Origin of the sequence: Streptomyces pinistramenti, from assembly GCF_020564935.1 — a bacterium.
Classification (GTDB): domain Bacteria; phylum Actinomycetota; class Actinomycetes; order Streptomycetales; family Streptomycetaceae; genus Streptomyces; species Streptomyces pinistramenti.
In genome coordinates this window covers 1-86,340 of record NZ_JAJCXB010000028.1, presented here as the reverse complement: position 1 = coordinate 86,340, position 86,340 = coordinate 1, and the positions used below count along the sequence as shown (strand labels likewise).

66 protein-coding genes are annotated in these 86,340 nt (G+C 71.7%); 29 read left to right on the top strand and 37 right to left on the bottom strand.

The features are described 5' to 3' along the window. The 3 genes from LIU39_RS20200 to LIU39_RS20190 form a co-directional block, all read right to left on the bottom strand. Positions 1–1,578: hypothetical protein (locus LIU39_RS20200; protein ID WP_372463979.1), on the bottom strand; the 1,578-nt coding region annotated here is incomplete at its 3' end. Positions 1,579–1,661: 83 nt separating this feature from the next. Continuing rightward, positions 1,662–1,892, bottom strand: coding sequence for a DUF397 domain-containing protein (locus tag LIU39_RS20195; protein ID WP_227048186.1), 231 nt, complete (start codon positions 1,890–1,892; stop codon positions 1,662–1,664). Between the two features lie 48 nt (positions 1,893–1,940). Further along, complete coding sequence (locus tag LIU39_RS20190; protein WP_227048185.1) at positions 1,941–5,087, bottom strand: alpha-N-acetylglucosaminidase; 3,147 nt, start codon at positions 5,085–5,087, stop codon at positions 1,941–1,943. Positions 5,088–5,696: 609 nt separating this feature from the next. Here LIU39_RS20190 and LIU39_RS20185 point away from each other — a divergent pair. Both LIU39_RS20185 and LIU39_RS20180 read left to right on the top strand, forming a co-directional pair. Further along, positions 5,697–6,497 carry a GNAT family N-acetyltransferase gene (locus LIU39_RS20185; RefSeq protein WP_264483026.1) on the top strand — a complete coding sequence of 267 codons (801 nt, stop codon included), beginning with the start codon at positions 5,697–5,699 and terminating at the stop codon, positions 6,495–6,497. Next, a complete protein-coding gene (locus tag LIU39_RS20180) occupies positions 6,494–7,450 on the top strand; it encodes a lysophospholipid acyltransferase family protein (RefSeq protein WP_227048184.1) in 957 nt (318 codons plus the stop codon). Before LIU39_RS20185 ends, LIU39_RS20180 begins: the two co-directional genes overlap by 4 nt. Positions 7,451–7,499: 49 nt before the next feature. On the opposite strand, the gene LIU39_RS20175 is transcribed toward LIU39_RS20180, so the two are convergent. After that, on the bottom strand, positions 7,500–8,114 hold the full coding sequence (locus LIU39_RS20175; RefSeq protein ID WP_227048183.1) for a winged helix-turn-helix domain-containing protein: 615 nt from the start codon (positions 8,112–8,114) through the stop codon (positions 7,500–7,502). Positions 8,115–8,461: 347 nt separating this feature from the next. Between LIU39_RS20175 and LIU39_RS20170 the strand changes: the two genes are divergently transcribed. The 3 genes from LIU39_RS20170 (at position 8,462) to LIU39_RS20160 (ending at position 11,525) form a co-directional block, all read left to right on the top strand. After that, the gene (locus LIU39_RS20170; RefSeq protein WP_227048182.1) at positions 8,462–9,349 is read left to right on the top strand and encodes a Gfo/Idh/MocA family protein; all 888 of its coding nucleotides are present in this window, start codon (positions 8,462–8,464) and stop codon (positions 9,347–9,349) included. A gap of 174 nt (positions 9,350–9,523) precedes the next feature. Continuing rightward, positions 9,524–11,140, top strand: a complete 1,617-nt coding sequence (locus LIU39_RS20165; protein WP_227048181.1) for an AMP-binding protein — start codon at positions 9,524–9,526, stop codon at positions 11,138–11,140. 112 nt (positions 11,141–11,252) lie between these two features. Further along, complete coding sequence (locus LIU39_RS20160) at positions 11,253–11,525, top strand: hypothetical protein (protein ID WP_227048180.1); 273 nt, start codon at positions 11,253–11,255, stop codon at positions 11,523–11,525. A gap of 67 nt (positions 11,526–11,592) precedes the next feature. On the opposite strand, the gene LIU39_RS20155 is transcribed toward LIU39_RS20160, so the two are convergent. After that, a complete protein-coding gene (locus LIU39_RS20155) occupies positions 11,593–12,168 on the bottom strand; it encodes a PadR family transcriptional regulator (RefSeq protein WP_227048179.1) in 576 nt (191 codons plus the stop codon). 65 nt (positions 12,169–12,233) lie between these two features. Further along, a complete protein-coding gene (locus LIU39_RS20150) occupies positions 12,234–14,255 on the bottom strand; it encodes an NADPH-dependent 2,4-dienoyl-CoA reductase (protein ID WP_227048178.1) in 2,022 nt (673 codons plus the stop codon). 393 nt (positions 14,256–14,648) lie between these two features. Here LIU39_RS20150 and LIU39_RS20145 point away from each other — a divergent pair, with 393 nt between their 5' ends. Both LIU39_RS20145 and LIU39_RS20140 read left to right on the top strand, forming a co-directional pair. After that, positions 14,649–15,518, top strand: a complete 870-nt coding sequence (locus LIU39_RS20145; protein ID WP_227048177.1) for a HalD/BesD family halogenase — start codon at positions 14,649–14,651, stop codon at positions 15,516–15,518. Between the two features lie 72 nt (positions 15,519–15,590). After that, positions 15,591–17,438, top strand: a complete 1,848-nt coding sequence (locus LIU39_RS20140) for a choline/carnitine O-acyltransferase (protein ID WP_227048176.1) — start codon at positions 15,591–15,593, stop codon at positions 17,436–17,438. A gap of 49 nt (positions 17,439–17,487) precedes the next feature. On the opposite strand, the gene LIU39_RS20135 is transcribed toward LIU39_RS20140, so the two are convergent. The 3 genes from LIU39_RS20135 to LIU39_RS20125 form a co-directional block, all read right to left on the bottom strand. Continuing rightward, the gene (locus tag LIU39_RS20135) at positions 17,488–18,354 is read right to left on the bottom strand and encodes an Fpg/Nei family DNA glycosylase (protein WP_227048175.1); all 867 of its coding nucleotides are present in this window, start codon (positions 18,352–18,354) and stop codon (positions 17,488–17,490) included. A 151-nt stretch (positions 18,355–18,505) separates the two neighbouring features. Then, entirely contained in the window at positions 18,506–18,787 is a 282-nt protein-coding gene (locus LIU39_RS20130; RefSeq protein WP_227048174.1) for a helix-turn-helix domain-containing protein, read from the bottom strand. After that, positions 18,784–19,545: a hypothetical protein gene (locus LIU39_RS20125; RefSeq protein WP_227048173.1), complete on the bottom strand. Its 762-nt coding sequence runs from the start codon at positions 19,543–19,545 to the stop codon at positions 18,784–18,786. The genes LIU39_RS20130 and LIU39_RS20125 overlap by 4 nt, the downstream gene beginning before the upstream one ends. Before the next feature lie 771 nt (positions 19,546–20,316). On the opposite strand from LIU39_RS20125, the gene LIU39_RS20120 reads away from it, so the two are divergent. Further along, positions 20,317–23,034, top strand: coding sequence for a tetratricopeptide repeat protein (locus tag LIU39_RS20120; RefSeq protein WP_227048172.1), 2,718 nt, complete (start codon positions 20,317–20,319; stop codon positions 23,032–23,034). A gap of 17 nt (positions 23,035–23,051) precedes the next feature. On the opposite strand, the gene LIU39_RS20115 is transcribed toward LIU39_RS20120, so the two are convergent. Beyond that, positions 23,052–23,936, bottom strand: coding sequence for a serine/threonine protein kinase (locus tag LIU39_RS20115; RefSeq protein WP_227048171.1), 885 nt, complete (start codon positions 23,934–23,936; stop codon positions 23,052–23,054). A 63-nt stretch (positions 23,937–23,999) separates the two neighbouring features. Here LIU39_RS20115 and LIU39_RS20110 point away from each other — a divergent pair, with 63 nt between their 5' ends. Genes LIU39_RS20110 through LIU39_RS20095 form a run of 4 tightly spaced genes read left to right on the top strand, consistent with a single transcriptional unit; the run spans position 24,000 to position 33,057 of the window. Further along, positions 24,000–25,565: a PD-(D/E)XK nuclease family protein gene (locus LIU39_RS20110; protein ID WP_227048170.1), complete on the top strand. Its 1,566-nt coding sequence runs from the start codon at positions 24,000–24,002 to the stop codon at positions 25,563–25,565. Next, positions 25,562–26,677 (top strand): pPIWI_RE_Y domain-containing protein, encoded by a 1,116-nt coding sequence (locus LIU39_RS20105; protein ID WP_227048169.1) that lies wholly within the window; start codon positions 25,562–25,564, stop codon positions 26,675–26,677. The genes LIU39_RS20110 and LIU39_RS20105 overlap by 4 nt, the downstream gene beginning before the upstream one ends. Before the next feature lie 25 nt (positions 26,678–26,702). Next, positions 26,703–30,185, top strand: coding sequence for a pPIWI_RE_Z domain-containing protein (locus tag LIU39_RS20100; protein ID WP_227048168.1), 3,483 nt, complete (start codon positions 26,703–26,705; stop codon positions 30,183–30,185). A 40-nt stretch (positions 30,186–30,225) separates the two neighbouring features. Then, positions 30,226–33,057 carry a pPIWI_RE module domain-containing protein gene (locus LIU39_RS20095; RefSeq protein ID WP_227048167.1) on the top strand — a complete coding sequence of 944 codons (2,832 nt, stop codon included), beginning with the start codon at positions 30,226–30,228 and terminating at the stop codon, positions 33,055–33,057. A 530-nt stretch (positions 33,058–33,587) separates the two neighbouring features. Here LIU39_RS20095 and LIU39_RS20090 read toward each other — a convergent pair. Both LIU39_RS20090 and LIU39_RS20085 read right to left on the bottom strand, forming a co-directional pair. After that, the gene (locus tag LIU39_RS20090) at positions 33,588–34,496 is read right to left on the bottom strand and encodes a hypothetical protein (RefSeq protein ID WP_227048166.1); all 909 of its coding nucleotides are present in this window, start codon (positions 34,494–34,496) and stop codon (positions 33,588–33,590) included. Positions 34,497–34,731: 235 nt separating this feature from the next. Then, on the bottom strand, positions 34,732–36,126 hold the full coding sequence (locus tag LIU39_RS20085) for a hypothetical protein (RefSeq protein ID WP_227048165.1): 1,395 nt from the start codon (positions 36,124–36,126) through the stop codon (positions 34,732–34,734). Between the two features lie 215 nt (positions 36,127–36,341). On the opposite strand from LIU39_RS20085, the gene LIU39_RS20080 reads away from it, so the two are divergent. Next, positions 36,342–37,304, top strand: a complete 963-nt coding sequence (locus tag LIU39_RS20080; protein ID WP_227048164.1) for a hypothetical protein — start codon at positions 36,342–36,344, stop codon at positions 37,302–37,304. Between the two features lie 180 nt (positions 37,305–37,484). Here LIU39_RS20080 and glnA read toward each other — a convergent pair whose 3' ends face one another. Further along, the gene (gene glnA, locus LIU39_RS20075) at positions 37,485–38,894 is read right to left on the bottom strand and encodes a type I glutamate--ammonia ligase (RefSeq protein WP_227048163.1); all 1,410 of its coding nucleotides are present in this window, start codon (positions 38,892–38,894) and stop codon (positions 37,485–37,487) included. 250 nt (positions 38,895–39,144) lie between these two features. Between glnA and LIU39_RS20070 the strand changes: the two genes are divergently transcribed. After that, the gene (locus LIU39_RS20070) at positions 39,145–39,612 is read left to right on the top strand and encodes an RDD family protein (protein WP_227048162.1); all 468 of its coding nucleotides are present in this window, start codon (positions 39,145–39,147) and stop codon (positions 39,610–39,612) included. A gap of 180 nt (positions 39,613–39,792) precedes the next feature. On the opposite strand, the gene LIU39_RS20065 is transcribed toward LIU39_RS20070, so the two are convergent. The 4 genes from LIU39_RS20065 to lipB form a co-directional block, all read right to left on the bottom strand. Next, positions 39,793–40,503, bottom strand: coding sequence for a DUF4191 domain-containing protein (locus tag LIU39_RS20065; protein WP_227048161.1), 711 nt, complete (start codon positions 40,501–40,503; stop codon positions 39,793–39,795). A gap of 10 nt (positions 40,504–40,513) precedes the next feature. Beyond that, positions 40,514–40,729, bottom strand: a complete 216-nt coding sequence (locus tag LIU39_RS20060) for an SCO2195 family GlnR-regulated protein (protein ID WP_227048160.1) — start codon at positions 40,727–40,729, stop codon at positions 40,514–40,516. 217 nt (positions 40,730–40,946) lie between these two features. After that, positions 40,947–41,897 (bottom strand): lipoyl synthase, encoded by a 951-nt coding sequence (gene lipA / locus LIU39_RS20055; RefSeq protein WP_227048159.1) that lies wholly within the window; start codon positions 41,895–41,897, stop codon positions 40,947–40,949. A gap of 127 nt (positions 41,898–42,024) precedes the next feature. Beyond that, the gene (gene lipB, locus LIU39_RS20050; RefSeq protein WP_227048187.1) at positions 42,025–42,789 is read right to left on the bottom strand and encodes a lipoyl(octanoyl) transferase LipB; all 765 of its coding nucleotides are present in this window, start codon (positions 42,787–42,789) and stop codon (positions 42,025–42,027) included. Positions 42,790–43,229: 440 nt separating this feature from the next. On the opposite strand from lipB, the gene LIU39_RS20045 reads away from it, so the two are divergent. Continuing rightward, entirely contained in the window at positions 43,230–44,684 is a 1,455-nt protein-coding gene (locus LIU39_RS20045; RefSeq protein ID WP_227048158.1) for an NsdA family TPR-like regulatory protein, read from the top strand. Between the two features lie 46 nt (positions 44,685–44,730). On the opposite strand, the gene LIU39_RS20040 is transcribed toward LIU39_RS20045, so the two are convergent. From LIU39_RS20040 to LIU39_RS20030, 3 genes are all read right to left on the bottom strand, one after another. Beyond that, complete coding sequence (locus LIU39_RS20040; RefSeq protein WP_227048157.1) at positions 44,731–46,011, bottom strand: FAD-dependent oxidoreductase; 1,281 nt, start codon at positions 46,009–46,011, stop codon at positions 44,731–44,733. Positions 46,012–46,195: 184 nt separating this feature from the next. Further along, on the bottom strand, positions 46,196–47,080 hold the full coding sequence (locus LIU39_RS20035; RefSeq protein WP_227048156.1) for a TIGR01777 family oxidoreductase: 885 nt from the start codon (positions 47,078–47,080) through the stop codon (positions 46,196–46,198). Positions 47,081–47,127: 47 nt separating this feature from the next. Beyond that, positions 47,128–47,646 (bottom strand): DUF4240 domain-containing protein, encoded by a 519-nt coding sequence (locus tag LIU39_RS20030; RefSeq protein WP_227048155.1) that lies wholly within the window; start codon positions 47,644–47,646, stop codon positions 47,128–47,130. A 200-nt stretch (positions 47,647–47,846) separates the two neighbouring features. Between LIU39_RS20030 and LIU39_RS20025 the strand changes: the two genes are divergently transcribed. Both LIU39_RS20025 and LIU39_RS20020 read left to right on the top strand, forming a co-directional pair. After that, positions 47,847–49,745: a hypothetical protein gene (locus LIU39_RS20025; RefSeq protein WP_227048154.1), complete on the top strand. Its 1,899-nt coding sequence runs from the start codon at positions 47,847–47,849 to the stop codon at positions 49,743–49,745. A gap of 153 nt (positions 49,746–49,898) precedes the next feature. Then, positions 49,899–50,846: an SDR family oxidoreductase gene (locus LIU39_RS20020; protein WP_227048153.1), complete on the top strand. Its 948-nt coding sequence runs from the start codon at positions 49,899–49,901 to the stop codon at positions 50,844–50,846. 39 nt (positions 50,847–50,885) lie between these two features. Here LIU39_RS20020 and LIU39_RS20015 read toward each other — a convergent pair whose 3' ends face one another. From LIU39_RS20015 to LIU39_RS19985, 7 genes are all read right to left on the bottom strand, one after another. After that, complete coding sequence (locus LIU39_RS20015; RefSeq protein ID WP_227048152.1) at positions 50,886–51,926, bottom strand: helix-turn-helix transcriptional regulator; 1,041 nt, start codon at positions 51,924–51,926, stop codon at positions 50,886–50,888. 269 nt (positions 51,927–52,195) lie between these two features. Beyond that, entirely contained in the window at positions 52,196–54,859 is a 2,664-nt protein-coding gene (gene aceE, locus LIU39_RS20010; protein ID WP_227048151.1) for a pyruvate dehydrogenase (acetyl-transferring), homodimeric type, read from the bottom strand. A gap of 209 nt (positions 54,860–55,068) precedes the next feature. Then, entirely contained in the window at positions 55,069–55,692 is a 624-nt protein-coding gene (locus tag LIU39_RS20005; RefSeq protein WP_227048150.1) for a GntR family transcriptional regulator, read from the bottom strand. Between the two features lie 257 nt (positions 55,693–55,949). Continuing rightward, entirely contained in the window at positions 55,950–57,728 is a 1,779-nt protein-coding gene (gene sucB, locus LIU39_RS20000) for a 2-oxoglutarate dehydrogenase, E2 component, dihydrolipoamide succinyltransferase (RefSeq protein WP_227048149.1), read from the bottom strand. A 93-nt stretch (positions 57,729–57,821) separates the two neighbouring features. Beyond that, positions 57,822–59,210, bottom strand: a complete 1,389-nt coding sequence (gene lpdA, locus LIU39_RS19995; RefSeq protein WP_227048148.1) for a dihydrolipoyl dehydrogenase — start codon at positions 59,208–59,210, stop codon at positions 57,822–57,824. Positions 59,211–59,542: 332 nt separating this feature from the next. Next, positions 59,543–61,096 carry a leucyl aminopeptidase gene (locus tag LIU39_RS19990; protein ID WP_227048147.1) on the bottom strand — a complete coding sequence of 518 codons (1,554 nt, stop codon included), beginning with the start codon at positions 61,094–61,096 and terminating at the stop codon, positions 59,543–59,545. Between the two features lie 354 nt (positions 61,097–61,450). Beyond that, positions 61,451–62,269, bottom strand: coding sequence for an adenosylcobinamide-GDP ribazoletransferase (locus tag LIU39_RS19985; protein ID WP_227048146.1), 819 nt, complete (start codon positions 62,267–62,269; stop codon positions 61,451–61,453). Between the two features lie 76 nt (positions 62,270–62,345). On the opposite strand from LIU39_RS19985, the gene LIU39_RS19980 reads away from it, so the two are divergent. Continuing rightward, positions 62,346–63,083: a hypothetical protein gene (locus LIU39_RS19980; protein ID WP_227048145.1), complete on the top strand. Its 738-nt coding sequence runs from the start codon at positions 62,346–62,348 to the stop codon at positions 63,081–63,083. Here the strand turns inward: LIU39_RS19980 and LIU39_RS19975 are convergent. The 4 genes from LIU39_RS19975 to LIU39_RS19960 form a co-directional block, all read right to left on the bottom strand. Continuing rightward, positions 63,058–63,768, bottom strand: coding sequence for a hypothetical protein (locus LIU39_RS19975; RefSeq protein WP_227048144.1), 711 nt, complete (start codon positions 63,766–63,768; stop codon positions 63,058–63,060). The genes LIU39_RS19980 and LIU39_RS19975 overlap by 26 nt on opposite strands. A gap of 379 nt (positions 63,769–64,147) precedes the next feature. Continuing rightward, entirely contained in the window at positions 64,148–65,194 is a 1,047-nt protein-coding gene (gene cobT, locus LIU39_RS19970; protein ID WP_227048143.1) for a nicotinate-nucleotide--dimethylbenzimidazole phosphoribosyltransferase, read from the bottom strand. 104 nt (positions 65,195–65,298) lie between these two features. Next, positions 65,299–66,120, bottom strand: a complete 822-nt coding sequence (locus LIU39_RS19965; RefSeq protein WP_227048142.1) for a class I SAM-dependent methyltransferase — start codon at positions 66,118–66,120, stop codon at positions 65,299–65,301. Positions 66,121–66,182: 62 nt separating this feature from the next. Continuing rightward, on the bottom strand, positions 66,183–67,526 hold the full coding sequence (locus tag LIU39_RS19960; RefSeq protein WP_227048141.1) for a bifunctional adenosylcobinamide kinase/adenosylcobinamide-phosphate guanylyltransferase: 1,344 nt from the start codon (positions 67,524–67,526) through the stop codon (positions 66,183–66,185). Positions 67,527–67,703: 177 nt separating this feature from the next. On the opposite strand from LIU39_RS19960, the gene LIU39_RS19955 reads away from it, so the two are divergent. After that, positions 67,704–67,916 carry a hypothetical protein gene (locus LIU39_RS19955; protein WP_227048140.1) on the top strand — a complete coding sequence of 71 codons (213 nt, stop codon included), beginning with the start codon at positions 67,704–67,706 and terminating at the stop codon, positions 67,914–67,916. 81 nt (positions 67,917–67,997) lie between these two features. On the opposite strand, the gene LIU39_RS19950 is transcribed toward LIU39_RS19955, so the two are convergent. Next, positions 67,998–68,711: a class I SAM-dependent methyltransferase gene (locus tag LIU39_RS19950; protein WP_227048139.1), complete on the bottom strand. Its 714-nt coding sequence runs from the start codon at positions 68,709–68,711 to the stop codon at positions 67,998–68,000. A gap of 71 nt (positions 68,712–68,782) precedes the next feature. Next, the gene (locus LIU39_RS19945) at positions 68,783–69,379 is read right to left on the bottom strand and encodes a DUF3043 domain-containing protein (RefSeq protein ID WP_227048138.1); all 597 of its coding nucleotides are present in this window, start codon (positions 69,377–69,379) and stop codon (positions 68,783–68,785) included. A 283-nt stretch (positions 69,380–69,662) separates the two neighbouring features. On the opposite strand from LIU39_RS19945, the gene LIU39_RS19940 reads away from it, so the two are divergent. The 5 genes from LIU39_RS19940 to LIU39_RS19920 all read left to right on the top strand — a co-directional run bounded on the left by LIU39_RS19940 (position 69,663) and on the right by LIU39_RS19920 (position 76,203). Further along, complete coding sequence (locus LIU39_RS19940) at positions 69,663–70,460, top strand: PspA/IM30 family protein (RefSeq protein WP_227048137.1); 798 nt, start codon at positions 69,663–69,665, stop codon at positions 70,458–70,460. Positions 70,461–70,517: 57 nt separating this feature from the next. After that, positions 70,518–70,796, top strand: coding sequence for a PspA-associated protein PspAA (gene pspAA / locus LIU39_RS19935; RefSeq protein ID WP_227048136.1), 279 nt, complete (start codon positions 70,518–70,520; stop codon positions 70,794–70,796). Positions 70,797–70,912: 116 nt separating this feature from the next. After that, the gene (locus LIU39_RS19930; RefSeq protein WP_227048135.1) at positions 70,913–72,205 is read left to right on the top strand and encodes a sensor histidine kinase; all 1,293 of its coding nucleotides are present in this window, start codon (positions 70,913–70,915) and stop codon (positions 72,203–72,205) included. Then, positions 72,202–72,888, top strand: coding sequence for a response regulator (locus LIU39_RS19925; protein ID WP_227048134.1), 687 nt, complete (start codon positions 72,202–72,204; stop codon positions 72,886–72,888). The genes LIU39_RS19930 and LIU39_RS19925 overlap by 4 nt, the downstream gene beginning before the upstream one ends. 153 nt (positions 72,889–73,041) lie before the next feature. Beyond that, the gene (locus LIU39_RS19920; RefSeq protein WP_227048133.1) at positions 73,042–76,203 is read left to right on the top strand and encodes an efflux RND transporter permease subunit; all 3,162 of its coding nucleotides are present in this window, start codon (positions 73,042–73,044) and stop codon (positions 76,201–76,203) included. A gap of 231 nt (positions 76,204–76,434) precedes the next feature. Here the strand turns inward: LIU39_RS19920 and nadA are convergent, their stop codons facing one another. Next, positions 76,435–77,613: a quinolinate synthase NadA gene (gene nadA, locus LIU39_RS19915; RefSeq protein ID WP_227048132.1), complete on the bottom strand. Its 1,179-nt coding sequence runs from the start codon at positions 77,611–77,613 to the stop codon at positions 76,435–76,437. Positions 77,614–77,971: 358 nt separating this feature from the next. Here nadA and LIU39_RS19910 point away from each other — a divergent pair, with 358 nt between their 5' ends. Further along, positions 77,972–78,328, top strand: coding sequence for a HesB/IscA family protein (locus LIU39_RS19910; RefSeq protein WP_227048131.1), 357 nt, complete (start codon positions 77,972–77,974; stop codon positions 78,326–78,328). Between the two features lie 97 nt (positions 78,329–78,425). On the opposite strand, the gene LIU39_RS19905 is transcribed toward LIU39_RS19910, so the two are convergent. Together LIU39_RS19905 and LIU39_RS19900 are read right to left on the bottom strand one after the other, a co-directional pair. Then, on the bottom strand, positions 78,426–79,943 hold the full coding sequence (locus LIU39_RS19905; RefSeq protein ID WP_227048130.1) for a hypothetical protein: 1,518 nt from the start codon (positions 79,941–79,943) through the stop codon (positions 78,426–78,428). A 147-nt stretch (positions 79,944–80,090) separates the two neighbouring features. Next, complete coding sequence (locus LIU39_RS19900; protein WP_227048129.1) at positions 80,091–80,312, bottom strand: hypothetical protein; 222 nt, start codon at positions 80,310–80,312, stop codon at positions 80,091–80,093. A 142-nt stretch (positions 80,313–80,454) separates the two neighbouring features. Between LIU39_RS19900 and LIU39_RS19895 the strand changes: the two genes are divergently transcribed. After that, a complete protein-coding gene (locus LIU39_RS19895; RefSeq protein ID WP_227048128.1) occupies positions 80,455–81,429 on the top strand; it encodes a carbohydrate kinase family protein in 975 nt (324 codons plus the stop codon). A 29-nt stretch (positions 81,430–81,458) separates the two neighbouring features. On the opposite strand, the gene LIU39_RS19890 is transcribed toward LIU39_RS19895, so the two are convergent. Beyond that, entirely contained in the window at positions 81,459–82,865 is a 1,407-nt protein-coding gene (locus tag LIU39_RS19890) for a cysteine desulfurase/sulfurtransferase TusA family protein (RefSeq protein ID WP_227048127.1), read from the bottom strand. Positions 82,866–83,181: 316 nt separating this feature from the next. Between LIU39_RS19890 and ctaC the strand changes: the two genes are divergently transcribed. Genes ctaC through LIU39_RS19875 form a run of 3 tightly spaced genes read left to right on the top strand, consistent with a single transcriptional unit; the run spans position 83,182 to position 86,272 of the window. Beyond that, positions 83,182–84,144 carry an aa3-type cytochrome oxidase subunit II gene (ctaC, locus tag LIU39_RS19885; RefSeq protein WP_227048126.1) on the top strand — a complete coding sequence of 321 codons (963 nt, stop codon included), beginning with the start codon at positions 83,182–83,184 and terminating at the stop codon, positions 84,142–84,144. Next, positions 84,141–85,877, top strand: a complete 1,737-nt coding sequence (ctaD, locus tag LIU39_RS19880; protein WP_227048125.1) for an aa3-type cytochrome oxidase subunit I — start codon at positions 84,141–84,143, stop codon at positions 85,875–85,877. The genes ctaC and ctaD overlap by 4 nt, the downstream gene beginning before the upstream one ends. Then, positions 85,874–86,272: a cytochrome c oxidase subunit 4 gene (locus LIU39_RS19875; RefSeq protein WP_227048124.1), complete on the top strand. Its 399-nt coding sequence runs from the start codon at positions 85,874–85,876 to the stop codon at positions 86,270–86,272. The genes ctaD and LIU39_RS19875 overlap by 4 nt, the downstream gene beginning before the upstream one ends. The last annotated feature ends 68 nt before the right edge of the window (positions 86,273–86,340 follow it).

Here is an 86,340-nt window from a genome sequence, read left to right as displayed (position 1 = left end):
GAACGGCCAGGCGTTCACGCTCTGCAAACCACCCTGCCCGCGCAGCGCGGGCAGCCGGCACGCCGTACGCGCCCACGCCGTACGCCCCTGGGGACCGCTGACCTCGCCCGGCCCGCGCGGGCTGCCGTACGTCAGCCGGGCCGGGGTCAGCTCGCCGAGATCGGTCAGCAGCCGGCCGCCGATCCGCAGCGCGGGCCACCGGTCGCAGGTGGCGTCCCTGCCGGGGGCCGGCGCGGGGCCGGTCACGCCCTGCGCGCCGACGGGCAGCCACTCACCGGCGGCGCCCGGCTTCAGCAGATCCACCAGCCGCACCGACGCCGTCCAAGGGGCCGTCAGATAGCGGACGTTGTGGTCCGTGCGGCCCACCACCAGCGCGCCGGCCGATGCCCCCTGCGCGCCGTCCGCCCGCGCGAATTCCAGCGCGGCGCCCGCCCCTTCGGCCCGGCCCTCGCCGTCCGCCGCCTCGGCGTACCGCACCAGCCGCTGCCCTTCGTGGAAGAGCACCACGGCGGCGTGGTCGACCCTCCCCGCGAACAGCAGCTGCGGCGGCCCCGCCGCGGGCCCGGACGGCGTGCCCGGCGTCGCGGACACCACCACCCCGGCGCCCGGCCTGGCCCACACCGCCAGCGCCCGGCGCAGCAACTCCCGGTCGCCGGTGCGGTCGCCGCGGGCCGGCCAGGCGGCGAAGTCCTGCCGCGCCGCGGTCTTCCAGGCCGCCGCCGGCACCGCCGTCACCTGGTCGGGATCCAGCGCCGCCTGCGCCGCGGCGTTCTGCGCGTACGGCGGGGCGGCCGCGCCGTCCGGCCCCCAGCCCTCGCCCGGCAGCCCCAGCAGCGCCCCGCACACCATCACAGCGGCGCCCGCCGCCAGCAGCGCGCGGACGTGCTGCCGTCGCCGGATCAGGTCCGTCGGCCGGGCCTGCAGCGCGCACGCGTCGAACTCCGCCGACTCCAGCAGCGCACCGGCCCGGCCGCCCGCAGGGAGCGCGACCCGCTCCGCCTCCTCCAGCGCCGCGCCCGCGTCCGGCACCCCCGCAGCCTCCAGGACCGCGCGGGTTTCCTGCGCCGTCAGCCGGTCGAGACCGCGCAGCACGAACGCCGCCCGCGCCGGTCCCGAAAGCTCCGACAGGGCCTGGTCCAGGGCGAGTTCACCGGAACCTCCGGAGCGCGGGAACAGCCGCAGCCCCCACACCTGGGGCAGCAGCGGGGGCGGCGTGGGAATCCGCCACCGGGCGCGCCCGGCGGCCAGGGCGCCGCGCAGCACCCGCAGCCGGAGGAAGGCGTAGCCGGGATCGGACCCGGCGTCCGTGCCGCTGCGCTGCGCGGGCAGTCCGGGGGTGCGGCCGCGGGTGGCGGTGCGGCGGCGCGGCAGGGCGCGCTGCACGACCGCGTGGGCGACCGGCACCCGCCGGCTGCGGCTCGCGCCGGACGGCAGGACGAGATAGGCCAGCCGCACCAGCCGCGGGTAGTGCTCGATCAGGGCGGCCTCGGCCTGCTCGACGTCCATGGCATCGCCGGAGCCGTCGGCACGGTCGGGGAGGGTGCGGTCCTGACGGGGGGATGTCGCCTGCTGTTCCACGTTCGGTGAAACGAGTGAATCCGGTGCGGGTCACCCGCCGGGCGCAGCGGCCCCGGCGGGTGACGCGGCCCGCAGGAAGCGGCTCACATCTCCAGGTCGAACTCACCGTCGCGGGCGCCCAGAACGAACGCGTCCCACTCCGCCTTCGTGTACCGCAGCACCACATCGGGCTCGGTGGAATTGCGCATGGCGACCGCCCCGCGCTCCAGGAACGCGACCTCCACCGCTTCCACGGCGTCACCCGGCGCGCGCTGCCAGGTGGCGTCGGAGATGTCGAGGGCGTAGAGCCACTCCTTCTCGGCTGCGGTACTCATCGTTCCGTCCCCTCACTGGTGTTCCGTCCGCACCAGCGTACGCGGTGGTCAGGTCACCCTCCAGCGGCGGAACCCGGCCGACGCACGCGCCCCCGTACCGGAGTTGGCGGCGGACAGGTGCAGCCCGGTGTCCTGCCGTCCGGCGGCCCCGGGGACGGTGACGGTGCCGGCCTCGCGCCAGGTGGCGCCGCCGTCCGTGGAGCAGGAACCGGTGTACGTGCCCGGGGCGGAGGCGGCGCGGGCGAGGCGGAGCAGGACGGGGGCGGTGACGCCGGTGAGCTGCCGGTAGGTGTCGAGGGTGCCGTCGCCGGTGGAGTCGTAGGACAGCACCACGCCGTTGCCGGGCGTGACGGAGAGGTTGACGAAGCCGAGGCCGTCCGGGGAGCCCGGTGCTCCGGGGGCGGCCAGCCGGTTGCGGACGATCAGCCCGGCGCGGGCCCAGGGGGCGGCCGCGTCAAGGCCGGTCACCTCCACGGTGGCCGTGCCGCCCGCCGCCAGCGCGCCGGGCCGGTAAGCGGCGCCGAACTCGGCGGTGGTCTTCCACAGGTCGGCGCCGGAACCGTTGAGGGCGAATCGGTCCGCCAACTGGCCGAAAACCGCCGCACTGTTGGTCACCGTCCGCAGCTCCTCGTCGAGCGGCCCGGCCACGAACAGCGTCCCGTCCCTGCCCGTCCGCACCCGCTCCTCGCCCCGCGGCCCGTAGTCCACGGTCAGTCCGTACGGCAGCGGTTGCAGCGGACTGTCGAGCGGCGCGGCGGGCGCGGTGACGTGCCAGCGGGCCTCGCCGGTGCCGCCCGGAGGGACGGAATCCAGCGAGAGCGGGCCGTCGGCTGCGGCGTCCGGGCCGGTCAGTGCGAAGTCGACGCGTCCGGTCGGGCGCAGGCCGCTGGTGTTGTGCAGCGCGGCGGTCACCGTGGCCCGGCCGCCAGGCGGCAGCGCGGGCGGCTGTGCGGTCACCGTGACCGTGCCCTGGTAGGGAGCCGCCGCGAGCACCTCGCGGACCCGCCGCGCGGTGCGGTACGCGTCCGTGGTGGGGCGCAGCGGGTGGTCGCCGCGGTCGTGGGTCCAGGGCTCCTCGCGTGCGTACCAGTCGAAGACCCGCGGCTCCCGGTCCGCCGCCAGCGCGTCCTCCAGTTCGTCCAAATACGCCTGCCACTGCGGGAGATGGACCTCGCCGATCAGGCCGTGCCAGTCGCGGTTGGCGTAGTTCACGAGCTCGCCGCCGTCGGCGGTGGCCCGGTCCGCCCAGGTGGTGATCAGCGCGCGGGCGCTGTGCTCCAGGCGCGCCGCCTCATCGGGCCCCGACGCCATCGCGCGGGCCTCGGCCAGCCACGGCCCCAGCAGGAACCGCCGGTGCGCGCCGGTGACCTCCTCGCTCAGCCGCATCAGCCGCAGCCACAGCCGCGCCAGCGCACGGAAGTCCGGCAGGTCCCCCCGCGTATACGCCTCCTGGAGCTGCGGAATCAGCTGCCAGGAACGGTTGGCGAGGGCCTGCCGGGCGAGGTCGGTCAGGTCGTAGCGGTAGGCGTCGCTACCGCGCAGCCCGGGGCGGACGGCCAGCAGCGCGGCGAACGCGGTGTCGAGGGCGGCCGGGTCGAAGGCCGGGGTGTGGGTGGCGTAGGTGGTGCCGGAGCGGGCGGCCAGGCTCGGGCGGGCGGCGAAGACCGAGTCGTGCGGCCGGCCGTCCTTGCTGGAGATCTGGTACGCGCTGGTGCGCAGCGCGGCGAATGCGGCGCGGGCGTGGCGGTCACGGCCGCCGTAGCGGGCATCGGCGTAGTGCGCGAACCACGCGGCGCGGTCCACCGGGCGCTCGCGCCAGGCCAGTTCGGCGAACAGCGCGAAGGCCGCCGGGTCGCGCTCGGCGGCCTCCGGCAGGTACGCCGTGCCGACGAGCCTGCTGCCGGGCCGGTCGCGCCAGGCCGTGAACCTCTTCGCCCAGACGTCGGTCTTGGCGCCGATCGTGGTCCGGCCGCCGAAGTTGGGGATGCTGCCGAACGCGTACGGCACCCCGTCCCAGTCCCGTTCCCGGTCCGTGACGGTTTCGAGGTCGCCGAGCCCGTCCACGATCAGCATCCGGTCGTGCTCGACGCCGTCCAGCAGGTCACGCCGCGGGTTGTCCTGCCAGCCCAGGATCACCCAGGTCGCCCCGGGGTGCGCGGTGTGCAGCGCCTTCTGCACCGCACGGGCCGCGTCCGGCACCGGCACGTCGCCGGGGTCGCCGCCCTCGTGCAGCAGATCCATCTTGAACAGGTCCGCAGGGCCCAGCAGTTCCCGCTGGTGACGGTAGAAGGCGGCGGCGGCCTCGGCGAACACCGGCGTCCGCGGATCCAGCCAGTCCGGCCGCTTCAGCCCCGACCAGCTGCCCTGCGGGACGGTCCTGGCCCCCGGATTGCGGTCGGCGAAGCCGTCCGGGACGGTCCCGAAGAAGCCGGGCAGCACCGGGCGCATCCCCAGCTCCCGCAGCCGGTCGGTGATCCGCCGCCCCAACGTGGCCCGCTTTTCCAGGAGTTCCGGGCTGATCGGCCCGCCGTAGCCGCTCATGTTCTGCAGCAGCCACCACGGCTGATGGGTGGGCGCCGGGATCCAGGCGCGGGCCTCGGCGTCGCGGTAGCCGAAGCCGGTCAGCAGGCGGTGCTGGACGGCTTCGGAGCCCGGCGTCACCAGCACTTCGTTCACGCCGTGCAGCGCCAGGACGTCGATGATCCGCTCCCAGCGCGGCCAGTCGGCGTACGGGGCGGTGTAGCCGTCGTGGGTGTCGTTGAGCGCGAAGCGGTGCGGCAGCGACGTGGTGTGTTCCGACGGTGCGGGAGCGGGCAGCCGGCCGGGCAGCGGCGGCTGGTCGCCCGCCCAGGACAGGTGCGCCTTGCAGGTGTAACGCAGGTACCAGTTCAGGCCGGTCAGCAGCGTCGCAGGGCTGGTCCCGGCAATCTCGATCCGGCCGGCCGAGCCGCCGATACGGAAGCGCTCGGTGTCGTCATCGGCGGGCAGCGGCACCAGCCGGAACCGGCCGGCGTGGCCGGGCAGCAGCCGGCGCAGCGCCGCCCGTGCCGGTGCGGTGTCGAACGGGGTGGAACGGGCGGGGTGCCCGGTGCCGGGCGCGACCGGTGCGGGGACACCTGCCGCCCCGCCCAGCACGGCCCGGACACCGGCCGCCCCGGCGGAACCCAGCAGTACGCGTCTGGACGGATGGCTCATGTGGCCCCCACTGCTCGGCAGAAGTTCGGCAGATTGTCGGCAGAAACAACGGATCCGTGCGGAGGGCACGCTAATGGCAGGCCGACGCCGCTCCAAGTAGGCGGGACGCGGCCGGCCGGGGGCGGGGGAGCGGTACCAGGGGACCGGAACGTGGCCATCCGGCGCGTGGCAGACCAGAGTTCCGCCGACCCTCACCCGTTCGCTCCCTGGGCTTCACGCGCCCGGACAGCGGGCGCGGGGACAGTCTGCCGTGCAGGACAGCACAGGTCGTCGGACCGCATGTGCACCCCGGAATCACGCGGCCCGCAGCGTCGCCCGTCGCGTCGTCGTCATGCCGTCCCGGGGCGTTCCAGGGCCGTTCCGCGACGTCCCAGGGCCGTTCCCCGGCCGTCCCAAGACCGTTCCGCACCCCTCCCGCACCTCTCCCGAGACCGCTTCCGGGCCATGTCCCCTTCGTCCCAGGCCCGTTCCACCCTCGTTCCTTCTTCATTCCGGGGCCGTTCCTTCCCCCGTTCCCGGACCGGCCCCGCCCTGCGCCGTCCCGTCCCGCACCGTCCGGCTCTCTGCCCGTCGACCCCGCAGCCTCCCGACTCCCCATGGAGGGCTCTCATGAGCATGGCATCGACCGCTTCCGCCGCCCGGACCGCCGCCACCGCCCCGGCGGCCCCGGCCGCCGCCCCCGAACCCGACCCGGCACCCGCGTACACCACCGCCATCGCCACCACGGACGAGCAGATCCGTGCCGCGCAACGGCTGCGCCACCAGGTGTTCGGCGACGAGCTGGGCGCCACCCTGCACTCCCCGCTCGCCGGCCACGACGTCGACTCCCTCGATGCGTTGGCCGATCACCTCGTGGTCACCCACACCGCCACCGGCGAGGTCGTCGGCACCTACCGGCTGCTGCCGCCGGGCCGCAGCCCGCAGCTCTACTCCGACGGCGAGTTCGACCTGGCCGCCCTCGGCCCGCTGCGCCCCGCCCTCATCGAAGCCGGCCGCTCCTGCGTCCACCCAGCGCACCGGGACGGCGCGGTGATGCAGCAGATGTGGGCCGCACTGGCCCGCTACACCCTGCTCTCCGGCCACCGCTACCTCGCCGGCTGCGCCTCGGTCCCGCTCGCCGACGGCGGCACCGCCGCCGCCCACGCCTGGGCACTGGCCGCCACCCGCTACGCCGCGCCGCCCGGAATGCGGGTCACGCCGCACCGGCCGTGGCACCCCACATCGGCGCTCCCCGGGCGGCCCAGCCTCGCGCAGCTGCCGCCGCTGCTGCGCGGCTACCTGCGGATCGGCGCCCGGATATGCGGCGCGCCCGCCCACGACCCGGAGTTCGGCGTCGCCGACTTCTTCGTCGTCCTGGACATGGAACAGCTCGGCGACCGCTACCGGCGCTACTTCCTGGGGCAGGCGTGAGGGGCCCCTGGGACGTGGTGTCCGACTGCGCGGCACCCTGCGCGCGGCACGCCCTGCCGCGGGTGTCCGCCGCCGAAGTGGCCCGGCGCTGCGCCGCGTTCGCCCGTACGGTGCGCCGTGCGCTGGCGGACGGCGGGCGGCCGGAAGCAGCGGCCCACCGTCGGCGCGACCACGCCCGCGCCCTGCTGGCCGCCCTGGACATCCATCTGGACATCCGCCCGGCCGGCTCGGCGGATGCCCGCCAGGACGACGCGGCCGTGCCCCTGCGCGTGCCGCCCGGCAGGTCCGGCGGGCCGGGCTCGCTCATCGTCGCCAACCACATCTCCTGGCTCGACATCCCCGCGCTGCTCGCCGTCGAACCGGTGATCCTGCTCGCCAAGCGCGAGGTCGGCGGCTGGCCGGTGGTCGGCGGCCTGGCCCGCGGCGCCGGCACCCACTTCATCGACCGCGGCAACCCGCGTCAACTCCCGCACATAGTGGATGAATTGTCCGAACTGCTGGCATCGGGGCGCTCGGTCGCCGTCTTCCCGCAGGCCACCACCTGGTGCACCGCGTCCGGTGGAGCCTTCCGGAGGGCCACGTTCCAGGCGGCGGTCGACGCCGGCGCCCCCGTGCGCCCGGTGACCGTCGAGTACACCCAGCACGGCGCCGCCAGCACGGTGGCCGCGTTCTGCGGTGAGGACACCTTCGCCTCCTCGCTGCGCCGGGTGATCACCGCCCGTGGCCTGGCCGTTCGGGTCACCGTGCACCCGCCGCTGCTGCCGGGGCGCCCGGGAACCGGCGACCGCAGGGCGCTGGCGGCCCGCGCCCAGGCGCTGGTGCAGGGCACGGGACTGCCGGACCGCGGGCTGCCGGGGCCGCGGCCCGGCATCACCCGGCAGCCCGAGCACCCGGCCGTACCGGGGACGCCCGCGGCCCGGCGGCCGGATTCCCCGGCCGGGCACCGTGTGTGAGTGACGGGAGCGGACCCGCCGCACGGGCGGGCCCGCCCTCCCGGGGCCGTCAGGCGCTCGGCACGTACTTGTACCCGACGCGCCGCACCGTCACGATCGACGCCCGGTGGTCGCTGCCCAGCTTGCGTCGCAACCGGGCGATATGGACATCGACCGTACGCCCGTCGCCGACGTGCCCGTACCCCCACACCGTGGTGACCAGCTGGTCGCGGGTGTGCACGCGGTGCGGGTGGGCCACCAGGTGGGCCAGCAGCTCGAATTCGAGGTAGGTCAGGTCCAGCGGCCGGTCGTGGACCCACGCGGTCCGCTGGTCGGCGTCGATCCGGACGATCGCGTCACCGAACTGTCCGGCGGGCGGCGCGACGGTGGCCGTGCCGCCCGCGGCCGTCGTGCCCGCCGCGGGCCCGGCCGCCGACTGCTGGGCCGCGGCGGCCTGTTCGGCCGGTACGAGCACGAGGTAGCCGACCATCGGGGGCCGGCCGGGCAGCGCCGGCAGGCTGTGCTGCGGCGCAGGGAGCCAGGTCGCGCCCGAGTTCAGCAGCTCGGCCACGGGCGGGACCTCGTCGGGTGCCACGGCGCGCAATCGCTGGCGGGCCTGTGCGGGGTGGGCGGGGGGCAGGGTGGCCGTCGCGGAAGTGGCAGGCAGAGTACGGACGTTCGTCATGGGGGTCAGCTCTTTCGCGCAGTGGGGCGTCGGGGACGTCGTGCGCGCGGGCAGGGCTGCGGACGCCGGTCAGCGGCGTCGCGGAGGAGTGTGCGGGCCCGCGCTCAGTGCGCGCGGCAACACAGACGATCGAAGGCGTGCGCCTGCCGGGACGGCCAGAAGGGCTCCAGGTCGCTGCGACCTGTCGCGGTGTCTCTGAGGCTGGCCATGACGCCATTCAACCAGACGGCCGTTGATATGTCCTTCACACGGGCGCCGGTGTGAGGTGGATCGCCGCGGGGGGCGCGGTCGCCGTTCCGTCGGCGCCGTCACCCGGGCCGTGCGCCGCGGCGCGGCACACTGGTGCCATGACGACCCCGCGCATCGGACTCCTCGGCACCGGCTTCTGGGCGCAGCGCGTCCACGCCCCCGCACTCGCCGCCCATCCCGGCGTCGAACTCGCCGGTGTCTGGGGCCGCCGGCCGCAAGCGGCGGCGGAACTGGCCGAGGCGTGCGGCACCCGCCCCTGCGCCACGCCCGACGAGCTGATCGCCGGCTGCGACGCCGTCGCCATCGCCCTGCCGCCCGCCGTCCAGGCCCCGCTGGCGGTGCGCGCCGCGGCGGCCGGTTGCCATCTGCTGCTGGACAAGCCCGTCGCCCTCGCGCCGGACGACGCCCGCGCGGTGGCCGAGGCCGCGGACCTGGCCGGTGTCGCCTCCGTCGTCTTCTTCACCGCGCGCTTCGGCGTGACCGAGGCGGCGTGGATCGACAGCAGGGCGGCCGAAGGCGGCTGGTTCACCGCGCACGCCGACTGGCTCGGCTCGGTCTTCGCCGAGGACAGTGACAGCCCGTACGCGGCCTCCGCCTGGCGGCGCGAGAAGGGTGCCCTGTGGGACGTCGGGCCGCATGCGCTGTCCGTGCTGCTGCCGGTGCTCGGCGACGCGGAGAAGGTCGTCGCGGTGCGCGGCCCGGCCGACACCGTGCTGCTGACGATGCGGCACCGGGGCGGCGCGGCGAGTTCGGCGACCCTGAGCCTGACCGCCCCCGCGGCGGCGGCCGGTGTCGCCGTCACACTGCGCGGCGCCGCAGGAACCAGCGTGCTGCCGCGCCGCCAGGACGGTCCGCTGCCCGCCTACCACCGGGCCGTCGACGCGCTGCTCGCCGCTGCCCGCAGCGGCCGCCCGCACGCCTGCGACATCCACTTCGGCCGGCGGGTCACGGACCTCCTGGCACGGGCGGAGGCGGCCCTGGGATGAGGCCGCAGGCCGGGCCGCCGCACGCTTGCGGGACGGATTCATAGCTTCCAAGGCATGGGTATATGGCGGAATTGGTCGTGGATGGCATCATCCGGGCGCCTTAGCGTGCAAGGGCACCACCCGAGCCGCCGCCCGTCACGGGCGGCGCCGCGTCGCACGAAGGAGCCGCCCCGCATGAACGCCACCGCCGCCTCTCCCGGCCCCGACACCCCCTACGGGGATGTCCTCCTTGCCGCCCTCCGGCGCGATCCCTCCCGTACGGCGCTGATCGCCGCCGACGGCACGGAGGTCACCGCGGGCGCGCTGCACGCCACCGTGCACCGCATGGCGGCCGAACTCGCCGCCCGGGGCATCGGCCGCGGCAGCACCGTCTCGCTGCTGAGCGGCAACCGCCCCGAGGTGCTCGCTGCCCGTTACGCGGCCAACCACATCGGCGCCCGCGTGGTGTTCCTCTACGACGGAATGGCCCCGGACGCGCTGGCCGCCGTCGCGGACAGCGTGGACACCGAGCTGCTGATCGCCGACCCCGGCCTGCACGACACCGCCCGCGCCCTGCTCGCACGGCTGGACGGTGCCCGCCCCGCCGTCCTCACCCTCGGCCCGGTGGACGACGCGGACCCCGGCGCCCCGGAGCGGCGCGGCGATCCCGAACCGCCCCTGGGCGACGACCTCTTGGCCGCCTGCGCCGCCCGTACCGTCACCCCCGAGGTGCCCGGCGCCGCCCGCCCCGGGGACGACTGGTGCATCCGGCACACGGGGGGAACGACCGGTATTCCCAAGGGAGTCCGGATGGCGCACGCCCCGTACGCCCGGATGCTCAGCCGTCCCATGGCGGCCGCCGGAGACCCGCCCCGCCTCCTCGCCTGCACCTCGCTCGCGCACCTCGCCGGCGTCCTCGCCGACGTCACGCTCACGGCCGGCGGCACCGTCGTACTCCGGCGTGGCTTCGACCCCGGCGACGTCCTGGCCGCCGTCGCCCGCCACCGCATCACCCACCTGTGGCTGCTGCCGCCGCTCCTCCACCACCTGCTCGACCACCCCGACCTCGCCACCACCGACCTCAGCTCCCTCACCCGCCTCACCTACGGCGGCTGCCCCGCCTCGCCGTCCCGGCTCCGGCAGGCCGCCGAGGCGTTCGGCCCGGTGCTGTACGGGATGTACGGGCAGTCGGAGGCGATGGCGATCACCGAGGTGGGTCCTGCCGACCACGCCGTCACCGGGCCCGGCGGCCGGATCACCGTCGGCCGCGCGCTGCCCGGTGTGGAGATCGCCGTCCGCGACGCGGCGGGCCGCACCCTGGGGCCGGGGGAGCGCGGCGAGGTCCATGTGCGCTCGGCCGGCGTGATGAGCGGCTACTGGAAGCAGCCGGAGCGTACCGCCGAAGTGCTCGTGGGCGACGGCTGGTTGCGCACCGGGGACGTCGGCGTCCTCGACGACCAGGGGTGGCTCTTCCTCGTCGACCGGGCCAAGGACGTGATCATCGTCGTCGGCGGCCATGTGCAGCCGGGCGAGATCGAGGACCTGCTGCACTCCCACCCGGATGTCGCCCTCTGCGCCGTCTACGGGGTGCGCACCGCCGACGGGGACGAGGAGGTGTACGTCGCGGTGGTCGCCGCGCCGGGGCGCACCGTCGACCCCGAGGAGCTGCGCGAATTGGTGGTTCACCACAAAGGCGTGATGTACGCGCCGGCCGCCGTCCACGTCCGCGAATCCCTGCCCCTGACCCCCGTCGGCAAACCCGACAAGGCCCGCCTGCGGAAGGATGCCGAGGGCCCTGCCGCCTCCGCCTGAAGTGGTCGGCCACGCTCCCTCATATCCCTGCTGGCCAGGGGCTTTTGTCAGTGGTCGGCCGTAGGATGGGAACCAGTAAGTGAGGGTTCACCACAGCATCAGGAGGTCGCCGATGGCCACTGCCACTCTCATGACGAAACCCCTCCCCGCCCACCCGCTGCCCAAGCGTCCGCTGCCGGCCGGCTGGCCGCGTGAACGCTATGAATCCCACAACCGCAGGCTGAAGGCCATGCGCCTGGCCATAGCCCTGCTCGACACCGGTGTCTACCGCCCCGAGCAGGCCCGCAACCGCACGATCCGCTCGATCGCCCTGGACATCGGCGTGCACCCGCCGTCCGACACGACCTGCCGTCTGGTGCGCGCCCTGCTCTACGACAACTGCTGACGCAGCCGCCGAAGTGGCAGCGGCCGGGCCGCCCGCGGGCGGCCCGGCCGCTGCCGGCGGAAGTCCGCTAGGACGCGCCCGCCCTGTCGGCCCCGCCCGTCTCCCCGGGCTCCGGGAACGCGGCCGTCTCCGCCAGCGCTGTCTCCAGCCAGGTGATCCAGAAGGTCTCCAGGCCGATCCCGGCCTGGAGCACCAGCCGCCGCAGCCGGTCTTCCGGCGAATCGGCGGCGGCGAAATCGCGCTGCTCGATCGCGGTGTACTCGGCCAACTGCCGCTGGTGCAGCGCGAGATGGCGCCGCAACTCCTCGTCCAGCCCGTCCCGCCCCACCACCGCGGCCGCCCGCAGCCGCAGCAGCAGCGCGTCCCGGGCCGGCTTGGGGTCCTGCGGCCCTGACGCCCAGGCGGTCAGCTCGGCGCGGCCCGCGGGCAGCACCTCGAACTCCTTCTTCCGCCCGCGGGACGGCTGCGCGGCAGGCAGCGCCCGGATCAGCCCGGCCTGCTCCAGCTTCCCCAGCTCCCGGTAGATCTGCTGATGCGTCGCCGACCAGAAGTAGCCGATCGACCGGTCGAATCGGCGTGTCAGCTCCAGCCCCGACGAGGGCTTTTCCAGCAGGGCGGTGAGGATCGCGTGCGGCAGGGACATGGGGAAATCCTAGGGCGGCCCACCGGACGCGCCCCGGGCACGCACGTGAGCCCGGCGGCGTCCGCTCACAGCACCGCGGCGAGCCGGGTGCCCTGGTCGATGGCGCGCTTCGCGTCCAGCTCGGCCGCGACGTCCGCGCCGCCGATGAGACGGGCCGGGTGCCCGGCGGCGGTGAGCGCGTCGTACAGCTCGCGGCGCGGTTCCTGCCCCGCGCACAGGACGATGCTGTCCACCGCCAGGATCTGCCGCTCGCCGCCGACCGTGACGTGCAGCCCGGCGTCGTCGATGAGGTGGTAGTCGACGCCCGCGTGCAGGGTGACGCCCCGGTGGCGCAGTTCGGTGCGGTGGATCCAGCCGGTGGTCCTGCCCAGGCCCGCGCCGACCTTGCTGGTCTTGCGCTGGAGCAGGTGGACGGTGCGCGGCGGCGCCGTCCGCTGCGGCGCGGCGAGCCCGCCGCGCGCGCCGTATCCGGTGTCCACGCCCCACCTGCGGAAGAACGCCGCCGGGTCCAGGCTCGCCGCCTCGCCGTCGTCGGTGAGGAACTCCGCGACGTCGAAGCCGATGCCGCCGGCCCCGATGACGGCCACCCGCTCGCCGACCGGGGCGCCGTCGCGCAGCACGTCGAGGTAGCTCAGCACGCTGGGGTGGCCGATGCCGGGGATCTGCGGGCGGCGCGGGGTGACGCCGGTGGCCAGCACGGTCTCGTCGAAGCCGCCGCAGGTCAGCGTGGCGGCGGTGACCGCGGTGCCCAGCCGGACGTCGATGTGCCACCGGTCGAGCTGGTGACGGAAGTAGCGCAGCGTCTCGTGGAACTCCTCCTTGCCCGGCACCCGGCGGGCGACGTCGAGCTGTCCGCCGATCCGCTCCGCCGCGTCGAACAGCGTCACCTCGTGGCCGCGTTCGGCCGCCGACACCGCGCAGGCAAGACCGGCGGGCCCGGCGCCCACCACCGCGACGCGCTTGCGCAGCCGGGTCGGCGCGAGCACCAGTTCCGTCTCGTGGCAGGCCCGCGGGTTGACCAGGCACGAGGTGATCCGGCCGCTGAAGGTGTGATCGAGGCACGCCTGGTTGCAGCCGATGCAGGTATTGATGGCGTCCGCGGCGCCCTGCCGGGCCTTGGCGACGAAGTCGGGGTCGGCGAGCAGCGGCCGGGCCATCGCGACCAGATCGGCGGTGCCGTCGGCAAGCAACTGCTCGGCCACGTCTGGGGTGTTGATGCGGTTGACGGCGACCACCGGCACCGACACCGCGCCGCGCACCCGCCGCGTCACCCAGGCGTACGCGCCGCGCGGCACCGAGGCGGCGATGGTCGGGATCCGCGCTTCGTGCCAGCCGATGCCGGTGTTGATCAGCGACGCGCCGGCCGCCTCGATCCGCTGTGCCAGGGTGATCACCTCGGGCAGCGTCGAGCCGCCCGGCACCAGGTCGAGCATGGACAGCCGGTAGACGATGAGGAAGTCCGGGCCGAGGCGCTCCCGCACCCGGCGGACGATCTCGACGGGGAAGCGCATCCGCTTCTCGTACGAGCCGCCCCAGCGGTCCGTGCGCCGGTTGGTGGCGGCGGCGGTGAACTCGTTGATCAGATAGCCCTCGGACCCCATGATCTCGACGCCGTCGTACCCGGCCGACCGCGCGAGTTCTGCCGCCCGCACGAAGTCGTCGACGGTCTGCTCGACCTCCTCGTCCGTCAGGGCGTGCGGCGTGAACGGGCTGATCGGCGCCTGGAGCGCGCTCGGCGCGACCAGTCCGGCGTGGTGCGCGTACCGGCCGAAGTGCAGGATCTGCAGCGCGATCAGGCCGCCCTCGTGGTGCACGGCGTCCGTGACGACCCGGTGCCGTTCCGCCTCCGCCGCGGTCGTCAGCGCCGCGCCGCCCGGCCCCGGCCGGCCCGCGTCGTTGGGCGCGATGCCGCCGGTGACGATCAGCCCGACGCCGCCCCGTACGCGCGCCGCGTAGAACGCGGCCATCCGCGCGAACCCGTCCGGCGCCTCTTCCAGGCCGACGTGCATCGACCCCATCAGCACGCGGTTGGGCAGCGTCACGGAGCCCAGGCCGAGCGGGCTCATCAGGTGCGGGTACGGGCTCATCTCGGTCTCCTCGCGCGGCGGTGGTCAGGGCAGTTGTAGGGCACGGGAACGCGCTTGTGCAACAAGTTGCATAAAAGAGTGACCCACGCGACGCGGCCGGTCGGCGACCCTCGTGGCCACGGCATCGCGGCCGACCCGGACCCCCGGCCCCGCCGCCGTCCACCGTGTGCCGCGTCACAGCCGAGGTTCGCCGCCCGGGGGCGTCAACTCGGTTACTTCTCAGTAGAGTTGCCGAAGATCCGAGGACGACTCGGCACGGCCCGCCCGCCTGCCCGCACGCACCAAGACCCGTGAAGGCGCGTCCGGACACGTGGGGACGCGCGGAAGGGCGCGACGGACAACCGGACGCTCCCAGGCGCGTGGCACGGCGTGACAAGACGTGGAGAGGACTGCATGAGCACTCTGGAAGCCCTCACGCTCGACCGGATGGTCGACACGGACCGGTACCCCCTGGCAGACCCCCCGACCACCGAAGCGCAGGCCGTGGTCTCCCGGGCCCGGCACGACCTGCGCACCCTCGGCTGCACCGTGCTGACCGACTTCATCCGCCCCTCCCTCGCCGGCCTGCTGCGCGAGGAGTGCGCGGCCCTCGCGCCCCGGGCCCACTTCGATGTCGAGACGGTCAACGTCTACAACATCGCGGTGGACCGCGAACTGCCGCCCGGCCACCCCGGACGGCGGACCTTCCGCCGGGGCAACGCCTTCGTCGCCCGCGACCGCATCCCCACCACCACCCTCATCTCCCGCCTCTACTCCCACCCCGCCTTCCAGCGCTTCCTCGCCCACTGCTTCGGACTGCCCCGGCTGCACGAGCTGGCGGACCCGCTCTCCGGCCTCGTGCTCAACGTCGTCGAGCCGGGCATGGAACACCCCTGGCACTTCGACACCAACGAGTTCACCGTCAGCATGCTGACCCAAGAGGCCGAGGCCGGCGGCGAGTTCGAGTACTGCCCGTACATCAGGTCCGCCCGGGACGAACACTTCGACGACGTACGGGACGTCCTCGACGGCCGTGGCGACCACCTGGTCCGCCGCCTCCCGCTGCGCCCCGGCGGCCTCCAGCTGTTCACCGGCCGCTACGCCCTGCACCGCGTCAGCCCGGTACGCGGAGACCGCGCGCGGCACTCCGCGATCTTCGCCTACAGCGAGCGCCCCGGCGTCGTCGGCAGCCCGGCCCGCACCCGCCAGCTGTTCGGCCGGGTGCTCCCCGCCCACCTGGCGGCCGACGGCGGGGCCGTGCGGGGCGACCGCCTGCTGGACTGACGGCGCGCCGCGCACCGCCGTGGTACCCCATGAGGACAGGTCAGGACCCAACGCACAGAATCGAGAGCCGAATTGAAGAGCCGTCAGGACGTCGCAGCCGGTTCCACCTTCGCGCAGGAGGACAGTCTGCCGCGGGTGCCGCTGCCCACGCTGGAGGAGAGCTGCGAGCGGTTCCTCGCCTGGTGCGAGCCGCTGCTGACCGCCGACGAGCGGGCGGCGACCGAGGCCGAGGTCGCGGCCTTCCTCCGCCCCGGCGGCCCCGGCAGGACGCTCCAGGCGGCGCTGGCCGGGTACGACACCACGGACGGCGTGCACAGCTGGCTCGACACCTTCTGGCCCTACCGCTACCTGGGCCGCCGCGACCGCATCGCCCTCAACGCCAACTTCTTCTTCCTCTTCCGCGACCCCGCCCCGTCCCGGTCGCAGTCATCCCCGCCCGCGTCGGCGGCGCTGGACCGCGCGGCAGTCCTCATCGCCGGCGCCGTCGACTACAAGCGCCGGCTCGACAGGGAAACCATCCCGCCGGTGGTGCAGCGCGGCCGTCCCCAGTCGATGGAACAGAACAAGTTCCTCTTCTCCACCACCCGGATCCCCGGCACCGCACAGGACACCGTCCGCAGCCCCTACACCGCAGCGTGGCCGGGACCGTCCGACGCCCGGCACATCGTCGTCTTCCACCACGGCCACCTGTTCCGGCTGGACGTCATCGGCCCGGACGGCACTCCGCACAGCCTGGACGACCTCCGTGCGGGACTCCGCGCCGTCCAGCGGGCCGGGGCCGAACCGGCCGCCGACGGCACCTCGGTGGGCCACCTCACCACCATGGCCCGCGCCGAATGGGCCACCGCCCGCGACTCCCTCCTCGCCTGCCACCCCGGCAACGCCGCCGCCCTCGACACCGTCGAGACCGCCCTGTTCTGCGTCTGCCTGGAGGACTTCGCGCCCGCCGGCACCCAGGAGGCATGCGACGAGCTGCTGTACGGCGACCGCGGCAACCGCTGGTTCGACAAGGCCGTCTCCCTGATCGTCTTCGCCGACGGCCGCGCGGGCATCAACATCGAGCACTGCGAACTCGACGGCACCACCGTCCTCAGCTTCGTCGACGCACTGCTCGGCACCTCGCCCGACGAGCAGTCCCCACGCTCCGGCGCCCGCACCCAGGGCGCCCCCGAGCCGGAGCCCGTCACCTTCACCCTGGACGACACGCTGCGCACCCAAGTGCGCGCCGCCGCCGACGCGTTCGCCGCCTACGGCCGCGACACCGCGACCCGCACCGTCTCCTTCGACGACTTCGGAGCCGACGCGGCCAAGGCACTCGGCGTCTCCCCCGACGCCTTCGTCCAACTCGCCTACCAACTCGCCCACCAGCGGGCCAAGGGACACATCGGCGCCACCTACGAGTCGATCGCCACCCGCCAGTGGCGGCGCGGCAGGACCGAGGCGATGCGCGTGGTCACCCCCGAGATCCAGCGGTTCGTGACGGCGATGGAGGACCCGGCGGCGGACCGGGACACCCGCCGCGCCGCGTTCCGGGCCGCCGCCGAGCAGCACGTCACCCGCGCCAAGGAGTGCCAGGCGGGCCAGGCACCCGAGCAGCACCTGTGGGAACTGGAACTGATCCAGCGCCGCCGCGGCCCCGAACTCGGCCTGGCCGAACAGCCCGCCCTCTACCGCTCCCCGGGCTGGCTGACCCTGCGCGACGACTACCTCAGCACCAGCTCCGCGCCGTCCGTCCACATCCAGTACTTCGGCTTCGGCTCGACCAGCAGCCGCTGCATCGGCGTCGCCTACGTCCTGCTGCCCGACCGCTTCAACCTCTACCTGAGCACCCCGCTCGCGGTCGCCGACCCGATGCACGCCTTCGCCGACCACCTCCGCGGCGCGGTCACCGAACTCCGCACCCTGCTGAGCGCCGACTGACGCCCGCGCGGGCCGCCGCAGCCGACGGCGGTCCGCGCACCGCACCCCCTCACTTCAACAATCGCGACATCCGCCGGTCCGCGAGGATCTTCCCGCCCGTCTGGCACGTCGGGCAGTACTGCGACGACGAATCGCTGAACGACACCTCACGGACCGTGTCCCCGCACACCGGACACGCCGCACCCGTCCGCCCGTGCACCCGCATCCCGCTCCTCTTCTCCGCCTTCAGCTCCCGCAGCCCCACCCCGCGCGAGCGCGCCACCGCGTCCGTGAGCGTCGCCCCGATCGCCGCGTGCACCCGCGCCACCTCCTCGTCGGACAGCGTTCCCGCCACCTTGAACGGCGACATCCGCGCCACGTGCAGAATCTCGTCCGCGTACGCGTTCCCGATCCCGGCCAGCACCCCCTGATCGCGCAGCACCCCCTTGATCCGCCGCCGCTCGCCCCGCACCATCCCCGCGAACGCCGCCGACGTGAACCCCTCCGACAACGGATCGGGCCCCAGCCGCGCCACCCCGGGCACCTCCAGCGGATCGGCCACCACATACACCGCAAGATGCTTCTGACTGCCCGCCTCGGTCACATCGACCCCCACCCCCGCCGGCTCCACCAGCCGCACCCGCAGCGCCAACGGCCCCTTCCCCGGCCGCGGCGGAGCCTCGGGCATCCGCACGTTCCACCGCACCCACCCCGCCCTCCCCAAATGCACCACCAACGCCACCGCACCCACCCCGAACACCAAAAACTTCCCCCGCCGCTCCACTCCCTCGACCACCCGCCCCTCCAACGCCCCCACCGCCGGCTCATACGTCTTGAGCGCACTGACCGCCACCACAAACACCCGCTCCACGGTCCGCCCGCCCACCTCCTCGTCGAGGAACCGAGCAAGAGCCTCAATCTCCGGCAATTCGGGCATGGGGTCAGTGTGCCTCGATCGGATGTGTGCGGATACCCGGAGAGGCGGCGAAAGCCCGGTACCCACCCGGGATGCCGGACGGGAACACCACCGGATTCGGTACTGTGACAGGGGCCCCGCCCGGCACAGTGCCGAACGGGGCCCGTTGGCCTCAGAGAGTGCAGTGCTCCTCCCGCACACCCGCATCCGTCTCGGGATCGACCGCGTACAACGGGTGTTCCTCGATCCCGAGCGCGCGCATCAACAGGGCGGTGGGAACCCGGTACCGATACCCCGCACGCAGCACTGTGCAGGGAAAGGTGCCTGCGTCGATCATCCGGTACGCGGTGGAGACGCAGACGTCCAAGGCCCGTGCGGCGGTATGCAGGTCCACCACCACCGGAAGTGCCAGCATCTCGGCGAAGCTGAGCGGTCCGTACCTCTTGCTGCTCATCGCCGCCTGCCCCGGGGACGCAGGGACAGGGTGCCGAGGCGGGGCCTTCGCCGGATGTGCCGGGCCAGCCTGACGACCTCGCGGAATCCGGAGTCATCCGCCGACGTTCCGCTCGTCCCGCCTTCGCCGCGAGCCGCCGGGACGGTGAAGTGCAACGGAGCACTCAGCCCCGCCGGTCCGTCCGGCGGAGTGACCTCGACGTGCCACTCGGAGCAGCCGTCGGCCTCCTCATCGGCCGCATCGTCCGGGGCATCGGCTCCCGGGTGCCTGTCATCCGTCGCCATGCTTTCGATGTGTGCGGTCGGCACCAGGCCGCGTGCGGAGCGTGCGAACCGCCATGCCTGGCTACGTGCTGCCCTGAGCAGGACATCCCGATCTTCGGGAGCCACGGTTGGCAGCGTCTCCAGCAGGGCGAGAACCATCTCTGACTCGGTATCGGACCGGGCGGCGCGCAGCCGCGTACAGATCCGGTAGACACTCCCGCTCAGTCGGGGCAGCGCGAGCCAGACCAGCAGCAATCGCCAGGGCCCCTGCGGCTCGGTGTCGTGCTGTGCCGCACGGATCGCTGCCTGCCAGACCCCCGCGCCGACCGCCGGGTCCGCCTCGGCCCCGTAGAGCGCCGAGTGTGCTTCGGCGGGCGAGAGCGCTACGGGACCGTGCTCCGTGGCGACGGTCAGACGCAGATGCTCGACGGCCTGGGGATCGGCAAAGTAGCTCCTGACGACGGCGAACACTCCGCTCGGTGGGAGCAGCGTCATGAATATCCTCCTTCGGCACATATGAGTGCCGTGCAACCGGATGGATGAAGGTGCTCTGCGGGACAGCCCCGGCCGTCCTTGGCACCGGGGCGCAATGGGCATCGGCCCCGACGTCACAACAGCCCCACCCGCCTCATGCGTACGCACAAGCAGTAGGAAACGTGACGGGACGCGACGCCGGGCCGGGCAGTGGGACTGAGTGGACTCCCGCTGCCCTGCAGGGAGATGGGGGAGAGCGCGGCGGGTACCCAGCACGCTCATTGGTACGGCGGCAGTGCCGGTGCCGGCCGCCCTCCGGACGACCGGCACCGGCGAATTTCAGCTTCCGTTGCCGGCCGCCGCGCAGTGCGGCGGGTACGAGTCGGGCCGCTTGGGCGCCTCCGGCCGCTGCGGCCGACCGCCGGAGGACACGGACGCAGAGATGTGCAGCAGGGACATGTGATGCTCCTTCGAACTGTCGGCTGAAAACCGGCCGTTGAATACGGCCGGAAATGCATGAAGGGAACTGCCATATGGCTGGATCTCCCCGCCATGCCTGCCGTCGCCCGTACCCGCCGGACGCTTTCGTCCGGCGCTCTCGGTGGCGGCAGAAACATCGTGGCAGCAGTCGCCGGCAGCGCCAGGGGAAAAGTGTGTATCGAGCGTGACACCACCGTGAGGAAACCTTCCTCACGGTGGTGTCACGGAAAATCAAGAAACCCCTGATGGGCGCGTGTTCTGCTGGCATCCTGCCGGGCAGGGAGTGGCACGACATCGCGAAGGGAGAACACAGTGGATATTTCTGTGCTCGGGCCTGTGCGCGTCGTCCGGGACGACGCGTCACAGGAACAAAATGCGACCAAAGTGATGGCCTTGCTGGCCCTCCTTCTGGTCTCTCCCGGCCTGCACGCCACGCATGAGCACGTCAAGAAGTGTCTCTGGGTGAGCGGGGGACCGGAACCGGCGCGCGTCCGGAAGCTTGTCAGCCGGCTTCGTGGGTGGATCCCCGGTGTGGAAGTCCACTCGAACCTGCGAAACGCGTGTGCGATTTCCGTTCGAAGTGACCTGGTTGATTATCTGCGCTTCAAGCAGCAGGTCGAGCTGGCACGGCATCAGTCCGGACTCGATCGTCTTGAGACCTTGAGATGCGCGCTGGCCGAGTGGCAGCTCGGAGGGCCCCTCCAGGGTCTGTCCGGCCCAGGATTCGAAGAGGAGAGGTGCAGGCTTCGTGAAGAATGGCAGGGTGCGGCCCTGAGCTACCTGGACGGGCTTATCGAAGCGGGGCTTTGTGATCGAGCGATCTCCGATTCCGAGTCCCTGCTGAAGCACTCTCCCGGTAACCAAGACATCTTGGTGCGAAAACTCCGTTCACTGCCTTCCAGTTTTCCGAAGTCGCGGCTCGAAAGCGATTTCCGGAAATGGAAAAAAGAGCATGGACGCCCGGGTGTTTTGCTCGAATCCACCTTCCGGAGTTCGTTGGAGCGTCTTGGTAAGGGTGCGGGGCGGCCCATTCCGCGCCTTCTTCCTCGTGCTCCGGATGATCTCATCGGCCGCAGTCATGAAATAATGGCGATGCGAGAAATCTTGGAAGACCCGGATGGTTGCGGAGTGCTTCTGGTGCTCCACGGCACAGCAGGTGTGGGGAAGTCGAAACTCGCCCTGCTTCTCGCGAAAGAAACAGAGGAACAGTTTCCGGACGGGGCGCTCTATGCTGACCTCGATGGATTCACGAACGAGCAGCGAGTGCCGAGGTCACCCGCAGACGTTTTGGATGATTTCCTCGACGCCTTGAGAGTGAGGCCTTCCCGAGACACCTTGGAGAGCAAGGTGTATTCCTATCGTCATGAGCTCGCAAACCGATCTGTTCTCGTGGTCCTGGACAATGTCAGGAACGCCAAGCAGATGGAACCGCTCCTTCCTGGATCGGACTCGTGCGCCACGATCGTCACCAGCCGCAACGATCTCCGTGACTTCGACCTGAGGGAGACGGCGCGTCTGGTACGGATCGAGCCGCTGGCGCGCGATGACGCCAAGCTCGTCCTGCGCAAGGCACTCAAGGACACTGATTGGTACACGTATGTAGGACGCCTCGGCGAGATGGCTGACCTCTGTTGCAGATTGCCGCTCGCCCTTACCGTGCTGGCCAGACGGCTCGGTACGCGTACAGGCGCAGGAGTGAATGCCCTGTACGAAGAGTTGAGAGCGGATCACAGCAGGCTCCGTGCTTTGGGCCCGGACAATGAACAGCTGTCCATGAGACTGGCCCTCGACTGTTCCTACCGTGGTATCTCAGCTGAAGCGCGCCTTCTCCTGTGGCAGTTGGCGATTTTCCCCGCTCGGAGCATCGAATGGGAAACCTTGTTGGACATCGGACTGGCCGGCAATGAACGTGAGACGGTCGGCCGGGCGGCGGACGAGCTGGTCAGCGCAAGCCTGCTCGAAATCCAATTGGGGCGGTACATCATGCACGACCTGATCGGTTTGCACGCCCGCGAAAGGGGCAGCGCCGACCCGGAAATCGAAGAGAAGACGGTGCGTCGGGCGTTCGAGCACGTGCTGCACAACGTCTGGGCATGCGACAGGCTGCTCGATTCAGGCAGGCGACTGCCCATCGGTGACCCCGGTGACACAGTGGTCGTCGGGCAATCCGGCCACTGGAAGGCCATGGCCTGGCTCGACGAGAATTACGAGATGGTGCGGGAGACCATCCGCTGGTCGGTCGATCGGCGCGAGAATCGGTACACCTGGCTGATCTCGGCGGCCCTCGTCACCTACCAGTGGCGTCGCAACCGCTATGCGAATGCGGTCGAAAACCTCGTGATGGCGCGGGAGGCGGCAGATAGGGTTACGGAAGACCCGGGGCAATACGCCACGCTGGAAAGGCTTTTGGGTGGTTGTCACTGGAACTTGGACGAGGGACAGTCTGCACTCGCCCGTTTGAACCGTGCCCTCAGCTTCATCAAGAAGACGAACGGAGCCGATCCGCTGGGGCACGGTCGTACGCTGCGCCAACTCGCCCTCGTCGAGAAATTGACCCGCAACCATGAACAGGCTGCGGTGCATTATGAGCAAGCCCTGACAATCTTCCGCAGATTGGGCGACGCGCTCGGCACGGCCGGCGTTCTGAGCGGGCTGGGAAGCCTGAGTTACGCCAAGGGTGACTACGCGCAGGCGCTTCGGGTGTCCACGGAAGCACTCCACCTCTTCGAATCCATCCCTGATGACAACGCCTGCGCCAGTGTGTGGGGTCACCTGGGCGACATCCACCTCGCCCTGGGCAACCCCCAACAGGCCGTCTCGGCGTACAACAAGTCCATCGCGCTCTACCGCTCGATGGACTACCGCCACCGCGAGGCCGACCGGCTCAACCACCTTGCGGAGGCCCTGTCTCACCTCGGGGAGACTCAGCGGGCGAGCGACGCGCGACAGCGGGCCGGGCATCTGATGGACATCGCGCAGGTCACGGACGTCGTGCGCGCGCCGGAGCCCGGGGGCACGGAGGGACGGTAACCGCCGGACATCGGCCGCTACCGGGCTCCTCGCCCGCGCCGCCAGTACTCGGTCACATCCGGGCTCAGCGGTTTCCTCGGGCGCTTTTCCCCGACAGCCGGAAGCAGTGGCCGCAATTTCTCGAAGACTTCCTGAGCGCTTGAGGGGCGCTCCCTGGGGTCGAAGGCCACCATGCGCAGTGCCAGATCCCTGACCTCCTCCGGGATGCGTGCGGAGGCACGCTCGGAAAGTACCGCATGGTGTCTTTCCGGCCGTCCGCCGAAGCCGTCATACGGAAGTTCCATGACACACATCTCCAGCAGCATGCACCCCAGGGCGAAAATATCCGCTTGAGGCCCCAGAGAGATTCCGGGAACATACTGCTCAGGAGGGCTGTAACCGACCGAACCGCGCGGTTTTTCCACTGGAGATTGCGCATAGGCCGCGAGCCCCAGGTCGAGAAGCACCAAGCGGCCGTCCTCTTCCACCACAATATTCTGGGGTTTGATGTCGCAGTGGATGATTCCCTTCTCGTGTACGCGCACGAGAGCCTGGCAGACCTGCACGACAATCGAAGCCAAGACTTTTGTGCATCGAATGGGGCGGCGGGATGTCACCTGTAGCAGATTTTCTCCTGCAATGAAATCCATCACCATGCATCGACGCCCACGGTGTTCGAAGTACTCCAGGACGCTGGGGATGCCGGTCACGCCGGAGAGGAGGAACCCCTTTCTCCCTTGCTCTTCGATGATCTCGCCCTTGTGGAAGTAGGTGGAATCCGTCTCGAACGTTCTCGGGAATTGGAACTTCACGGCCACCTGCCGCTCGGTGCGCCTGTCCCAAGCTGCGTGAATTACCCCCTCTCCTCCTCGCCCGATGGCCTCTCTGACCTCGTATCGATCGCGCAGGACTTCATTCGACAAAGCTATCGCCCTCTCTTGCTCGGATTCTCCAGTGCACGATTCCCGTAAAGTGAAAGGTGAAACATGGAAACGTGGACTCCGCCCAGCGGGCTCCTCAGGAAGACCCGGACTATCAGTGTTTCCGTCAGCATGCTGGATTTCACAGGCCAGCGCTGTCCGGCTTCCGACTCATTGAAAGCCATGGGGCTTCGGCCGGGAACATGGCGGCGTCGTACACCGGAAGCCCTGGAGCACTTCACGTTCGGGCCGTTCATGTCCGCGCTCGACCGGTCCGAACACCCGCCGGGAGACGGCCGTGCCGCCGGACTTGATGGCCGGCGGACACACGAAGGGCTCGACCGCTGGACCGAACACGCTGTTGCCACGTACCGGCATGCCTTCCCGGCCGATCCGGCGGCGCCGATGGCGGAAGTCGAAGAGCCGTGGGTCTACCGGTACCAGCCGGACGGAAGGGACCACCGCGGCGCCGACGAGTACCGCATCACGCTCTGGGGACGCTTCCTGTCCTCTCCCGACGGAAGCGTGCGGGAACTCCGTGTTCCCGCATACCGGTTGGGCAAGCCCGTCAGCGATGTACGACGTGCCGTCACCGCCTTCGTGATGGCGGAGGGCACGCCGGGGCCGCCTCCCGAGCGGGTCCGCGTGCTCCGGTTCGCGCTGCTGGACGGGCGGACCGAGGTGCTGTTCAACGGTACCCGCGACGAAGCCGTCGCCCTGTACCGCGAGCACGGCAGCAAGGCGCTCACCGAACTGCTCGACCGTCCGGAATACCGCCCGGGTTCCGCCTGCATCGGCTGCTCGTACCTGACCACGTGCCCGGCCGTACCCAAGGCTCCCGGGCTGCTGGGGGTACGCAGCGAGCAGCCACGCCCACGCCGGAGTTGGTCGGCGACAAACGGTCGCAGCTATCGCACCTGTCCGGCCCGCGATCATCTGCGTCGCCTGCGGCTGCCCGCCGCCCGGGAGCTGGAGGCCGCACCCGATGCGGAGCGCGGTCGCGCGGTGCACGCGTACCTCGCGGCGCAGCACTCCGCGCATCCCGTCACACCGTGCACCCCACACGTACCGGCCCATTGGGTTCCCGAGAGGTACGAGCTGACGGACGAGCAGCGTCGCTTGGGGGCGACGCTGCTGCGGCGCCACGCCGCGGTCTGCCCACTGCGCCACCTCCGCGACGACGACACGCTGCTGGCCGAGCAGCGGCTCGTGCACCACGACACCGAGGCCGATGTCCTGATCATCGCCGACCCGGATCTGCTGTACCGCGATGGTGAGTCGTGGGTGTGGCGAGAGGTCAAGTCCTCCTCCCGAAACAAGCGTTGGTGGCGCGATCCGCTGCGGGCCTATCCGCAGCTGGCGCTCGGCGTGCTGCTGATCTCCCATATGGAGCTCGGCGGAGCGCGTTCCGGAGCGCGGGTCGAGCTGGAGGTGCTGCGGCCCGGGGGAGCTGATCTGGAGATCATCGATCCGTATACGCCCGCCGTACGGGAAACAGCCGACGAGGTCGTCCGGGACCACGTCCGAGATTGGCACCAGGATGACCTCTTCGCCCCGCAGCCGGGCGAGCACTGCGGCACGTGCGAGGTCAGCCGCTGGTGTGCCGCGGCGTCGGTCGGGGCCGCCGCGTGAACACGCTGGGCATCCCGGTGACACCCCCAGGCGACGAGCCGGGTCTTTCCGGCCTCTATGCCGAACTCGCAGGTGCCCTCACCGTTCTGGACGACCAGCAGTGCCTGGCTTCCTTCTCCCTGCCCTACCCGCCGGCCGTGCAGCTCCTCTACGACCGTGTGGTTCTGCGCTGCATCGAGCAGCAGCGGACACCTCCCGCCAGCCTGCCGGACCTCGTGCAGTGGAGCCGCGAGTCCCGCGCCGGCGAGGAGCCCTTCGCGGTGCCGGCCTCAACGATTTCGCCGGACGCCAGGCTCGTGCATCCGCTCGGCCGCGTACCGACCCGGGCCTGCCTGGAACTGGCTTCGGCGGACCGAGGGGGCCTGGCGGCGGGGGAGGCGCATGCCCTGTTGGGGATGGTCAAGGAGCGTTGCGTTTCGGAGAGTTCGTTCCGCAAATGCCGTGACTTCCTCATCAGCACGCCCGTCCTCAGCGGGCGGGAACCGTTGTCCAGGAAACGGCGCTGGGACGACCGCTTGTGGAGGCGGGTCGCGGATCTCTACGTTCCGGTACCGGAGTTCCTCAGGAGGTACGACGTCCTCGCACTGTGTGCGACGTGCGAGTTACCGGCACTGCTGCCCCGCGACGGCGACTTCGAGCGCATGGAGTGGTGCGAGAGCGAGACCTGTCGGACCGACCGACCGCCCCTTCTGCTGCGCGATCCCGGGGAGGTCATGCTCTTGCGCAGGTGCTTGCGCGTCTTCCTCGTGCTCCCGGGGCGGGTGGAGCGCAGCGCACGCCAAGCCCTCCATGCCGCCGGGATCCCCGTGCGGAGCAGGCCGGACCGTCCGGGCACCTACGAGCTTGTCGACTCCGACGGGACCGACCGCGTCCTGCGGTCCTACGACCGTCTGCAACCCGCCCTGCTCGCGAGGACCGTCCGCGAGGAGTGCTCCGACGCACCGGAGTGCGCGGTGGTGGTTGTGCCGCAGCAGTGCCTGGCACAGCCGGACTTCGAAGCTGCCTTCGCCGCGCCGTTCCCCGGCCCCTCACGGCCGGCGCTGGTGACGCCCAACGGACTGGCGGCGGAGATGCGGCCCCCGCCACACGAGCAGAAGGAGAACAATGCGTAGCCTCGCCAAACACGTGCATGTCCTGATGAGAGAGCTATCCGCCTACTCCACCTCCAAGCTCGAAAATGCCCAGCTCGAAGCGGTGTGCCAGGTGGAGATCGGGCTGTATCTCCAGCAACGGTTCTCCCCCGGCGCGCCGGCCGTGGAGGCGTGGACGCTGTTCAGCGGGTACCCGTTCGCAAAGGCTCGTGGGCTGTCGGCGACTGCCGGCCAGGAACAGGTGCTTCGTGTGGCGCGGTACACGATGTGGACACTGCGGCGCCGCCGTGCCTGGAAGGAAGCGCTGGAGTCATACCAGCAGCTCGACCGGCAGCTGCGGGGTTACGACGTGGTGTGCCCCGAGCTCCCCGCCGTTCGCCTTGCGCCGCCTGCGGCCCCGGACCGCTGGGACACTTATGACGAGTTGTTGAGCCAGGCGCCGCCGTTGGAGGGTGCTCCCTTCCCCTTGGCGAAACCGGGGCCGCACGGCTTCTTCCTGGGGCGTGGCACCGCCACCGTTGACCTGCCGCTGCTGCCCACGCCCTCGGCCACGGCGCACGACATGGATGAGTCCCGGCGTTCAGTGGGCCCGCTGACGTTCAGCCGTGCCGAGCTGCTGCGCACGGCGGCGGAGATGGACGCGATACACCCACAACGCTGGGTAGAGCGGATGGGCGATCCATTTCTCAGCACCAGTAAGGGCCCGGGTGCGGGGTTCGAAATGGCCAAGGAGTTCACGGTCGACGGGCTTCAACACCTGCTGGGCATCGTCGGTGCGGGGAAAAGCACACTGCGCGACGTCATCGCGGTACACCTCGCCAAGTGCCGGGTGCCGAAGCGGGTGACCGTGGTGGTCGGCGACGTCGCCGAGGTGCTCAAGCTCGTAAAGCTCTACAACCTCTACACCGATCATGCTGCGGCCCCGGTACTCGGTGCATCCGGTAAGGAGCGTCACGCGCAGCGGCTGCACCGCAGGCTCGCAGGCGGTGGTGAACACCGGCTACTGGCCCACGATGACCCGGCCTTCGCCTACCTGAGCACCTCCTGCGCCCTCAATGCCCTGCGCCCGCAGGCCACGGACGATCCTCTGACCTTTGGCGAGGCACCCTGTGCCCGGCTGCTGCCGCCGTCCACGCAGCCGCCGGGCAAGAAGAAGCGCAGGGACGCTCGGTGGCAGAAGCAGCCCGTCGGCTGCCCTCTGTGGTCGGCCTGTCCGCGCCACCACGCCGCCCGCGCGCTCGTAGACGCCGATATCTGGGTGACCACGATGCCCGCTCTCGTGGATGCCGGTCCTCCCAGAGCACAGAACGGTGAGCGGATTCGTTACCTGGAGCTGGCATGCCGCCGCAGCGATCTGATCATCGTGGATGAAGCCGATCGCGTACAGATGCAACTCGACGAGATCTTCGCGCCCGGTGTGCCGCTGGTCGGCGGGAACGACAAGCGCGCCTTCCTGGACGACGTCAACGAGCACAAGGTCCGCGAACTGGCTGTGGGCGGCCGTACTCAACTCTCCGACCGTGATGTGGAGAACTGGTCGGCCGCACTGAACACCGCGACCACGGCCACCGACCGGCTCTATGCCATGCTCGTCGGGGATCGCACACTCAGGGACTGGGTACGGACCGGCTACTTCAATGCCTGGACCCTGCAACTCCGGCTGCTGGAGGAGCGATACCCGAAGCCGAAGGAAGCCGCAGCCGGGTCGCCCGAGGCCGTCGATGTGCACAAGGCGGAGCGTGACGCACTCGTCGACATGCTGGATGCCTTCCGGGACAACCCCTTCGGCGACCGGGGTCTGCCGAACGGCATGGATCTCGTGAAGCTCACCGGTGTTCTCGGCGAACTCCTGCACACCGGCAGACCAGAACGCACCCGAGCCCGTCTGCGCGGCGTGATGGACGAACTCTTCCGCCTCACTGCGTGGAAGGAGAACGAGCGCGCCAAGTATGAGAAGGCATGCGAAGAGCGCAGACGGCGGGCCGAAAAGCGTACGCCGAAGAGACCGCCGAAACCGCTGCCGACACCTGAGGAGAAGTACGAGGCGCTGGTCAAACGCTTCGAGTTCACTCTCATGCTGTGTGCGCTGGAACCCAAGATCGCCCTGATGAACGCGATGTGGCCGAGGGTCCAGACGGCGCTCAACCTCGGATTCAACGAGATGTACCGCCGGCCTGCCGACTACGGGCCGATGGTTCCCGAGGCTCCGATGGGCAACCTCCTGGGCTTCCGGTTCCATGTGAAGGAGCCGGACGAGGACGGTGTCCGCAGCGGCGAGCTCACCTTCTTCCGGTGCAGCGGTGTGGGGCGTGAGTTGCTGCGTGAGATGCCCAACCTGCCCACTGTGGACGGCATGCCGAGCACGAACGTCCTGCTCATGTCGGGCAGTAGCTGGGCGGGCACATCCAGCCGCTACCACATCCAGGCCCCCGTGGGGGTGCTGCTCGAACCTCCGTCGAGGCAGGTCGAGTTGATCGCCGAGGAGAGCGAATTCCGCATCGAGTTTCTGCACGGCGCGGAAGGGCCGTTGCACCTTTCCGGGGCCGATCTCGATGCGCGTCCGGCGATTCTGCGTCGCATGGCGATGCAGTTGGGCGCCGGCGAGGCCCAGGGGCATCAGAGCGGTGGCCCTCTGGAGCTGGAGTTGCGCGAGCTTCCTCCGGACCGGGACCAGATTCTGCTCCTGGTGGGCAGCTACGAGGAGGCCCGGCTGGTCGCGGACACCCTCCACACACTCGAAGGCGGACGCTGGCAGGGCAAGGTCCTGAGGCTGGTGTCGGACGACGACGATCTGGCTGACGACGACAGCGGTGACGGAGACGACGGCTCCCGGGCACGGGTTCTGCGGCGCGGCGATGTCGAGTCCTTGGCGGACTGTGAGGCCGACGTGCTGGTCGCCCCGCTGAAGGCCATCGAGCGCGGGCACAACATCCTCAACCGCGAAGGACAGGCCGCCATCGGCACCGTGTACTTCCTGGCCAGGCCCCACCCCCATCCAGAAGACCTGTCCCTGGCCGTGCACGCGATCAACGACTGGCTCGTACGCGCCCTGAAAGGCGGGCAGTTCGACACCTGGGTGCGTGAGGCCGCGAGCCTGGACGACGGTGCCAGGAAGATGCGGAACACGGCACGCTCGCAGTGGTATCGCGTGCTCATGCGGAGCATGGCCTGGAGCCGGCTCGGCGACGACCGCGAGCAGGTCACCTGGGACATGCTCGTCCTCATCTGGCAGGTCATCGGCCGACTCGTGCGCGGTGGTGTACCGGCACGTGTCGTCTTCGTGGACGCCGCCTTCGCACCGAAGCAGGCGGCCGACCCACCCGAACCGGACACCCCGAAGAGCAGCCTCCTGTTCAGCATCGTCGATGTTCTGGCGCGCTATTTCGAAGGGCACCCCGATGTACCGGAGGACGAGCGGCACATCGTCAAGGCGCTCTACGGCCCCCTCTGGGAGGCACTGAACCGCTGCCTGGCCGACGCCGGCACCACAACTGAGTCCGACACGGAACCGAGCTGCGAGCCGTCCTGAGACCGGAATCTGGACGGCACCGAACCGAAAGGGAGCCCGTATGTACAAATTCCTCCGTGCCACCGCCTACGAACCCGACCCGGCACACGGCCCCTGGGTCGAACACCCCCACGTGCTGACCTTTGCCCAACCGTGGCATGCCGAACTCACAGAGTTGTACGGACGCGTCAAGCGGCGGCGCGGACAGCCGGTCGCCCTGCCGGTGGGCCGCCTCAACTCCCTCCTGAGCGCCCTCGCCCCCGGTGTCGTCGCCATTGGACGCGGAGCGAGCAAGGAGCCCGAACTGCCGTGGATCTACGCCCGTGAACCCGTGCCGGCTGACAACCTCGTCCCGCTCATGACCACCTGGGCCGCTGACCTGCTGCACGGCCTGGAGGACCAGGAGGACGAGCCGGACGGCGCGTGTTCGGCCGAGACGCGTGATGACGCCGAACGGCTCCTCGACGCAGTCTGGGAGGGAGAGCCCGAGTGGCGTGCCACCTCCCTCGATCTCACCGCCTCCCGCCTGTCGGCCGGTGGAACGGCGGAGCCGGACCACCGGCTCTACAGCCTTCTGCCGGAATGGGTGGCTGCGCGGCTGGCGCAGCGCCCGTTCCGTATCCGTGACGGCGAACTCCGGTTTCGCATCGTCAATCGCCCGAACTGCACCGAGTTGGTCTCCTGGCCGCCGTTGCCGCACATGGCCGGACGCCGCACCTGGTACTACTCGGCGCTGATCAAGATCACCGTCCACACCGTGCCCTTCGTCCCGAGCCCTCGTGTGCACGTCACCACCAGTATTCGCCGCTGGGCGACAGGCGATGAAGCTCGCCCCAAGGCCCCGACCGGTGCCACCGTCCTTCTGGATGCCCCGCTGCCCTGGCCGGACACCGGCACCGTCCGAGCGCGGCTGATCGAGAACGTCATCGGGTACGACCGCCGGAGCAAAGGCATGGCCTGGCGCCGCCGCAGCACCGTCGGACTCTTGCCCGCGCTCGACATCGTCCGCACGTATCCCGCTCCGGACACGCTGCTGGCCTCCCCCGAGGACTGGCTCACCGGTCGCAACGGCGTCGCCGCCGGAATCGTTCACAGCAACCAGATGGGTGCGCACAAGATCGGTACAGGGCTCATGCCCGAAGAGCGCAGCGAGCTGGACACCTGGGTCGAGGAGGGGCTGCGCCCCCTGCTGCGACGCGTGCCGGATCTGACGCGGGTGAAGCAGCGCATCAAACCTGTCAAGCGGCCCGAGGGCGGTCCGGAATGGGCCAGGGCTCGCCGGCGCGCTCTGCGGACCGCACTGAACGGGGCGCCACTGGACATCGAGATCCTCTGGATGACGGCCGAGACAAGGGACGCGTTGCTCGCAAGCCTGGCCGGGCTCCTCGATCTTCCGGTCGCCGAAGGCGCCTCGGCGGATGCCTGGGAGTTCCGGGGGAGCGGACTGCACGTCCGGCTCCGTACGCGTCCCTTGGGCGCTCTGGGAGCGCCGTTGAAGCCCGTGCGGGGGAAGGCCGGACGTCGCGCGGCGCTCGGTGAGGCGATCCGCTCGCGTCGCGACGACACCGCTCGGCAGCTGGACGACGTCAGGTCGGCGACGGCGGTCGCGCTGGTGGAGCTCGGCGGCAAGAGCCGCTTCGGTGCGCAGGACTCGGACCCGAAGCATGCGGTGCGGCTCGGCTGCGCCCGTGCCGGCCTGCTCAGCCAGTTCATCACTCACCCGGATGATGCCGAGACGAGTCTCGACCACCGGGCCGACTCCGCCTGGCTCGATGTCTTCCGTCAGCTCGGCGCGCTCACCTTCCCCGGGTTCGACGCCGACGCCACGATTCCCGGCAGCCTGCAGTACCTCGGACTGTGGTGGGTGCGTCACAACGGCAAAGGCCCCACGCTGTGCGCCGGCGAACGGCTGGTTGCACTGCGAGTACGCCCGGAAGACTCTGCCCATCCGGTATGCGGATGGGATGACGCGCAGGGCACGTGGGTGCCGTATTCGCAGCTCCTGCTCTCGCTCGCAGCCGAAGCCGAGCCGTGCCCGACCTCGGCGGACGAGCCGGCCCCGTCCGCGGTGACGCGCCGCTTCACTCACAGGTCCGACCGGCACGACGAGGCTGCACGACAGATCAGGACCATCCTCTACGACCTGCGTGACCGTCCCACCCTACTGTTGGCCAACTCGGGTAACTTGCGCCAGAGTTGGCCCGGAATCACCAATGGCTCCCTCGTCCAGGACATGATCAATTTTGTCGAGGGCCCCCATCAGCGGCTCGCGTCGTACGGCTCCGACCTGCGCTGCGTACTGGTGAGGGACGCCAATGGGCGCGAAGAAGTCCCGGAGTGGTACGCGCATGACGACGAGGGACGGATCGGCTTCACCGAGGGACTGCGCGGCCCTGTGGACGCGCAGGGACGGGTGTTCGTCAGCACAGCGGCAAAACCGAAGAGCGGTGGGAAGCCCCCGAAGGGGCTGCGGAAGCTCATCCTCACGGACAGCTGGCCACAGGCCCCCACGGTCACCGCACGGAACCCGGCGTATCTGGAGGTGAACGTACTGGGATGCCTGTCGGAGAAGGCCCTGGCTGATGCCGGCCGGACCGACCTGGCCCCCGACCGGCCCGCTGAGTGGGCGGCCCTCGTCCACCTCCTGCGCCACCACGACGACTACCCGCCTCTTGCCGGGCCGCTCCCGCTCCACCTTGCCAGGCTGGCCGGCGAGTACGTGCTCCCGCTCCCAGTACGCCCACTGGAGAAACCGCGGACCGGTCGGACGCCCGACGCCTGTCGCGAAGACTCGTCGCCCACGCCGTCCGGAGACGGGAAGGTGCATGACGCGACGACGGATGGCGCCCCGTGCGCGGATGATCCCGCGGGCTCCGCCGACGCGGCACCGTGACCGAAGTACCGGCTCCCCGGACCCTTTAGCCGTAACTCGGCCGGCCCCGGTCCCTCCGCCACGGAGGGACCGGGGCCAGCGGGTGTGTGTGCTCTTCAGAGGCCGAAGTACAGCCTGGAAATACTTCTGACCTGCACCAACGGCCACCCCCAGAGGTGCTCGGTACACAGTCGACGCACTTGGCGGTACAAGGCGACTGTCTCCAGCCGGACGCTCCCCCTGGATAGGGGGGCGAGGGCATCGAGCGGTTCACTCATCGGCACTCTGTGCGGATGGCTCGCCGGGTGTTTCACGCCGATAGGGCGTGCCAGAGGAACGCGCTGCTCCGGGCGCCGGTCGGACACTTCGGTCGTCATACTCCGGCGAGGGCTCCTGACAGCCGTGATCCGCCCCGTTGCGCAGCTCGTTTCGTACTTGTCGCCAAGCACGGATGATCTGTGGAAGCTTCGACAGCACCTCGCCCACCTGTGTCAGCAGGAGCGTGAGGCAGCCGAAGGCGGCAAGGATGATGAGGCTGAGGTTGTCCCAACTCACGGGGTGACCTCCGACTGCTGCTGCATGGGGACTCGCTGCCCGTTTAAGCGCAAGGTTGCGTCGTCCAACCGGACTTCGAAGTGGTCGCCGGTATCACGAGCAACGGCACCGGAGCTGCCGATCGGAGAAGCGGTCAGTGATGCGGCTACGTCGTCGACGTGGGGGAAGCCATTCCATCGGAACGTCCATTGGCGCCCGGATCCCTGTAGTTGCTTCTCGTAACGGTCTTCGCCTTCATCGCGGAGCCAGCCGGGGCGCATCGGCAGGTCGGAGAACCAATTGCCGATCGCCCATCTACCTTCAGCACCCCGTGCGGCGATACAGCACATGAGGCCCGCCAACAGCCGTTCGGTGTCTTCGCTCATGTCGGGGACTTCTTCAAGCTGTGCCCGTTCAGGCCTCGTGTGGAGCCTGTTGACGGGATAAAAGTCCCATCGGGGAAATGGGCGCAGATTCCCGTCCCAGGCTCCGGAAGAGTTTCCAGTGATGACGAGTTGAGCGCCGGTAGGAAGATGGCGTGTCACGCATGTGCGCCGCCCCCGGAACTCTTCGAGGCGGAGCCCAGGCAGGGAGCTTCCGCCGTCGCGGCTGGGCAGGAGATACGGAGCTACGTTATGCGGCACATCCGCGATGACGACGAGCCGGTTGAACCGCGGCGAGGCGATGATGTCGTACGCGACGAGGGTGTGGAGTCCCCAGGCGGCGATGCCACGATGAGGCTGCCAAGACCCCGGTCGGTTGAACAGCCCAAGGGTCATCAGCGCGCGAAGCCTGCGCTGCTCGGGCGAGCAGGTGTCCAGACCGAGGGAGCCGTCACGAGGAACGGCGTGCAGAGCAGCTGCCCTGGGTTCACCCAGGTACTGCATTCGAGCGCGGGCAATTGCTTTGTTGGTGCTTCTGGGCATGCTGGTACCTCCCGCCAACCGGGCTGGCACTTCAGGTCACGTACCTAGTGAGCCCACGAATGATTGCTGTGCGGAGCTGGGCGAACCACGCCCATGTGCAGCGTCCTCGGGTGCCGGGGCCCGTAGGAAAATGCCGCCCACCGACTCTCCGCGAGCCGGATGCTTCAAAGGAACACCCGGATGCGAGGGCTTTCCTGCCCCGGACCTGCCAGCGGAAGGGGGGCCGGGTGGCGCTCTAGCCGAGCAGGGCTTGGCGGGAAATCCAGTCGAGGGCGTCTGCCCCCAGCCGGTCGGGCGCTTCGAGCAACGCGGCTTTCACCGCCGCGAGTTCCGTCAGCGCTTCGGGCGCGCCCGACCGGTCCAGTACGGCCAGACGTTCCATTGCCGAGGCGACGGCGTCGGGCCAGCCCGGCATACCGAAGTGGGCGGGAGCCTTGAACGCGGCCGAAGCGGCTCTGTGCAACAGCCCCGCGCGCCAGCCCTGTTCGCGTATCACCTCCGCGGTGAACCAGACCCGGTCGTCGACGTGCTGGACGAACTCCGCCACGGATTCGGACACCGTTCGCAGCGCGAAGCGTGAGCCGCCGGCCCACGGAAGGTCCAGGTCCGAGGCAATGGCCACGAACGCGAGCAGTTCCTCGGGCCCGTCGTCCCGCGCGGCCACCAGCGCCGTGCGGGCCCTGCGGTACAGATCAACGCTCTGCGCGAAGATCTCCCCGTCGCTCGGCCCGCCGTCGGCCGCATGGATCACGTCCAGCGGCCCCTCGCGCCAGGCGTCGGTGACCAGACCGACCGCCGCCGCGCTGACCAGGACGTCTGCGTCATCCGTGTCGATGCCGAAGTGCGCCAGGGCAGCAGGGGCCTGCTCCTCGATGTCCGGAAGCGGCGAGTGCTTCTCCTCCCCAAAAGAGCTGAGAGACGACAAGGGTTCGGGCTCCGGCTGCTCCACGGTGATGCCGTGCTCCGCCAGATTTTCGAAGACGACGTCCGGCCCGCAGTCGATGTGTGAGGAGTCGTGGCGCCCCGAGCAGCCTTCCGGGCACTCGAACTCCTCGCACATCTCCGGCTCCTCGGGCTGCGCCTCGTTGATCAGGTGGTAGGCGAGCCGCTCTGCCGCCGCCTCCCGCGCCGTGATCATGGCCAGGTCGAGCCGGAAAGTCTCGTCCCTCAGCTCCGAGTCCTCACGATCTGCAGAGGCGGGTGGCTCCGGTGCGTCCGGAATCCAGGTGTACGCCGATTCCAGTGAGACCAGCAGCCAGGCGACGCGCAGCGCCTCGGTGTCACCGTCACGGGCCAGCCCGGCCACGGCCTCCGCGGCCTGCCGCACACTGTCGAGCTGGGCGAGGTGGCGCTCACGCACCGGCAGCCATGCCGCGGACTCCGCTCGGGACCGCTCGGCATCCTGGGTCAGCTCGGCGTCACGGGCCCGCCGTGCCCGGGTGACCAACCGGGTCAGACAGGCGCGACATCCGAACAGTCCCGACTCGGGTGTCGGGCCGAGCGGTACGGGCAACCGATCTCCGAAGGGTTTGTCGCAGAGGCAGCAGTCCAGTGCCCCCACCTGCCGGGAGGTGGGGACGGTCGGCAGCGCAGACCGGATCACGGCACGGGCATAGTCAGGGATGTGCATGAGCGGGCAACTCCTCGGAAGAAGGCGCCGGTTGGCTCACGGCGCTGGCTCCATGTTCCGGGCCGTCTTCGATTGTTTGTCACCGTTTGACGCCCCGGGACAGGAAGTTGGCGAAATCTGACATGTGGCCATGCTGCCTGCTACTTCTATGCTCTTGGCGCTATCTGACGGTCATCCGGACCCTCACCTGAGAGGCCGAAGGGATCCGCCGTTCCGTGCCCATCGACACCGCCCCTCCTCCGAACGAAGCTCACCAGGAGCTGGTTCGCGCCCTGGAAGAACTCCACCGGGCGGCGGGCCGCCCCGGCATGCGGAAGGTGAGCGCCCTGATCGACAAGGGTGACCACCCGGCGCTCGTCAGCCACGAGGGAGTCCGTACGGCCCTCAGGGGCCTGTCTATCCCGCGCTGGGAGACCGTGCAGTCGATCGTGGCGGTGCTCGCTGCCGCCTGTGTTGATCCACCCCGGGATCCGACGGCCGAGGTGGCGCGGTTCTTGCCCTTGTGGCGCGCGGTCGGGGAGAGAGAACCGCGCGGCATGAAGTCGGCCCGAGAACTGGCCCTGTCACAGGGCTGGGGCCCGGACGACGGGCAGTGGACCCCCGAGGCGGTCCTCGGCATGATGATCAACCCGTTCAACGCCATCGAGATTGACCCCTCGCTTACGGTGCCGCACGAGCCGGTCGTCTCGGAGGACGAATGGGTGCAGGTCGGTGTCCGTCTCATCGACGAACACGGTGCTGAGCTCGCCCTGCGTGCCCTCCTGCGGACCCTGAAGGGTGACTACCTCGGTGCCGAACAAGGCAGCCCCTACGGCTACCACTACCCGGACCAGGCGGCGGTCGACGCGCACACGGCCTTCCGGTATGGCTGCGACCGGATCCTCCAGCGCCTGGCGGTCGAGCCGAACCTCCTCCAGCGGTCGGTCAGCGCCATGCACGCTGACGAGACCATGGACCGTGAGGACCGCATCGAGATGCTGCGCGCCGAGTCGGACGCGTCCTTGATGCGGGAGATCATGACTGTGACCCCGGAGAGCTGGCACGAGCTCTCGGAGGAGGCCCACCATCAGATCTTCGGCTATCTCATCAAGGAGATCGGCCCGGTGGGCAGATTCGGGCTTCCGCCGGACCAGCGGTTCCGCATCACTTGGCGCGTCCCGGAGCCATTGGCAGCGTAGCTTCGCTCGCTACGGCGAAGGCTGCCGCCCCGGAGTGGGGTGGCAGCCTTCGCACGGAACCCGGGTCTCGCCGAGAAGTCGGCAAGACCCGGGAAAGCAGCTGTGAACTGGGAAACGACTGAGCATCGTTTTCCCAGTTCACAGCACATCTCGGGGGCCGATGACCAGGTCCCCCGCGCTTTACAGATCGAAGTAAAGCTCGAACTCGTGCGGGTGCGGGCGCAGCTGGATCGGGGCGATTTCGTTGGTGCGCTTGTAGTCGATCCAGGTCTCGATCAGGTCGGACGTGAAGACGCCGCCCTGCTGGAGGTACTCGTTGTCGGCTTCGAGGGCGTCCAGGACGGCCGGGAGGGAGGTCGGGACCTGGGCGACGTTGGCGTGCTCCTCGGGGGCCAGCTCGTAGAGGTCCTTGTCGATCGGCTCGGCCGGCTCGATCTTGTTCTTGACGCCGTCCAGGCCCGCCAGGAGGAGCGCGGAGAACGCCAGGTAGGGGTTCGAGGACGGGTCGGGGGCGCGGAACTCGACGCGCTTGGCCTTCGGGTTGGAGCCCGTGATCGGGATGCGCATGGCCGCCGAGCGGTTGCGCTGCGAGTAGACCATGTTGACCGGGGCCTCGAAGCCGGGGACCAGGCGGTGGTAGGAGTTCACCGTCGGGTTGGTGAAGGCCAGCAGCGACGGGGCGTGCTTGAGGATGCCGCCGATGTAGTAGCGGGCGGTGTCCGAGAGGCCCGCGTAGCCCTGCTCGTCGTAGAAGAGCGGGTTGCCGCCCTGCCACAGCGACTGGTGGACGTGCATGCCGGAGCCGTTGTCGCCGAAGATCGGCTTGGGCATGAAGGTCGCGGTCTTGCCGTTGCGCCAGGCGACGTTCTTCACGATGTACTTGAAGAGCATCAGGTCGTCGGCGGCGGCGAGCAGCGTGTTGAACTTGTAGTTGATCTCGGCCTGGCCGGCCGTGCCCACCTCGTGGTGCTGGCGCTCGACCTCAAGGCCGGCCGCCTCCAGCTCCAGGGAGATCTCGGCGCGCAGGTCGGCGAAGTGGTCGACCGGCGGGGCCGGGAAGTAGCCGCCCTTGTAACGGACCTTGTAGCCGCGGTTGTTCTCCTCCGAGCCGGTGTTCCAGGCGCCGGCCTCGGAGTCGATGTGGTAGAAGGACTGGTTCGCCGACGTCTCGAAGCGCACGGAGTCGAAGACGTAGAACTCGGCCTCGGGGCCGAAGTACGCGGTGTCGGCGATGCCGGTGGAGGCGAGGTACGCCTCGGCCTTCTTGGCGATGTTGCGCGGGTCGCGGCTGTACTGCTCGCCGGTGATCGGGTCGTGGATGAAGAAGTTGATGTTGACGGTCTTGTCGCGGCGGAAGGGGTCGACACGGGCCGTCGACAGGTCGGCGCGGAGCGACATGTCGGACTCGTGGATCGCCTGGAAGCCGCGGATCGAGGAGCCGTCGAAGGCCAGCTCCTCGGTCGGGTCGAACGCCTTCGCCGGGATCGTGAAGTGCTGCATCACACCGGGCAGGTCGCAGAACCGGACGTCGATGAACTTGACGTCCTCGTCCGCGATGTACTTCTTTACGTCGTCGGCGTTCTCGAACATCCCAACTCCTCCTAGCCCGGTCACCGGTCGGCGGACGCGGGGTTGCTGCGCGGAGCGCGACCATGTGCGGTGGCGCGCTTGCCCGACCATAGGCAGGCGTGATTTCTCAAGCATGACCCATTTGTTTCGCCGAGGTTAACCGCCGCGCTGTCCTCCGCACCTTCTGGTGTGCCCTGGTGACAGCCGTTTTCCGGCGGTCCGGGCGGCCCCGCGGGGAATCGAACGTATGCGGTCGCAGTACCGTGGACGGGTGGACAACAGGCAAGCAATCGGATCGTGGATCTCCGGGCCCCGCGCGGCCGCCGAGGACATGGGCGTCGAGTTCGGCCACCGCGGAGCGCAGCTGGGGCTGCCGGCGGAGGGCCCCGGCTCGATCGCCCGGCCCGGCCGCCGCTTCGCCGCCCTCTTCATCGACTGGGCGCTGTGCATGATCATCGCGTACGGCCTGCTCAGCGGTGGCCGGGCGCAGTCGGCGAGCAACTGGGCGCTGGTGGTCTTCGCCGTGCTGAGCGCGCTGACCGTCGGCACCATCGGCTGCACGCCGGGCAAGCGGCTGCTCGGCCTGCGGGTGCAGGCCGAGGGCGGCGGACGGCTCTCGCTGCCGCGGGTGGTGCTGCGCACCGTCCTGCTCGTCGTCGTCATCCCCGCCGTCATCTGGGACCGCGACGGGCGCGGTCTGCACGACCGGCTCGCGCGGGCGGTGCAGGTACGGATCTGACCGGTGCAGGTACGGAGCCGATCCCCGTACGGATCCGATCCGCGGGATCGGCCGGGAAACCGGTGGTCCCGGGCAGCCGGTGGTCAGTGGAAACAGCGGAGTTGGCGGAAACGAAAACGCCCCGGAGCCGTGGCTCCGGGGCGTTGTGGTCGGTCGGGGCGCGTCGGGCGGCCCGACCGGTCAGCGCATCTTGCCGCCGCCCTTGGGCATCCGCATGCCCTTGGGCATCGGGCCCTTCGGCACCGGCATGTTGCTCATCAGGTCGCCGAGCGCGCGCAGCCGGTCGTTCACGGCCGTCACCTGGGCGCCGGGCAGTACCCGCGGCAGCTTCAGGAGCGTCGTACGGACCTTCTTCAGCGGCACCTGGCCCTCGCCGTCGCCCACCACGATGTCGTGGACGGGGGCGTCGGCGACGGTGCGTGCCATCCGCTTCTTCTCCGCGGCCAGCAGACCGCGCAGCCGGTTCGGATTGCCCTCGCCGACCAGGACGATGCCGGCCTTGCCGACCGCCCGGTGGACGACATCCTGACTGCGGTTCATCGCCACCGCGGGGGTGACCGTCCAGCCGCGGCCGACGTTCTCCAGCACGGCGGCCGCCGCACCCGGCTGGCCCTCCATCTGCCCGAAGGCAGCCCGCTCGGCGCGGCGTCCGAAGACGATCGCCATCGCGAGGAAGGCCAGCACGAAGCCCAGGATGCCCGCGTACACGGGGTGGCCGATCGCGAAGCCGATGGCAAGGAGTACGCCGAATACGACGATGCCCACGCCAGCGACGACAAGACCGACCTTGGAGTCGACCCGACGGGTCATCTTGTAGGTCTGGACGATCTGCTTCAGTCGCCCGGGGTTGCCGGCGCCGGCAGCGCCGTCTGAGTTTGCCTTCCTCGCCATACAAGGAAGTTTACGTGGCCTGCGGGCGACGGGTTGCCGCGGCCTCCAGTACGTGCTGGGCTTCCTGCCGGTCGCTGGCCCGGCGGCGGTCCTCCAGGACGGATGTCCAGGCATTCCGGCGGGCGGTGCGCTGTCCGCCGCCGAGCAGCAGTGCCTCGACGGCACGGAGCGCTCCGGTGACGGAAGGGACGGTGTGGGCGGTGGCGCGGAGCGGCGCGGCCTGCATGGTGATGGATCTCCCTCGGGAGTGCGGCTGGGGTGCGGGAGCGGTAGGTCCGGACGCGGGGCGTGCCTCCATCGTCACCGAAGGGTGTTTCCAACGGGTGACCTGCCGGTCAAACACGACGAAATGTTGACGCGGCCCGCGCGCCCCCTGCCTGGGGGAGTGCGGGCCGCGTCCTCCCAGCATGTGCCAGGTTTCACACATTGGCGCGCCGAGCGGCTCAGACCGCCTGAGTGGACGCCTCGACCTCGCGCCGTTCGATCGCCTGCTGGTAGAGGCGTCCCGCACGGTAGGAGGAGCGGACCAGCGGCCCGGACATCACACCGGCGTAGCCGATCTCGTCGGCCTCCTCCTTCAGCTCCACGAACTCGGCGGGCTTCACCCAGCGCTCGATCGGGTGGTGCCGCACGGAGGGGCGCAGGTACTGGGTGATCGTGATCAGCTCGCAGCCCGCGTCGTGCAGATCCTGGAGGGCCTGGCTGATCTCCTCGCGGGTCTCGCCCATGCCCAGGATGAGGTTCGACTTGGTCACCAGGCCGGCCTCGCGGGACTTGGAGATGACCTCAAGGGAGCGCTCGTAACGGAAGCCGGGACGGATCCGCTTGAAGATCCGCGGCACGGTCTCGACGTTGTGGGCGAGCACCTCGGGGCGCGAGGAGAAGACCTCGGCGAGCTGCTCGGGCACCGCGTTGAAGTCGGGGATCAGCAGCTCGACGCCGGTGTCGGGCATCGCGGCGTGGATCTGGCGGACCGTCTCGGCGTAGAGCCAGGCGCCGCCGTCCTCCAGGTCGTCACGGGCGACGCCGGTGATCGTGGCGTACCGCAGGCCCATCGTCTCGACGGACTCGGCGACCCGGCGGGGCTCGTCGCGGTCGAGCTCCTGCGGCTTGCCGGTGTCGATCTGGCAGAAGTCGCAGCGCCTGGTGCACTGGTCGCCGCCGATGAGGAACGTCGCCTCGCGGTCCTCCCAGCACTCGAAGATGTTGGGACAGCCCGCCTCCTGGCAGACCGTGTGCAGGCCCTCGCTCTTGACCAGGCCCTGCAGATGGTTGTACTCGGGGCCCATCTTCGCCCGGGTCTTGATCCACTCGGGCTTGCGCTCGATGGGGGTCTGGCTGTTCCGGACCTCCAGGCGCAGCATCTTGCGTCCGTCGGGTGCGACAGCGGACACGTCGGCGCCCCTTTCTGCTATCGCGGCATTCGATTCAGCGGCGTACACCAGGGTACGCCCGGTAATTCGCACGTCCTTACGTGCTCGCCAACCCCGTATACGAAGCCGGCATTCCTGACGGCCGGGGTCAGACCGCGCGGGGGAGCAGCTCGGCGCCCTCCAGGACGTCCCGCAGGTGCTTCTCGACGACGGGCAGCGCCTCGGCGATGGTGACCTCGCGGCCCAGCTCACCGGAGAGCGAGGCCACCCCGGCGTCCCGGATGCCGCACGGCACGATCTTGTCGAACGAGGTGTTGTCCGGGTTCACGTTCAGCGCGAAGCCGTGCATCGTGACGCCCTTGGCGACGCGGATGCCGATCGCGGCGAGCTTGCGGTCCTCGCGGCGCTGGCCGGCGTTGGACGGCGCGTACTCGGGTCCGTTGAGCCGCGGGTCGAACAGCTCGTCCGCCACCCGCGGGTCGAAGTCCAGGTTCAGGCCGCCCAGGGCGGCGCGCTCCTCGACCGGGTCGCCGAGCACCCACACGCCGCTGCGCCCCTCGACGCGGGTGCCCTCGACGCCGAAGTCGGCGCAGACCCGGATCAGGGCGTCCTCCAGGCGGCGGACGTGCGCGACGACGTCGACCGGGCGCGGCAGCTTCTGGATGGGGTAGCCCACCAGCTGGCCGGGGCCGTGCCAGGTGATCTTCCCGCCGCGGTCCACGTCGATGACCGGGGTGCCGTCCAGGGGACGCTCGTCGTCGGACGTGCGGCGGCCCGCGGTGTATACGGGCGGGTGTTCCAGCAGCAGGCAGGTGTCGGGTATTTCGTCGGCGAACCGGGCGGCGTGCACCCGGCGCTGTTCCTGCCAGGCCGACGTGTAGTCGACGGCGTCGTCGCCGAAGCCCAGATGCACAAAGCGCAGCCCCTCGGGTGCGGGGGTCTCCCCCCGAGAGATCGCAGTCACGGCAGCTCCTCTTCGAACCTCTGTTGCAGTGCGTTGCCACATTTGATGCCACTTCGCGCCCATGCCACTGTACGGCCGCCCTCCGCGGCGGCCGCAGGCGGCCGGGGGCCGGGGCGGGCGGCGGCGGGAGCGGCCGGCCGAGGGCCCGGGGGAGTGGTGCTCCGGGGCCGGTGAGCGGGGCTTTGCCGGCCGGGGGCGCAGCCGGCGCGCGCCGCAGTGTGGAGCGCATGCGCCCTGCTCACACGATCGGATGAACACGGGACGCAAGCGGCGAGAAAGGGGCCGAAGGCCGTTACATTCACGCCGTTCCACAAGGGCGAGTGCGTGTGCCGGACAGGGTCAGCCGGGCCCGGCGGCCCGGCCCGAAAGGCAGGAGACCGGTAAAGCTGATGACGGAACGACCCCCGCACCGCACGCCCAACCGCCGGCTCGCCGCGCTCATCGCCGAGGCGGGGTTCTCCAACGCCGGACTCGCCAGACGCATCGATCAGCTCGGCATCGAACACGGCCTCGACCTGCGCTACGACAAGACCTCGGTCACCCGCTGGCTGCGCGGCCAGCAGCCGCGGGGCACCACCCCCGCGCTGATCGCCGAGGTGTTCACCCGGCGGCTCGGCCGCCGCCTCTCCACCCAGGACCTCGGCCTGGACGCCTGCGCACCCGTGTACGCCGGGCTGGAATTCGCGGCGACACCCGCTGAGGCCGTGGACATCGTCAGCGGCCTGTGGCGCAAGGATTCCGGCAGCCACGCCGAGCTGCGCAAGATCGCCTTCACCCCCGCGGGCCTGGTGGTGCCCAGCCGGGACTGGCTCATCGGCCGCGCCGACGAGCGGGTCGCCCGCGGCGAGGCCGGCGCCGACGGCCTTGGCCGGGTGCCGCTCCAGGGCCGGATCGCGGTGCCGCGCCAGCGCCGTACCGACCCTCTCGACCGGGGCCACGGCGCCAAGGTGACGGCGGGTGACATCGCCGCGCTGCGCTCGGTCGGCGACCTCTTCCGGGCCCTGGACCACGCCTACGGCGGCGGCCACGCCCGGCAGGCCCTGGTGCGCTACCTGGAGCACGAGGCGGAGCCGATGCTGCGCGGGAGCTACGGCGAGGCGGCCGGCCGCAGGCTGTTCGCCGCGGCCGCCGACCTGACCCGGCTGGCCGGCTGGACCTCGTACGACATCGCCGCGCACGGCCTGGCGCAGCGGTACTTCGTGCAGGCGCTGCGGCTGACGCAGGCGGCCGGTGACCGCGCGTACGGCTCCTACGTTCTGGTCACGATGAGCCGGCAGGCCGTCTACCTGGGGCACGGCAGGGAGGCGGTGCAGCTGGCGCGGGTGGCCCAGCAGGGGGTCGGCAGCAGCGCGCCGCCGGTGGTCCAGGCGCTGCTGCACGCGGCGGAGGCGCGCGGCCACGGCGTCCTGGCCGAGGTGCGCGCCTGCACGGCGGCGCTGGCCCGCGCGGAGCGGGCCCTGGAGAGCGCGCGGCCGGGCGACGAGACGCCGTACTGGGCCCGGTTCTTCGACGAGGCGCAGCTGGCCGACGAGCTGGCGCACTGCCACCGCGATCTCCAGCAGTACCGCGCCGCCTCCCAGCACGCCGAGCGCTCCCTCCAGCTGCGGGCGGCCGGCTTCGCCCGCAGCCGGCTGTTCTGCCGGGTGGTGCTGGCGACCGCGCGGCTGGGCCTCGGCGAACTGGACCAGGCGTGCATCCTCGGCGCCGAAGCCGCCCACCAGGCATCCGAGATGCGGTCGGTGCGGGCCCACGAATACGTCAGGGATTTCGAGCGCCGGCTGGAGCCGTACCGCGACGCCGCCGCGGTACGGGGCTACCGCGACCGGGTGGCGGCCCTGGGGTGAGGGCGCACCCCGGGGCCGCGCCGCGTGCGGGCGGCCCCGGCCGGTGTCAGGCCGCGGTGCGCAGCGTGGCAGGTTCGACGAGGGCGGGCAGGTCGAAGTCCTGGAGCAGCGCGCGGGCGGCGCGGCGGCCCGAGTGCAGGGCGCCCTGGAGCGTGCTGATGTCACGGTGGTCGCCGCACACGTAGAGCCCGGCCAGTACCCGCACCGGCCGTTCCGTATCGTGCGGCGCGGGCATCGCGGGCACGGCGTACGGGTCATGACGGGCCGTCAGCAGCTGCCACTCGTCGGTGCCGGTGCCGTGCACCCGCGCCAGCTGGGGCCTCACCGTCTTGTCCAGCACGGTCGCCGGGAGTGCGGCGGCGGCGCCCAGCACCACCGTCGTGATCAGGCTGCGGCCGGCGGGCGCACGCGACGGATCGACGGCGCCGGCCGCGTAACTCCAGGCGACGGGGCCCTCCGTGGTCAGGATCAGCGGCGTCTCGCGCGGGGCCGCGGGGCGCGGGGCGTGGCCCGCGGACGCGGTGTGGTGCAGCACGGCCGCCGGGTGGAACGGCGGCAGCCGCAGCCCCGGCAGCAGCCCGGCCGCCTCCCGCGCCCCGGTCGCCACCAGCACCGCACGGCAGGGGACCGGGCCGTGCTCCGCCGTGGTGACCGTGGTGGTGGAGACGGAAGTGACGCGGACGGACGTGCGGACCGTGCCGGGCGGCAGGCCCGCGGCGAGCGCGTCGGGGAGGGCGGCTGCGCCGCCGGCCGGCAGGCACAGCCGCCCCTCGGCGAACGCCCGCAGTGCCGGCAGCGCGCCGCGGCTGGAGCCGCTCAGCCGCGGGTCGCCGAGCAACGCGCCCAACAGCGGACGCAGGAACGGGTCGTGGGCGCGCGGCGGGAAGACCGGGCGGCTCGCCAGGGCGTCGGCCACCGGCCGGTCCGGCACCGTGCGGTCGACGTGCCGGTCCGGGGCGCGGTCCTGGTGACGGTCGGCGCGTGACAGGGCGCGCGCTGCCGCGAGTGCGCCCCTTGTGCTTCGGAGGGCGCTGACGCGCTGCGTCCGCCGGCCGTTGTGCAGGCCGAGCCACGGAGCGAACCGGCAGAGCGCCAGGCCCTCCAGACCGGGTGTCCTGAGCAGTCCCGGTGTCGCGATCAGCGGTCGGCCGCCGTGGTCGAGCCGGAATCCGTCGAGGTCGTCGGTTGCGGACCTGCCGCCGATCCGCGAAGCGGCCTCCAGCACGGTGACGGAGAGCCCGGCGGCGGTCAGATGGCGGGCGGCGGCCAGTCCGGAAGGACCGGCCCCCACGATGACGACGTCCACGGTCGATGCGGTGCGCAGCACGTGCCCTCCCGGGGTCGGCCCCGTCGCCGGCGGCACCCTGGTGATGCCCCGTGCCGGCGCGGGGGATGCCGAATGATGTGTGCGTGCACGGTAGGGACGGCAGGGCCGGGCGGACAGGGGTCGTGCGGGGGCGCGTCGGTGCGGCCCGCGCACCGTCCGGCCACCGGCCCCGGCCGACGGGCCGTCACGCGGCCCTGACGGCCGCCTCGATCCCCGGGTCGGTGAAGCGGAAGCCGCTCTCCAGGAGGCGTCGCGGGATCACCCGCTGGCTCCCCAGGACGTCCCCGGCGAATTCGCCGAGCGCGAGACGCAGCGCGGGCGCGGGCACGGGGAACGGCGTCGGACGGTGCAGCACCCGCCCCATCACGGCCGTGACCTCGCGGTTGGTGACCGGCTCGGGCGCGGTGAGATTGACCGGACCGGTCAGCGTCTCGGTGTCGATGAGGTGGCGCAGCGCGGCGATGTGGTCCCGGAGGGAGATGAAGCTCCAGAACTGGCTGCCGTCCCCGAGCCGGCCGCCGAGCCCCAGCCTGAACAGCGGGAACAGCCGCCCCCAGGCGCCGCCCGACCGGGCCACGACCAGGCCGGTACGGGCGAAGACGGTCCTGATGCCGGCGTCACCTGCCGCGGCCGCCGCGTCCTCCCAGTCGACGCAGACCGACGGCAGGAAGCCCTCGCCGGGCGGCGCCGACTCATCGGTGCGCCGGTCGCCGGTGCCGCCGTAGTAGCCGATCGCGCTGCCGCACACGAAGACCCGCGGCGGGACGTCCAGGGCGGCGACGGCCGCGGCGACGGCGGCGGTGCCCAGCACCCGGCTGTCCCGGATCTCGCGCTTGTAGGCGGCGGTCCAGCGGTGGTCGCCCACCCCCGCGCCCGCCAGATGCACCACCGCGTCGCAGCCCGCGAGACCCGCCGTGTCCACCTCCTGGCGCCGGGGATTCCAGTGCACCTCGTCCCCGGCCGCGGGCGGGCGCCGCACCAGGCGGACGACGTCGTGCCCGTCCGTGCGCAGCGACCGTACGAGGGCTGTGCCGATGAGACCGGTCGAGCCGGTGATCGCGATCCGCATGGGGCCATACTGCCCGCAGCGCGGCCGGGAGGCGCGGCGGCGGGGCGCTACGGGCGGAAGCGTTCCCACAGCTGCGGGAAGCGCTCCGCCAGTGCCGCGTCGTCGTCGAAGTCGAGGTAGTCGCCCAGGGGTTCGCGCGGCGCCGGGGGCAGGCCGAGGTCCGGCAGCTCGGCGCCGGTCAGCTGCTCGTACGCCTCGTCGGCGGCGTAGCCCAGCTCTTCCGCGTCGCCGTCGGCCTCCTCGTCGAACTCGCCCACCAGAGAGGCGAGCTGGTCCGGATCGTGCAGCGCGCCCTCGAACACCTCCCGGCCCTGGCCGATCAGCCAGCAGCGGAAGTAGTCGAAGGCGTCGTCGCTCGCCCCGTCCAGCATCACCGAGGCGGCGGCCCAGAGGTCCCACGTGTAGGCGCGGTTGTAGCGGGCCTCGAAGTGGCGGGCGAAGTCCACGACGGCGTCCGGGTCGAGCCCCAGCAGCCGTTCGGTCAGCTCGTCCGCCTGTTCCTCGGGATCGCCCTCGGCGGCCTCGCGGGAGGTATCGATCAGCTCCCAGAACTTCGTCTCGTCCATCACCGCTCCATGATCGGTGCTGGCGGCCCGTCATGCACGCGGAACGCCCCGGATGCGGCCTTCTCGTGCCCAGAAGTGATCACTTGCGGGTGTGACCGGTGCAAGAATCACTCGTTGGAAGGCTGGCATCATCGGCACCTCCTCATACCCCCCGTCGGTAGATCCCCCCACCCCCTGAAGGACGCTTCCAGGCCATGCCCATGGATGAACGAACCCGGGCCGATGTCGAGCGGGCCGAGGCGGCCATCGTCGAGCACTATCCGCGGCTGGTGCGCCTGGCGTACCTCGTGCTGCCGCCGTCGATGGGCCGCCACCGCCGGGTGCTGACCGCGCACGGGTTGGTCCAGCGGGCCCTGCCCACGGGACGGCGCAGGCAGAAGCGTGTGCTGCCCGGCCAGCGCGTGCCGCAGGCCGAAGGGGGCTACCCGCTGGTGCGGCTGCGCGTCCTGCAACTGGCGCTCGCTCAGGAACGCCCGCCGCGCCGCTGGTCCGCGGTGCCGTTCGTCCGGGGGCTGCGGCTCTTCCCCCGGGCCGGCGGCGCCGATGAACTCGCCCTGGACCAGGCGCTGTCCGCGCTGTCCGCCCCCGAGCGGGCCGCCGTCGGGCTGTGGCATCTGGAAGACCTGGACGAGGACGACGTCGTCGCGCTGCTGGACGCCGCGGGCGCCGATGACCCGGGCGCCGCCCAGCGGGCCGCGGTGGCGCTGGACCGCGAGTCGGGCCCGGAGACCGCGACGCTGCTGGACTCCGGCGAGTTCGACCCCTGCACGGTGCAGACCCGGCCCACCGACCTGCTGCGCCGCAGGCAGCTGACGCGGGCGGCGGTGGCCGCCGCCGTGGTGCTCGCGGTGGGCGGGGCGGTGCTCGGGGCGGTCGGCGGCGGTCCGGACGGCCGGCCGCGGGGCCGGGGCACGACGGTGGCGGAGCAGGCGCTGGACCCGGACCGGCTGCTGCGGACGCCCAACGACGCGTGGGCCGACACCTCACGGGTGGACTTCACCGCCTGGTCACCGCGCGGCAGCGAGACCGACGACCGGGAACTGCTGGGGCGGGCGCTGCGGGTCTGGGCCGACCCGGGCCACGACGTGCACATCACCGCGTCGGCCGGCACCTCGACCCGGCCGCCGGACCAGCCGCCGCGGCTGCTGTACGCGGGACTGATCGACGACGTCATGGTGGCCGTCTTCCACGACGGCGAGCGCCTGGTGCGCTACGCCGAGCCCCGGAACGCCCCGGCCTCGCTGGAGTTCGCGCGGGTCGACAACGCCGATCTGACGACCGGCGGCGCGCTGGTCATCGGGCGCGGCGAGGGCTGGATGCGCTTCCTGATCGCCCCGTGGGTCTCGGACGCCACCACCCGGGACCTGCTGACGCCGAAATCCCCGGTGAAGCCGCTGCACGTGGCACCGGACGGGGTCACCGACCGGGTGCCGACGCCGCCGACGGGTGCCTCCTGTGGGCAGTGGCCGGTGGCGCAATTCCGCTCATCGGAACGGGTAGTTGAGCACCACAGCTTCCTCATGACCGACCTCGGCGATCTCGCGCCCGTGCACCTCACCTATCTGCCGCCGCCCGCCGCGGGCCCCCCGGCGGAAGGTCCCGCCGAGGCGACCGGCGCCCCTGCGCTGCTGAACTGGGCGCATTCCGCCTGCTCGCTGCGGGAGTTGCGGGGCGCCGGTGTGCGGTCGGTCGACAACTGGGCGTATGCGCAGCAGTCCCTGCCGGAGCACGGCGGCCGCGCCACCTGGGTGTGCAGCCGCGCCGACACCTGGCAGGGCCCCGGCCGCGTCACCGTGCAGTTCCAGCCACCCGCTGCTCGGCCCGCCGATCCCGCGCAGATCGTCGGCAGGGCCCGTGACACCGCCGCCTGCAGCCGGTACGGCCGGCAGGTCGTCGGCGACACCCGCTGGCGGGCGGCGTCGGGGAAGTGGTACCTGCTGGCCGCCGGCAGCCACGGCGTCCGCGGCCTCGACGTCACCGGCGCCGTACGCCACGGCACGGCCGGCGCCACCCTCGCCGTACGGGCCCCGCAGGACGCGCCCGCGCAGGTGGCGGGCCGGCTGCCGGACGGCGGGAGGCTGCACGCCCTCCGGTCGTGACGGCGGCGCGGGCGGCGGTCGGTACCGGGCCAGGGGCCTGCGCCGGACGTCGCCGCGGAGGAATCCGTCGCCGAATCCCGACAGGACGTGTCGGGATGAGCTGTCACCTTCGCCGTGTACCTCTCATGCACCGACGGCGAAGGAGTGGCAGCGATGACGACAGCGGCCGATGCGAAGGAACGGGCCGGTCGGGGCGGCCTGGCAGGACGGGTGGCGCTGGTGGCCGGCGCCACCCGGGGAGCGGGCCGGGCGATGGCCGTCGAACTGGGCCGGGCGGGCGCGCTGGTCTATGTGACGGGGCGGACCACGCGACAGCAGGTCAGCGAGGTGGGCCGCCCCACCGAGACCATCGAGGAGACCGCGGAGCGGGTGACGGCCGCGGGTGGTACCGGCATCGCCGTACCCACCGACCACCTGGAGCCGGAGCAGGTCCGGGCGCTGCTCGCCCGCATCGAACGGGAGCAGGGCCGGCTGGACATCCAGATCAACAGCGTCTGGGGCGGCGACCACCTCCTCCGGTTCGACACCGCCCTGTGGGACCTCGACCTGGCCGGCGGCCTGCGGATGCTCCGCCTCGGCATCGACACCCACCTCATCACCAGTCACTACGCGCTGCCGCTGCTGAACCGGACCCCCGGCGGGCTGCTCGTCGAAGTCACGGACGGCACCGCGTCCTTCAACCGCACCTACCGCGGCAACCTCCCCTTCGACCTCACCAAGAACGCCCCGCACCGCATCGCGTTCGGCCTGGCCACCGAGCTGAAGCCGTACGACACCACCGTCGTCTCGCTCACTCCGGGATTCCTGCGTTCCGAGGAGATGCTGGACCACTTCGGCGTCACCGAGGCGAACTGGCGCGACGCGGTGGCCCAGGAGCCGCACTTCGCCATCGCCGAATCACCGGCCCTGATCGGACGCGGCGTCGCCGCACTGGCCGCCGACCCCGCCAAGGAACGCTTCACCGGCCAGTCGCTGTCCAGCGGGCAGCTGGCGAAGGTCTACGACCTCACCGACACGGACGGCTCCCGGCCGGACGCCTTCGGCTACTTCGAGGACGTGGTCACCGGCGGCAAGGACGGCACGGCGGACGACTACCGCTGACCCGGCCCGCCCGGGACCGCGCCCTACGGTCCGGAGGCGTCACCGCGGCACGGCCGCGCCCGGTGACGCCTCCGTGGCGTACAGCGCCGCCGTGCGCCGGGCCGCCGCGGCGAACCGCTCGCGCAGCTCCGCAGGGGCCAGCACCTCGGCCTCCGGGCCCAGCGCCAGCAGCTGCGCGTAGGCGACCTCGGCGTCCTCGACCGCCAGGGTGACGGTCCACAGGCCCTGCCCGTCCGGCTCCCCGGCCGCGGCGACCGCCTCCCGGGCGGCGGCGGGCTCGGTGACGTACGGGAGTTGGCGTATGCCGCGCCCTGACAGGCGGAGCACCACCTCCGACCGCAGGATCGCGCGCTTGAACTGCTCGGCCCGCTCCTCCCAGAAAGCGGGCAGGTCGAAGGCGGGGTCACGGGTGAAGCGGGCGCCGTCCGCCGCCACGGCCGTGAAGCGGTCTACGCGGTAGACGCGGAAGGACGCCGGGGCGGCGCCCCGGCCTGCGGGTTCTTCGCCGGGCGGCGGCAGGGCGCGGGCCGCCAGATACCAGACGCCGGCCTTCAGCACGAGGCCGTACGGCTCCAGCTCCCGCTCGACCTCCTTGTCCTTGCGGAGGTAGCGCGCGGTCAGCCTGCGATCGTGCCACACCGCATCGGCGATCAGGGGCAGCCGGGCGGGCGTCTGCGGCTCCTGGTACCAGCCGGGGGCGTCGAGGTGGAAGCGCTGCGCGGCGCCCGCCGCGGCCTCGCGCGGCTCGGGCAGCAGGGCGGCGGAGACCTTCAGCCGGGCGGCGGACGCGGCGTCCGCCAGGCCCATCTCGCGCAGCGCGGACGGGACTCCGGACAGGAAGAGCGCGCCCGCCTCGCTGCGGCCCAGGCCCGTCAGCCGGGTGCGGTAGCCGCCGATCAGGCGGTAGCCACCGGTGCGGCCGCGGTCGGCGTAGACGGGCACCCCGGCCTCGGAGAGGGCCAGCACATCCCGCGCGACCGTGCGCTCGGACACCTCCAACTCCCGCGCCAGCTCGCCGGCCGTCATCGACACCCGCGACTGGAGCAGCAACACCATCTTGATCAGCCGGGCAGCACGCATGTCCTCATCATGCCGGGCACCACTGACAACGGCCCGGCGGCAGCCAACGCCGGGCCGGGTCCGGGCAGTTGAACGGCCCTGGCCGGCCGCCACCTCGAAGGCGGCGGCCGGCCAGGGCCGGTGGGGTTCCCGTGCGAAGATCCCGGGCGCGGTGGTGATCTCCGCACGGGAGCCGGGTGAGCGGCCCGGCACGGCCCCGTGGGGCGCGCGCCGCGGACACGCTCGGATCGGGCGGGCGGCTCCCGGTGTCGGCCGGGGCCGCCCACAACTCACAGGCCGTAGCGCTCCCTGGCCTCCTTGACGGTCTCCGGCTTGACCTCACCGCGCCGTGCGAGCGCGGCCAGCGCCTGGACGACCACCGACTGCGGGTCGACACCGAAGTGCCGGCGGGCCGCGTCACGGGTGTCGGACAGGCCGAAACCGTCGGTCCCGATGGAGACCCAGTCCTGCTCGACCCACGGCGCGATCTGGTCCGGGACCGCCCGCATCCAGTCGCTGACCGCCACGACGGGGCCGGGGGCACCGGCCAGCGCGCGGGTCACGTACGGCACCCGCTCTTCGCCGTCCAGCCGGGCCGCGTCGCAGGCCAGAGCGTCGCGGCGGAGCTCCGTCCAGGACGGCGCCGACCAGACGTCGGCGGCGACGCCCCAGTCGGCGGCCAGCAGCTGCTGCGCCTCCAGGGCCCAGTGGATCGCGGTACCGGACGCCAGCAGCTGCAGCTTCGGGCTGTCGGCGTCCGCGTCCGCGGCCTCCTGGTAGCGGTAGAGGCCGCGCAGGATGCTCTCCTCGTCCACCCCCGCAGGCATGGCCGGCTGCACCTTGGTCTCGTTGTAGACCGTCAGGTAGTAGAAGACGTCCTCGGAGTTCTCGCCGTACATCCGGCGCAGACCCTCCTTGACGATCACCGATACCTCGTACGCGAACGCCGGGTCGTAGGAGACCGCCGCCGGGTTCGTCGAGGCGATCAGGTGCGAGTGGCCGTCCGCGTGCTGGAGGCCCTCGCCGGTCATCGTCGTACGGCCCGCGGTGGCGCCGATGACGAAGCCGCGGCCCAACTGGTCGGCGAGCGCCCAGAATTGGTCGGCGGTGCGCTGCCAGCCGAACATCGAGTAGAAGATGTAGAACGGGATCATCGGCTCGCCGTGCGTCGCGTACGACGTCGCGGCGGCGGTGAAGTCGGCGAGCGAACCGGCCTCGGTGATCCCCTCGTTGAGGATCTGGCCGTCCTTGGCCTCCTTGTACCAGAGGAGCTGGTCGCGGTCGACCGGGTCGTACGTCGCGCCCTTGGGCGAGTACAGCCCCGCCGTCGGGAAGAGCGACTCCATGCCGAAGGTGCGGGCCTCGTCGGGCACGATCGGCACCCAGCGCCTGCCGGTCTCCTTGTCCCGCATCAGGTCCTTGACCAGCCGGACGAACGCCATGGTGGTGGCGATCTCCTGGCTGCCCGAGCCCTTCTTCAGCGCGTCGAAGGTCTTGTCGGCGGGCATCGGCAGCGGCTCGGCCGTCACCTTGCGGGCCGGCGCGGGACCGTCCAGGGCCGCCCGGCGCTCGCGCAGGTAGACCATCTCGGGGGAGTCGTCGGCGGGACGCCAGTACGGGACGAGGTCGCCTTCCAGGGCGCTGTCCGGAATCGGCAGCTCCAGGAGGTCGCGCATGGTGCGGAACTCCTGCCCGGTCAGCTTCTTCATCTGGTGGTTGGCGTTACGCGACTCGAAGCCGGCGCCGAGGGTGTAGCCCTTGACGGTCTGCGCCAGGATGACGGTCGGCGCGCCCTTGTGCTCGACGGCGGCGCGGTAGGCGGCGTACACCTTGCGCGGCTCGTGGCCGGCCCGCGAGGTCTGGAACAGCTCCAGCAGCTTCGCGTCGGAGAGCGTGTCACCCAGCGCGCGCAGCGAGGGCTCGGCGCCGAAGAAGTGCTCGCGGAGGTAGGCGGCGTCGCGGGTCGCGTAGGTCTGGAACTGCGCGTCGGGCGTCTCCCGCAGCCGGCGCAGCAGCGCGCCGTCCGTGTCGCGCGCGAAGACCTCGTCCCACGCCTGGCCCCACAGGGCCTTGACGACGTTCCAGCCCGCGGCGCGGAACTGGGCCTCCAGCTCCTGCACGATCTTGTAGTTCGGGCGGACCGGGCCGTCCAGGCGCTGGAGGTTGCAGTTGATGACGAAGGTGAGGTTGTCCAGGCCCTCGCGGCCTGCCAGCGCCAGTGCGGCGGTCGACTCGGGCTCGTCCATCTCGCCGTCACCCAGGAACGCCCACACGTGGGAGTTGGCGGTGTCCTTGATGCCGCGGTGGTCCAGGTAGCGGTTGAAGCGCGCCTGGTAGATGGCGGAGAGCGGGCCCAGGCCCATGGAGACGGTGGGGAACTCCCACAGCCAGGGAAGGCGGCGCGGGTGCGGGTACGAGGGCAGGCCCTCGCCGCCGGCCTCCTGGCGGAAGTGGTCCAGCTGCTCCTCGGTCAGGCGGCCTTCGAGGAAGGCGCGGGCGTAGATGCCGGGGGAGGCGTGGCCCTGGATGTAGAGCTGGTCGCCGCTGCCGTCGCCCTCCTTGCCGCGGAAGAAGTGCTGGAAGCCGGTCTCGTAGAGCCAGGCCGCCGACGCGAAGGTGGCGATGTGGCCGCCGAGACCGAGCTTGGAGCCGCGGGTGACCATGGCGGCGGCGTTCCAGCGGTTCCAGGCGGTGATCCTGGCCTCCATCGCCTCGTCGCCCGGGAACGCGGGCTCGGCGGAGGTCGGGATGGTGTTGGTGTAGTCGGTCTCCAGCGGCGCGAGGTCCGGAGCCGCGGTGTGCTCCAGGGCCCTTCGCATCAGGTACGCGGCACGCTGCGGGCCCGCTGCCTGGGTGACGGCGTCGAGCGACTCACGCCATTCGGCCGTCTCCTCCGGATCGCGGTCCGGGATCTGGTCGAGCTGGCTGTACGGCAGGCGCACGGGATCGGGCATGGGTGGCCCCTTTCCGGACAGAGAGGGAATGCGGGTTCGGCAGGCATTCGGCAGGCAGGGGTGTCGCGCCCCGCGGGCGACGATACGCCTCTGATCGATGATCGATCAACGCACTCCGGAGGTATCGCCCGAAGTCGGCACAGAGTGCCTGCGCGGCGGGCACCGCGTGCCACTGCGAAGGCGTGCCGGAGCCCCCGTGGGACTCCCGCTCAGACCCGCGGAGCGCAGCTCAGTACGTGGGTCTTGAGCAGGGCGCCGATCTTCGGATCGCGGCGCCGGAACGCGTCCACGATCTCCTGGTGGTCCTGCGCGTGCGACCGCGGCTCGGGGCTGAACCAGCGGATCGACAGCGTCGTCCACACCTCGATCCCCAGCGACTCCCAGGTGTGCAGCAGCACGGCGTTCCCGGCCGCCTGCACGATCTCCCGGTGGAAGGCCACCGTGTGCCGGACCTGCTCCTCCCCGTCGACCGCCAGGTCCGCCGCCCGCAGGGCCGCCACCTCGCGCTCCAGTGCCGTGGTGTCCGCCGCCAGCCGCCCGGCCGCCAGCTCCGCCGCCACCTGTTCGAGACCGGCCCGCACCGGGTAGCTCTCCTTCAGGTCGGCGGCGGTCAGATTCCGCACCCGTACGCCCTTGTTGGGCGCCGATTCGATCAGCTGGAGCGACTCCAGCTCGCGCAGCGCCTCGCGGACGGGCGTCTGGCTGACCTCCAGCTCCACCGCGATCCGCCGCTCCACGATCCGTTCGCCGGGCTGCCACCGGCCGCTGACGATCCCCTCAAGGATGTGCTCGCGGATCTGCTCGCGCAGCGAATGGACGACGGGCGGGGTCATGACGTGCTCCTCGCGGGTGGGGTGGTGACGGAGACGATACGGGGCGTGGCCACCGCCCGGCCCGGTCCGCGGACCCGATTCACACGTGGTTCTGCTCACTGCCGGTGCACCTGGCGGCCCGGACTGCCGCCCGTTTCCCGGCATTTGTCCCACAACGCTCACCCGCGATGCCGCCCCGTGCCGCCCTCCCACGCGAGCGGCCCCGCCCGGACGAATCCGGGCGGGGCCCCACGTGCAGTGCGCGGTCGGCGCGTAGCTCAGAGACCGATCTCGGTCTCGAACTCGGCGGCTTCCAGGATCTGCTTGACCGTGGTCAGGTAGCGGGCGGCGTCCGCGCCGTCCACCAGACGGTGGTCGTAGGAGAGCGCCAGGTAGGTCATGTCCCGGACGGCGATGGTCTCGCCGAGATCGGGGTGGTTGATGACCACGGGGCGCTTGACGGTGGCACCGATGCCCAGGATGCCGACCTGGTTCGGCGGCACGATGACCGTGTCGAACAGGGCACCGCGCGAACCGGTGTTGGAGATGGTGAAGGTCGCGCCGGCCAGGTCGTCCGGAGTGATCTTGTTGGAGCGGACCTTGCCCGCCAGATCCGCGGTCTTCTTGGCGATACCGGCGATGTTGAGGTCGCCCGCGTCCTTGATGACCGGAGTCATCAGGCCCTTCTCCGCGTCCACCGCGATACCGATGTTCTCGGTGTCGAAGTAGGTGATCGTGCCCTCGTCCTCGTTGATCCGGGCGTTGACGACCGGGTGGGCCTTCAGCGCCTGGACGGCGGCCTTGACGAAGAACGGCATCGGCGAGAGCTTGACGCCCTCGCGCTGCGCGAAGGCGTCCTTGGCCTTGTTGCGCATCCGCATGATCGCGGTGATGTCGACCTCGACGACCGAGGTGAGCTGCGCCTGGCTGTGCAGGGCCTTCATCATGTTGTCGCCGATGACCTTGCGCATCCGCGGCATCTTGACGGTCTGGCCACGCAGCGGGGAGACCTCCAGCGCGGGGGCCTTCGACGCGGCGGGGGCCTGCGCGGCGGCCGGAGCCGGGGCGGCAGCGGCCTTGGCGGCGGCCGCGGCCTCGATGACGTCCTGCTTGCGGACGCGGCCACCGACGCCGGTGCCCTTGACCGTGGCGAGGTTGACGCCGTTCTCCGCGGCGAGCTTGCGCACCAGCGGGGTGACGTACGCGCCGTCGCCCTCACCCGCGGCCGGAGCCGGGGTGACGGGGGCCGGGGCGACCGGGGCAGCGGGAGCCGGCGCGGGGGCCGGAGCCGGTGCCGGGGCGGCCGGAGCAGCCGGGGCGGGCGCCGGAGCGGCCGGAGCCGGAGCCGGAGTGGGCTCGGGCTGGGCGGCCGGTGCCGGGGCGGCCGGAGCGGCGGCGGGGGCCGCGGCCTGGTCCGCCGAACCGATGACGGCGAGCTTGGCGCCGACCTCGGCGGTCTCGTCCTCGCCGACCACGATCTCCAGCAGGGTGCCGGAGACCGGCGCCGGGATCTCGGTGTCGACCTTGTCGGTGGAGACCTCAAGGAGGGGCTCGTCGGCCGAGACCTCCTCGCCGACCTCCTTCAGCCAGCGGGTGACGGTGCCCTCGGTGACGCTCTCGCCGAGCGCGGGGAGCAGAACATCAGTGCCGGAGGCTCCGGTGGAGCCGGTGCTTGCACCGGGGGTGCCCTGGGCACCACCGGCGGGGGCGGCTGCCGGGGCCGGTGCCTCGGCTGCCGGGGCGGCCGCGGGCTCGGGCTGCGGCGCGGCGGCGGGGGCCTCGGCGGCGGCCGGGGCCGGTGCCTCGGCCGGCGCACCGGTGCCGTCGTCGATGAGGGCCAGCTCGGCGCCGACCTCCACGGTCTCGTCCTCGGCCACCTTGATGGAGGAGAGGATGCCGGCGGCCGGCGCGGGGATCTCGGTGTCGACCTTGTCGGTCGACACCTCGAGCAGCGGCTCGTCGGCCTCGACGCGTTCACCCTCGGCCTTGAGCCAGCGGGTGACGGTGCCCTCGGTGACGCTCTCGCCGAGCGCCGGAAGGGTTACGGAAACCGCCATGGTTTCTGTTGCTCCTAACGGATGGGGTTTCCCCTGCTCGAACGGTGTCGAGACGGCGGGGAAGTGCGGATGTGGTCGCGCCCGGGACTGGGGTCAGTCGTGGGAGTGGAGGGGCTTGCCGGCCAGGGCCAGGTGAGCCTCTCCGAGAGCCTCGTTCTGCGTCGGGTGGGCGTGCACGAGCTGCGCCACCTCGGCCGGCAGGGCCTCCCAGTTGTAGACCAGCTGGGCCTCACCGACCTGCTCGCCCATACGGTCACCGACCATGTGGACGCCGACCACGGCACCGTCCTTGACCTGGACGAGCTTGATCTCGCCCGAGGTCTTGAGGATCTTGCTCTTGCCGTTGCCCGCGAGGTTGTACTTCAGAGCGACGACCTTGTCGGCGCCGTACAGCTCCTTGGCCTTCGCCTCGGAGATGCCCACCGAGGCGACCTCGGGGTGGCAGTACGTCACGCGCGGCACGCCGTCGTAGTCGATCGGCACGGTCTTCTGACCGGCCAGCCGCTCCGCCACCAGCATGCCCTCGGCGAAGCCGACGTGCGCGAGCTGGAGGGTGGGAACGAGGTCACCGACGGCCGAGATGGTCGGCACGTTGGTCTGCATGTACTCGTCGACCAGGACGTAGCCGCGGTCCATCGCGACGCCCTGCTCCTCGTAGCCCAGGCCCGCGGAGACCGGCCCGCGGCCGATCGCGACCAGCAGCACCTCGGCCTCGAAGGTCTTGCCGTCGGCGAGGGTCACCTTGACGCCGTCGGCGGTGTACTCGGCCTTGTCGAAGAAGGTGCCGAGGTTGAACTTGATGCCGCGCTTGCGGAAGGCCCGCTCCAGCAGCTTGGAGCTGTTCTCGTCCTCGACCGGGACGAGGTGCTTGAGGCCCTCGACGATGGTCACGTCGGTGCCGAAGGACTTCCACGCCGAGGCGAACTCGACGCCGATGACGCCGCCGCCCAGGACGATCGCGGACTTCGGCACGCGGTCCAGCGTCAGCGCGTGGTCCGAGGAGATGATGCGGTTGCCGTCGATCTCCAGGCCCGGCAGCGACTTCGGCACGGAGCCGGTCGCCAGCAGGACGTGTCGGCCCTGCACGCGCCGGCCGTTGACGTCGACGGAAGTCGGGGAGGAGAGCTTGCCCTCGCCCTCGATGTAGGTCACCTTGCGCGAGGCGATCAGACCCTGGAGGCCCTTGTACAGGCCCGAGATGACCTCGTCCTTGTACTTGTGGACCGCCGCGATGTCGATGCCCTCGAAGGTGGCCTTGACACCGAACTGCTCGCTCTCGCGCGCCTGGTCGGCGATCTCGCCGGCGTGCAGCAGCGCCTTCGTGGGGATGCAGCCGTTGTGCAGGCAGGTACCGCCGACCTTGCCCTTCTCGATCAGGGCGACGTCCAGGCCCAGCTGCGCCCCGCGCAGGGCAGCGGCGTAACCGCCGCTACCGCCTCCGAGGATCACTAGGTCGAAAACGGTGCTGGCGTCGTTCGCCACGTCACGTCCTCCATGCATGGGTACGCCGGAGCCGGTCTCCGATGACCGGGCGGCGGCTGTGGTTCGGCCGCTTTTAACTTCGGCCCTGGGTAAGGGGGGCCCTGTCCTGCCGAGAACCCATCTTCGCACTTGTTCCACGAAGCTGGGACGGCGGGCCGGGCCAGGGGGCGGCGGACGGGCCGCCTTCCGGGGTTACTCGTGCGTAACGGCATGCGGATTTCGTTGAGGGCGAACGCGGCCCGTCCGCGTCCACCGGAGGCACACCGAAGGCCCCGGGCGGTGCGCCCGGGGCCGTACGGACAAAACAGGCGAGCGGGGTGAGCGGGTGCCCGTCAGCCGAGGTCGCCCGACGCGGTGCGCTCGGCCAGCCGCACCAGGGTGCGCACGCTGGAGCCGGTGCCGCCCTTGTGGGTGTAGCCGAACGGGGCGCCCTCGTGGAAGGCCGGGCCCGCGATGTCCAGGTGGGCCCAGCTGATGCCCTCGCCGACGAACTCCTTCAGGAAGAGTCCGGCGACCAGGCCGCCGCCCATCCGCTCGCCCATGTTGGCGATGTCGGCGACCGGGGAGTCCATGCCCTTGCGCAGCTCGGCGGGCATCGGCATCGGCCAGGACTGCTCGCCGACCTCTTCCGCGATCTCGTGGAGCGTGGTACGGAACGCCTCGTCGTTGGCCATGATGCCGAAGGTCCGGTTGCCCAGCGCCAGCACCATCGCGCCGGTCAGCGTCGCGACGTCCACGATCGCGTCCGGCGACTCCTCCGACGCGCGGGTCAGCGCGTCGGCCAGCACCAGCCGGCCCTCGGCGTCGGTGTTGAGCACCTCGACCGTCTTGCCGCTGTACATGGTCAGCACGTCACCGGGGCGGACGGCGTTGCCCGACGGCATGTTCTCGGCGAGCGCCAGCCAGCCGGTGACGTTCACCTCCAGGCCCAGCCGGGCGGCGGCGGTGACGGTCGCGAAGACCGCGGCGGCGCCGCTCATGTCGCACTTCATGGTCTCGTTGTGACCGGCCGGCTTGAGCGAGATGCCGCCCGAGTCGTAGGTGATGCCCTTGCCGACCAGCGCGAGGGTCTTGGCCGCCTTGGGGTGCGTGTAGGCGAGGCGCACCAGGCGCGGCGGGGCGTCCGCGCCCTGGCCGACGCCCAGCAGGCCGCCGTAGCCGCCCTTCTTGAGCGCCTTCTCGTCCAGCACCTCGACCTTGAGGCCGAACTCCTTGGCCGCGGCCTGCGCCTCGGCGGCGAAGGACTTCGGGTTCAGGTCGTTGGGCGGCATGTTGATCAGGTCACGGGCGCGGTTGATCTCCGCGGCCAGCGCCTGGGCGCGCTCGGCGGCGGCCTTGAACTCCTTGTCGCGCGGCTTGCCGCCGGTGAGCGTGATCTCCGCGAGCGGCGCCGACGCACTGTCGCCGCCCTTGGCGCTCTTCGCGCCCTTCTTCGTGCCCTGCGCGCCGTTGCTGCGGTACGCGGTGAAGGCGTACGCGCCGAGCAGCGCGCCCTCGGCGACCGCGGCGGCCGCCTCGGCGTCCTCCAGGGGCAGCGCGAAGGCGGCCTTCTTGGTGCCGGCCAGCGCACGGGCGGCGCTGCCCGCGGCGCGGCGCAGCGTCTCGTTGTCGTAGGCGTCGCCCTTGGCGGGTGCCGTGCCGAGGCCGACCGCCACCACGACCGGAGCCTTGAGGTCACCGGCTGCGGGCAGTTTGGTCACCTCGCCCTCGGCACCCGTTGCGCCGAGGGTCTCCAGGACGGCGGCGAGCTTGCCGCCGAACGCCTCGTCCACGGCTTCGGCGCCGGGGGCCGGCACGACGCTTTTGGCGCCCTTGGCCACGCCCACGACGACAGCATCCGCGCGCGCCGTTGCGGCGGAAGAAGTACTGAGGGTCAGTGCAGTCACGGTGATGAAAGTCCTGTTCCGTCCGGGAATCCGTTCGCGCTCGGGGCGCTGCTGCGGCCGAGCCTACGCTCGGCGGGCCCGCAAGGCGCCGGGTGCGGCCGGGCGCGCGGGGTGCGCCGAGGGGGTCCGGGCCGTGCCTGTGGGGGTCAAGAGGGCTTCCGGAGCGGGGGAGTTGAGGCGATCGGTGCGGATTTGCTCCGGGTGCGGGAAGGGGGCGGTTCGCCGGGCATCCGCCCGGAATGAGACCCGTGCCACAGGGCGCGCCCGGGTGAGGCGGCGTCACGATGCCTTCCGTGGCGGCCCGGTCGGCCCGCCGTGCCCCGAGGTGCCGGGAGCGGACCCGTCCGGCCCGCTTCAGCCCAGCGCCAGGACGACCAGTGCCGTCAGCCCCGCGGTCTCCGCGAGCGCGCCGAACACGTCGCCCGTCACCCCGCCGAACCGCCGCCGGCAGTGCCGCAGCAGCAGCTCCGACGCGGCCAGCGCGAGCAGCGCCGCCACCCCGGCGTGCACCGCCCCGTACGGCCCGGACAGCGCGCCGGCCGCCGCGCAGGCGACGACCACCAGCGCCGCGCACAGCAGCCCGGCGCGCACCGGTACGGTCCCGGCCACCGCGGCGCCCAGCCCCTCGGGGCGGGCGGCCGGCACCCCCCGCCGGGACGCCAGGGTCAGCGCGCAGCGGGCGCAGACGCCGGCGGCGACGGCGGCCACCGCGCCCGGTACCCAGCCCGTCGCGTACAGCCCGGCCAGCGCGGCCACTTGGGCCAGCAGTGTGAACAGCAGCGTGAGGACGCCGAACGGGCCGATGTCGGACTGCTTCATGATGCGCAGCGCCTCCGCGGCCGGCTTCGCGCTGCCCAGCCCGTCGGCGGTGTCGGCGAGGCCGTCCAGGTGCAGTCCGCGGGTGAGCGCCGCGGGCGCCGCCGCGCTGCCGACCGCCGCCAGCAGCGGCCCGCCGCCCAGCGCGAGCAGCGCCCCGCCGAGCGCGGCCGAGAGCAGTCCGGCCACCAGTCCTGCGAGCGGCGCGCAGAGCATCCCGCCGCGCGCGGTTGCCCGGTCCCAGCGGCGCACCCGCACCGGCAGCACGGTCAGCGTCCCGAAGGCGAAGCGCAGCGCGTCACCGGGCCCCGGTGCGGCGGGGGGTGCGGCGTCGGCGGGGTCGGGCGCGTCGGTCATCGCGGCAGGCTATCCCGGCGTCCCCGGCGGTAAATTGCCGGAACGCGGCAATCGCGACATATGGGGAGCATGTGGCATGGGTCACTGGTGGTTCCGCAACATCGTCGAACCCGGGAAGCTGCCCCTGCTGCTGGCCCTCGCCGCGTTCGTGCTGACCTTCGCCGTCACCCGCGTCATCACCCGTCTCATCCGCGCGGGGAAGGGCCCGTTCCGCAACGTCACCCGGGGCGGCGTGCACGTCCACCACGTCGTCCCCGGCGTCTGCCTGATGGTCGTCGGCGGCTTCTCCGCCATCGCCGGCGGCCGGCACGGCATCGGCTCCGGGGTCGCCGCCGTGCTGTTCGGCGCCGGCGCGGGGCTGGTCCTGGACGAGTTCGCGCTGATCCTGCACTTCGACGACGTCTACTGGACCGAGGAGGGCACCAAGAGCGTCGAGATCGTGATCATCACCGCCGCGCTGGTCGCCCTGATCCTCGGCGGCTTCCTGCCGTTCGGCGTCAACGAGGTGGGGCCCGACGAGGCCCGCGACCGGCTGAACGTCGCCCGCACCGTCGGCCTCAACTTCCTCTTCGTCCTCATCGCTCTTGCCAAGGGGAAGGTCCGGATGGCCGTCATCGGCGTCGTCGTGCCGTTCGTCGCCCTCGTCGGCGCCGTCCGTCTCGCCCGTCCCGACTCGCCCTGGGCCAGGCGCTGTTACCGCCGCCGCCCCCGGGCACGGGCCCGCGCCACGGTCCGCGCGCAGCGCCACGACCGCCGCTGGTCGGGCCTGCGCCGCAAGGCCGAGCACCTCATCGGGGGTGCTCCGAGCCGTTGACGTACGGGGCCCGCCCCGCCGCCGTGCGCCGTCGGTGGACCAGCTCCCACCCCGCGCACACCAGCAGCATCGCCGCCACCGCCGCGATGTGCTCCTTGCCCGCCAGGTTGTTCTTGATGAACACCACCTCGACGACCATCGCCGCCACCACCAGCGCACACGTCACCCGCGCCCGGTAGCGCCAGCACACGAACACCGCGAGGCCCACCACCGCCGCCGAAGGACCCGTGTCGACCACCAGTGCGTCCCCGGGCGGCAGCCCGAGCGGATGGCCGGGGCCGAGGGCGATGCCGAGCCGCGCGTACAGCGTCCCGGCGAGCGTCGCCGTGTACGCCAGCGCCAGCGTCCAGCGACGCCCCAGCGCGATCTCGGCGACGCCGAACACCACCAGCACCTGCGCCAGCGCGCCCCACACCGGCAGGTCGAGCGCCGGCACGAACAGCGACAGCGGAGTGCGCAACAGGGCCGCCCACAACGGCGCTTCGGCATACACCGCACCCAGATCCTGCACCGGCTGATAGCCCCACGGCTGGTTCTGCACGAACTGGAGGACCAGCGTCAGCGTCACCGAGGCGAGCGTCAGCGGGACCGCCCGCAGCTTCCGCGCCGCCAGCGCCGCCCGCACGCACCGCAGCAGCGGTCCCCACTCGGCACGTACGGCGCGACGCAGGGCCGGCTCGCTCATCGGGTGCTCTCCAGGTGCTCACGGCCGCACCGCTCCGGCAGGCCGCGCCGCCCGGGAAGGCCGTCGCCACGTAGCACGTCGGTGCGCTGACCACCGAGCATGAACCGGAGGCCCCGGGACGGCCGGTATTTCGCCGGGGCGCGGAAGAGCGAATCGATGGGGCACCACCGGGAAACGGAACGAAACGGCGTGCGCACCGGGTGCGCCACCGGGCCCGCGGGCCGCGCACCGCGTACGGAGACGCCGCCGCGCACCGCGCCGTTCGCCCGCCGCCGCGTGATCTCCGCCTCGCCGGGGCCGCAGGCCCGTCCGCCGTCCCCCGTACCCGTCCGGCGCAAGCCGACCGCCCCCTCCGTGTCGTGATCAGGAGGGGCGCAGCTCAGTCGCGCACCGGCAGTTCCGCAGCCAGGTCCGCCGCCGCCCGCACCAGCGGCAGCGCCAGCAGGGCGCCGGTCCCCTCGCCCGCTGTGACGCCGTGATCGAGCAGCGGGTTGAGCGCGATCCGGTCCAGCGCCTTGGCCTGGGCGGGCTCCCCGCTCGTCTGCCCGGCCAGCCACCAGTCCGGCGCACGGAACGCCACCCGCTGCGCCACCAGGGCACACGCGGCCGAGACCACCCCGTCCAGGATCACCGGCGTACGGCGCACCGCGCTCTGCAGCAGGAAGCCGGTGATCGCGGTCAGGTCGGCGCCGCCGACGGCTGCCAGCAGTGTCAGCGGGTCGCCGAGCACCGGCCGGGCCCGGCGCAGCGCGTCCCGGATCGCCGCGCACTTGCGCATCCAGGCCAGGTCGTCGAGACCGGCCCCGCCGCGCCCGGTGACCACCGAGGCGTCCGTGCCGCACAGCGCGGCGATCAGGGTGCTCGCCGTGGTGGTGCCGCCGACGCTCAGATCGCCCAGCACCACCATGTCCGTACCGGCGTCCGCCTCCTCGTCGGCGACGGCCATCCCGGCCCGGAACGCGGCCTCGGCCTCCTCGGCCGTCAGCGCGTCCTCGATGTCGATCCGGCCCGAGCCGCGGCGCACCCGGTGCCGTGTGACGCCCCCGGGCAGCTCGTCGGCTTCGCAGTCCACCGCCATGTCGATCACCCGCACCTGGACCCCGGCGCCACGGGCCAGCACGGCGGTCGCGCTCGCGCCGTCCAGCGTGGCCCGCACCAGGTCTTCGGTGCCGCCCGCGAGCCGGCTGGAGACCCCGAGACCGGCCACGCCGTGGTCGCCCGCGAACAGCAGCACCCGCGGTTGTGCGACGGGCCGCACCGGCACCTGCTGCTGGGCGGCGGCCAGCCAGGCGCCCAGTTCGTCGAGGCGGCCGAGCGCCCCGGGCGGCAGGGCCAGGCGCGCCCGCCGCTCCTCGGCGTCGCGGCGCGCGCCGCCGTCGGGGCGCTCGATCAGGTGGGCGAAGTCATCGAGGTTCAGGGCGCTCATTGGGCGCAGATTACCGGCAACCGCCCCGCGGCGAGCCGGCCGGCAAGGATGCGGCCGCACCGGACCGGATCACGGCCGCATACGCGCCGCCCGGCCGACCGGCCCTACGCCCTGCCGAACCGCACCTCGCACACCACGGGCGTCCACGAGCGCAGCACCGGGAACCGCTGCCCGTACGCCCCGGCCGCGCCCGGCAGCGCGCCCCGGCCGCCCGGCAGCGGCAGTTCGCGCACCGCGGTGATCGCCGGGTGCACCGAAGCGACGGCCGCCAACTGGCCGCGGTCCAGGCCCCAGCGCACCGGCGCGGGCCAGCGGCCGCCGGACAGCGAGGTGCAGCGGCGGCTGAGGGCGGCCGCCCGGTGCGGCAGCGCGTCGAAGACCAGCGCGCCGCCCGGCAGCCGCTCCGCGCACGCCGCCAGCAGCTCCCGCACCTCCTGCGGTGCCAGCCGCACCGGCAGCCCGGGAGCGGTCACGATCACCCCGCGCTCCGGTGCCCGCACCGCGTCGAGCCAGCCGTTGCCGCGCTCCGGACGCACGACGGTGCGCCGCCGCGCGCCGTCGGGCAGCAGCATCCGGCGCACCGCGGCGGTCCGCGGGGGCAGCACCGAGAGCCAGTGCAGCCGCCCGTTGTCCAGCCGCCAGTAGCCGGTGCCGAGCCCTTCGCCGAGCGCCACCACGGTCGCTTCCGGATGCCGCGCCACGTAGGCGCGTACGGCCGCGTCGAAACAGCGGGCGCGCGGGCCCGACCGCCGGACACCCGGCGGGTCGACGGCCTCGGCGCGACCGGCCCGGCCGGGCGGCTCTTCGGGGTTCTCGGGCCACCGGGACGCGTCCGGGCGGGCCCGCAGCGCGGTGCGGGACGGGGCACCGGGCGCGGCGGCGCACCCGTCGGGCGAAGCGGTCCCGGTCAGCTCGGATTCGGTCACGGCTCAAGAGCACCCGCAGCCGGGCCCCCGGGCAAGCGGACACGGGCCCCGGCGGCCCGCCGTCATCCGCGCAGCGCAAGCGGCTGGCCCGCGACGACCAGCAGCAGCTGCTCGCACTCGGCGCCGAACGCCGCGTTGAGCCGCCCCAGTTCGTCCCGGAACCGGCGCCCCGCCGCGGTCGCGGGCACCACACCCGAACCCACTTCGTTGCTGACCGCCACCACCGGCCTGTGGGTCGCCCGGACCGCCGCCACCAGCGCGTCCGTGCGCTCCCGCAGTGCCCGCCTGCCGGTCGCCTCCCACGTCGCGTCGTCCCAGGCCCCCACCTCGTCCATGACATGCGTCAGCCACAGCGCCAGGCAGTCGATGAGCAGCGGCGAGGAGTCGAAGACCCGGTCCGCCCCGTCGTCGCCGCCGGACCCGGCGGGCCGCCCGGTGCCCGGTTCCTGGACGGGGCCGTGGACGGGGTCGCCGGACGCGTCGCGCGGGCCGCCGTCGGAGAGCAGCGGCACCAGGTCGCAGGTCTCCGCGGTCCGCCAGCTTCCGGGGCGCCGCTCGCGGTGCAGCGCCACCCGCTCCGCCCATTCCGCGTCCCCGTCACGGGTGCCGCCGGTCGCCACGTACAGCACGTCGGGGAAGGCCGCCAGGCGCCGCTCGGCCTCCGCCGACTTGCCGCTGCGCGCCCCGCCGAGCACCAGGGTGCGGCGCGGCAGATCGGGTACCGCGTGGTACTCGCCGACCACCAGCGTCCCGCCGTCCGGCACCGCCCGCGCGCCCGCGGCCGCCAGCCTGCGGTGCAGCTCGGGGCCCGGCGGCACGTCGTGGTCGAGATGGACCGCGACCACGTCCGTCGCCGCGTCCACCGCCCCGCTCGCCCGCAGCCTGGCCAGCGCGTCGGGACGCCCCAGCACGTCCAGGAGCACCAGGTCGTACGGCCCGGTGCCGCCCATCGCCTCGTAACCGCCGCCCGGCGCCGTGCCGTTGCCGATACCCGCGGGTGCCGCGCCCGGCGGCAGGTACAGCAGCCGCTCGCCGCCCCCGCCGCCGATCTCGTACCCGGTGCCGGGGACGTCCACAGCGATGGCCCGCACCCGGTGGCCGTCCAGCAGCGCCAGCTCCCGCCCGTCGGCGACCCGGCCCGGCTGCGGCAGCCCGGCCGGCACCTCAAGGGCCGGACCGTCGTGCGGGTGCGAGAGCAGCACCTGCCGGACGCCGGTGAGCGACTGGCCCGCGCGGGCGGCGGCGAAGGCCGGGCCCGGGGTCAGGTCGATGAGCAGCGCGCCGTCGATGAGCAGCGCCGTCGCCGCCCGCGCCGCGTCGCCCATGGCGGTGGCGCAGGCGGCGCACGGGCAGCCGGGGCGCGGCAGCCCCCGGGGGGCTCCGGTGCCGAGCAGAGTCAGTTCCACCCGCCGATTTTCCCCCGGGCAGGACCCGGCAGCGCGCCGGGGGACCTCTCGACACGGCCGTTAGGCTGCTGATCAGCACCATCAGCACCATCAGCAGGACAGCACTGCACGGCGGGGCGCGCAGCGAGCGGCCCGCCGTGGCTCAGGCACGCACTCGGTGGGATCCAGGAGGCGGACATGGCGTGGACGTGGCGGTTCGAGAAGGCGGACGGTTCGGAGGCGGCGCCCGCGGTGCAGCCGGAGGAATTCACGACGCAGGGGGACGCCGAATCCTGGGTCGGCGAGGAATGGAAGGCGCTGCTCGACGGCGGCGTCGACCAGGTCAGGCTCTTCGAGGACGGCACGGAGATCTACCCGGGCCCCATGAGCCTGCACGCCGACGAGGGCTGAGCCCCCGGCGCGTCAGGTCCGCAGAAACGACGGTGCCCGCAGGCTGGAAGGTCTGCGGGCACTCGTGCGATCGGGGGAGCGTCAGCCGCCCCGGACCCCGCACAGGTGCAGCTGCCCGGCGACCGCGCGGTACGGATCGGTGCGCCCGGCACGGTCCTCGGCGGCCAGCAGCAGCTCCCGCCTGCGGGCGGCGTCAGGACCGCCCTGGGCCGGAATCCGGTCCCCGTCCGCCGCGCCGCTGAAGACCCGCACGCCGTACCAGCCCTGGAGCGGCGCCCCGATCCCGGCGAGCGTCGTGGTCAGCGCGTCCAGCCGGCCGGCCCGCGCGGGGGAGTCGAGGGCCGCGAGCGCGGCGTTCCAGTCGCCCGCGAGGCCGGGGCGCATCGCGGCCGCGTCGGCGTTCCGCACGACCAGGGACAGCAGCCCGCCGGGGGCCAGCACCCGGGCCAGTCCCGCCAGCAGCGCGTCCGGGTCCTTGGCGTCGCTCAGCACGCCGTGGCAGAGCACGACGTCGAACGAGCCGGGCAGGAAGTGCACACCGGTATCCCGGCCGTCGGCCTCGACCAGCCGCACCCGCTCGCGGATGCCGTCCGGCTCACCGGCCAGCACCGCACGGACCCGCGCCAGCGCCGCCGGGTCGGACTCCAGGCCCGTGACGTGATGACCCGCGCGGGCCAGCCGCAGCGCCTGGACGCCGTCGCCGGCACCGGCGTCCAGCACCCGCAGCCGCTGCCCCACGGGGAAGCGCGCGGCGATCTGCTCCTCGACCTGCCGCGCGACCAGCTCCTGACCCACGCTCCCCGGCACACCCGCGGGCGCGCCCGGCCGTCCTTCGACCTGCTCCGCAGGCCCGGCCTCGGTCGCGGTCAGGGCCGCTCTCCGCGCTTGACCTGCGGCTTGGGCAGCCGCAGCCGGCGCATCTGGAGGGTGCGCATCACCGCGTACGCCTTGACGCCCTTGAGGTTCTCCTGCGGGAAGCGCTCCTGGAGCCGCTTGCCCAGCCGGATCCAGATGGCGATCGAGTCCAGCACGATCAGCACGATGATCACGAGCCAGAGCAGCAGCGCGATGTTCTGGATCTGCGGCACCCGCACCATGGTGAGCACCAGGATGATCACGGCCATCGGCAGGAAGAACTCGGCGACGCACCAGCGCGAGTCGACGAAGTCACGGGCGAACCTGCGCACCGGACCCTTGTCGCGGACGGGCAGATAGCGCTCGTCCCCACTGGCCATGGCCTCGCGCTGCTTGGCCATGTCGGCACGGCGGGCCTCTCGCTGGGCCTTCGACGCCTCCTTGCGGTTGGTCGGCGTATGCGCACGCGAGCGGCGCTGCGACTGGGCGTCGCTGCGCTTCGGCGTCGGGCGGCCTTTGGGGGCCTGCGGATCGCGGGGCTGCTGGGGCTGGTCCGCGGTCACCTTGGCGGTCGCGGCCTGCTCATCCTTCGAACGGCTTCGGAACACAACACCCAAGGGTACGGGGTCGGCGGGCACAGCCGACGGTCCGAGGGGCACGATCCGGCAACGGAGTCCGCCCCGTACGGGTGCCGTACCGGGACAGAGCGGACCGGATGACGCTCCTGGGGGCACGTTCTACTCCCTGCGCCGGAGAACCGATCGTCCTGGAGGAGGAGCGCATCCGGGTCCGAACAGTGCGGTAATGGAACCAGGGCCCGTAGTGTGGGGTCTGTAGGTGTGCTGGAGCCAAGCCCGATGTAACTCGGTCAGAAGGGGGCGCGCGAGGCCCATGAGCGGTGTCATGAAGCGGATGGGGATGATCTTCCGCGCGAAGGCCAACAAGGCCCTGGACCGGGCCGAGGATCCGCGCGAGACCCTCGATTACTCGTACCAGAAGCAGCTGGAGCTGCTTCAGAAGGTACGCCGGGGCGTCGCCGACGTGGCGACCTCCCGCAAGCGCCTGGAGCTGCAGCTCAACCAGCTCCAGGGCCAGTCCTCCAAGCTGGAGGACCAGGGGCGCAAGGCCCTCGCGCTCGGCCGGGAGGACCTCGCCCGCGAGGCGCTGTCCCGCCGCAGTGCGCTGCAGCAGCAGGTCACGGACCTGGAGTCGCAGCACCAGACCCTGCAGGGCGAGGAGGAGAAGCTCACCCTCGCCGCGCAGCGGCTGCAGGCCAAGGTCGACGCCTTCCGCACGAAGAAGGAGACCATCAAGGCCACGTACACCGCGGCCCAGGCGCAGACCCGGATCGGCGAGGCGTTCTCCGGCATCTCCGAGGAGATGGGCGACGTCGGCATGGCCATCGAGCGGGCCGAGGACAAGACCGCGCAGATGCAGGCGCGGGCCGGCGCGATCGACGAACTGCTGGCATCGGGCGCCCTGGACGACCCGACCGGCATGGCCAAGGACGACATCACCGCCGAGCTGGACCGGCTCTCCGGTGGCACCGACGTCGAGCTGGAACTCCAGCGGATGAAGGCCGAACTGGCCGGCGGCCCGTCCGCGGGCCAGCAGGCCATCGAGGGCGGCCAGGGCGGCCAGGGGCAGCCCGCGCCGAAGCAGGACCAGCCGCGTTTCGACAAGCAGTGACCCGCACCGGCGGTTAGCCTCACAAAAAATCGCCGGACCGGACCGAGGGAGACCGTCGTGATCGTACGGATCATGGGGGAGGGGCAGGTGAAGCTGGACGATGCCCACTTCACCGAGCTGAACAAGCTGGACGACGCGCTGCTCGACGAGATGGAGAGCGGCGACGAGGACGGCTTCCGCGCCACCCTGGCCGCACTGCTCGACGCGGTGCGCCGGCTGGGCACGCCGCTGCCCGACGACTCCCTGGAGCCGTCCGAGCTGATCCTGCCGGCTCCCGAGGCCACGCTCGACGAGGTCCGGGAGATGCTCAGCGACGACGGCCTCATCCCCGGCTGAACGGCCGGGCCGGTGACCGCACCGCGGCAGGCCGGCCCGGAACCCGCCGCCACTCCAGCGCACGGCGGACGGCGCCCCGGCTCCCTCACGGAGCCGGGGCGCTACCGTTTGCTCTCGTGACCTCACTCGACCCCGGCCAGGACGCGCGGCGCGGCGGCCGCCTGCGCTGGCACCGGACGCATCCGCTGGCGTTCGACGCCGTCGTGGCCGGGTGCGTCTTCGCGGCGATCCTGGTCGGCGCGGTGGCCGAGCTGCACCGCCCGAACGGCCCGCGCTTCGACCGCGAGCTGTCCCCCACCACCCTCGTGCTCGCCGCACTCGCCTGCATCCCCCTGGTCGCCCGCCGCCGGTTCCCCCGTACGGTGCTCGCCGCGGCCGGAGTGCTGACCATCGCCCAGCTGGTCGGCCAGACGTCCGCACCGCGCGCGCCGGTCGTCGCGGCCGCCGTCGTCGCGCTGTTCACCCTCGCCGCGCACACCGACCGCCCCACCACCTGGCGGCTCGGCGCCCTGACCGTCGTCGTGCTGACCGCGGCCGCGATGCTCTGCGGGCCGCGCCCCTGGTACGCCCAGGAAAACCTCGCGATCTTCGCCTGGACGGGCATGGCGGCCGCCGCGGGCGACGCGGTGCGCAGCCGCCGCGCCTACATCGACGCCATCCGCGAGCGTGCCGAACGCGCCGAGCGGACCCGCGAGGAGGAGGCCGGGCGCCGGGTCGCCGAGGAGCGGATGCGGATCGCCCGCGAACTGCACGATGTCGTCGCGCACCACATCGCGCTGGTCAACGTCCAGGCCGGGGTCGCGTCCCACGTCATGGACAGCCGCCCCGATCAGGCCAAGCAGGCGCTGGCGCACGTCCGTGAGGCGTCCAGGTCGGCGCTCGACGAACTGCGCGCCACCGTCGGCCTGTTGCGCCAGTCCGACGACCCCACGGCCCCGACCGAACCCGCGCCGGGGCTCGGCGTCCTGGACCAGCTCATCGACGGCTTCACCCGCGCCGGACTCCCCGTCGACCTGGAGGCGCCGCAGACCCCCCAGGGGCTGCCCGCTTCGGTCGACCTCACCGCCTACCGCGTCGTCCAGGAGGCGCTGACCAACGTCCACAAGCACGCGGGTGCCGGCGCGCGGGCGACCGTCCGCATCGTCCGCACCGAGGCCACGCTGACGGTGACCGTGCTCGACGACGGCGCCGGGCGCCCCGCCGTGCCCCACCGCCGTTCCGGGCCCGGCGCCCGGGAAGCGGGCGCCGCCCGGCAGGAGAGCGGCGGCGGCCACGGCCTGATCGGGATGCGCGAGCGGGTCCACGCGCTGCGCGGCACGGTCGTGACGGAGCCGCGGGCCGCCGGAGGTTTCCAGGTGCGGGTGACGCTTCCCCTGCACACCGCCCGTACGGGAGAGTCGACGACATGACGATCAAGGTGCTGCTCGCCGACGACCAGACGCTGCTGCGCAGCGCGTTCAAGGTTCTCGTCGACTCCGAGCCGGACATGGAGGTGGTCGGCGAGGCGTCCGACGGCGCCCAGGCGTACGAGTTGGCCCGCACGGCCGCGCCCGACGTGGTCCTGATGGACATCCGGATGCCAGGCGTCGACGGTTTCGCCGCCACCCGCATGATCAGCGAGGATCCGCAGCTGACCGGCGTACGGGTGGTGATCCTGACGACGTTCGAGGTGGACGACTACGTCGTGCAGTCGCTGCGGGCGGGCGCCAGCGGCTTCCTCGGCAAGGGCGCCGAGCCCGACGAACTGATCGGCGCGATCCGGATCGCGGCGGCCGGCGAGGCGCTGCTGTCCCCGGTGGCGACCAAGGGTCTGATCGCCAAGTTCCTTGCGCAGGGCGAGGGTTCGAGCGCGAGCGGCCCGGGGGGTGCGGGCGCCGAGCGGCTGGCGAGCCTGACCGGCCGGGAGCGGGAGGTCCTGGTGCTGGTCGCGGGCGGCCTGTCCAACGACGGGATCGCCGAGCAGCTGGCGGTCAGCCCGCTGACGGTGAAGACCCATGTGAACCGTGCGATGGCCAAGCTCGGCGCCCGCGACCGGGCCCAGTTGGTGGTCATTGCGTACGAAACCGGGCTCGTACGCCCACGGGTGCAGTGAGGGCGCGGACCCCGTACTCCGAACGCTGTACGAGCCGGTGAGCGGAAACCGACCTGCGAGCGAGGAAAACCGGCCAGGCCATGGCCGAAGGTAGAGGTGGGCATCCCGGTGCCCTCCCGCCGACCTTTTCAGAACAGAAGAGAGACCCCACCCATGGCCTGGCTGTCCCGTCTCAGCCTCGTACAACGGGGCCTGATAGCCCTGATGGCGGTCGTCGCGCTCGCCTTCGGCGCCATCGCGATCCCGCAGCTCAAGCAGCAGCTCCTGCCCTCCATCGATCTCCCCATGGTGTCCGTGATGGCGCCGTACCAGGGAGCCTCGCCCGACGTCGTCGAGAAGCAGGTGATCGAGCCGCTGGAGGACGGTATCCAGGCGGTCGACGGCATCAAGGGCGTCACCTCGACGGCGAGCGAGGGCTCGGGCGTCGTGATGGCGCAGTTCGACTACGGCAACGACTCCAAGACGCTGGTCGCCGACGTCCAGCAGGCCGTCAACCGGGCCCGCGCCAAGCTGCCCAAGGACGTCGACCCGCAGGTCGTGGCCGGTTCGACGGACGACCTTCCCACCGTCGTCCTCGCCGTGTCCTCCGCCGACCAGGACCAGCAGACGCTCGCCGACAAGCTGAACCGCAGCGTCGTGCCGGACCTGAAGAACATCGACGGCGTCGGGCAGGTGAGCGTCAGCGGCGTCCAGGACCGCATCGTCGCCGTCACCCCCGACGACAAGAAGCTCGCCGCGGCCGGACTGTCCGCGTCCGCGCTCGGGCAGGCGCTGGAGGCCGGCGGCACGTCGGTGCCGGCCGGCTCGTTCGCCGAGGACGGCCGGAACAAGACGGTCCAGGTCGGCGCGGGCTTCACGTCCGTCCAGCAGATCAAGGACCTGAACATCGCCCCGGCGCCCGCGGCCGGCGGCGCGGGCGCGGGCCACGCCGTCCGGCTCGGCGACGTGGCCACCGTCAAGCAGGAGTCGGCCACCCCGACCTCGCTGACCCGCACCAACGGCGAGCGCAGCCTGTCCGTTTCCGTGACGATGGACCAGGACGGCAGCGCCGTCGCCATCTCCGACGCGGTCAAGGACAAGCTCCCGAAGATCCGCCAGGACCTCGGCAAGGCACAGGTCACGATCGTCTCGGATCAGGGCCCCGCCGTCTCCAAGTCGATCGAGTCGCTGACCACCGAGGGTCTGCTCGGCCTGATCATGGCCGTCGTCGTCATCCTGCTCTTCCTGCTCAGCCTGCGCTCGACGCTGGTGACCGCGGTCTCCATCCCGCTCTCGGTCGTCATCACGCTGATCGTGCTGTGGACCGGCGACCTCTCCCTCAACATGCTCACCCTCGGCGCGCTGACCATCGCGATCGGCCGCGTCGTGGACGACTCCATCGTCGTCCTGGAGAACATCAAACGGCACCTGGGCTACGGCGAGGAGCGCCGCGAGGCCATCCTCAGCGCGGTCCGCGAGGTATCCGGCGCGATCACCTCGTCCACCCTCACCACCGTCGCGGTCTTCCTCCCGATCGGCGTGGTCGGCGGCATGGTGGGCGCCCTGTTCGGCTCCTTCTCGCTGACCGTCGCGGTCGCCCTGCTGTCCTCGCTGCTGGTCTCCCTGACGGTCGTGCCGGTCCTGTCGTACTGGTTCCTGCGCGCCCCGAAGATCCCCGAGGGCAGCGACCCGGAGGAACTGCGCCGCAAGGCCGAGGAGAAGGAGGCGCGCAGCCCGCTGCAGCGCCTGTACGTGCCGGTGCTGCGCTTCGCGACCCGCCGCCGGGTCACCAGCGTGGTCATCGCCGTCGTCATCCTGCTCGGCACCTTCGGCATGGGCCCGCTGCTGAAGACCAACTTCCTCGACCAGGGCAGCCAGGACACCCTCAGCATCAAGCAGGAGCTGAAGCCGGGCACCAGCCTGGACGCGGCCGACGCGCAGGCCAAGAAGGTCGAGAAGCTGCTGGCCGGCACGGACGCGGTCGAGGACTACCAGGTCACCGTCGGCTCGTCCGGCATGATGGCGGCGTTCGGCGGCGGCAGCGGCAGCAACCAGGCGTCGTACCAGGTGAAGCTGGCGGACGACGCGGACTCCGACCAGGTCACCGGCGAACTGCGCAAGGGCCTGGACAAGCTCGGCAAGGGCATCGGCGAGACCACCGTCACCGCGGGCGGCGGCTTCGGCAGCCAGAACCTGAGCGTGATCGTCAAGGCCGGTGACGCGGACGTACTCAAGGAGGCGGCCGACAAGGTCAAGGCCGCGGTGGCGGGCATCGACGACGTCACCGACGTCCAGAGCGACCTCTCGCAGAGCGTGCCCAGGATCTCCGTCACCGCCAACGCCAAGGCGGCGGCGGCCGGTTACACCCAGGCCACGCTCGGCGCCGCCGTCGCCCAGGCCGTGCAGGGCACCACCAGCGGCAAGGCGGTCCTGGACGACACCGAGCGCGACGTCGTCATCAAGGCGGCCCACCCGGCCACCACCCTCGCCGAGTTGAAGGCGCTGGACATCCCGACGCCGGGCGGCCCGGTCGGGCTCGGCGACATCGCCACCGTCAAGACGGTCCCCGGACCGGTCCAGATGACCCGGATCGACGGCGCCCGCGCGGCGACCGTCACCGCCAAGCCGGTCGGCGACAACACCGGAGCGGTCACCGCCGACCTCCAGAAGAAGATCGGCGACCTGAAGCTGCCGCAGGGCGCGACCGCGGAGATCGGCGGCCTCTCGCAGGACCAGTCCAAGGCGTTCTCCTCGCTGGGCCTGGCCATGCTGGCCGCCATCGCCATCGTCTTCATGCTGCTGGTGGCCACCTTCAGGTCGCTCGTCCAGCCGCTGATCCTGCTCGTCTCGATCCCCTTCGCGGCGACCGGAGCGATCGGCCTGCTGGTGGCCACCGGCACCCCGCTGGGTGTCCCGGCGATGATCGGCATGCTGATGCTGATCGGCATCGTCGTCACCAACGCCATCGTGCTGATCGACCTGATCAACCAGTACCGGGCGCAGGGGTACGGCGTCGTCGAAGCGGTCATCGAGGGCGGCAGGCACCGGCTCCGCCCGATCCTGATGACGGCGCTCGCCACGATCATGGCGCTGCTGCCGATGGCCCTGTCCATCACCGGCGACGGAGGCTTCATCTCCCAGCCGCTCGCCGTGGTCGTGATCGGTGGCCTGATCACCTCCACCCTGCTCACCCTCCTCCTCGTCCCGACGCTCTACGCGGTCATCGAGCTGCGCAAGGAACGCCGGGCGGAGAAGAAGGCGGTCAAGCGCACCGGGAAGACCGGCACGCCGGCCGTCGAGGAGGACGGCCGCACCCGGGAGCCCGCGGGCGTCTGACCCGCACCGCCGGAAGGAACCAGCCGGAAACGATGCCCCCGCGAGCCGTGACTCGCGGGGGCATCGGGCGTTCGCAGCCGTTCGGCGCACCGCGGAGTCCGGCCCGCCATGAGGGGGTCGGGAGCGCACACGGTGGCTACGGCTGCGCGCATTCCGGCGCTCGTCCGGCCTGCGTGCACGAACGGGCCGCCGCCTCCCGGGAGTTCGGGGACGCGGCGGCCCGTCGGGTGGCTACGGCAGCGCCAGCATCCGCTCAAGCGCCAGCTTCGCGAAGTGCTCGGTCTCCTTGTCGACCTCGATGCGGTTGACGACCTTGCCGTCCGCCAGCGACTCCAGGGTCCACACCAGGTGCGGGAGGTCGATGCGGTTCATCGTCGAGCAGAAGCAGACCGTCTTGTCGAGGAAGACGATCTCCTTGTCCTGATCGGCGAAACGGTTCGCCAGGCGACGGACGAGGTTCAGCTCGGTGCCGATGGCCCACTTCGAACCGGCGGGTGCGGCCTCCAGCGCCTGGATGATGTGCTCGGTCGACCCGACGCGGTCGGCCGCCGCCACGACCTCGTGCCTGCACTCGGGGTGGACGAGGACGTTGACCCCGGGAATGCGGGCCCGCACGTCCTCCACCGACTCCAGCGAGAACCGGCCGTGCACCGAGCAGTGGCCGCGCCACAGGATCATCCGGGCGTCCCGCAGCTGCTCGGCGGTGAGCCCGCCGTTCGGCTTGTGCGGGTTGTAGACGACGCAGTCCTCCAGGGACATCCCGAGGTCACGGACGGCGGTGTTGCGGCCGAGGTGCTGGTCGGGCAGGAACAGCACCTTGTCGCCCTGCTCGAAGGCCCAGTCCAGGGCCCGCTTCGCGTTGGACGAGGTGCAGATCGTGCCGCCGTGCCTGCCGGTGAACGCCTTGATGTCGGCCGACGAGTTCATGTACGAGACGGGCACGACCTGCCCGGCGATCCCGGCCTCGGTCAGCACGTCCCAGCACTCGGCGACCTGCTCGGCGCTCGCCATGTCGGCCATCGAGCAGCCGGCGGCCAGGTCGGGCAGGATCACCTGCTGGCCGTTGCCGGTGAGGATGTCGGCGGACTCGGCCATGAAGTGCACGCCGCAGAAGACGATGTACTCGGCGTCCGGCCGGGCGGCGGCGTCCCGCGCGAGCTTGAAGGAGTCGCCGGTCACATCGGCGAACTCGATGACCTCGTCGCGCTGGTAGTGGTGCCCGAGGATGAAGACCTTGTCCCCGAGCTTCGCCTTGGCAGCTCGGGCACGCTCGACGAGGCCGGGGTCGGACGGGGCCGGCAGGTCGCCGGGGCACTCCACGCCGCGCTCGCTCTTCGGGTCGGCCTCGCGGCCGAGGAACAGCAGGGCCAGCGGGGTCGGCTGGACGTCCAGGGGCTGGGCGGTGGTCACGTCACGCACCCTCTCTTTTCTTCGGTGAGCGCGGCGACGCGGCCGCACCAGTGGAGCCGGTGCTTGCACCGGGAACCTTTTCGTCTAATTGACGCTATCTATCATAGCCGCTTCACGTCATGTTGACGATGGGCATCGCGTCGGTGTGACGCATCCGTACCGGGCCGATTTCCGGACGCCGACGGGCCCCCGTGCGCAGGTGTGCGAGCATGAAGAGGCAATGTCATGAGAGCCCTGCCGGCCGCGTCCGGGAGGTCCCTCGACACCACGCGCCCAGCCGGAATTAATCCGGGACGTCTTCGGTTGCAGCTGGTTGCATCCGTTGACAAGCGGTCCGTACAACCCGGGAGAGATGTAGATGAGCGTTCAGGACGAGAAGGCCGCCGTCAGTGACGGCATCATCCTGTCCGACGCGGCCGCGTCGAAGGTGAAGGGCCTGCTGGAGCAGGAGGGCCGGGACGACCTCGCGCTGCGCGTGGCCGTTCAGCCCGGCGGCTGCTCCGGCCTGCGATACCAGCTCTTCTTCGACGAGCGCTCGCTCGACGGCGATGTCGTCAAGGACTTCGACGGCGTCAAGGTCGTCACCGACCGGATGAGCGCCCCCTACCTCGGCGGCGCCTCGATCGACTTCGTCGACACCATCGAGAAGCAGGGCTTCACGATCGACAACCCCAACGCCAGCGGCTCCTGCGCCTGCGGCGACTCCTTCAGCTGAGGCTGCCGGGAGCAGACGGCAGAACGGCGAAGGCGGCGCCCCTCGGAGTGAGGGAGCGCCGCCTTCGTCATGCCGCGGCCCCGCAGGCCGCCGCCGGCTACTGCTTGGGCACGGACGTGCCGGTCGACACGTCGATCACCTTGCGGCCGTCCAGCGGCTTCTCCAGCGTCACCGTCTTCGTGAACTCCTTGGCGATCTTGACGCAGACCTGGCCTGGCTTCTTGTCCTCGCCGGTCACCTTGGTCTTCACCGTCGTCGCGGACTCCTCGGCGGACACCGAGTAATCGCTGCACACCCCGCCCCAGAAGTGCAGCGTCAGCTTCCGGCCGCCGTCCGAGACGCCGTACGCCTCCAGCGCCATCGCGCCGGGCTTCCCGGCGGGCCGGTGCGGCTGCCCGGGGGTCTTCGACGGGCCGCCGTCCCGCTTGGCGAGGTAGCGCGGCTGCACCGCGGGGTGCGTGACCGTCGTCGTCGCGTCGGGGCCCTGGCTCCCGCCCGGCTGCTCCACGGTGAACAGCCACGACGGCACCAGCGCCTGCCCGCCGTCCACGTACTGCACGGCGAGCCCGAAGACCGCGCCGGACACTTCGGACGGCTTCTGCGCCTTCGTCGGCGCCGGCTCGCACGGCGCGATCCCGTCGCCGGCAGTGCCCTTCTCCGTCTGCGGCGTCACGCAGCCGCCTGGCCTGCTGCGCCCGTCACGGGAGTTGAGCCGCTCCAGCGTCTTGTCCGCGCTCAGCACCGGATACTCCGCACCCTTGACCGGATGCGCCAACTGCCCGCTGCCGCCGACCACTTGACCGTCCGAACCGACCTGCAGATCGCTCTGCCACCCATACGTCGGCAGCTTGCCGAGCACCGGGTTCGCGGTCACCATCCGCACCGCGCCGGACAGTCCGTGCGCATCGAGCGCGGCGTTCTCCTGGCCCAGCGCCTTCAGCACCGGCCGCGCCGCCTGCTTCGCCTTCTCCTGCGACACCGCGCCCTTGCCGCTGCCGTCGTCCTCCGTCGTCGCGTCCGGGCCGCCCCGGTACGACGGGCAGCCGGGCCGGCTCGACGGCGAGTTCGAGCCGCTGTCCTGGCCGGACTTCCCGTCGGGGGACGCGGGCAGCGCACAGTTCGTGCCGCCCGGGGTGCCGTACTGCGAGTACGTCCACGACCCCGCGCCGCTCTTGTTCACCTGGAGGACCGGGCTGCGCGCGTCCCGGGTCAGCCCGCCGACCTTCCAGGCGGTGCCTTCCGAACGGACCTTTCCGGCCACATCCAGGGCCTTCGCCAGCCGCTTCACCGCGTCCTGCCCGATCTGCCCCTTCGGACGGTAGACCGGCGCCGCGTCCGGCCCGTCGGGCAACGGGTGCACGGCGCGGTAGTTCGCGCCCTGCGGGTTGGGCTCACCTGCGGCGATCCCGCCGCCGGTGTAGCCGTCGAGGGCGAGCGGCGGGGGCTCGCCCGGGGCCCCGGCACCCGTACCGGAACCGTCGCCGGAAGCGGACGAGGCCCAGTACGCCCCGCCGCCGGCCAGCAGCACCGCGGCCGCCATCGAGGCGACCACCAACGGGGTGCGCCGCCTGCGCTCCTTGGGGTGTGCCGGATCGGGGGTGTCCTCGGTGTTCACCGCATCGCTCCTTCGGCTCCGCTGGACATCTGACGTGCCATCCTCCGTGAAGGGGGCACCGATGGGACGGGCCGGGGGTGCGGGCGGTTCCCTGCGGGTGCCGCCCGGCGGCCGCACCCCTGCCGGCGGGCGGCCGCCGGAGCCGGATCAGTCGCCGTACTCGGACATGCCGTCGACCAGCGCGGCGGAGGCGGCGGACACCTCGATCCCGCGCAGATCCGACGCGCGGCCCGCGGCCGGCGGGGTACGGTGCACGGCCTTCCAGTGCGGCGCCATCCGCGCGCAGTCGCCGCGCAGCTGGTCCAGCGACTCGGGGTCGGCGGCGGACGGGCGCGACGGGGATGTGACGGCTTTCACAGTCTTGGTCATGGGGGAACGGTACGCATCACGCGGCCTGCGAAGAAAGCCCTACTATTGGGTAGTTTCGGCAGGTGGGAGCGGGACACGTCGACCGGGTAGCGTTGCTTCACGTCCGTCACGTCCATCCCGCATCCGCAGGAGCAGACCCGTCGTGCGTATCGCAGTCACCGGCTCCATCGCCACCGACCACCTGATGACCTTCCCCGGCCGCTTCGCCGACCAGCTGGTCGCCGATCAGCTGCACACGGTTTCCCTCTCCTTCCTGGTCGACCAGCTCGACGTCCGCCGCGGCGGCGTCGCCGCCAACATCTGCTTCGGCATGGGCCAGCTCGGCACCGCGCCGATCCTGGTCGGCGCCGCGGGCAACGACTTCGACGAGTACCGCGCCTGGCTCGACCGGCACGGCGTCGACACCCGCTCGGTCCGCATCTCCGAGGTCCTGCACACCGCCCGCTTCGTGTGCACCACCGACGCCGACCACAACCAGATCGGCTCGTTCTACACCGGCGCGATGAGCGAGGCCCGGCAGATCGAGCTGCAGACCGTGGCCGAGCGGGTCGGCGGCCTCGACCTCGTCGTCATCGGCGCGGACGACCCCGAGGCGATGATCCGGCACACCGAGGAGTGCCGCAGCCGCGGCATCCCCTTCGGCGCCGACTTCTCCCAGCAGATCGCGCGCATGGACGGCCCCGCCATCCGCACCCTCATGGAGGGCGCCGCCTACCTCTTCTCGAACGAGTACGAGAAGGGCCTGATCGAGTCCAAGACCGGCTGGAGCGACGAGGAGATCCTCGCCAAGGTCGGCACCCGCGTCACCACCCTCGGCGCCAGCGGCGTCCGCATCGAGCGGGTCGGCGAGCCCGTCATCGAGGTCGGCACGCCCGAGGAGCACGCCAAGGCCGACCCGACCGGCGTCGGCGACGCCTTCCGCGCCGGCTTCCTGTCCGGCCTCGCCTGGGGCGTCGGCCCCGAGCGCGCCGCGCAGGTCGGCTGCATGCTGGCGACCCTGGTCATCGAGACCGTCGGCACCCAGGAGTACGAGCTGCACCGCAGCAACTTCATGGACCGCTTCACCAAGGCGTACGGCCACGAAGCCGCGGGCGAGATCCAGGCCCACCTGGCCTGACGGGCCCCGCCCCGCAGGGGAGCGCGAGGTCAGACGCGGCGCCGCACCACGAACGCGGCGCCGCGTTCCGCTTCCCGCTCGCCCACGAACTCCTGCTCGCGCATCGCGCACCACGCCGGGATGTCAAGGCGCGCCGCCTCGTCGTCGGACAGCACGGTGACCGTCGCGCCCACCGGCACCTCGCCGATCACCTTCGCCAGCTCGATGACCGGCAGCGGACAGCGCTTCCCCAGCGCATCGACGGTCCGCCCGGCCGCCTCGCCCGCCCCGGCCGCCGCCTCCGTCCGCGCGGCCCCCGCACCCGCCGGCACCCCCAGCCGCTCGCGCACCGCCCGCACCGCCCGTGGCAGCACCTCCAGGAACCGGTCCACGTCCGCCTCCCGCGTGCCGCGGGGCAGCGAGACGCGCACATTGCCCTCCGACAGCACCCCCATCGCCCGCAGCACATGGCTCGGCGTCAGCGTGCTGGATGTGCAGGACGACCCGGACGACACCGAGAAGCCCGCGCGGTCCAGCTCGTGCAGCAGGGCCTCACCGTCGGCATAGAGGCAGGAGAACGTGACGAGGTGCGGCAGCCGGCGGGCCGGATCGCCGACCACTTCGGTGTCCGGGACCAGCTCGGGCACCCGGCCGCGGATCCGGTCCACCAGGCCACGCAGCCGCGCCGCCTCACCGGCTTCCCCGGTGGCCCGCAACGCCCGCAGGGAGGCCGCCGCGGCGACCTGCGCGGGCAGATTCCCGAAGCCCGGCGCGCGGCCCGACTCCCGCTCGTCCAGGGGGCCCTGTGGCGAGAAACGGGTGCCCTTGCGGACCGCCAGCAGGCCGACCCCGGGCGGGCCGCCCCACTTGTGGGCGCTCGCCGTCAGCACCGACCACGCGCCGGGCACCGGGCCCCAGGGCAGCGACTGCGCCGCGTCCACCAGAAGCGGCACCCCGGACTCCCGGCACAGCTCCGCCACTTCTCCGACCGGCTGCTCCGTACCCACCTCGTGGTTGGCCGACTGGAGGCAGACCAGCGCGGCGTCCTGGCCCAGCGCGGCGGCGACGTCCGCGGCCGCCACCCGCCCGGTACGGTCCACGGCGATCTCGGAGCGGCCGCCGCCGGCCGCCTCGTGAGCCTCGGCCGCGTGCAGCACCGACGAGTGCTCGACGGCGGAGTGCAGCAGCCGGCGGCCGGCCCGCCGCCGGCCCGCCAGCACGCCGGAGATGCCCGAATGCACCGCTTGCGTCCCCGAAGGGGTGAAAACCAGCTCGTCGGGCCGGCAGCCCACGGCCTCCGCCGCGGCCTCCCGCGCGGCGTCCAGGAGCAGCCGCGCCCGGCGCCCCTCGCGGTAGAGCCGGACGGGGTCGGCCCAGCCCTCGTCCAGCGAAGCGAGCAGCGCCTCACGGGCGACGGGGTGCAGCGGGGCGGCGGACGCGGCATCGAAGTAGGGCACGTACGAGACGGTAGAGGACGGGCCGGGGCGCCGCGCCGGGCTCCGGAACCCCGGGCATCCGTGGGTGTCGGGCGCGGCGTCAGATGCCTGGTGTGAGCGGGCATTCGGCGGCTGGGTAGGCCCGTCGAAGGGCCTGCGACCACCCCTTCGACGAGTGACGCGCCGCGAGGGGCACCCTCCCCGCGCGGCCCCAAATAGCGTCCAGTAGGGTTTGGTCCGCATAAACATCCAAACCCCTGCCCGTGCCAGGGCCGGCGACCGACCAGCGAGACGGCCGCAGCCGGTCTCGCGGGCGAGACTCTCGGGAAGGCGCTACGTGAGTCCCAACGGCTCCGACCGCTCGTCGCGGCGCCCGATGCGGCGGAAGCTGCCGCAGGTGCTTGCTGCGGGCCTGGTCCTGGCGACCGCAACTGGTTGCACATCAAAGGACTTCCCCCGCCTCGGCATGCCAACGCCCGTCACGGACGAGGCACCGCGGATCCTCTCTCTTTGGCAGGGCTCCTGGGCCGCCGCCCTCGCAACGGGCGTGCTGGTGTGGGGCCTCATCATTTGGAGCGTGATCTTCCACCGCCGCAGCAGGACCAAGGTGGAGGTCCCCGCACAGACCCGGTACAACATGCCGATCGAGGCGTTGTACACGATCGTTCCGTTCATCATCATCGCGGTGCTGTTCTACTTCACCGCACGTGATGAGAGCGCAATCCTCAAGACTTCCAAGAAGCCGGACCACGTCGTCAACGTCGTGGGCTTCCAGTGGAGCTGGGCGTTCAACTACATGGAGAACGTGGACGGCGACAAGTCGACCACGAACATGAACTCCAAGGACGTCTCCGGAATCCCGGACAAGTGGAAGAAGAGCGTCCCGGCCGGTGCCGAAGGCGTCTACGACACCGGCACTCCGGGTGAGCGGAACCCGCAGACCGGCAACCCGGGCCCGACCCTCTGGCTGCCCAAGGGCGAGACGGTCCAGTTCATCCTGACCTCGCGTGACGTCATCCACTCCTTCTGGGTGGTGCCGTTCCTGATGAAGCAGGACGTTATTCCGGGCCACACCAATGTCTTCGAGGTGACTCCGAACAAGGAGGGCACCTTCATGGGCAAGTGCGCCGAACTCTGCGGCGTCGACCACTCCCGGATGCTCTTCAACGTCAAGGTCGTCTCCCCTGAGAGGTACCGGGAGCACTTGAAGGACCTGGCGAAGAAGGGCCAGACCGGTTACCTGCCGTCGGGCATCAAGCAGACGGATCACGCCAGGAACGCGGAGACCAAGAACAAGTGAGCATCCTCAACGAACCCCAGGGTGCCGCCGCCGATACGGCCCCGGCAGCACCGCCCGTACGCCAGAAGCAACCCGGCATCGCCGTGGTCAAGTGGCTCACCACCACCGACCACAAGACGATCGGGACGCTCTACCTGGTCACGTCGTTCGCGTTCTTCTGCATCGGCGGCCTGATGGCGCTCCTCATGCGCGCCGAGCTGGCTCGTCCCGGCACGCAGATCATGTCGAACGAGCAGTTCAACCAGGCGTTCACGATGCACGGCACGATCATGCTGCTGATGTTCGCGACGCCGCTGTTCGCCGGATTCACGAACTGGATCATGCCGCTGCAGATCGGCGCGCCCGACGTGGCGTTCCCGCGGCTGAACATGTTCGCGTACTGGCTCTACCTCTTCGGCTCGCTGATCGCGGTGGCCGGCTTCCTCACCCCGCAGGGTGCGGCGGACTTCGGCTGGTTCGCGTACTCGCCGCTCTCGGACGCGGTGCGTTCGCCGGGTGTCGGTGCCGACATGTGGATCATGGGTCTGGCCTTCTCCGGCTTCGGCACGATCCTCGGTTCGGTCAACTTCATCACCACGATCATCTGCATGCGCGCTCCGGGCATGACGATGTTCCGTATGCCGATCTTCTGCTGGAACGTGCTGCTGACCGCCGTGCTGGTCCTGCTGGCCTTCCCGGTGCTCGCGGCCGCGCTGTTCGCCCTGGAGGCGGACCGTAAATTCGGGGCGCATGTATTCGATGCGTCAAACGGCGGCGCATTGCTCTGGCAACACCTCTTCTGGTTCTTCGGCCATCCAGAGGTGTACATCATCGCGCTGCCATTCTTCGGCATCATTTCCGAGGTCATTCCGGTGTTCTCCCGGAAGCCGATGTTCGGTTACATCGGTCTGATCGCGGCGACGATTTCGATCGCCGGCCTTTCGGTCACGGTCTGGGCGCACCACATGTATGTGACGGGCGGCGTGCTCTTGCCGTTCTTCTCCTTCATGACCTTCCTCATCGCGGTACCGACCGGTGTGAAGTTCTTCAACTGGATCGGCACGATGTGGAAGGGCTCACTGTCCTTCGAGACACCGATGCTGTGGGCGATCGGATTCCTGATCACCTTCACTTTCGGCGGTCTGACCGGCGTCATTCTCGCGTCGCCCCCGATGGACTTCCACGTCTCGGACTCGTACTTCGTCGTGGCGCACTTCCACTACGTCATCTTCGGCACCGTCGTCTTCGCGATGTTCTCCGGATTCCACTTCTGGTGGCCGAAGTTCACCGGCAAGATGCTGGACGAGCGGCTCGGCAAGATCACGTTCTGGACGCTGTTCGTGGGCTTCCACGGCACGTTCCTCGTCCAGCACTGGCTGGGTGTCGAGGGCATGCCGCGGCGTTACGCGGACTACCTCGCGGCCGACGGCTTCACGACGCTGAACACCATCTCGACGATCAGCTCGTTCCTGCTGGGCCTGTCGATGCTGCCCTTCATGTACAACGTCTGGAAGACGGCGAAGTACGGCAAGAAGATCGAGGTCGACGACCCCTGGGGCTACGGCCGTTCGCTGGAGTGGGCGACTTCCTGCCCGCCGCCGCGGCACAACTTCCTCACGCTGCCGCGTATCCGTTCGGAATCCCCGGCGTTCGACCTGCACCACCCCGAGATCGCCGCGCTGGACGCACTCCAGAACGGCCACGGCTCGGCGGATGACAAGGCTCTCGCCGGCGGCAAGGAGGCTGGCAAGTGAAGATCCAGGGCAAGATGTTCATCTGGCTCTCCGTCTTCGTCCTCGCCGTAGCGATCCTCTACGGCGTCTGGTCGAAGGAGCCGGCGGGCACGACCGCACTGTTCCTCGCCTTCGGTCTGTGCATCATGATCGGCTACTACCTGGCCTTCACGGCCCGACGGGTGGACGCCGGAGCACAGGACAACGAGAACGCCGAGGTCTCCGACGACGCGGGCGAATTGGGCTTCTTCAGCCCGCACAGCTGGCAGCCGCTCTCGCTGGCCGTCGGCGGTGCGCTCGCCTTCATGGGCGTCGTCTTCGGCTGGTGGCTGATCTACTTCTCGGCCCCGGTGATTTTCATCGGCCTCTTCGGCTGGGTCTTCGAGTACTACCGTGGCGAGAACCGCACGCAGTAGCTGCGATCCACGCGCCGCACGGGGGCGGGCCCGCCAAGCCGGTGAAGCTCACCACCGGGGACAAGGTC

What these genes read in the sequence shown, in the direction of transcription:
- LIU39_RS20195 (WP_227048186.1), bottom strand. Translation starts at nt 1,892, where the DNA reads ATGAGTACCGCAGCCGAGAAGGAGTGGCTCTACGCCCTCGACATCTCC.
- LIU39_RS20190 (WP_227048185.1), bottom strand. Translation starts at nt 5,087, where the DNA reads ATGAGCCATCCGTCCAGACGCGTACTGCTGGGTTCCGCCGGGGCGGCC.
- LIU39_RS20185 (WP_264483026.1), top strand. Translation starts at nt 5,697, where the DNA reads ATGAGCATGGCATCGACCGCTTCCGCCGCCCGGACCGCCGCCACCGCC.
- LIU39_RS20175 (WP_227048183.1), bottom strand. Translation starts at nt 8,114, where the DNA reads ATGACGAACGTCCGTACTCTGCCTGCCACTTCCGCGACGGCCACCCTG.
- LIU39_RS20170 (WP_227048182.1), top strand. Translation starts at nt 8,462, where the DNA reads ATGACGACCCCGCGCATCGGACTCCTCGGCACCGGCTTCTGGGCGCAG.
- LIU39_RS20165 (WP_227048181.1), top strand. Translation starts at nt 9,524, where the DNA reads ATGAACGCCACCGCCGCCTCTCCCGGCCCCGACACCCCCTACGGGGAT.
- LIU39_RS20160 (WP_227048180.1), top strand. Translation starts at nt 11,253, where the DNA reads ATGGCCACTGCCACTCTCATGACGAAACCCCTCCCCGCCCACCCGCTG.
- LIU39_RS20155 (WP_227048179.1), bottom strand. Translation starts at nt 12,168, where the DNA reads ATGTCCCTGCCGCACGCGATCCTCACCGCCCTGCTGGAAAAGCCCTCG.
- LIU39_RS20150 (WP_227048178.1), bottom strand. Translation starts at nt 14,255, where the DNA reads ATGAGCCCGTACCCGCACCTGATGAGCCCGCTCGGCCTGGGCTCCGTG.
- LIU39_RS20145 (WP_227048177.1), top strand. Translation starts at nt 14,649, where the DNA reads ATGAGCACTCTGGAAGCCCTCACGCTCGACCGGATGGTCGACACGGAC.
- LIU39_RS20135 (WP_227048175.1), bottom strand. Translation starts at nt 18,354, where the DNA reads ATGCCCGAATTGCCGGAGATTGAGGCTCTTGCTCGGTTCCTCGACGAG.
- LIU39_RS20130 (WP_227048174.1), bottom strand. Translation starts at nt 18,787, where the DNA reads ATGAGCAGCAAGAGGTACGGACCGCTCAGCTTCGCCGAGATGCTGGCA.
- LIU39_RS20125 (WP_227048173.1), bottom strand. Translation starts at nt 19,545, where the DNA reads ATGACGCTGCTCCCACCGAGCGGAGTGTTCGCCGTCGTCAGGAGCTAC.
- LIU39_RS20110 (WP_227048170.1), top strand. Translation starts at nt 24,000, where the DNA reads ATGGAAACGTGGACTCCGCCCAGCGGGCTCCTCAGGAAGACCCGGACT.
- LIU39_RS20100 (WP_227048168.1), top strand. Translation starts at nt 26,703, where the DNA reads ATGAGAGAGCTATCCGCCTACTCCACCTCCAAGCTCGAAAATGCCCAG.
- LIU39_RS20095 (WP_227048167.1), top strand. Translation starts at nt 30,226, where the DNA reads ATGTACAAATTCCTCCGTGCCACCGCCTACGAACCCGACCCGGCACAC.
- LIU39_RS20090 (WP_227048166.1), bottom strand. Translation starts at nt 34,496, where the DNA reads ATGCCCAGAAGCACCAACAAAGCAATTGCCCGCGCTCGAATGCAGTAC.
- LIU39_RS20085 (WP_227048165.1), bottom strand. Translation starts at nt 36,126, where the DNA reads ATGCACATCCCTGACTATGCCCGTGCCGTGATCCGGTCTGCGCTGCCG.
- glnA (WP_227048163.1), bottom strand. Translation starts at nt 38,894, where the DNA reads ATGTTCGAGAACGCCGACGACGTAAAGAAGTACATCGCGGACGAGGAC.
- LIU39_RS20065 (WP_227048161.1), bottom strand. Translation starts at nt 40,503, where the DNA reads ATGGCGAGGAAGGCAAACTCAGACGGCGCTGCCGGCGCCGGCAACCCC.
- LIU39_RS20060 (WP_227048160.1), bottom strand. Translation starts at nt 40,729, where the DNA reads ATGCAGGCCGCGCCGCTCCGCGCCACCGCCCACACCGTCCCTTCCGTC.
- LIU39_RS20045 (WP_227048158.1), top strand. Translation starts at nt 43,230, where the DNA reads ATGACGGAACGACCCCCGCACCGCACGCCCAACCGCCGGCTCGCCGCG.
- LIU39_RS20035 (WP_227048156.1), bottom strand. Translation starts at nt 47,080, where the DNA reads ATGCGGATCGCGATCACCGGCTCGACCGGTCTCATCGGCACAGCCCTC.
- LIU39_RS20030 (WP_227048155.1), bottom strand. Translation starts at nt 47,646, where the DNA reads ATGGACGAGACGAAGTTCTGGGAGCTGATCGATACCTCCCGCGAGGCC.
- LIU39_RS20025 (WP_227048154.1), top strand. Translation starts at nt 47,847, where the DNA reads ATGGATGAACGAACCCGGGCCGATGTCGAGCGGGCCGAGGCGGCCATC.
- LIU39_RS20020 (WP_227048153.1), top strand. Translation starts at nt 49,899, where the DNA reads ATGACGACAGCGGCCGATGCGAAGGAACGGGCCGGTCGGGGCGGCCTG.
- LIU39_RS20015 (WP_227048152.1), bottom strand. Translation starts at nt 51,926, where the DNA reads ATGCGTGCTGCCCGGCTGATCAAGATGGTGTTGCTGCTCCAGTCGCGG.
- aceE (WP_227048151.1), bottom strand. Translation starts at nt 54,859, where the DNA reads ATGCCCGATCCCGTGCGCCTGCCGTACAGCCAGCTCGACCAGATCCCG.
- LIU39_RS20005 (WP_227048150.1), bottom strand. Translation starts at nt 55,692, where the DNA reads ATGACCCCGCCCGTCGTCCATTCGCTGCGCGAGCAGATCCGCGAGCAC.
- sucB (WP_227048149.1), bottom strand. Translation starts at nt 57,728, where the DNA reads ATGGCGGTTTCCGTAACCCTTCCGGCGCTCGGCGAGAGCGTCACCGAG.
- LIU39_RS19985 (WP_227048146.1), bottom strand. Translation starts at nt 62,269, where the DNA reads ATGACCGACGCGCCCGACCCCGCCGACGCCGCACCCCCCGCCGCACCG.
- LIU39_RS19980 (WP_227048145.1), top strand. Translation starts at nt 62,346, where the DNA reads ATGGGTCACTGGTGGTTCCGCAACATCGTCGAACCCGGGAAGCTGCCC.
- LIU39_RS19975 (WP_227048144.1), bottom strand. Translation starts at nt 63,768, where the DNA reads ATGAGCGAGCCGGCCCTGCGTCGCGCCGTACGTGCCGAGTGGGGACCG.
- cobT (WP_227048143.1), bottom strand. Translation starts at nt 65,194, where the DNA reads ATGAGCGCCCTGAACCTCGATGACTTCGCCCACCTGATCGAGCGCCCC.
- LIU39_RS19955 (WP_227048140.1), top strand. Translation starts at nt 67,704, where the DNA reads ATGGCGTGGACGTGGCGGTTCGAGAAGGCGGACGGTTCGGAGGCGGCG.
- LIU39_RS19940 (WP_227048137.1), top strand. Translation starts at nt 69,663, where the DNA reads ATGAGCGGTGTCATGAAGCGGATGGGGATGATCTTCCGCGCGAAGGCC.
- LIU39_RS19925 (WP_227048134.1), top strand. Translation starts at nt 72,202, where the DNA reads ATGACGATCAAGGTGCTGCTCGCCGACGACCAGACGCTGCTGCGCAGC.
- LIU39_RS19920 (WP_227048133.1), top strand. Translation starts at nt 73,042, where the DNA reads ATGGCCTGGCTGTCCCGTCTCAGCCTCGTACAACGGGGCCTGATAGCC.
- LIU39_RS19910 (WP_227048131.1), top strand. Translation starts at nt 77,972, where the DNA reads ATGAGCGTTCAGGACGAGAAGGCCGCCGTCAGTGACGGCATCATCCTG.
- LIU39_RS19900 (WP_227048129.1), bottom strand. Translation starts at nt 80,312, where the DNA reads ATGACCAAGACTGTGAAAGCCGTCACATCCCCGTCGCGCCCGTCCGCC.